The organism is Bradyrhizobium sp. Arg816, assembly GCF_029989365.1.
Taxonomy (GTDB): domain Bacteria; phylum Pseudomonadota; class Alphaproteobacteria; order Rhizobiales; family Xanthobacteraceae; genus Bradyrhizobium.
This window is the reverse complement of sequence record NZ_JAPRAQ010000001.1, coordinates 798,850-909,902: the sequence shown is the minus strand read 5'-3', so window position 1 is coordinate 909,902 and position 111,053 is coordinate 798,850. Positions and strand designations below refer to the sequence as shown.

Below are 111,053 nucleotides of genomic sequence, written 5' to 3'. Positions count from 1 at the left end.
GATATCGGTCTTCGGCACAAACTCGTCGATCTCGATCGTATGCGTGGAGTCCAGCGCGATGTCGTCGAGCTCGTCCTTGGTCACCTCGATATAGGTGTCGGTGTCGACCTTGTAGCCCTTGACGATGTCCTCGGAGGTCACCTCGTCGCCGGTCTCGGCGTCGACCTTGAGGTACTTGATCCGGTGGCCGGTCTTGCGGTTGATCTGGTTGAACGAGACCTTCTCGGTATCCGAAGTGGCCGGATACAGCGCGACCGGGCAGGTCACGAGCGACAGACGCAAAAAACCCTTCCAATTGGCGCGGGGGGCCATGGGCTACTCCAAACGCAACGGGGACAGAGGACGAGGATACCATCGGGGAACAACGAATCATAGCAAGGCGGATTGCGGAATCTTGCAACTGCGTTAACCGGCCGCCCGGCGCGCGGTTGCAGCCCGATACAGCGGCAAAAACCGGAACATCATATCCAATCACGCGTTGGCTCGGGACATCAGGCTGCGAGGAGGTTGCGACCACCGCAGCCGACATCCAGAGATTGAGGGCACTATGGCAGCCACGCGAGAGCACGATCAGATCGTCGAAACCGCCACCGAGGCGCGTCAGGGCGAGCCAGGGCCGTCAGTGGCGGCCCTGCTTGCAATCTCGACCGGGCTCGCGATCCTGATCCTTGCCGTCATCTGGTTCGTGTTCTTCCGGACCTGACGGCCGGTCGACGGGACGGTTCGGACCTTCCGACTCGCCGCGTAACGCGGCACATTGCGCCCGCCACGCCCGCCGGCTCGTCCGGTGGCCCTGGCGGGCGCAGTCGCGTCGGCCCATGAGAAGCTCTATATGACCAAAAAGTAACCCGGTTGGTTCCCCGCGTTCATATTCAGTTCACGCCGGAATTGCTCATCTGTAGCGGTGTTCATGCGGCCTATTTCTGGAGAGAAGCGTGCGCCTGCTTGTTGTTGAGGACGACCCTGATCTCAATCGCCAGCTCACCAAGGCGCTGACGGACGCCGGCTATGTCGTCGACCGCGCCTTCGACGGAGAGGAGGGGCACTATCTCGGCGACAACGAGCCCTACGATGCCGTTGTGCTCGACATCGGCCTGCCGAAGAAGGACGGCATCTCGGTGCTGGAAGCCTGGCGCCGCAACGGCCGCACCATGCCGGTCCTGATCCTCACCGCGCGCGACCGCTGGAGCGACAAGGTCCAGGGGTTCGATGCCGGCGCCGACGATTACGTGCCGAAGCCGTTCCATCTGGAGGAGGTGCTGGCGCGCATCCGCGCGCTGCTGCGCCGCTCCACCGGCCACGCCCAGAGCGAATTGAGTTGCGGCCCCGTCACGCTCGACACCCGGACCGGGCGGGTCAGCGTCTCCGGCAATCCCGTCAAGATGACCTCGCACGAATATCGGCTTCTGGCCTACCTGATGCACCATTCGGGGCGCGTCGTGTCGCGCACCGAGCTGGTCGAACACCTCTACGACCAGGACTTCGACCGCGACTCCAACACCATCGAGGTCTTCGTCGGCCGCATCCGCAAGAAGCTCGACGTCGACATCATCCAGACCGTCCGCGGTCTTGGCTATCTCCTGACCCCGCCGCCTGCTCCCGGCGGTTGAGGCGTCAGGACTTGACGGCCGGCCGAACAGGGGCCTTGGTCCGGCCATGACGTCCGACGCCCCGCCCCCCCGCGCCTGCCGGGATCCTTCCGATGCCCGCTAGCTCGCTTGCCAACCGCCTGTTCCTGTCGGCGACGGCGTGGCTCGTGGTGATCCTGGCCATCACCGGCGTGGTCCTGTCGTCGGTCTACAAGAGCGCCACCGAGCGCGCCTTCGACCGCCGGCTCAATCTCTATCTGCGCACCCTCATCGCCGAGGTCGCGACCCCCGACGAGCCGCCGGATCGTCAGTTCCAGTCACTCGGCGAGCCCCTGTTCGAGCTGCCGCTATCGGGCTGGTACTGGCAGATCACGCGGACCGATACCGAGAAGCCGGAGGTGCGCTCGTCGCGCTCGCTCTGGGACAAGAAGCTGCCGAAGCTGGAAGAGCAGGGCACCGAGCTCACCGCTGCCGGCATTCGTCTCGCCTATGTCGATGGGCCCGAGGGGCAGAATCTCCGCATGGTGGAGCGGCCGGTCGATCTCGGCGCGGACGGCAAATATCTGGTCAGCGTCGCCGGCGACGACACCGAGATTTTCGACGAGACGCGCAGCTTCGACTACTACCTCGGCGGCACCTTCACCGCGCTCGGCATCGTGCTGCTGCTGACCACGGTGTTCCAGGTCCGCTTCGGTCTCGCGCCGCTCAAGCGCATCTCCGAGTCCATCGCCGACATCCGCTCCGGCCGGGCGGAGCGGCTCGAAGGTGAATTCCCGGTCGAGATCGCGCCATTGGCGCGCGAGACCAACGCGCTGATCGATGCCAATCGCGAGATCGTCGAGCGCGCGCGCACCCATGTCGGCAACCTCGCCCATGCGATCAAGACGCCGCTCTCGGTGATCGTGAACGAGGCCGGCACGCACGCCACCGAGCCGTTCGCAGCCAAGGTGATGGAGCAGGCGGACGTGATGCGCGACCAGCTCGCCCATCATCTGGAGCGCGCGCGCATCGCGGCACGCGTCTCGGTGGTGGCGACCGTGACGGAGGTCGCGCCCGTGATCGAGGCGCTGCGGCGGACCATGGAGAAGATCCATCGCGATCGCGGCATCCTGGTCGAGGCCAAGGCCGATCCGTCCGCAAAATTTCGCGGCGAGCGGCAAGATCTGGAGGAGATGGTCGGCAACCTCGTCGACAATGCCTGCAAATGGGCGGCCTCGCAGGTCTTCATCGAGGTTCTGGTGGAAGCGCCGCACCAGGCGGGCGCCGGCCCGCGCCTGCGGATCATCGTCGATGACGACGGCCGCGGCCTGTCCGAGGCCGAGCGCGCCCAGGTCTCCCGGCGCGGCCAGCGGCTCGACGAGTCCAAGCCCGGCTCGGGGCTCGGCCTGTCCATCGTGACCGACCTCGCCGCGCTCTATGGCGGCAGCCTCTCGCTCGGCGGCGCACCGACCGGTGGCCTGCGGGCGGAGCTGATCCTCCCCGGAATTTAATCCTTTGTTCCGCCACGACTATTTGACTGGTTTGGCACCGATCCGGCCGAAACCGGAGCTATTTCGCAGCGACTTCCTAAACGGCTTCTTAAGTGGGCCCCATCTATGATCGCGCAGGACGCATCCCACGTCTGCCATTTTATCGTGCATCACCCGGGCGCATGAGCCAGACATCGATCGAGCGGCTGAGGGAATACCTCGCGCAGCTCCCGCCGCAGTCGCAGGCGCTGCTGATGCGGGAGTTCGAGCGCGCGCTCGAGCGCGGCCAGGACACGGCTGTGGCGACCCTCGTGCTCGAGCAGCTGCGCAAGATCGTCCGCAAGACCGAAGTTGACGAGGCTGCGCCGCCGCGCACGGACGATCTGTCGCGGCTGTTGTTCCAGGTGCTGGAACCGTTCCTGGTCGAGACCGGCGCCCCTGTCAGGGTCGGCCAGATCCGTCGCTCGTCGCTGCATCCAATCTGGCAATGGCTCGGCCGCGATGGCGCCCCCGACAAGGTCAACGAATTCGAGGCGGCGCTGGCGCGCATGCCGGCTTCAGACAGTGCAGGGCAGGTCGAAGCCCTCGCCTCGAGGCTCCAGGCGGTGGCCGCGGATGCCATCTTCGGGCTGACGGGTCCCGGCGGCGGCGACAAGTCGCGCGCGCTCGCCCGTGTCGGCCCGCCCAACGTGATCGAGGACCTCTATTCGATCGGAGCGGTGCTTCAGGTCCGGGAGGCCATCGCGACGCTGAACGAGAAGCTGCCGCGCTTCCTGCGTGCCTTCGGCGAAGCCCAGATCGCGTCAGTGACGTCCACGCTCAACATCCCCGCGCTCCAGACGCCGCAGATGCTGCCCTTCGCGCTGTCGATGGTCGTGCAGCGGATGACCGCGCCGTGGCAGATCATCCGCCTCGCCATCAAGATTGCCGCGTCCGACGACGAGATCCGCGTCGCGGCGACTCCCTACGGCGTGGCCGTCACGATCGCTTTGCATGATTTGTCGTGCGTTGCCGCGATCCTGCGCATGGACATCAAGCGCGGCCATTTCGAGAACGTCGCCGACAATCTCAAGGCGCTGCATGACGGCGTGCGCGGTCTTCGCACGGAGCTCGATCTGCGCAACGATTCCGTCTGGGGCAAGCAGCTCACCTCGATCCGGGCCGACATCTCCAATGCGCTGCAATCGGAGATCGACAGCGTTCCCGGCCGGGTCCGCCGCATCCTGCGCCAGCGCGCCGAGAAGGACATTCCGCCGGGGGCGCGGATCGACAGCACCGAGGTCGAGGAAACCGCGGCGCTGATCGATTTCGTCGCGACCTGCCGCAACTATGCGAGCGAGCTTGCGATCAATGAAGTGACGCTGCGCACCTATTCCGATCTCCAGCAATATGTCGAACGCTCGACCGAGCAGTTGGTGCAGTCGCTGCGAGCGGCCGATCACAAGGTCCGCACCTATCGACAGCAGCAGGTGCAGGCCGCGATCCGCTTCTGCCAGGTGCTGTTCGGCGATGATTACGCGTCGCTGATGAGCCGCGCCGCGGAGAACGCGGCCACGGGCGAGCGCAAATCGTCGCGCGCAAGCTGATCAAGCGCATATTTTTGTGACCACAATTTGTGGTTGACGGTGCCGGTGGCCGGCCCTACGGTCGCCGTGCAAATTTTTGGAATTTCTATCTGTGGGCGCATGAAACCCCTTATCAACTCCATCGAAATTGAAAACCGCGTCATCGTTGCCAAATATCAGAGGCTGATGGTTGGCGCGAAGGTGGTGCTGATCGAGAAGGCAAGCGGCCGGCAGCTGCCTGAGACCGTCACCAGGGTCGCATCGCCCGTTCCCGTCGGGGCGTTGCGCATCCGATTGCCTGAAGTAATCGAGCCGGGAACATACTTCCTGAGGGCCTTCAACGGGCACGGCGAGGACGCCGCTCAAAGCGCGGACTTCGAGATCGGCTAAGCCGTTGGATTTTCATGGTTTCGGGACTGTGTGCGGTCGCGCCGAATTGACAATTGTCAATTGCCGCATCGTCCGGCCGTGGTGTAAAGCCACCTATGGGCGCGGTTCGCGCGCTGCCGGAAGCTTGCCAGATGACGCTATGGTTCGTGTTCGCGCTGATGACGGTCGCGGCGATTTTCGCCGTGCTTCTGCCGCTCGGCCGCAGCGGACGCGCGCAAAATCAGGGGAGCGAGGTCGCGGTCTACAAGGACCAGCTGGCCGAGATCGAGCGTGATCTCGCCGCAGGACTGATCGCCGCACCTGAAGCCGAGGCCGCACGTGTCGAGATCAGCCGCAGGCTGCTTGCCGCGGCCGGGAGCGAGCCTGCATCGGAACCGACATCGAGCCTCAAATGGCGCCGCGCGGCCGCCGTGCTGGCGCTTGCCGGCCTGCCGCTCATTGCGATCAGCGTCTACATGCCGCTCGGCTCGCCCAGGCTTCAGGACTTTCCCCTGGCGCAGCGGGAGCGCGGGGCTGGGTCCGGCATGGCGCTGGAGAATCTCGTCGTGCAGGTCGAACAGCATCTGGAAAAGAATCCGACCGACGGGCGCGGCTGGAACGTGCTCGCGCCGGTGCTGGTGCGGCTCGGCCGCTTCGACGATGCCGTGCGCGCCTATCGCAACTCGCTCACCTACAATGGCGAGAGTTCGGAGCGCCGGGCCGATCTCGGCGAGGCGATCGCGGCCGCTGCTGGCGGCGTGGTGACCGCCGAGGCCAAGACCGAATTCGAGCGCGCGCATGGCCTGAACGCGGACGATCCCAAGGCGAACTATTTCCTCGGGCTTGCCGCTGAGCAGGATGGCCGCAAGGACGACGCCGCCAACATCTGGCGCGCACTGCTGGCGAAAGCGCCGGCGGATGCGCCGTGGCGTCCTCTGGTGCAGACCTCGCTGGCGCGGGTCGGCGGCGGTGGCGCTACGATGCCGGCGCTGTCGGACGAGACGGTCGCGGCCTCCAAGGACATGAACGAGGGCGATCGCAACGCGATGGTGCGCGGCATGGTCGAACGCCTGGCCACCCGGCTGAAGCAGAACGGCGATGATGTCGAGGGTTGGCTGCGCCTGGTGCGCGCCTATCTCGTGATGGGCGATCGTGACAAGGCAATGGGCGCATCGACCGACGCGCGACAGGCGGTCGCCAACGATGCCGCGCGGCTGCGCCAGCTCAACGAAGGCCTCAAGACTCTCGGGCTCGACGGATGACGATGTCGGGACGAGGCGATCGGAGAACGGATACGCCATGACGCGCAAGCAGCGACGTATGACCATCATCGGCGGCTCCCTCGCAGTGCTCGCGCTTGCGGCCGCGCTCGTGCTCAACGCTCTGCGCGACTCCATCGTGTTCTTCTCGACGCCAACGATGGTCGCCGAAAAGCACGTCGAGCCCGGCAAGCGGTTTCGTCTCGGCGGCCTGGTGCAGCCCGGCTCGCTCCAGCGCGGCGACAATCTCGCCGTGACCTTCGAGGTTGCCGACGGCGGCGCCAAGCTGCCGGTCGCCTACAAGGGCATCCTGCCCGACCTGTTCCGTGAAGGGCAGGGCGTGGTCGCCGAAGGCGCGCTCGACGCCAATGGCGTGTTCAAGGCCGACACCGTGCTCGCCAAGCACGACGAGACCTACATGCCCAAGGAAGTCGCCGATGCCCTGAAGAAGCAGGGGCATTGGAAGGACGATTACGGCGCCAAAGCTTCTGACAGCGTCAAGCCCGCGGCGACGACCGCGCAGGGCAACCCGCAGGGAGCAGTGCGTTGATCGCGGAATCCGGACACTACGCGCTGGTGCTGGCCCTCGGCCTGGCGCTGATCCAGTCCATCGTGCCGCTGATCGGCGCGCGCTTGCGCGATGCCGCGCTGATGAACGTGGCGCGCTCCGCCGCGCTGGCGCAGCTGCTGTTCGTCGGTGCCTCGTTCATCGCGCTCGTGATGCTTCACGTGAACTCGGATTTCTCCGTCGCCAACGTGTACGAGAACTCCCATTCGATGAAGCCGCTGATCTACAAGATCACCGGCGTGTGGGGGAACCATGAAGGCTCGATGCTGCTGTGGGTCTCGATCCTGGCGTCGTTCGGCGGAATGGTCGCCGCCTTCGGTAACAATCTGCCGCTGTCGCTGCGCGCGCATGTGCTGGCCGTGCAGGCCTGGATCGCCAGCGCGTTCTATCTCTTCATCCTGGTGACATCGAATCCGTTCCTGCGCATCGCCAATCCGCCGATCGAGGGACGCGATCTCAATCCGGTGCTCCAGGACATCGGCCTCGCCGTGCACCCGCCGATGCTCTATCTCGGTTATGTCGGCTTCTCGATCTCGTTCTCCTTCGCCATCGCGGCGCTGATGGAGGGCCGGATCGACGCGGCCTGGGCGCGCTGGGTGCGGCCGTGGACGCTGGTGGCCTGGATCTTCCTGACCCTCGGCATCGCGATGGGCTCGTACTGGGCCTATTACGAGCTCGGCTGGGGCGGCTGGTGGTTCTGGGATCCGGTCGAGAACGCCTCGCTGATGCCGTGGCTCGCCGGCACGGCGCTGCTGCACTCGGCGCTGGTGATGGAGAAGCGCAACGCGCTGAAGGTCTGGACCATCCTGCTGTCGATCCTGACCTTCTCGCTGTCGCTGCTCGGCACCTTCCTGGTGCGTTCGGGCGTCATCACCTCCGTGCACGCCTTCGCCACCGATCCGACGCGCGGCGTGTTCATTCTGCTGATCCTCTGCCTGTTCATCGGCGGCAGCCTCTCGCTGTTCGCGGGGCGCGCGACCTCGTTGAAGCAAGGCGGCCTGTTCGCGCCGATCTCGCGCGAGGGCGCGCTGGTGTTGAACAATCTGCTGCTCAGCGTGGCCTGCGCGGTCGTGCTGTTCGGCACGCTCTATCCGCTGGCGATGGAAGCGCTCGACTTCAAGATGTCGGTCGGCGCGCCCTTCTACAATCTCACCTTCGTCCCGCTGTTCGCGCTGCTGCTGCTCGCCGTGCCGCTGGGGCCGATGCTGGCGTGGAAGCGCGGCGATCTGCTCGGCGTCACCCAGCGGCTGCTCGCGGCGGGCGTTGCCGCGCTCGTTGTGATCGCCATTGTCTGGGCCTGGACCCGTGGTGGCAGCGCGCTGGCGCCATTGGCAATCGGGCTTGGAGTCTTCGTCATCGGCGGTGCCATGACCGATCTGTCCGAACGGACCGGTTTGTTTCGCCTGCCGTTCGCAACGACGCTGCACCGGGCCCGCGGCCTGCCGCGTTCGGCCTGGGGGGCTGCGTTCGCCCATGCGGGCCTCGGCATCGCGCTCATCGGGATCGTCTGCGAGACCACCTGGAACAGCGAATATATCGCGACCATGAAGCAGAACGACGTGGCACACGTCGCCGGCTATGATCTCAAGCTCGACGGCCTGTCCCAGCGTCAGGGGCCGAACTTCCGCGAGATGATCGCCGAGTTCAACGTCAGCCGCGACGGCGAGAAGATCAGCGTCATGACGCCGTCCAAGCGCAACTTCACGACGCGCGGGTCCTCGACCACCGAGGCCGCATTGCTGACGCGCGGCGCGAGCCAGCTCTACGTTTCTCTCGGCGACGCGACTGCCGATGGCGCCATTGCGGTGCGCATCTATCACAAGCCGCTGGTGCTGCTGATCTGGTGGGGACCGGTGCTCATGGCCTTCGGCGGCATGCTGTCGCTGTCCGACCGGCGCCTGCGGGTCGGCGCACCGAAGCCGGCGCGGGCCAAGCAGCGCCTTCAGCCGGCGGAGTGATCCGATGCGGCGGATGATGGTCACGATCGTTGCGCTCATGCTGCTGGCTTTGCCTGCCGCCCACGCCGTGCAGCCCGACGAGATCATGTCGGATCCCGCGAAGGAGGCACGCGCGCGAGACCTATCACGCGAGCTGCGCTGCATGGTCTGCCAGAACCAGTCGATCGACGATTCCGACGCGCCGCTGGCGCGCGATTTGCGGTTGCTGGTGCGCGAGCGGATCGCAGCCGGCGACAGCAATTCGCAGGTGCTCGACTTCCTGGTCGCGCGCTATGGCGAGTTCGTGCTGCTCAAGCCGCGCTTCGAGCGGCAGACCGTGCTGTTGTGGCTGCTCGCGCCGCTGCTGCTGGTCGGCGGCGGCCTGGCGCTCTGGCTGCAAATCCGCCGGCGCGCGCGAAGCGGTGCAGACCTACCAGCTCCGCCGCTCACTGCGGATGAAGAGGCGCGGCTCGCCGCCTTGATGTCGGACGAGACGAAGTCGCCTTAGCCGAAGCGCGCGATTCCGCCGTCGACCTGTCGCGGCAGGCCGAAACCCTGAAGCGTGAAGTCGACGAATTCATCGTCAGCGTCAGGGCGAGCTGATCTCGCCGAAGGCGTGTCCTGCGCTCGTCAGGGGAACTCGATTAAGTTCCTGTAAGGCCACGACTTTCGGCGTGCGATAAACTGCCGCAACGGTGCGACCCTTCATTACAAAAGTTTAACCCCGCCGCCAGCGCACGGTAAGGCGGGAGCCCCCATCTTCAGGTTCGTAAGGTGCTGCCACCTGGCACCAAAAGAATTCAAGGCCTTGGAGATCCCTGCATGACCGACCGTCCCGACCTCACGAACCTTCCGTCCTACCGGCAGCCCCGCCGGTCGGTTTTCTCCGCGCGCAGGATCGCGCTGATGGCCTCGGTCGTCGCCGGCCTCGGGATTGCCGTCCACGGCTTCAGCCCGTCGACCTCGCCGAGCGAGCTGTTCTCCAGCCCCGCGCATGCGCAGGTCAACAACGAGGTCCGGAAGGTCGAACGCCCGATCGGTTTCGCCGACATTGTCGAGCGCGTGAAGCCGTCGGTGATCTCGGTGAAGGTCAACATCAAGGAGAAGACCGCGAGCAACGATGACGGCGATGATTCCTCCTCGCCGTTCCAGCCGGGCTCGCCGATGGAGCGCTTCTTCCGCCGCTTCGGTGGTCCGGATGGTTTTCCGGGCCAGAAGGGTGGTGGTGGTCGTGGCCGCGTCGTGCAAGGCCAGGGCTCCGGCTTCTTCATCTCGGCTGACGGCTTTGCCGTGACCAACAACCACGTGGTCGACGGCGCCGACAAGGTCGAGGTCACGACCGACGACGGCAAGACCTATACCGCCAAGGTCATCGGCACCGACCAGCGCACTGACCTCGCCCTCATCAAGGTCGAGGGCAGCTCGAACTTCCCGTTCGCCAAGCTCGCCGACAGCAAGCCGCGAATCGGTGACTGGGTGCTCGCGGTCGGCAATCCCTTTGGCCTCGGCGGCACCGTCACGGCGGGCATCGTCTCGGCCAGCGGCCGCGACATCGGCAACGGTCCCTATGACGATTTCATCCAGATCGATGCGCCGGTGAACAAGGGCAATTCCGGTGGTCCCGCTTTCGACACCAACGGCGAGGTGATGGGCGTCAATACTGCGATCTACTCGCCCTCCGGCGGCAGCGTCGGTATCGCGTTCTCGATTCCCGCGAGCACCGTGAAGAGCGTGGTGGCCCAGCTCAAGGACAAGGGCTCGGTCAGCCGCGGTTGGATCGGCGTCCAGATCCAGCCTGTCACCTCCGATATCGCCGACAGCCTCGGCATGAAGAAGGCTGAAGGTGCGCTGGTGGCGGAGCCGCAGGCGAACGGTCCGGCGGCGAAGGCCGGCATCGAGTCCGGCGACGTGATCACCTCGGTCAACGGCGAATCCGTCAAGGACGCCCGCGAGCTTGCCCGCACCATCGGCGGGATGGCGCCCGGCGCGACCGTGAAGCTCAACGTGCTGCACAAGGGCCAGGACAAGGTCGTGAACCTCACCCTCGGCCAGCTGCCGAACACGGTCGAGGCCAAGGCCGACACCGACAAGGATAGCGGCAAGGGTGCAAGCAAGGGCACCGACGTGCCGAAGCTCGGCATGACCGTCGCGCCCGCCGACTCCGTGGCCGGCGCCGGCAAGGAAGGTGTCGTAGTCACCGAAGTCGATCCGAAGAGCGCCGCGGCCGAACGCGGCTTCAAGGAAGGCGACGTCATTCTCGAAGTCGGCGGCAAGAGCGTGAGCACCGCCGGCGAAGTCCGCGACGCCATCAACACGGCGCGGACCGACAACAAGAACAGCGTCCTGATGCGCGTGAAGAGCGGCGGCCAGTCGCGCTTCGTCGCGGTGCCCATCGCCAAGGGCTAAGCCTTCAGGAGGTCCACGAGATGAGGGGTGTCGCCGGCATCAGTCGCCCCCGCCGCCGACGCCCTTCGGGGGAGCAGCGCAAGGCCCGCTCCCCCAGCCTACCTTCCGGTGGAATTACGCCCCCCTCCGTCGGAAGGCCTAGGGCGGTGAGGTCCCCCCAGCTTCACCGCCCGCCTTTTTGCCTACCCAGGTTTTCGCCCAAGTCCCGTTTGCTTGGCTTGCATGCGATTGCCGCTCGCGCCATGTTCAGAGAAGGTTGACCCCCTTGACCGCCGCCGAACGCACGATGCGCCTCCTCATCATCGAAGACGACCGCGAATCCGCCGACTATCTGGTGAAGGCGTTTCGCGAAGTCGGACACATTGCCGACCACGCCGCCGACGGCGAGGAAGGCCTCGCCATGGCCGAGAACGGCGATTACGACGTGCTGGTGGTCGATCGCATGCTGCCCAAGCGCGACGGCCTGTCCCTGATCGGCGCGCTGCGCGACAAAGGCGACTCGACGCCGGTGCTGATTCTCTCCGCGCTCGGGCAGGTCGACGACCGCATCAAGGGCCTGCGCGCCGGTGGCGACGACTATCTGCCGAAGCCCTATTCCTTTGCCGAGCTGCTGGCCCGGGTCGAGGTGCTGTCGCGGCGCCGCGGCGGTCCGGCCGAGGACACGCTCTACCGCGTCGGCGATCTCGAGCTCGACCGGTTGTCTCATCGCGTTGCCCGCGGCAAGGACGAGCTGACGCTCCAGCCGCGCGAATTCCGCCTGCTCGAATACCTCATGAAGCATGCCGGCCAGGTGGTGACGCGCACCATGCTGCTGGAGAACGTCTGGGATTACCATTTCGATCCGCAGACCAACGTGATCGACGTGCACATTTCGCGGCTGCGCTCCAAGATCGACAAGGGTTTTGAGCGGCCGCTGCTGCACACGATCCGCGGCGCCGGGTACATGATCCGGGATGGGATCAGATAAAGCGACGTAATATCAATCTCTTCGCTTCCATGCCTACCGGCGGATTACCGTTTTCTTACCGGCCCGCAAGGGTGCGCCAGATATTAAACGTTCACGGCTCGCGCTTACTTCGGACTGGCGAGATTCTGGCCGGAGAGGACCATCATGGTTGGCAAGAGGCATGCCTCGGAGGAGATATCGGCCAAGCTGGCGAAAGCCAAAGAACTTGTAGCCGAGGGAAAGACCCAGCGCGAGATATCGAAGGCGCTTGGTGTCAGCATCATGACCTACCATCGCTGGAAGAAGATGCCCGGTTCGTCGGTGCTGGTCGATGTCCGGCGCGGAGAGGTCGACGGCCGGCCATCCAGTCTCAGCAAGGCCAGCGCCATGGAGACAATCAAGCGGTTAGAACTTGAGAACGCCCAGTTGCGACGTCTCGTGACCGACATGCTGCTGGAAAAGCTGAAATGCGAAGAGGAGCTTCGGGCGCGCCAGACCTCCTAGATTTGCATCGCTAGGCCCGCTCGCCGAGACCTGTCTTATGCCGCGTCCTCATGCTTTGCATCGGGCAAGCTATTAAGCCAGGCCGTGATCTCAGCGGGCAGCACTAGGACGCGCCGGCCGTGCTTCTTGGCCTTCAACACGCCATCGCTGATCGCTTCGCGCACCGACGTAAGACCGATGCCCGTTAGAGCGCTGGTTTCCTCGGGAGAGAGGGATAACCGCTCTGCAAGCGGCACTTTGTCCCTTTGTCCAAAAGCGTTCATCTATCTTTGATCTCCTTATTGATAGGCTTCGGCTGAATTATGAGACCGCTGCTGGCGGCGGGACGGAAAGTTTGCGCTCGCAGACGCATGGCGTGTGACGAGATGCGCCCTCATGTCGCCTCCGTCGCGTGTAGTTGCTCACCCCGGACCTCCGCACGGCCGCTGGCGATCAGCCTGGCGACGACGCTGTCAGCAATGCGTCGCGTGCCGAACCGCCAGCCGCCGCGCGGCGCTCGCTCAAAGGGGCTGAATTCGAGCAGGCGAAGGAAATAGGTTTCGGTGTGGGTGTTGGCGCGTGTGCCCATCGTCACGCGCTCCGGATGATGGGCGCTGCGGCGAGTGGCGCCTCGATCGCGACGGCAACGAAATGCCGGCAAGCGAGCAGATCGCGCCAGCGTGCTGCACGCGGCGAGGTCGCGGCGGGCAGCGGCAAAGGCGGTTGGCGGTCGATGCATGCCCGACAATCAGGGCACCCGCAGCCTGATAAGAGATGGGGGAAATAGATGCACATCAGGCCGGCACGCCGTCCTGGCGCGTATAGGCCAACGTTCGTGCGGCGTCGATGTGCTCGAAGACCTGAGACCGGCGCCAGCCCTTGCGGACCAGGTCGACGAGCGCGACGCCTTCGCTGGTCGTGGTGATGTCGATGAGGTCGGTCGCAAGCTGCGCGATGGCCGGGGCGCCCTCCAGGGTAGTGCGGGCCGCAGGCATGACCGGCGGCGCAATCAGCGCGGCGGTGCGCTCGCGCTCCATCTGGACGGCTTCGGCGGCGGCGGCTGCATCGGCTCGCGCTTTTCGAGCCGCTAGCAGCGCCTCGAGCGTCGCCTGGCGATTGAGGCGCCTGCCGCGCATCACAGGTTCGGTGCGTGGGCAGCCCTTGACGCGGACGTCGGCGAAGCGGCCCTCGGCCCGGATGTGGAAAAAGCCGTGCAGCTTTAACTGCTGGTCAAAGGCGGCGGCGGTGAGGTCGGTTGGGTGTTGCACGGCGGCGATCTCCCGTGATCAGTTTCACGGGAAACATATCGTCGGAAATTTCCTACCGTCAACAAAGAAAGTCGGAAATGTCCGACTTTTGTTCTAGAGGTCCAAAATTGTTCGCTTAACTCGGCCGATCACCTCGAGGTCGCGCGGCTTGAAAAACAGCGGCTTATTGAGGGGATTGGTCGAAAACGGAGAGAGGTGCGGATTGGCGCCGCCCTGCCACATCTTGTAGGTCGTCTCGCCCTTGATCGAAAAGACGTAACAGCGGCCGTTGACCAGGCTGCGCTCGGCGCGGTTGACGACGATGATCGAGCCTTCCGGCGAATAGCGGTCCATTGAATCGCCGTCGACAGTCAGGGCAAAGAACTCGCCCCGGCCTAGATCGGCAAAAGCCAGGAGGGGGACGTCATCGATCGGAATTTGGCTTGCCGGGCTTCGCAATCTTCCGGCTGTCACACGGTCGAGGAGGGGGACCATGGCAAGTTTGGGCGCGCCGGGGCTGGTGCGCCGAGGGGGCGGCCCCACTAGGTCGGCTACCGTCCATTGCAATGCCGCGGCCACCAGAGGCTGCTTGCCAGCACTGAATGATTGCTTCTTACCTTCCAAAAAATCCCGGATGAAATTCCGCTCAAGGCCCGGAATGGCTTTCGCAGCCTCGATCGGGCTGAGGTCAAGCTCGGCAAGCCGCGTCTTAATCCTTTGGCGCAGTTCGTTTTTCTCCATGGCGGATTTATCCGACGCGCCTTGTCCAAAGGCGAATGGGATGTTTCCGACGCATGAATATCGACGAATCGGAAATTTCCGACTATCCGTCGAATCATGGAGCGGGAGCTGATTCGCAATTTGATGGCCGTGGCTGATGCCTTCCGCGTCGCGCGGCCACTTGCGTTTGGCACTCTGGGGCGGCTCGCGGCGGGCGACTGGCGCTTCTTCGATCATCTCGGCTCCAAGACGTTCACGGCTCGTAAGTACGACCAGGTGATCGCCTGGTTCTCCGCCAATTGGCCGTCGGCGGCGGTGTGGCCTGAGGATGTGGCCCGACCGGAAGAGGTTGAGCCATGAACGGATGCCGGTTTCCAGACTGGAGGTCGAGCGCGGGCCGCTCTGAAACGGCCAATTTTCTTCTCTGTGGAAGGTCACACATCGGGCTCGGCGCGCCCTGTGGACACGTGTGGAAAACACGCGCTGACACTGCATTTCAAGGGGTTTTCAAAAGGGGTGGGGGACATGGCGGACACGCTTGCACGCATCGCAGATCCTGACGATCTGCGCTTTCTCGTCATGCTGGCGGCTGTGCTGGTCGTCGGCGTGCTGGCGGTCGCGGCCGGCGTGCAGATGCTGCCGCGGGACGACGATGGCGGTTTCGGCTTTCGCTGGGTGAGGCGCTCATGAGCCGTCGTCGCCAAAAGGTTTCCGCCTTCGTCAACGCTTCCGCGGACAAGCCGGGCAAACGGGGCCGCATCCGCGCCGCGCGGGTCGAGGTGCGCTGGCTCGACGACGCGATCAGCTTCGCGACGCTGACCATCGACGAGATGTCGCCTGAGATCCTGATGATCGACGGCGAGCCGTTCGTGCGTGCGGAGTTTTGCGGCGTTGCCGTCGAGCAGGGCAGATCTCCGCTCTATCTCCAGGTCCAGCCGTACCGCGTCGATGCGGGCCTTTTGGAGGGAGCGTGATGGCGGCGCTCATTCGTCACCGCTCGCCGAACGCCGCGGACGTCTCGCGGCAGCAGCTCAAGCGCTATCGCGAGGTTATCACGCTCTGGCTGCACAAGCGCGACACGTGGGAGATCTCGCAGCAGCTGAATCTTCCGGAAAGCCTCGTCGCGGGTTGGGTCGCCAATTTTCGCGAGCTGGTGAGGGCTGGGCAATGACCGGCCGCGCCTTCGGCACCGTCAAGATGATCGAGTCTGCCGCGGCGCGCGCGCTCGCCAATGGCCACGATCTCAAGACCTGGACGGCGCATCGCATCGCGCATGACCTGATGCGGTACGACGCCGATTTCGAAGGCTGCGATTACACGCAGCTGGTCTCGGTCGCGCAGCTCTGGCGGAAGGGGTTCGCGGCATGAGCAAGGTCGCCGATACCGCATCGAAGCGCGCCGAGCAGATCGCCAAAGATCAGCTGAAATCGATCATCGAACGGATCGAGCGGCTGGAGGAGGAGAAAAAGGCAATCTCCGACGACGTCCGTGACGTCTACGCCGAGAGCAAGGGCAACGGTTACGACGTCACGGCGCTGCGCACCATCGTGCGCATGCGCAAGATCGAGCCGATCGAGCGTGAGGCATTCGAGACCGTCCTCGAAACCTACATGCAGGCGCTGGGGATGCTGTGATGATGCAGGCCCCGGTCAACACCACGGAAGCCCGCGCGGTCGCCTTCGACCTTTCGGACCTGCCCGACCTGTCGGCGACCCCGTGTCGCCGGATCTGGCTGTCGCAGCGCGAGCCCATCTGGACGCTGGTTGATGCCGTCGACTTCGCCTGGCTGTCGGACAACATGTGGAACGTCTGGCATGCTGGCAACGGGCGCGGCGACAGCTGGATGCACTACGCCAAGCGCAATGTCGGGCCGTCGCGGTCGACCGTGCGGATGCATCGCGAGATCATGATCGCGGCTGATCCCGGTCGTGACGACGCGTTCCTCTCCGCCCATGTCGTCGACCACATCAACGGCCAGACGCTCGATAACCGCCGCTGCAATCTGCGCTGGGCCACCAAGCGCGACAACGCCATCAGCCGCCGCACGCGCGGCACCGCGCCGACACTCGACGCCATCGTGCGCCAGATCAAGGCCGATGCGCTCGCTGGTGCGCGCCAGCTGGAGGAGATTCCCTTTGACTGAGCTGGTCCGATATGAGGCCGCGCGCCGCGCGCTCGCCGAGGCGGTCGCGGTCGACGAGGTCGTCGACATCCGGAGCAAAGCCGAGGCGATGCGGGTCTACGCGCGCCAGGCCAGCGACAAGGGGCTTGAGATCCAGGCGGCGCAGATCCGTTTCCGGGCCGAGCGGCGGCTCGGCGAGCTAATCGTGGCGCAAAAAGAGACGGTCGGTCTCAACACCGGGTCGCGCGGCCAGTTGCAGGGCAAGAGCGATTCTGGCGGTGCCGTTGTGGAACAGCCAGAAGATGAGCGGCCGCGCCTCGCCGACATTGGCGTCGACCGCAAACTGTCCTCGAAAGCGCAAAAACTGGCCGCGATGGACGTGGCCGAGTTCGAGCGAGCGCTCGCCCGGCACAAAGAGGAAATGGAATCCGGCGCCGGTCGCGTCGCCATGGATCTGCTCAAGATTGATGCTGAGGAGAAGGGGCGTATCCATCGCCGCGACCTGTCCTCGGCGCTGGCCTCGGCCTCGGCGCTGACGCCGTCCGGCAAGAAATATCCGGCGAGTTACAGCGATCCGCCCTGGGTGCGAAAGGCCGGTATCGGCAACCGCGCTTATGAGAACCACTATGCGACCATGCCGTGGCCGGAGATCCTCAAATATCTGGAGCGGGTCGGCGAGGCGATGCAGCCCGACGCCTGGCACTGGATGTGGATTCCGCGCGCGCATCTGCTCGCCAAGGTGCCCTACAAGATCGAGGTGACGCTCGCGGATGGCGAGGTCGTGCTGGCGACGGCTGACCTGCCACTCGCTTATGCCTGTCAGCTTGCGCTCGGCATGGACAGTTACTCGACCTGTTACGTCTGGACCAAGACCGACGAGGAGCATCCGGACGAAAGCGGCACCGGCTTGCTGGTGTGGGACCAGGACGAGCTGCTGTTGCAGTTCAAGCGCGGCCGCGGCTTGCCCAAACCCGCCAGCGACGAAAAGTTCAGCTCCAACCATCGCGAGCGGAAGCGCGAGCACTCGCGCAAGCCCGACCATTACCGCCACATGATCGCGACCATGGTCGGCAAGGACACTGCCGGCCAGCCGTTGCCGGTGCTCGAGCTATTCGCCCGCGTCGACGGCGAGCATCCGCTGCCGGCGAATTGGGACGCGTGGGGGAATCAAGCGGGCGTCGTACTCGTTGCGCCGCAAGGCGCGATCGAGACCCCGACCAATGTGGCGCCTTCGCCGTCCTCGGCGCGCGCCGAGGAAGACATCCTCCGCGACGCCTTCAACGCCGCGCGTGCGGCGCGCGACGCTGAGCGGCTTTGGGAACATCCCGCCCGCGACGGTCACACCGTGTCGATGACGCGCGATTATCCGGGCGGTGTCTCCTTCAACGTCGCCACCTGCCTCTGCGGCTGGTCGTTCCGCTGCGAGAGTAAGCCGTTCGGGCTGGAGCGCGACGATGCCGTCGACGCACATTGGCGCGAAGTCATCGCTCGGCACGACCTCCCGGAGCCCTCCGGTGAGACCGAGGCGGCCGCAGCGGAAGCAACTGACGGGGCCAGCGCCGCTGCGGCCGTTTCGGATTGTGCGCCATACAATGCCGGCGACGTCATCGCCATCGACCAGCTGGCGGATTCCGAATGGCTCGCTCCGGCGCCGTTCGATCCCGCTTCAATCGGCGAGCGCGAGGCGTTGACGATCCTCTCCGACTTCTGCCACCCGCGCCGCGACATCGCGCCGGATCTCGGCGAGTTTTACCGCGCGCGCGGCTTCTCCTATTTCGGCGGCAAGGAATGGTCGCTGACCGGCAAGGGCTGGGACCGCTTGCGCGAGCTGCAGGCCGAGGCGACGCCGCAAGATCCGCGCGTCGAGCTGACCGAGCCCTTCCGCGCGCCGCAGATGAGCCTGTTCGACGCCGCGCGTCAGTTGGAGGACGCACCGCCGGCCGAGATCGTCGACGGCGCCCTGCAGATGCGGCTGCCGGTCGATGCCGACGAGCTGGCCGAGCAGCTCGCGCTGATGGCGGTCGATGCTGGCGAGGAGATCGACGGCCAGATGGCGCGCCATCTCGTCGGCCGCGGCCTGCTCGGCGCCACGACCAAGGCACTGAAGATCACCGACACCGGCCGTGCCTTCCTGGCGCAGCTGGCCGCGCCGGCATCCGTTCAGCAGCAGGGGGTACCGCAATGAAGCTCGCCGGTTGGATTCAAACCTACACGGGCAAGAAATTCTGGCCGCTCGATCCGCGGCCTGAGGACGTCGACATCGAGGACATCGCGCACGCCTTGGCGATGCAGTGCCGTTTCGGCGGTCATTGCCTGCGGTTCTACTCGAACGCCGAGCATTCGATCCTTGTGTCGCGCTTCTGTGGTGACGATGCGCTCGCGGGCCTGTTGCACGACGGCAGCGAAGCGTACCTGCTCGACATGCTGTCGCCTATCAAGCAGTTCATGCCGGATTACAAGGCCGCGGAGAAGCGCTGCCAGTCCGCTGTTTATCGCGCGTTCGGGCTGCCTGAAACGACGCCGGAGTCCGTCAAGCTTGCCGATCGGCGCGTGCTGCGTACTGAGCGGATGCAGGTCATGCGGGACACCGGCGATCCCTGGGTCGTCGACAGCGAGCAGCCGATCGACGCCGAGATCGTCGGCTGGGCGCCGCTGCGCGCGCGCGGCCTTTTCCTCCAGCGGTTCGCCGAGCTGACGCAGGTGGCGGCATGATCGCCATCAGCGTCAATATCGCGGTCGGCGCGGGCTCCATCATCGCGTTCGCGGGCTTCATGCTCGGGTACGCCATCGCCTGGCGCCACCGCGGCCGCTACGTCGCGCAGGCCTTCGAGGAGGCGACCAAGCCGGAGCCGACCACGCTCGTTATCGGCGACCTGGAGACCCGTTTCCGGAGGTCGCAACGGTGAAGCACAAGTGGAGCGAGAAGGTTCGTAGCCCGGACGGCCACAGCTCGCGCAAGGTCTGCGAGCGCGATGGTTGCGAAATCATCTGCGTCTCGCGCCACGAAACCGACGAGCGCGGATGGCCGCAGCACTGGAAGGAATGGTTTTGCGGCACAGAGAAAATCCAGGTCGGCGGCAATACGCCAGCGTGCAAGGCGGTTGAGGTCGCAGTATGATCGGTGTCGCACTAGCCCTGCTAGACGATACGGCCGCTGCTGCGCTCATCCAAGCGCCCGCGTATGGCCGCAATTTCGGCTTCGAGCGCCTTGTCCAGCTGGCTCCCGTGATAGACGATTTCTTTCGCTACGCTAATCAAGGCGTTCACCTGAAACTTGGGCCAGCTTTCCTTTTCCTCGCGGGGATTGGCACACACGTATTCAAACCGGTCGAGGTTGTCCCTAAATGCGTCCAGCTCATCTATGGCCGCGACTGGTATTGCGTCGACGTGTTGCCATGCCTCGTCAAGCTCGGGAGGTGTCTTAGGCCATCTCGTCATTTGCTCGTCGATCTCTTTAAGCGCAACCGAGATTTCCTCATTTTTGAGCCAGTCAACAAGGAACTGCGCTTGTCTCACGAGCGGCCGGGTTCGCAACATAAGTCGCGTGCAGAGAGAAATTCGCGCACGCAATCGCGCGACGTCTGCGACTTCCTTGTCATAGGCAATACGCTGCGCGACGCCCCGATAGGCAAAGAACGCCGCAGCGAGTGCCACCATCGCGGCCACAGTCGGCTGGAAGTCCTTCGCCAAATCATAAGCAAGGTTATGGGCCGATGTCGGATCTGTCATGGCGCAATCCTAACGTGTGTCTCGAACCTTGTCGAGGTGCAGGTCTGCATCATGCCGGCGGGCCGCGATAGCAAAACCAATCCAGTGCAGTTGCTTACCGCGTCCAGTTGACTCAATTCCTCAAGGCATCACGTGTCCAATCCTCGTCTGTCGATCATTCCCGCGGGGGCGGTGACTGATCGTTCGCTCGACGCCCGCGACCTGCAAACGCTGTGTCTGCTCGGCCGTCATATCGATCGCGCCGGCTGGTGCACGCGCAGCCAGGTCCGCATGGCGGCCGAGATTGGCTGCGGCCGCGCCACATTGCAGCGCTCGCTCGAGCGGCTGTATGAGGCCGGCTGGGTGGAGAAGCGGCGGCGCGATCACTGGCGCCCGGAAGATTCGACGCCATCGTCGAGCTATGCGTATCGCGTGAAGCTCGACCGCGATGATTTCGACCTGAAAAGCCTCGCGCGCGATGCCGACGACGATCTCGACGAGAGCCATGCAGAAAACGCGGAAGTACCGGAAAACGGAGGGGGGGTGCCCGCCGGTGGGCAGGGGTGCCCGCCCGTGGGCACGGGTGCCCATGCATGCGCGGGCACGGGTGCCCACACATACGCGGGCACCAATAACGACCCCTTAGAACGACCCCTTAAAACGAATGAGAGAGACGCGGGCGCGCGGGCGCGAGATCGCAAGGATCGCTTCAAGGCCGAGTTCCGCAAGCTTTGGCCGACCGCAGCCGTCGACGATCGCAACCGCACCGACTATGCCGCCGATGCGCTGTCGGCCGACGAGGAGAAAGCGGCGCTCGCCGGCGTCGAGCTGTTCCTCGATGAGCTGAAGCGCCAGGGCCGCAAGACCGTCCCGGCGGGTTGGCGCTACCTCGAGGAAAAGCGATGGACCTTGCTGCGCGGCGTGGGTGAGGGCTCTGCGGAAGGGCGCCCCGCGTCGTTTGCGATCGACGAGAATTCCGAAGCGGGCAAGGCGATCGCTGTGCTTTACGCGGTCGGCAAGGGGAAGCCGTTCGTTAATCGCGGGCAGGTGATCTATCGCGCTGAAACCACGCCGCAGGTGCTCGCCTTTGGGGGTGTGGCCGACAGGGCGTCCTGGCGATGGATCGTCGATCGACAGCAGGTCGCGGCGTGGTCGGCGTTCCTGTCGTCGCACGTGTTCGGCGTCAGATCGCCGCTGCTCGAGCGGCGCGGCGACGAAATGGGCTTCTTCGCGCCGGCGCCATGGCCGCCGCGCAAGGACGGAACGTGGTCCGACGACGCCGCATCGCAGGCAGGGGGAGACGAATGAATATGCATTACGAAATCGGGCAGTTCGTCGGCTATGTGCCGACCGAGGAGCCGCTCGCTGTGCCTGTCACGCCGGAGCGATGGTTCATGCTGAGCGTCACGCCTGGCCGCGATGCGCGTGTCGTGAGGCGCTTGCTGGAGCGTGGCATCTGCGCCTATTCGCCGATCGTTGTGCGCTACATCAACCGGCGGACGAAACAGGAAACGCGCAAGCCTCATCTCGGCAAGCGCGTCGAGCGCCCGTTCCTCGCCGGCATGGTGTTCGTGCCAGACTTCGACGCTGGCAAACCTGCGATCAAGCGGGTCGACGACGTTGGTGACTGGTTGACTGTCGACGAGGGGCGCCGAGCATCGCTGAAGCCTGCCGACATGGTGGTGGTGCGCGGCATCGTCGATGCGATGAACAGGCCTTTCGGTGAGCGTGATTATGTGGTCAACCAGATGGTGGAGATCGTCGACGGTCCGCTCGCGGGCTTCGTGGGGCAGGTGAAGCGCCTTGACTCAAGGGACCGACTCACCGTTTTTGTCGACGCGTTGCGCGGCGCCTCCGTCCAGTTAACCGAGGCGCAGATCGAGCCGGCCGCTGCAGGCACGCCTGCACCCACGGATCGACGTCAGAAGCGGAAACGCTCTGAGCGGCACCTGCCTCGAGGCAGGCGTGCGAAGCATTCGGAAAATCGCTTCACGTAGAATGAGCCCGGCCGCAGCGCCGGGCTTTTGCATGTCTAGGGTGTGCGGTAGCGCGCCTGTGCGTCACCGCTTCCCTCCTTGGGCGTTTCCTCCCTAGACTCAGGGCCGCTTGTGGCAACGCAAGCGGCCCTTCCTTTTGTGAGATGCCTTCTCGCCCTCAACAATTCCACGCACGCCCCGTTCCAACACGGGCAGAGCAGAACGTTGCAGCTGATGCCGAGCGTGGCTCTGCGCGCGAACGTGGCTACACGGTGCAGTGGGACCGTGCGTCCCGACTGTTCCGCCTGCACCATCCGCTCTGCAAGGGGTGCGAGGCTGTAGGGTTGGTGGTGCCTTGCGCGGTGACCGACCACGTCGAGCCGCACAAGGGTGATCGCGATCGCTTCTGGAACAGGGCCATGTGGCAGCCTGCCTGCGCGTGGCACCATGACGTGATCAAGCAAACGCTTGAGGTCATGTTCGCCAAGGGTGAGATCGTGGTCGCTGACCTGTGGCTCGACAGCGCTGTCGCTGTCCGCCTCACGCTCGCTGAGCTGCCGGTCGACGTAGGGGTGGGGGGTGGCCAAAAGTCTATGCCCCCCTCTTCGGGACCGGCATTCTAGAACCGTATTTTTTGCCGCGAAATTCCTGAGATTTTATTTTTTATGGGCCGACATCCCGACAATCCGCTCGACCAGGCTGCCAAAGGGTATCCGGGCAAGCGAAAGACCAAGACCGAGAAGGCGATCCTCGAGGCCGAGCGCCTCGCGGGCCTGCTGGTCGCGGTGCGGACGCAGACGCCGTCGGACAACAAGCCCGGTTATCTGCAGGATCTACGGCTAAAGGGTGCGAGCGTCATGTGGGACGATTACGCGCCGCGGCTCGACCGTCTGCACCTGCTCTCGCAGCTCGACCTGCACCTATTCGCGATGTTCTGCATTTACGCAGCCGAATTCGTCGCCGCGAACGAGGAAATCCTGACCAAGGGTTATTCGGTCATGGTCAAGACGATCTCCGGCGACAAGATGCCCCGCGAAAATCCCGCGGTAGGACGCCGTGATCACGCCGCAAAGATGACGATCGACCTGTCGAGCAAATTCGGCCTTTCGCCGCAGGATCGTCACCGGCTGCTCGCCGCCGGCGCGATGCATTTCGACGACGACACGCTGTTCGGCCGCGCCGTGCAGCGTCCGGCGGTGCCGGCCGCCGCGCCGGAAGACGATGCCAGCGAGGGCGCGCCGGCCGCGGAGCCGATCCCGGCGCCGGTCGCGGAAGGGTCCGCGATCGGCTCGCTCTCCGCCTTTGACTCTGTCCCGCCAGGCACGAAGCCAAATTGACGATGCATGCAGGACTGGAAACCGCAGACGGACACGTCCGCGCTTGCGATCGCGGCGGTCGCGGGGCCGGAACTCTATCCGGAACCGGAATGGCTGACGCACGCGGTCGAGGAGCTGGGTTATTCATGGGCGCGGATCGCTTGGCGGCGCGCGGCCGCGGTGCCGGGCGCCTGGTACGATGCGACCAAGGCGCAGGCCGTGGTCGATCGCTGGCCGACCTGGTTCAAGTTGACGGTTGGTCGTTTCGCAGGCCTGCCGTTCCGGCTGTCGCCGTGGCAAGAGATCATCATCCGACTGCTGATCGGATGGAAGGCGCCGACCGAGATCCTCGATCCGGAGACGATGCGGCCGACGCAGGTCCACGTCCGGCTGTTCTGCGAGTTGCGGCTGTGGGTGCCGCGCAAAAACGGCAAGAGCGAGTTTCTCGCCGCGCTGGCGCTGCTGTTCTGGGCGATCGAGGGCCAGCGCCGCGGTGCGGGCTTCTGCTTTGCGCACGACGAGAGTCAGGCGCGCGAAGTGTTCGACAAGATGGGCGACATGATCGCCTACGCGCCCGGCGTGTTTCGCTCGCCGACCACGGGCGAGCCAATCAAGGTGTTTGCCAAGCAGCTCTGGAATGCGGAGCTGCGCTCGGCGTTCCGGCTGATGCCTGGCAAAGCCAAGGGCAAGCACGGGCGCGCACCGTTCGTCACGGTCGGCGACGAGATGCACGAATGGGTGTCGACCGAGCTGGCCGACACGCTGCGCCAGGGCGAAGGTGCATCGCTGCAACCGATGCGGCTCTACGCCTCGACTGCCGGTCTGAAGTCGCAAAAGACCGGCTTCAAGCTGTGGGAGGAGTCGCAGAAGATCCTCGACGGCCGGATCGACGATCCGACCACCCTGGTTGTAATCTTTGCAGCGGACGAGGACGCCGACTGGCGGGACAAGGAGGCCTGGCGAGCGGCCAATCCGTCGCTCGGCCTGTCGCCGACGATGGCCTTCCTGGAGCGCGAGATCTCCAAGGCCGTGACGCCGGCGGCCGAGGCCGCGTTCCGGCGCTACCACCTCAACCAGTGGGTCGAGGATTTCGCGCGCTGGATCTCGGTGCGGAAATGGGACGCCGCGACGCCCGACCCGAATGCGTGGAAAACGTATCTCGACGCACTGAAAGGTCGCGAGTGCATCCTCAGTTTCGACTCCACGAAATCATTCGACTTGGCGTCGATGTGCCTGCGTTTTCCGCCGGTCGAGAAGTGCGAGCGGACCAAGTTCGTCTGGCGGTTCTGGCTGCCGACCGAGACGATCGAGGCGCGCACCAAGGCCGAGCGCACGCCGTTCGATCAATGGGTCGAGGCCGGCGCGATCACGCCAATTCCCGGCGGGGTGTTCGAGTTGGATTATGCGATCGAGGCCGCGCTGCGGGCCTGCGCCGACTTTCGCGTGACCAAGATCGGCTGGGACTCCTGGAACGCGCTGGAATTCTACAACCGCATGGTGAAGGCAGGCCAGCCGGAGGATCTGTTCGTCGAGATGCGGTTCGGCACCAAGTCGCTGGGGCAGGGCACCAAGGAATTCGAGCGCAAGGTTTTCGGCGGCGAGATGGATCACGGCGGCCATCCGGTCGCGCGCTGGATGATCGGTCACTGCAACGTGCGCTTTGACGAAAACATGAATTACGTGCCGGCCAAAAAGCGGTCCGAGGACTCGATCGACGGCATCGTCGCCGCGGTCATGACCGAGGCGATCGCGATGGCGCCGGCGGCACCTGTTGCGGGGTTGGTCTTGCTATGAGCTGGATTACCGACGTTCTTGGCACCTCGGCGCCTGCTGTTCGCGTGCCCGACGATTTCGAGCCGCCGAAAAACGCGACGCAGATGGTGCCGCTGACCGAAATCGTCCGCGGCTCGCAGTCCTGGGCCGATCTGTTCGGGCCGAATTTCGGCGGCGGCCTGCCGGCGCTGACCGAGTATTCCGCGGCCACGGTGACCGCGATCTATGCCTGCTGGGCGCTGATCTCGGGAGCGATCCAGACGATGCCGGTTCACATGATGAACGTCGACATCCCGACCGGCGAGCGCTCGCGGATCTTCGACGACCCATTGCTGTGGGTACTCAATGAGGAGATGTCGGTGCGCTGGCCGGCGCCGATCGGTTGGGAATATTTGGTCAAGTCGATCCTGTCCGAGGGCGATGCCTTCGCGATCATCCGGCGCGACCGCATGTCTAAGCCGGTTGGACTCGAGCCCGTGCATCCGCTGCGTGTCGTCAACGGCATCGTGCCGGAAACCGGCCGGATGGTGTACAGGATCGCGCCGGAATATCTCGCCAACGGCCAGGTGGTCGGCCAGACCCGCGATTTCGACCAGGACGACATCATCCACATTCCCGGTTTCGGGTTCGATGGTCTGCGCGGCATGACGCCGCTGCGGTACTCGCTGCGCAACGCCGGCGGCGTCGCGATCGCCGCGCAGGAATACGCGGCGCGCTTTTTCACCAACGGAGCGCGGCCGGATTATGCGCTGTCGACCGAGCAGCAGCTCGGCGAGCCAAAAATCAAGGAGCTGCAAGGCCTGATCGACGAGCGGCATCGCTCGACCGAGAATGCGCATCGGCCGATGCTGCTGCACTCCGGACTGAAGCTGACCAGCCTGCAGTTGTCGGCCAGCGACATGCAGCTGCTCGGCCAGCGGCAATTCCAAATCGAGGAGATCGCGCGCGCCTATGGCGTGCCGCCCTTCATGATCGGGCACAACGAAAAGACGACGTCCTGGGGCTCCGGCGTCGAGGCGATGTCGATCGGCTTCGTGCGTTACACGCTGCGGCCGTACCTCAACAAGATCGAGCGCGAGCTGGATCGTAAGCTGTTCCGCACGCGCTCGCGGGTGACGGTGTTCGACACTTCCGACCTCGAGCAGGCCGACACCAAGACGCTGTACGAATCCTTGCGCGTCGGCGTCGGCCGCGCCGGCGAACCGCGCATCCTCACACCGAATGAGGCAAGGGCAAAGCTGCGCATGCCGCGCAAGACTGATGCCGACTCCGACGAGCTTGGCGTCAACGCCGGCTCGGCGCAGCCGGCGACCAAGGACCAGGGCTCAACCGAACCAAAGGACGCTGCAGCATGAAAGACCGTCGTCTCCTCAACCTGTTCGCGGCCAACGCCAAGCGCGGCAGCTTCCGCGCCGACGCGGCCAGCAACACGATCGAGCTCTATGACATGATCGTGTCGAGCGAGATCGAGGCCGAGTGGTTCGGCGGCGTCTCGCTGCAGGGCTTCGCCAAGACGATGCGCGGGATGTCCGGAACGGTCCACCTGCGCATCAACTCGCCTGGCGGCGACGTCTTCGCCGGCGTCGGCATCGCACAGATCATGCGGGAATACGACGGCGAGATCATCGCGCATGTCGACGGCTACGCGGCGTCGGCGGCGTCGGTTGTGGCGATCGCAGCCGACAGGGTGGTGATGGCGCCGGCCTCGATGATGATGATTCACAAGGCCTGGACGTGGGGCATCGGCAATGCCGACGACCTGATGGCGACCGCCGAGCTGCTGGAAAAGATCGACGGCCAGCTCGCCGACACCTACGCCGCGCGCGGCAGCAAGGATGCTGCGGCCTTCATGGCGCTGATGGCAGCCGAGACCTGGCTGACACCGCAGGAGGCGATCGACTGCGGCCTGGCCGAAGAGATGGCCGGCGACAAGGACAAGGCCGAGGCCAACGCGCGGGCGCGCTGGGACGTCTCGGCGTTCGCACGTGCGCCGGCGCCGCCGGAACCGGATGCGCCGTCGGTCGCCGACAAGATCCGCGCCGCCGTCGATGCGGCGCTTGCCGCCCGCGATCAGCAGGATCTCGCAAAGGCCGCGGCGATCGCGGCCGCCGAACATGAGCAGGGCCAGCGCCGGCGCAAAGCGCACCTGCTCGCACGAACTGCCTAAGCGCGCCGCGCCGAGCAGGACAAGCGCCGCGGCCATCCGGCCAAGGCGGTCTCTAGCCATGTCATGAAAGGACAGTAAATGGCTTCACTTCAGGAGTTGAGAGCGCAGGGCGCGGCCATCGTGGCCGTCATGCAGACGATGGCGGACAAGCCCGCCGACAAGTGGAATGCCGCGGTCGATGGTCCCGAGTGGGACAAACTCGACGCGCAGCTCGTCGACATCCAGGCCAACATCAAGCGCAACGAGCGCGTGATCCAGGCTGCCGCAGACAATCTGCAGCGTGATCTCGTCGTTGACGCCGCCTTGCGCGTTGGCCAGGACCAGAAGTCGGAAGCCTCGACGCTGTTCGCCAAGTGGGTGCGTGGCGGCGACGCCGTGATGTCGGCTGAGGACTGGACCAAGATCCGGGCGACCATGTCGACCACGACCAACAGCCAGGGCGGCTTCACGGTCCAGACCGAGGTCCAGAAGACGGTTCTCGACGCGCTCAAGGCCTTCGGCGGGATGCGCTCCGTTGCGACCGTGATTCAGACCGGACAGGGCAACCCGATCAACTACCCGACCTCGGACGGCACCTCTGAGACCGGCGAAATCATTCCGCAGAACACGACGGCCACGGCGGCTGACCCGTCCTTCGGCATGGTTGCTCTGAATGTCTACAAGTTCTCGTCCAAGATCATCGCCGTCCCGTTCGAGCTGCTGCAGGACAGCGAGGTCGATGTCGAGGCGTTCGTGATCAAGCGTGCGTCGACGCGTCTTGGCCGCATCACCAATACCAAGTTCACGGTGGGCTTGGGTGACGGGTCGAGCGAGCCCAATGGCATCATCACTGCGGCCACGACCGGCGTGACCGCCGGCAACGGCACCAGCCAGGTCACGGCGATCATCTATGACAGCCTGATCGACATGCAGCATTCGGTCGATCCGGCCTATCGCGAGACCGGCGAGTGCAAGTGGATGATGCACGACTCCAGCGTCAAGGTGATCCGCAAGATCAAGGACAGCCAGTTGCGGCCGATCTTCGTGCCCGGCTGGGATTTCGCGGTCCCGACCGGTGGCAAGGCCGGCAAGATCCCGGATTCGCTGCTCGGCGATCCCATCCAGGTCAACCAGGACATGGCGGTGATGGCCGCGAGCGCCAAGTCGATCGCTTACGGGAAGCTCAACGAGTACACGATCCGCGACGTGATGGACGTGACCATGTTCCGCTTCACGGACTCTGCTTACACCAAGCTCGGCCAGGTCGGTTTCCTCGCCTGGCTGCGCTCCGGCGGCAATCTGATCGACGTCGGCGGCGCGGTGAAGCTGTTCGTTAACGCGGCGTCCTGATCGCCTTCGGGACGCAACGGGGGAGAGGGGCCGGGACAGTTTCCGGCCCTTTTTATGTAAGCCCCATTTTTCAACGAAGGGTGAGACCCGATGAAAGCTGTTGTGATGCTAGCCCACCATACCACCGCTGAAGGCGTCGAGCTGCGGCCCGGCGATCTCCATGGTGGTTTCGACGACGCCGAGGCTCATCGCCAAATCAAGATCGGCGGCGCGCGTCTGCCGACCGTGGAGGATCAGGCCCGGTTCGAGGGGGCCGCACGCGCGCAGGCCAAGTCCGAGTGGCGCGCCGAGCTGGATGCGAGCACGGTCGACGAGCTGAAGGCCGGCGCCGAGCGGAACGGCATCGACCTGAAGGGTGCGACCAAGAAAGCCGAGATCATCGCTGCGATCGTTGCCGCGGTCGATGCGCGCGAGGCGGAAGCCGTCGCGGCGCAGACGGCTCAGAAGTAACCACGTCGGCCGCCATCGGGGATATCGTCATGTTTCGCAATAACGACATCAGCGATGGCGGCCGGGCGGTTCTGATCGAGCCGCCGACCGACGATGTGGTGACGCTCGCCGATTGCAAGGCGATGCTCGGCATCTCAGGCGCCGATCAGGATCTGAGCATCCAGGCCGCGATCTATGCCGCGGTCGATAATCTCGACGCGGCTTCAGGCTGGCTCGGCCGCGCCTTGCGCGAGCAGACCTGGGAGCTGCAGCTGCGCTCCTTCAATGACCGGCGCCGCAGAGTGGCGCCGTACAACAATCCGCTGGCGATCCCGCTGCCCTATGCGCCGCTGCTCTCGATCGTCTCGGTGAAATATTTCGACGTCGCCGGCGTCGACCGCACGCTGGTGCTCGGGTCGGATTACCGCATTCTCGGCCTTGGGGCGCCGCTGGAGCGCCAAGCGATCGCGCCGGTCTACCAGGGCAACTGGCCGATTGCGCGCGTCGACGATGCCTCCGTGCGCGTCCGTTTCTCCTGCGGTTACGACGAGATCCAAAACATCATGCCGCGCCAGCTGACGCAGGCGGTCTGCCTGGCCGTGCGCGACCTGCTGCCGCTGATGACGCGGGACCAGATGCTGCTCGAGGACCGCGTCGAGGGCATCGGCTCGCAGCGCTACCAGAACAACCCCGAATTCGCCGCGGTGACGCGCAACGCGATCGCCGGGCTTCTCTCCAACCTGTCGCTCTACTGATGCCGGTCCGCACCTTCGTCCTGCCGCAGGGCCTGGTTCGCGCCGTCTGGCCGGCCAAGTTGACCGACGAGACCGCTGATTATGAGCTCGATTGGTCCGCTCGCCTGGCCGAAGGCGACGCGATCGAGGCCTCGACCTTCGAGCTGCCGCGCGGGTTGGTTTCGCCGAAAGCTGGCAATACCGACAAGGTCGCGACTGTCTGGATCTCCGGCGGCGAGGCCGGCGAGGGTTATGACATTCGCAACCGGATTAAGACCAGGGCCGGCGCTGCGCTGGAGCAAACCATCCGCCTCAAGGTCAAGAGCAAGTGATGTGGTCGTCGACGTCGCCGTGCTCGTCCTGGTCGCGCATCGGCGCCTGCGGTTGCGCCGGCTGCTGGTCGCGATCGAGCGCGATCCGTCAATTCTGGAGGTCATCGACATGACGAAACGTTCCATCGGCCGGCCGATCGAGCTGGCCGGCTTTGCTTCGCGCCTGACGCGGGCGGAGAAGGTCGAGGGCGAGCTGGCCGTTACAGGTCAGCGCTACGACACAGTGCTCAACGATATCGACGACCAGCACGCGGCGCTGCGTGACCATGTCGGCTCGCTGGAGCAGACCCGCGCGGCGCTCGACAAGGTCATCGACCGCATGACCGCCGGGAGCAATGGCGGCCCAAACGATGGTTCGGGCTCGTCGAGCGGCTCGGCCGGCGGCGAGGGTGGGGCGGTCGGGCAGGTCATCACGTCGACGACGTCGGATAAGGCCGAGGGCTGACCGGTGACGCCTGACCAGGCCTTGGCAAGTCATCGCCGCCAGCTCGCGCAGGTTGGCGAGGCCGTCACCGTGCGGCGCTATGCCGGCACGGGCGCCTCACGGGCGGCTGTGGCCGAAGCGGTCGCGCTGGCACGTGTTGTCGGGTACCAGCCGTCCGAGATCGTGGGGGCTGTGCGGCAGGGCGACCGCAGGGTCATCCTGCTCAACGACCCCGCCGCGACGGTGCCGGCCGGCAAGGTGGCGCTCGCGACGATGCTGCCGCTAACCAGTGACGACAAGCTGGTAATCCGCGGCGCCGAGGTCGCGATCCAGGGCGCTGACGACTCCACGCGCCGCATCGCCGGCATCCTGATCGCGCTCGAGCTGCAGGTGCGTGGCTGATGGGACAGGTGTTCGACGAGGCTGACTATCGCCGTCGGCTCGAGGCGGCGCAGAACGAGATCTCTACCGCGACCGAGCTGCGTTTCATTGCCAATGGGGATCTGCGCGGCCTCAACGCCGCCAAGGCGCACCAGGAAGCCCAGCAGGCGGCGCTGCGTCAGGCGCGCAAGCAGATGCTGCAGGCGATCGAGGCGGCGCGGCGCGATCAGGCCCTTAACGGCTTGGTGCCCACCGAGGTCGAGGAGATCGTCACCGGGACGTCCGACGAGCTCGTCAAGGTCGACAGCAGTATCGGCAAATGAGCCCATGCGGATCATTGTCCGTTATCTGGCGATGCAGGACATCGTCGATTTCGCGCTTTCGACGCTGCGCGATCGCTCCCCGGTCGGCTCCGGTGATGACGAGCATCCCGGTCTCTATCGCGACAGCCATACCGTGTTTCTCAACGGTCAGGTGGTCCAGGGCGGCGACGTCGCGGCGTTCCGGCCTGGCGACCAGATCAACATCTCCAATCCGGTGCCCTATGCGCGCAAGATCGAGATCGGACGCCTGACCATGTCCGTGCCGCCGCATATTTACGAGGACACCGCGGTGATGGTTGCCGGCCGCTATGGCAACCGCGCGGCCGTCAAGTTCACCTTCATGCCGGTGCGGTTCGGTGGAATCGCGGACTTTGCGGCGTTCTCCAAGCAGCTGCGGCCTGGTCGGCGGATGTCGGAGAAGGCGCGGCAGGATTGGCTGTCGCGCCAGCCGGCGCTGGAAATCCGGGCAAGGTAGGGCAAGTCTATGGGTGACTATTCCGGCGCCGTTGCGGCCGCGCGCGCCTTCCTCGAGGCGGGATTCACGGCGGCGCCGGTCCAGTTCCAGAACGAGGATCCGCCGCAGACGACCTGGCCGCCGTCGCCGCCGTCGCCGTGGTGCTATTGCGAGATGGTGCAGCTCGACGATCGCCTGCGCGGCGTCGGCTTGCCGGGCAACCAGGTGTGGCTTGCGACCGGCAACATCGCCGTGAGCGTGTTCGTGCCGAAGGGCTACGGCTTCGCCGATCACCTGGCGCTCGCGGGGCAGGTCGACACGCTGTTTCGCTCAAAGACGATCTACAACGCCGAGCCCGGCGTGGCCTTGCGGTTCTGGAGCGAGCAGGGGCACGGCCCGAGCATCCAGGGCGGCGACAGCAAGAGCGACGACGGCAACTGGTTCGGCGCGGTCGTCGTCATCCCTTTTCAGCTTTTTTACGTCAAATAGGAGCGGACGCAGATGGTCTATCAGTCTCAATCGGCCGGCCTCGTTGCCTACAAGGTGCAGTCCGGCCTCGGCACGCAGGCCTCGGCGCTCAGCGCCAATCTGCTGCGCATTGCCGGCGGCAATGGCATTCGCGTCAGCAAGGCCGCGACGGAATCGGCCGAGGTGCGCAATGATGGCCTGTCGACCCGCGGCCGGCACGGCTCGCAGAAGTCGTCGAGCGCCTATAACGGCGAAATGTCGCTCGGCTCGCATGATCCGATTATCGAGGCTCTCATGCGCTCGACCTGGGACTCGGTTGCGCTGACCAAGACACAGGCGGATTTCACGTCGCTGACGACCGGCGCCAACACGATCGTCCTCGCGTCGGGCAGTCCGATCGCAATGGGTTTCCGCGTCGGTGACATCATTCGCCCGACCGGGCTGACGGACGCAGCGAACAACGGCAAGAACCTGCGCATCACTGCCCTGAGTGCAACTACCATCACGGTCGCCGAGACGCTGGTGGTGAATGCGGTAGCGGACACGACCTGCTCGATTGCCCGGCCGGGCAAGCGCCTCATCAACACGGTGCCGCTGGTCAAGCGCTACTTTACGATCGAGGAATACGAATCCGACATCGACCAGTCGACCGTGCTGACCGATTTCGTGTGGGGCACGGGTAAGCTCTCGATGGCAACCGATGGCCTGATCCGCTTCGATCCGGGCGGTGTCGGCACGGGGCAGGCGCAGGCGCTCACCACGGCCAGCTCGCCTTATTTCACCTCGCCGACGGGGCCGGTCGATGTGCCGTTCTCGGTTGTCGATGCCACGATCCGCCTTAACGGCGCCGACCTGGTCGAGCTGACCAGCTTCGATCTGTCGCTGGATATCCAGCCGAATGCGCCGGTGACGTTCGGTTCGGGCAGCCAGAAATATTCGCCCGACGTGTTCACCGGGCCGCTCAAGGTCAACATGAACCTCACCATGCTGCGCAAGTCGCTGGCGATCTTCTCCGACTTTCTGGCCGAGACGCCCTATTCGCTCAACATCCTCGCGGTCGACAACATGAGCGAGCCCAAGGATTTCATGTCGATCACGGTGCCGAACTTCACCCTCGGTGGCGTCGATCCGTCCGCGCTGTCCAAACAGGGCGGCGGTCGCACGCAGACGATCGCCGTTCCGGCGGCACTGATCGGGCTCGACACGTCGGCGACCGGCAACGGCTCGATGATCTCGTTTCAGACGACGGCACCTTAAAGCGGCGCCGGGGGACAAGCAGGAGGCAAAAGGTGCAAGACGACGTTCTGGACATCGCGTCACTCGACGCGCTCGACGAAGCGGTGCTAGCGATCCGGCATCCGACCAAAGATGTGCCGACCGGCTGGACCTGGACCTTCTACGGTCCGGCCCATCAAGTCACGCTCGAGCTGGCCGATCGGTTCTCGCGGGAGGCTCTGCGCAAGGCGGCATCCGTCCGCCAGGCGCAGGTCAACGGGAAGAAATGGCATGAGGACGAGCAGTCGCCGGACCGGCTGCGCGCCGAGAATGTCGACGCGATCGTCGCGCGCACCAAGACGTTTTCACCCGTGAAGCTCAACGGCGAGGAGCTGTCGTTCTCGCGGGAAAAGGCGCGCGAGCTGCTGCTCGATCCGCGCAAGGGCTGGTTGCTCGTGCAGGTGATGGCGTTCCTGCGAGATGAGCAAAATTTTATGCCGCCCTCCGCGACGAGCTGAGGGCATACGCGCAGAAGGTTTTCGAGCTGGGCCGGCCCGAGCAGGATGGGTCGACCTGGCGCCAGGTGCTCGAGGGGCTCGCGGCCCGCGCGCGAGATCCCAAGCGCAAGGCGGAATATGAGGCCGAGCTGGCCTGTCCGCCTTGTCCGCCGGCGCTGGGCCACGTCTGGAATGCTTTTGCACGGCTGGCCGCGCGCCGCTCGGCGGGCTTCTCCGGCAACCCGATCAGTTTCCTCGAGATCGACGCGTTCCAGCGGGTGACCGGCTTTCGGTTGCTGCCGCTCGAGGTGCGCCTGATCGAGGAGCTGGACGATCTCCAGCGCCAGATCAATTCGGAAAAGGTTGATTGATGTCTCAGCAGGTCGTCACCGAGCTTGTGATCGACAGCGATACGTCCGGCGCCGACCAGTTCTCGTCGGCGATGGATCGCGCCGGCACGTCGTCAGGGTCGGCGCAGGCCTCGGTCGCGCAGATGACGCTGGCGCTCGCCGGCGTCGGCGTCGCGGTCATCGCGGCCGTGCAGGGCCTGCGGTCGTTCTATGACTATGTCGGCCGGCAAACGCAGGAGCTGGTCGACCTCGCGGACAAGGCCGCGCTCGCCGGCGTCAGTGTCAAGGAATTCCAGGAGAGTCTGTTCGCGGCGCGTGCGAGTGGCGTCTCGGACAAGGATTTCTTTTCCGGTTTCGACAAGCTGTCCTCGGACATCACGCAGGCCAGCCAGAAAACGACCGAGTTCGGCGAGCTGTTTCGTCAGAACGGCCTGTCGATCAAGCAGACCAATGGCGAGCTGATCACGGCCGGTACCGCACTGAAGGACATCATGGGCCTGATGGAGGGCGCTGCGCCGGCGGTCCAGCAGCGCATCGCGCAGATCGTCGGCGTCTCGGCCTCCTGGATACCGTTTCTCAAGGCCGGCGAGGACGAATTCGAGCGGCTCAAGCAGCGGGCGCAGGATCTCGGCGTTGTCATCGATGACGGCACGATCGCCAAGGCGCGCGAGTTTAATGCGCAGTGGAAGGAGGCGGTCGCGACCTGGGATCTGCAGTTCAAGGCTTCAATGGCCTCGATCTTGCCGCTGCTCACGCAGCTCGCGACGCTCGCGAACCAGGTCCTGAGTGGTATCGGTTCGGTCTCCGGTAGCATTGGCCGCTGGCTGACGCCGACCGACCAGATGAGCAAGGGGCAGCTCGCCGACCAGATCAATGACGTTTATCGCCTGACCGAAATGGTCGAGAAGCTCGGCGGCGATATCAGTCAGCAGAGCACGCTCGGCTTCAAGGCGCGCACACTGGCGGGGCTCGTCGGCCTGCCTGAAGACGCAAGTCTCGACCAGGTCTCGCAGTTGCTCGACAAGCTGCAAAAGCAGTACGACCAGCAGCCGGACCGTCTCAGGGTCACGCCGAACCCGACGTCGACCGTGCTGCCGGATATGTCGGGCGGCAATGCCCTCGACAAGCAGACCGAGTCGATCGAGCGCCACATCGCCAAGATGAAGGCTGACGCCGAGGCGGTCGGCGAGGGCGCCGGCGCCCTCGAGCACGCGCGCGCCGAGGCGCTGTTGTATGACGCCGCGCAAAAGGCCGGCATCAAGAACCTCGAGGACTATGCCGATCAATTTTATAACCTGGCCGAGCGCGCCGGCGCCGCTGCGCAGGCGCTGGCGCGGGCCAAGGTCGACGCCGATATCAAGTTCAATCGCGATACCGCGTTTCTCTCGCCCGACGACGTCGCGATCGCGCAGCAGCTGCGCGGTTCCTATGGCAGCGTAGCCGAGGCGCTCAATAGCGCACAGGCCTCGCAGATCCGGTTCAATTCGACGCTGCGCGAGGTGTCATCCGGCATCGAAAACGGTCTCGTGAGTGGGCTGACCGACATCACGACGGGCACCAAGTCGGTCAGCCAGGGCTTTCAGGACATGGCGGCATCGATCATTCGTTCGATTGAGCAGATGATCATCAAACTGTTGGTCGTCGAGCCGCTCATGCGCAGCTTGCAGGGTATGGCCGGCGGCGGCTCGGCTTTGCCAGGCACTGCGGGAAGTGCCTATTACGGCCCGGTTGCGCCGAGCGCCAACGGTAACGTGTTCTCGGCGGGGCATATCACGCCGTTCGCGCTTGGCGGTGTGCCCGACATCGTGTCGTCGCCGACGATCGCGCCGATGGCGATGTTCGGCGAGGCCGGCGACGAAGGCATCATGCCGCTGCGGCGCGGTTCGGATGGTCGTCTTGGTGTGACGGCAACGGGCGCCAGTGGCGGGCCGAGCGTCACCATCAACAATTACACGGACGCGCGGCCGAACGTCGAGCGGTCGTCGAGCGGCGACGTCACCATCACGCTGCGTAAGGCCGTCGACGACATGGTTGGCGATTCCCTCTCGACCGGGACCGGCCGCCGCGTGCTGGGGTCGCAATACGGCGTCAAGCAGTTCACGGGGTCTTAGAGATGTCGCTGCCGTCCTGGCCGATCGCCAACACCGTCGTGCTGCAGAATGGCTTTGGCCTGCAACGCATGCGCGATCCCCTCGCGACCGATATGGAGGGCGGCAACACGCGCCAGCGGCCGCGGCCCGGCGACAACGTCGCAACCGTCAAGCAAACCGTGCGGTTCGACGCGGCGGATTACGACACCTTTGTCGAGTGGGTGAAGACGCCGCTCAATCTCGGCACGGCGCGGTTCACGATGGATGTGTGGCTCGGAACCGGGCTCGCCAACAAGGTCTGCCAGTTCGTCAAGCCCGGTACCAGTCTCACGGCGAGTTGGCCAGGGCCGGGCCTGGTCGACGTCACCATGACACTGCAGGTCTACGACGTCTGATGCCGACACATTCTGAAGCCATGCTGGAGGCCTATGCTTCCTGCCCGCCGAGCGCGCGGATCTACTTCACGCTGGAGGTGTGGCAATCGTCTTTCGATCAGCCGGCGCGCATCGTCGCCAACGTCGGCGACGACATGGCGTTCGGGATCGAGATCGGAGCGCCGCGCAATAGCGGCGAGACCGTCACCTTCATTGCCTGCCCGTTCGAGGCGAAATATCCGGAGCAGCGCGAGGGGCAGCCGCCGTCGACCACGATCAAGATCGACAATGTCGGCCGCGAGCTGGTGCCGAAGATTCGCGCTGCGCAGGGTGTGCGCGAATACATCTCGGTGCTGTACCGCGAATATCTCGGCAGCGACCTGACCGAGCCGGCCTATGGTCCCGTCGAGTTCGAGCTGCGCGGGGTCCAGATGGTGGGGACATCGCTGTCGGGCACGGTGATGGTCAAGAACCTGCAGAACAAGCGGTTTCCGCGCATCACCAAAAACTACGATTACGTCCAGTTTCCGAGCTTGTTGCCGACGTGACCCGCTCCGAGTTTCTGGCGCCGCTGATCGGCGAGCCCTGGGCTTGGCAATCCCGCAACTGCTGGGACTTCGCCTGTCACGTGCAGCGCGGGCTGTTCGGCCGCGAGTTGCCTGGCATCGCGGTGCCCTCGGATTTCTCGCGGCGCTGGGTGCTGGCCGAGTTCGGCCAGCATCCGGAGCGCGCAAATTGGCAGGCCGTTCCTGACGGTCCTGGCGGCCTGGTGACGGCCGCCGACGGCGCCCTGGTGCTGATGGCCCATGCGCGCTTTCCCGCGCATATCGGCGTTTGGCTGCGGCCTGAGGCCCGCGTGATCCATTGTGACGACAAGTCCGGCGTCGCCTGCGAGGCGCCGCTGGCGCTGCGCCAAATGGGCTGGAAGCAATTGACGTTCCTCGAGTCGAGAACCTGATGCACGGGACCGAAAGAAAACTGCCGGCGCCGCAAGCGGCCGGGGCCGCCATCTCGCGCCGGCAGCGCCGGGCGAAGCGCACGCGAAGCCCGGTGCTGCATCTCGTCATGCCCGGCCTCGAGGTCGCGCAGGCCGAGCCGCGGCCGCGCGAGACCGTGACGGCCTTCCTGCGCCGCACGGGCTGGGCGAGGCGCGATCGGGTCTATGGCTGGCAATTCCGCAAGGGCCTGCCGACCGTCCTCGAGATCAACGGCGAGGCGGTGCTGCGCAAGAGCTGGTCGCGCCGGCGCATCGCGGCCAACGACAATGTGCGGTTCGTCTCCTATCCGCTCGGTGGAGGCGGGGGCGGTGCCAAGCAGGTCATCGGCCTGGTTGCGCTGATCGCGGTCGCCGCGTTTGCGACGGTTGTGACCGGAGGCGCTGCGGCCGGGCTGCTGGGGGCTGCGTTTGCCGCTGGCACCTTCGGCGCGGCGGCCCTCGGCGCCGCGATCGCGGTCGGCGGCTCGCTTCTCGTCAATGCCCTGGTCATGCCGAAGGCCGGCGCGACCAACACGCCTGATGCAACGCAGGACCAGATCTATTCGGTCCAGGCGCAGGGCAACACGGCCAGGCTCGGCCAGCCGTTGCCGGTCTGGTACGGGCGCCTGAAAGCCTATCCGGAGTTCGCGGCGACGCCCTGGGGCGAGTTTGTCGGCAACGATCAATACCTCAACGTGCTGCTGTCGCCGACCATGGGCAGCATGGCCTATGAGGCACTCTATCTCGACGACACCGTGTTCTGGACGCCCGGCGGCGGCATCTCGGCGTCGTTTCCCGGCGCGCAGGTCGCGTTCTATGAGCCGGGCGAGACCGTCACGCTGTTCCCTACCAATGTCGACCAGTCGGCCGAGGTGTCGGGCCAGCAGTTGCCTGACGGTGGGGGCGATGAGGGCGGCCAGTACGACGCTGGCTTTGGGCCGCTCACCTACGGCGCGGCGCTGGGGCCGTTCGTTTCCAACCCCGCTGGGACGCAGACGCAGGCGATCGCGATCGACATCGTTTTCCCGGCCGGGTGTTTCACCGTCAACCAGGACAACAACAACTACGGCTATTCGAGATGCACGCTCAAGGCCGAGTATGCGCCTTGCGACGATGCCGGCATCCAGACCGGGCCGTTCTCAACGCTGTTCGAGGTCACCAAGCAGTTCAACTCGAACTCTCCCGTCCGCGACACCATGAAGGTCGATGTCGCTCCTGGACGATACCTGGTGCGGTTCAGCCGCATGGGCATCAACTCGCAGTCGAAATTCGGCGTCGATACCGTGATCTGGGCCGGGCTTCGGTCCTTCCTCAAGGGTAGCAATTCGTTCCCTGACGTCTCGACGGTCGCGATCCGGCTCAAGGCGTCGCAGTCGACGCAGGGCTCCTACAAGTTCGGCGTGCTCGGCACCCGCAAGCTGCTGGTCTGGACCGGCTCCATGTTCGAGCTGCAGGCCACGCGCAGCAACGCATGGGCGTTCCTGGATGCCGCGACCAATTCGCAATATGGCTCCGGCCTGTCGATCGCCAAGGCCGATTTCAACGCCGTGGTCAATCACGCCGCCGGCTGTGCGTCCCGCGGCGATACCTTCGATTATCGATTCGCGACCGCGATCGCGGTTCCGGAGGCGCTCGACAAGATCCTGACGGCGTCGCGCGCGCGGCATTTCTGGCTCGGCGACACCGTCTCGATCGTACGCGACGAGTGGCGCGACGTCCCGACCATGCTGCTGACCGATCGCGAGATCGTGCGGGATTCGACGCAGGTCGGGTTCACGATGCTGGGGGACGAAGACCCCGACGCTGTTATCGTCGAATATATCGACGAGGAGATCTGGCTGCCGGCGCAGGTGCAGTATCCGCCGAACGGCGACGGCTTTGTCGCGGCGAATGCGGAAACCAAGCGCGTCGACGGTATCGTCAATCGGGAGCAGGCGTTCCGCGAGTGCGCGTTCTATTACCTTCAGTCGATATATCGGCGCGAGAATGTCCAGATCGGCGTCGAGTATGAGGGGCGCGCGATCACGTTCGGCCAGGTGCTGCGCGTCCAGTCCGAGCTGCCGCAAAATTACGGCTATGGCGGCGCGGTGGTCGATGTCGTCGGCCGCACCCTGACCCTCGACCCTGCGCCGGCGTGGGATACGGGGCCGTTCTACATCCGCCTGCGCCAGCCGAACGGGCAATCGTTCGGCCCGGTGCTGTGCACCGAGGGCGTCGATCCCTCGCTCACCGTGTTGAATGCGACGAGCCTGTCGGCTGCGGAAACGGCGCAGGCGACCACATTGTCGGCTGTGCTCGCGCGCGAGGACGGCGGAGAATATCCATCGTTCGAGCTTGGGACCGGCGTCAGCGAATCAAAGCTTTGCGTCGTGCTCGGCGGGGTGCCGAATGGTGAATTGTGCACCCTGTCGCTGGTCGTCGACGACGAGCGCGTGCACACGACCGATCTCGGTTCGCCGCCGCTGCTGCCGTCGCCGCAGTTTCCGTCCGATAGCAAGGTGCCGCTGATTGTCGGCATCAATGCCAATTTCGGGCAGGGCATCGCCGAGCCGAAGCTTTCGGCGAGCTGGTTTCCGTCCGCCGGCGCCGAGTTCTATGTCGCCGACATCTCCTATGATGCCGGCGAGACCTGGGCGCAGGTGTATGAAGGCGCGGACAACAGGTTTGACCAGGTGGTGACGCTGGCCGCGCTGCGGGTTCGCGTCCAGGCCGTCACGCCGGGCAAGCTGCGCGGACCTTACGCGACTGCCGATGTTGCCGCGCCGACGATCACGATCGCAAACAACACCGTCGCGCTCGAGTCTTTGATCGAGGGCATCAAGTACCAGATTACGACGCTTCAGGACTCGCTACGCGATGAGGTCAAAGAAGCATTGAGCACGATCGCGTCTGTTGCGTCTGACATCGCCGCGCGCGCGCCGTTGGACAAGCAGGAGCTGCGCTCGCAGCTCTCGGCGCGATCAGACGCGGCCTTTGCTGAGATCGCGCGGGTCGACCTGGTCGCCGTCACGATTGAGGCGGCCTATGCGTCGTTTGCGACCACTGCAACCGCGACATGGGGCTCGACGACGGCGTTTGTCGAAAATAGCGCGACCGCGATCGCGACGCTCGACGACTATGCCGCGGCACAATATGCCGTGACGTTGAACGTCAATGGCTATGCGAGCGGGTTCAACCTGCTCAACGGCGGACCCGGCTTTTCGACCTTCACGATCGTCGCCGACAAGTTCCAGATACAGTTGCCGGGCTACAATGGCGACGCGCCGAAAGCCGTGTTCACGGTCGGCACCGTCAACGGCGTTGCTGCCGTCGGCATCAACGGCGCGAACATGTACCTCGATGGTACGATCTTCGCCCGTATGATCGCGGCCGGCCAGATCACGGCCGTGCTGCTGGCGGCGGATTCGGTCACGGCAGCCAATGGTGCGATCCAAAATCTGTCGGTTCAATCGCTTAAGCTCGCTGACTTTGCGGTGACGGTGCCAGTCGCGCAAACCCTGGCGTCGAATCTCTTTGGGGGCGGATTAAAAAACTACTTCAGCTTCAATGTGACTGTCGACACGACCGGTCTGTCAGGAAAGACGATCCCGCTATCCGTGTTTCTCAATGCCAAGTGGGCTAACGGTGGGCCTGCGACTGAAACAGGTACTTTTGAGCTGATCGTCAACGGAACAATCCTCGACTCCTATAGTGTGTCCGTTGGATCAGGTGGGTTCGCGTTCATCCTGTCGAGCGTGTCTCCCAATTTTACAGGCACCGGAGGCGTTGTAACAATTCCAGTTGTTGCGCGGTTCACTGCAGGCGTGAACACGGCCATCACGGCAGGCAGCACCATTTCAGCGCAGGCGGCGAAGCGATGAACATTCACTACGACGAGACCACCGGCCAAATCATGTCCTACGGCTACGGGGCAGATCACGGGGATGGTTTCGAGACCAGCCATTTTGAAGGCTGCAAGGTGCTGATCGTCGACAATCAGTCGATCGATGCGCGGACGCAGATGATCGATCCTGTCACGCTGGCGATCGTGGCAAAGACAGAGCCGGATCCTGAGCCTGACGGGATGATCGATGTCGTGGTCGCCGTGCGCCGCGAGCTCGCCGACACCGACAGGTTTGTCTTGCTCGACTTTCCGATCTCAGATGCGTCGCGCGCCGCGTGGATCGACTATCGCAGGGCGTTGCGGGACTCGTCCAAGGGGCGCGCCACGCCGGCGGACGTGCTCGCGGCCATTCCCCCGCGTCCCGATGGTGCCGACGTTTTCGGATGGCTGCGATCGCGGCTGTCCGCGCCAGGCGTCTGACGACTAAACTTCCAACTCTCGAAATGGTGAAGCGATGACTGCGCTTGGCAGCTATTCGACCGGCACGGTTTCCGTGGCGGCCGGCGGTACGATCGTCACGGGCATCGGCCCGATCTGGTCGGACGAAAATGCGCGGCCCGGCGATATCTTGCAAATCGGCAATTTCCAGTCGGTCATTTCCGATAAAACGGATACGACACACCTTGTCATTCCGCCCTGGGGCGGTGGGGCGCTGGTCGGCGTCGCATACAAGATTTGGCAGGTCTCGCCGCAGCGCTTCGCGGGCTCCGAGTCATTGGCAACGGTCAATAAGCTCGTCGCCGCGTTCAATACGTCCGGCTATTTCGTGTTCGTCGACATCGACGAGACCGTGCCGGATCCGTCGCTCGGCGACGACGGCCAGTATGCATTCCAGCCGACCACCGGCAAGACGTGGGTGAAGTCGGCCGGGGTTTGGGCCTATCTCGGCATCTATAAGGCGTTCCAACTCAAGGGGGCGTGGAGCGGCGCGACTGCGTACACGGTCGGCGACGTCGTGACGTTGAGCGGGTCTAGCTATGCGTGCGTGCTCGACCACACCAATCACACGCCGCCGAATGCGACTTACTGGCAGGTGTTAGCCGCGAAGGGTGATCCGGGCGCGACGGGCGGCGCGGGGCCGACCGGCGCAGGCTATGGCGGCACGTCCACAACGTCGCTCGCTATTGGCGCGGGCTCCAAGCCATTCACGACTCAGGCGGGGCTAGCCTATCTGACTGGCGCACGCGTTCGCGCAACGGCAACGGCGGGTGCGACGGGTTGGCTTGAAGGCGTGGCGACCTATGGCGGCACGTCCTTGACCATCAACGCTGACAAGGTCAGCGGCACCGGTACAGGCACGGCTTGGAATTTCAATGTCGCGGGTGAGCCTGGCGCGAGCGGCGCCGGCACCGGCGATATGCTTGCTGCCAACAACCTGTCTGACCTGGCCAACAAGTCCGCGGCCCGTCTCAACTTGTCCACCGATCCAATCGTTATTTTGACGACGGGGCAATCTAACTTCGTCCGCGATCCAACTTTCGCGTGGACGCCGGCCGGCAATCTGTTTGAATGGAATTATGATGGTGTCGACGGCCACACCGGAACAGCCTTTGTTGCGCCAAGCGGTTCGTCGGTCAGTGCACCGCGCAAGCACGCCTCGGAAGTCGCCAAGGCCAATCCGCTGCGAAAAGTTTATCTAATAAACGTTGCGATCAGTGGCATCCCCATCGCGCAATGGATCAGCGGCGCAACATCGCCGGGCATGTGGACGAACATCACCAACAACGTGACCGCAGCGCTGACTGCGATCGGCGTGAGCACGATCGATGCTCTGTTGTGGTGGCAGGGCAACGCTGACCAGGGCGGTGCGACCGAGTACAATTACCAGACGACATTTGAAGCCGTGATGAATCAGTTCAAGGCGCAATCATGGTTCCCTCGCGCTACGCCGGTCATGATCGTTGGGCTTGGCTCCAACGCCGATAACGGCGGCGGTTTTCCGGCCTATGATCGGTTCAACGATCTCTTGCGCTATTGCGCCGATCAGACTGACAGCGAGCTGCGCAAATTTGTTGATCCATCAACGTTCCCAGGCGCGACCTATTGGGATCCTGCGCTGCCCGGACACATGACCGCGGCGGGCTACTACGCCCTTGGCCAAATGATGGGGCAGGAGTTCTACAGCGGCGCCAAAAAAACGAGCGTGCCGGCCTCTGCTCTTGACGCTCTCGCACGCAATGGCAGCCTTGTGCGCAATGGTTTCCAAAGTATTGACCAGCTCAATGCGGGGGCGGCCGTTGCTTTTTCTGCCGGTGGCGCGCGTCTCACAGACGGTTGGAAAGGCTTCATTACTGGCCCGGCGGCGAATGGGCAGCGCGTAGCCTCGCCGTTCTCGACGCGGCCGGACATCCCGTTTGGTCTCAAGGCAGTTATCACGACCGCAAAGGGCTCGCTGGCTTCGACCGATTTTATGTCGATCGTGCAGACCGTCGAAGGCAGCCGGATCAAGTGTCTCGGCATGGGCACAAACGTGGCGCGTCAGTTCTCGCTCGGCTTCTTTGTGAATTCAAACGTCGCGTTCGTTGGTTATGTGTGCGTGCGGAACACTGGCGCGGATCGCACTTTCGTCAGGCGGTATTCTATCGCGGCAAATACTGACACGTTTATTCCGCTGCGCTTCCCCGGCTGTCCTGACGGCACATGGGCCAACGACACCACGACCGGGATGAGCGTGACGTTCGTGCTGGCGAATGGGTCGAGCTTCAATGGGCTGACCGCTGACACCTGGCTAACGAGCGCGGCCGGCACTTCTGCGTCTGATCAGACGAACCTCGGCGCCACGCTCAGCAATGCCATCACGTTCTCGGGTATCGTTGCTGTGCCGGGTCTGTATCTCCCGCCGCAGGATCACTGGGGAATGATTCAGAGGCCGGATGTGGACGAACTTCGGGACGCGCGGCGCTACATTGAGACCAGTTACGATTATGGCGTGGCGCCCGGTTCTGTGAGCCAGGTTGGCGAGGAAATTCTGCTGCTCACTATGTCGTCGGCGACGATCGCACAAATGGGCGGCACGGCTCGCTTTAAGGAGTCCAAGCGCGCAACGCCGATCGTCACGGCCTATTCTCCGGGGACTGGTGCATCGGGGAAAGTCCGAGATCTTGGCGCGGCCGCGGATGTTACGGCACTCGCAGATCACATCGGTTTGAACGGATTTAGGTGGTCTGCAAGTCTGAGTGTCGCCGGGGCGAGCGACGCCTTGTCCATGCACTGGACGGCTATCTGCGACTAAGGCTGATAGCCTTGGCGCTCCAAATCCTCTTCGTCGGTTAGCTCGCGATATTGCCAGGTGCCGTCCGGCAAGCGGCGGCGCATCACGAGGCCGCGCTTGAGAGATGCGTGCTCGTGCCATCGGCCGTTTCGCTTAACAAATCCCACAGATAAACGGCCACGAGAATTCCGATCAAGACTGCGGCGCCGAGGATGTTTTCCATGAGCGCGAACCTAGCCCGCCACAACCCATCCGAGCAAGTGCGTTATACGCACTCTCCACCCTCGGTAGAGCTGCCCCGCCGATTGGTTAACGCGCCGCTGCGCCCCTAAGCGTCACCCGCGTCCTTCTCATCGAAATCCTCTTGGAGTCCATCAACATGCTCGACCTGCATGGCATTTCGCGTGCCGCGTTCGATCTCGTCGTCGCCGAGGAGGTGACGAGCCGGGAATGGTACGAAAAGAAGTACCGCCACGTGCTGGAATATCCGGGCCAGCAATCCGGCCCGACCGGCGGCATCGGCTACGATTTCGGTACGCAGACCAAGGCGCAGATCCGGGCCGATTGGGCCGACAAGGTCGATGCCGGCATGCTCCGGATCATGCTGGCTGCGTCCGGCGTGCGCGGCGAGGCGGCGAGGGCCTATTCGCGCCAGACGCAGGGGCAGGTCGACATCCCCTGGGACGTCGCGCTCGATGTCTTCAGCAATCATGACCTGCCGCGTTATCTCGGCATCCTGGATCACTACTGCCCCGGCGCGGACCGGCTCAGTCCGGACTGCCGGGGCGTGCTGTTCTCGATCGCGCAGAACCGCGATGCAGCGGGTTTCGTCAAGGCCGGGGCGCGCTATGCCGAGATGCGCGAGATCCGCGCCTGCGTGGCGAGCGGCGATCTCGCGCGCATTCCTGGCCTGATCCGCTCGATGAAACGGCTGTGGTCGCCGACCAACGGTGTCTACAAGCGGCGCGAGCATGAGGCTGTGCTGTTCGAGCGCGGGCTCGCCGAACGTCATCCGGAGCAGCACGCAAGACTCGAGGTGACGCCGCCGGCGCCGGACCCTGACCTGGTCGTCCAGGTCCAGACGCGGTTGCGCGAGCTTGGTTATTACGACACCGGCGCCGTCGACGGTCAGCTGGTGCCGAAGGGGCGGACCGAGGCGGCCATTCTCGCGTTCCGGCATGAGCACGATCTGCCGCTCATCCCCGGCATTGACGACGATCTGCTCGCCGCGATGGCGCGGGCCGAGCCGCGGCAGGTCTCGGAGATCCGCGGCAGTGCGACGGCGAAGGATCTGCGCGAGCAGGGCTCGGAGACGATCGCCATCACCGACCAGGTCAAGGGCTGGGCCGGCAAGCTGTTCGGCAGTTCCTCGACGCTCGGCGTCACCGGCCTGCTCGCCTGGATCACCGACAAGGCGACGGCTTTCTCCGGCGCCAAGGACGCGGTCGGCGGCCTCGGCATCCCGCCGGCGGCGATCGCCTGGCTGCTCGCGGCTGTCGTCGTGCTCGCGCTCGTCGGCGGCCTCGGCGTGCTGATCTGGTTCGTCGCGCACAAGGTCGAGACCAAGCGCGTCGCCGACTACCGCGCGGGCAAGAACACATGAGCGGCGCCATCATCGCCGCGATCGTGCGGCTCGCCGGGCTTGCCGGCGTCAAGCTGTCGCCGTTCTGGGCCGGCGCAGCGCTCGCCGGCGCTCTCGCGCTGATCATCGGCGCCAGCGCCACGGCCGCCGGCGTGCATCTCTACAACGCGGGCTATGCGGCCGCGGACGGCGCCTGGCGCGAGAAGGCGCTCGACGCGCAGCTCGCGGCGGCGCGCAAGGATTTGCTCGAGGCCAATCGCGCAGCCGGCGACGCCGCGTTGCGGGCGGGGGCGATCGAGCAAAAGGCAGAGCAGGAAAAGGCGGGGACCGATGCCTATGTCGACGAGCTACAGAGACGGAATGCGGCGCTGGCCGCGGCCGGCAAGCCGAATGCTTGCGGTCTCACTTGCGATGATCTGCGCGGGATGCGCATCAAATCCGCTGCCTGCGCCGCTCCGGCGGGATCTGCCGGCGGCGTCGGCGCAGATCTTCGCACCCGTGCGCGATCCCTCCGCAAGCCTCAATAGCGATGCGCGCGAGCGCCTGGCGCGCACGCGCGATGCGCTGAAGGAAGCAAACGACCGGCTCGCGCAGGGGCGGGCCTGGTACGACGGCGTGCGGCAAAGCTACGGCGAGGGGGCGAAGTGACGGAAGCCGAATCAACACAAGCCGCGCTTTTGAAGATGGCGCAAACGATCGGCGGCCTCGTTGCCTCGGTCGATACGCTGACGCGGCAATGGCGCGACCAGGACGAGAAGGCCTCGCTCGGCCGGCGCGACCTGCATCAGAAGATCGACGCCTTCGTCGGCGATCTGCGCCGGCTCGAGGGGCTGATCGAGAAGGCGATTTCCGACATCGCGATCATGAAGCCGATCGTCAACGGCGTCTCCGAAGCCCGGCAGCAGATCGCCGGCGCCGCCAAGGCCGGCCGCTGGATCTATTGGGTCGCGACCGGCGGCGGCGGCGCGGCCGTGCTGTGGGTCGCCTCGCACTACCTTTCGGTGACGCTGAAATGAAGCTGTCGCAGATCATGGTCGACGCCGCTGCCATTCGCGGCGAGCTGCGCGACGTGCTGACCGCCGGCCTCGGCGTGACGCTGTGCCTGGCGATCGCGTGGGCGGTCGCGGAGCTGCGCAAGTCATGAGATCTGCGCCGGGAGAATCCCGCCAGCTAGAATTCGTCCGCGTTCGCCTCCCGGACGAATAGCCGCCCGCGCCTGATGTCCCCATTGGCCGGCGGTCGAGCCCGGCGCATCCATCCGGCACGGCGACGCCTGTCGTCGCCGTGGTGATGCGCCGGGCTTTATCTGTGTGCGTCCATCACGCGCGTAAACGCCGGATGCGCGCGGTTCTTCACCTTGATCCAGTCTCTCGACCGGCCGGCGCCGTAGCGCCGGTCTTTGCGTTTGGAGACCAGACCCTCGAGGCCCATGCGGCAGGCGGCGCCGAACAGCTCCGGCCCGATCGCGGCGGCCTCGAACGGCGCGACGAACATGCCATCCGGCCGGCCGCGCAGCAGCCGCGCCAAATTGGTCTTGCGCATCGACAGTGGCAGCGGCCGCAGATCCTCGCCGCCGAGCGCGATGATGTCGAAGGCATAGAGCTGCACCTCGTCATCGTGCCCGCGCGAGTGCAGCGCGTTGAAATCGGAAACGCCGTCGACGCCGAGCACCACGGCTTCGCCGTCAATGACGAATTGCTGCTCGCGGTTCTTCAGCGCTGCCTCGACGATCCAGGGGAATCGGCTGGTCCAGTTGTGGCCGTTCCTGGTGAGCAGGCGTACGTCGCGGCCCTCGCGCTCGATGCGCAGGCGATAGCCGTCATACTTGATTTCGTGGATCCAGTCGGGGCCGGCCGGCACGGCCTTGGCGGCGGTCGGCAGGCAAAATTCGAACGCGGTATGCATGATGCGGAGATAGGGTGGAAAGGCCGCAGACGAAAGGGCCGCTCTGCGCTGGAACCGCTCCTTACGCTGCGCTTTTTATAACGAGTGGCAACCAGTGGAGGATACATGGCAGTCAATAAACCGACCGGCGACAATGCCCGCAAGGGCGCGGTGAAGAAGCGCTCGCAGACCAAGACGACAATTGGCGGCGCGACCGGCTATACAAAGCGCGACAGAACGTCCGGCGAGTTCATGGCCGTGAAGAAGCCGAGAACGGCCAAGAAAGCCGCCAAAAAATTCAAAGGCGTGCGGGTGGAAAAGAAGACCACGACGAGAAAAACGCAGAGAGCCTAGCCGCGCAGACGGCTTCAGTGTCGCCAGCCGTCCTTGTCGACCTCTATCCGGAAGCCTTCCGGCATGCGCGGCACTTCCCCTTCGCCAGTCGCGTTGCAGGCCGGGCACGGCATGCCGGCGCCGCCGCAAGTGCAGGCGCGTGGACCGTCCCAAGGGCGGTCCGGGTGGTTCTCGCAAACCCAGCCGAGATTGTCACAGTTCGTTCAGGTCGTGGCCATTGCACCCGCTGCCAGCGGTGTTTCCTCGTTGGACATCAGGCCACCCCGCGCAAGGGCAGCGACAACTGCATGTCGAAGCGCCTTGTGGCGTTGGCGGCGATGAAGTCTTGCAGCGCAGACGAGACCTCGGCATCGGTGTCGGCTGCGCGCTGGGCCAGTGCGTCGGCGACGTCGGAAGTCGAATCCCGCGCCCATCCCTCGACGGGATTGAAGGATACAATTCGGACCGGATAGGCGTACTGGCCGGACAGGAGATTTTGCAGGACGCCCTCGAGGTCAGTGTCTGCCTCATCCGTCTCGCGCCAGGCGCAACCGGCGCGCGCGCCGAAGTCTTCAAGAACCAGATAGATGTCGCGATCGAGGCGGTCGGCCGGCACGATCGAGGGCGAGGAACGCATACGCTACTCCGATAGGACAGGCGGAGAGACGGCCCCGGTGACAGGGGAGTCAGGGGTAAGCCGGGGCCGCTCCGCCGGCTTGGCAACGAACCAGCGACGACTCAAACATGCGCCGCCCCCTGTGGTTCCTTTGCGATCAGGTGTGCTGTCCGTGTGTCCGAAGCCTATTTTGAGCCCGCGGCCGAACTCGCTGCCGCTGCCCTTCAGCTCGAAGTTGCTATGAACGAAAGGCCGGCTCAGTTGGAGAGCGGGCTGAACGAAGAGGCCCCAGCTCGCAGGGGTGAGGGGAAGGAGCTGGGGCCGTTCAGTCGGGCTGCCCTTGGGGCGAAGGGCACCGGGAAAACTAAGCAAAGGGGAAATTGTTCCTAAGCCAAAATGGGTCGAAACAAGAAAACAAAGGTTAGTGACAGAGCCCGCGGTGTTGGGAAAACTCGGCAGCAGGTAGCCGCACATAGTTGCCGCTCTCGTGCGGGTTCGGCAGGCTTCCCGTTTGACAAAAGTCATTGCCAACGAGCGAGCGGTGAGTAAGAAATTCGCCTATCGAAACGGGGCCGACGAGTCGACAATGGCGGAATATCGCCTCTACCGGGTGGACAAAGAGGGCCATATCTCAGAAGCGGCCGTGATCGTCAGTTGCGAAGATGACGACGCCGCCATCGCCGAAGCCAAGCAGTATGTGGATGGCGTCGCGATTGAAGTCTGGGACCGCGATCGCCGTGTAGCCGTCTTACCATCTACGGAGTAAGGCCGGCGCTCGGGCAACGACAGCCCCACCTGGCTGTTACACGCGGCCCGCCCTACTGGCGCGGCAGCAGGCCCTTGCTAGGTGCCATCAGCCGCACGAAGGTGCCGCTTTCGTGTAACTCAAGCCAGCCTTGCTCGATCGCATAGCGCAGCCCGGCGCCGAACTCCGGGCCGCTGGCTTTCAGGTTGAACAGAAACGGGGCGTTGATCCGTTCGATATAGATGCGGCCGTCCTGAACCGGCGTGATGCTGGCGGCCAGTTCGACCAGCTTTCGCGCGGCGGCTTCCGGGTCTGCGTAAGGGCGTTGTTCGGTGTGCTTCATCGGCGTTCCCATTGGCCGCCTGCGCGGCGGTGATGTGTGCGCGGTGCGGGTAGCTCTCCGCCGGATTCCAGCTGTCGAATGTGGTGCCACAGACGCATCGCATTAGCGTGCGCCGGGTCTCGCTGTCGATCTCCAAGAGGACGGAATGAAACTTTTGGTCGGGGAGGATATTGTGCTGAGGACCCAACTATTTTGGGAGGCCTCCATATGGCAGATTCTGTTCGCCGCCCGTGGACCTCAGAAGAGGTTGAGAAGCTCAAGGCGATGGCCGGAAATTACCGGCGCGAAGGGATAGCCGCTGAATTAAACCGAGGCGCCCCGGCGGTGGCCCTCAAAGCGCATCAACTCGGTATCTCTTTGCGATGCCACGCGATGCCAAAGCGTCGATCTTCAACAGCCGAGTCAGCACCCGGCCATTGACTCGATTGTTTTCGACCAAAGGGCGCGCTCATTAAGAAGCTCCGCACGGAAACTAAGGACTGAGTCCGTTGGCGGCCTACTTCTTATCGGGGGTAATTTGCGGAGTCGCTTCGTTATCCGCGCCATGAGACGCACTGCTTGAGGGAGTTTAGTCCCATTAAGGCGCAATCGAAATACGAAAGGGCCCCAGCCGGGCTGACCGGCTGAGGCCTCTTGTGCTCACATTCTTCATCCTTGCGACTTGAACAGACAATCCGCATCCCGCCGGTTCGTTCCCACCGGCCGGGAAAATTAGGAACGTTTATCCGCCGACCTCATTAACGCCTCGGAGCATTTGAGGAGGATGGGACTGTGGACGGACTGATTTATCTGATCGGCCTGATCGTCGTGATCATGGCGATTTTGTCGTTCTTTGGCCTGCGCTGAGAACGGCAATGGAAACACTGGTACACGACAACATGATGGAAGGTGGCGTAGCGGCTGCCGAGGACCGCCGCACCATTCAATGGAGCTCGGTGTTCGCGGGCGCTTTCGCCGCCGGCGCGATGTCGTTCATCCTGGTCGGCTTTGGCGTCGCCATCGGCCTCGGTGTCAGTTCGGCCTCGCCGACATGGCGTGATGCGTCTGTGGCGCTGGCGCTGCTGTCCGGGCTGTACCTGATCATCCAGGCGATTATCAGTTTCGGCGTTGGCGGCTATATCGCCGGCCGGACGGCGCGACCTGCGCCTGCGCTGGCCACGATCGAGGACGACGCCGAGCGGCGGGACGGGCTTCATGGGCTGACGTCCTGGGCTCTCGCCGTGCTGATCGGCGCGGCGTTGCTGGCGATCATCGGTGCTGCCGCGATCGACCGTTCGCCGATGCGCGGCTCGTCCGGGAATGCGAGCTCCGCCGAGCCGCTGTTGAGCTACGAGCTCGACAAGCTGTTCCGCGCGCCGCGGCGGCCTCCCGCCGACATGCGGGAAGCACGTGCCGAAGCCGGACGCATCCTGATGACGTCATCGAGCCATAGTGGCGTGGCGCTCGATGATCGCAATTATCTCGTGCAGCAAGTCACCGCGCTGACCGGACTGGCGGCCGCCGATTCCGAGCGTCGGGTCGATGCCCTGATCGCGGACGCGCGGACGGCGATCAATCGCGCACGGCGTAATTCGGTCATCGTCGCCTTCTCGGTGGCGGCGGCGGCCCTGATCGGAGCCAGTGTGGCTTGGGCCGCGGCGGTCGCCGGCGGGCGGCACCGTGATGGAGAGCCGCTGCCGAACTGGATGGCGAGCTCGAACCGCTTGCATCGCAGCCCTCGCGCGACACCGGTGCCGTAGCTCTCGAGAGGGTCGCCGGGCGCAAGCCCGGCCACATTCAAGACAAGCCCCGGCCACATCAAGAAACTAAACCGGGTGGGCCCACCAGCGCGGCGCATGTTTCGCTGTGCGAAATTAGTTCGGTAATTTGGCCCGACATTGGGCGACATCGGCCGGCTTTGTCCGGCATCCGTTCTCGTCGTGGCGTGTACTAATAAAATTTCGCCGCCGGCTTAAGCCTTGGATTTGCTTGGATTTTTGCCTTGGAAAATTGGCGATCCCAGCAGGACTCGAACCTGCAACCCGCGGAGTAGAAATCCGCCGGTCTATCGGTGCCACGCGCGCCGTCGGTCCTGGATCTCGCGCGCGGCCTTCATCTCGTCGTAGCTGACTTGGGCCTGCAGATCGCTCCAAGCGTGCCGGAAGCTGACCTTGGCGGCGTCGAGGCTGCTGGCACGCCCGCGGTGCGCGCAGGGCTGTGGCACGTTTGGCAGGGCGACCGACCAGGACCATGTATCTCTGCCTCCGGCGCCGGTCGAGCGGAAGATCCGGCCGATCGTCAGGTCGTCCCAAATCACGACGTAGTCGTCCGGCGGGTCTCTCCGCCGATCACGGTCCGTCGCATAGTGAGCTCCTCAGTCATAGGGTAGTTATGGCACGAACGGACGAAGAACATCGTGGCGCTGCCTAGCGGTGCATAACTTTGGAGGTGGATTGTAGGGGCGTCAGGATTCTCGTCATAGTCGCTGTCGGATGGGGGCTCGGTATGGATTGCGGTTCGCTGCGTTTGCAAAGGGTCTTCAACTCACTGGCGATCAGCTGGACGGTGGGCTGACGTCGTAGTTTGAAGCAAGGAGAACGATGTGGGGGAGGAAAATCTACCGACGGCCCGTGATGATAGCGGCCTCCCGACCATCGGCGATTGGCTTTCGAACTGGCTCGGGTTTCAACTGCCCACAGTGCCACTGCCCCAGACGGCAAGGAACTTGGATAAAGCGGTTGGAAAGATCTTGCTTGCCGCCGGCGAAAACGCTGAGGCCCGCATCAAGGCGAACACAGGCAAGCAGAGGGCGAAGGGCAAAATCGATGTCGAGGGCCTGTATCGCACCGAAGAGGAAAGGCGAAAGCTCGAAAATCGCGCTGCGACAGTGCGGGTGGCAGTCGATGAGCTAAGCGAAAAACCGTCCCGGGAAGACGCTAAGGAGGAGATCGACGACGACTGGTTGAATCTCTACGCGAGACTTGCGGAGGACAAGACTTCTGAGGAGTTGCAAAGCCTCTTCGGGAAGATATTGGCTGGTGAACTTAGGGGGCCTGGCACTTTCTCGCTCCGCACTCTGCAGCTCGTTTCTACAATGTCGCGTGATGACGCTCATCGCATAGCAGAGTTCTTTTCATTTGTGATGGCAGGCAGCATGGTCCCTGTCCTCGGGGATCTAAATGAAGAGATAAAGCCAGGCCTGAACAGCAGGATTTTGATGGAAGAATTGGGTATCGCAACTTCGGCGAACCCGATTGGTGGGCTTTCGCTTACCTTTGAATTTGGTCCGCATTCTCGGTCCCCTATCGCCGGCTCCGGGGTCGGGATTGTTATCGCGAACGACACAGATATTGCGGTCAAAGTGCAGATCGAATGCCAAGTTCTCACCAGTCCGGGCCGGGAATTAATTGCCATAGCGAATCCGGAAAAGCCGCCGCTTGAATACTTGAAGGCTCTAGCTAAGAAGGTGTTTGAAATCATCCGGTCGGAACGCGCGGCGGACCTGCGCGGTGGAAAGATTCGTGTCGCCGCCGTTCAATTCCTCGCCGGCTCTCACGGACAGCAGACACAAGAGATCTACGTGCCGACAGATCCGCAAACGTGAAGCACGCGAGGAACCTAGCCGACGAGACGAAGCCTGGGCCGCTTAGCACGGGGCGTTTCGCCGAATGTCTTTTTCCGCGGAAGTAAATAACTTACCCAAGCTTCGAGTACTTCGCGACGGCGATCCAGCATCTCGCTCGTCCAATATGACAGCTCGGCTTCGTCGCCAACGCGATGGGAGAGACAGAACTCCAGCACCTCGCGGCGGAAGTTGTGCTCGCGATTATCGGCGCCCCAATTGCGGAACGTGGTTCGCATCCCATGCATGGTTGCATCGAAGCCTGCGCGCTTGATTGCGCCGACCAGCGCGTTCGCGCGGAAGGCCTGGTGACCAGCGGCATGGTCAGACGGGAATACATAGCGCCCGACGCGCGGCATCGACTGAATGATGGCGATGGTCTGGTCGATGAGGGGGACAAGGTGTGGCTTACCCAATTCACCCTTGACCTTCATTTTCTCCGCCGGGATCAGCCACGTCCGCTTCACGAGGTCGAGCTCTTCCCATTCCATCCAGCGGATCTCTTGGCTGCGAGAGCAGCAGAGTATGCCGACCTCGACGCACCGCGCGACGGGATAAGGATCGTAAGCCAGCGCTGCCATCAGCGCCGGCGCGCTCTCGTATTTGAGCGATGGGTGGCCCTTCTTGCGGTTCAACTTCCTGGGAGACGGCAGAAGGTGTTTGAGATTGTCACGCCACGCTGCCGGGTTTTCGCCGGTACGATATTTCTCGACCTTGGCGGCGCTGAGAACCCTCTCCAGGCGCTCGCGCGTGCGACCGGCGCTTACTGGCTTCTCCCACCAGATCGTCTTGAGTGCCTCGACAACGTGCGTGGTGTCGATCTCGTGGAGCTTCTTCCGATGGAGCTTGGAAAGGTCGCGTAGGGATCGCGCCCAAGCCTGAATCTCCTCGTCCTGCTCGCTGCGGCCACGCAACCATTCTGCCGTCTTTGCTTTCCAATATTCATCCAAGGCCATGTCGCCTTTTGCGGCGAGCTGTTTCTTGTGACGTGGATCGATGCTGTCTTTTTTCAATGCCAGCCGATACTCGCGTGCCTGGTCGCGCGCCTCGGTGAGGGACAGTTCCCCGGGCTTGTCGCCAACGGCGGCGAATTCCATCATGGCGCGCTTGCCGTCCGGTGCGGTAAAGCGGAACGCCCAGGCGCGCTCTCCGCTCTCTCGGACAATGAGATAGAGGCCGCCGCCGTCGGCATGCGCTCCGGGTTGCTTGGATTTAACTTGGCTGGAGTTCAGCGCCATCCTAGGTTCCTCGCGCTACCATTTCCGTCACGGATCACTTGGCGGGAGAAAGACAATCGCTTACCTCTTTTTAACCGACGCTCTGCCGCGCTCGGCGATCGCGGGTGATGTCAGGCGGTGTCTGATACTTGCAACGGTTTGAAGTTAAATGCAAATCTGGCGGTAGACGATGCTCAGCGATACTCCGCGATACACTCAGATTGGTTACATGATCCGTGACGGCATTCGGTAAACTCGTCCGCACCACGGCATTCCGGCTGACGCTGGTCTATCTGCTGCTGTTCGCGATGTTCGCGGCCTCGCTGCTCGGCTATTTCGCCTGGAACACGCGGCGGCTGATCACCGAGGAGATCACGCAGACGGTCAATGCCGAGACCTCGGAGATCAACGAGATCTACGGCCGCCGCGGCTTGCGCGGCCTCGTGCTCGCGATCGAGTACCGGGCGCTGCGGCCGGGCGCCAACCTCTATCTCGTGACGACCCCGACCGGGCAGGCGATTGCCGGCAATGTCGGCTCGCTGGCGCCGGGCGTGATGGCGACGCGCGGCTGGTCGGAGACCGCCTACCGGCGCATCGAGGACGCGGACGACCGCGACCATCGCGCGCTGGTGCGCGTCACCGAACTGGAAAACGGCTTCCGGCTGTTGATCGGCCGCGACCTCGCCGAGCGGCGGCGCCTGTTCGGCATCGTCGCCAAGGCGGCGCAATGGTCGGTCCTCATTGTCGTCGTGCTCGGCCTCGGCGGCGGCATCTTCGTCGCGCGCAGGGTGTTGAGGCGCATCGACGCGATGACCGGCACCGCCCAGCGCATCATGACCGGCGATCTCAGCGGGCGCCTGCCCGTGGGGCGCAGCGGCGACGAGCTCGATCGCCTCGCGGAAAATCTCAACGCCATGCTGGAGCGGATCGAGGCGCTGATGGCGGGGCTGAAGGAAGTCTCCGACAACATCGCCCATGACCTCAAGACGCCGCTGACGCGTCTGCGCAACCGCGCCGAGGAGGCGCTGGCGAAATCGGGCTGCGAGGCCGATTACCGTGCCGCGCTGGAGCGGACCATCGAGGAATCCGACGGGCTGATCCGCACCTTCAACGCATTGCTGATGATCGCGCGGGCCGAGTCCGGACAGGCGCGCGGCAACATGGATGATTTCGACGCCGCCGAGGTCGCGGGCGGCATCCACGAGCTCTACGAGCCGCTCGCCGAGGACGACGGCATGACCTTGAAGGTCAAGGCCGATCCGACGCCGGTTCACGGCAACCGCGAGCTGATCAGCCAGGCGCTCGCCAATCTGGTCGAGAATGCGATCAAGTACGGCAAGCCGGTCGCGCAGACCGGTGGAACCGTGGTCAGCATGGACTCGAGGCAGATCATCATCGAGGCGAAGCGTGAGGGCGACCAGGTGCTGCTCAGCGTCACCGATCGCGGCCCTGGTATCCCCGAAGCCGACCGCAAGCATGTCGTCGAGCGATTCGTGCGGCTTGAAGCCAGCCGCACGCTGCCGGGCTCCGGCCTCGGTCTCAGCCTTGCCGCCGCGGTTGCGACATTGCATGGCGGAGAATTGCGGCTGGGTGATGCCCAGCCCGGCCTCGTCGCCACGCTGGTGCTCCCGGCGCGTGCCGGCGACAGGGTTGCTCCGCCAATGCAGGATGTGCCACAGAAGGTGGCATGAACCACTCCGCGCCGGGAAACGCGGACAAGCATGGAGAGGGCCTCGCCGCGCGCTTCGCGGAGGCTCCCCATATTGCCGCTTCCACAACTGATGAACGACGTCTTGAAAACTGGCTGGCCGAGCTTGAGCCGGCTCAATCAGCCCGTCTCGACGCCCTGCTGGTCCATCCCTTCGCGTGGGATATTTTGGCCGGCATCTCCGAATTCTCGCCCTATCTGTTTGATCTCGTGCGCGCCGACGCGCCGCGCCTGATCCGGCTGCTCGAATGCGATCCGGACGCGCATCTGGCCACGCTCATCGCGGAGGCGAGGGACGCGGTGCTCGCGGCGACCGACGAAGCCGAGGTGATGCGGCGGCTTCGCAGGATGAAGGCGGAAGCAGCACTTCTCACCGCGCTGTGCGATATCGGTGGCGTCTGGCCGGTGATGCGGGTGACGGCTGCGCTGACCGATGTCGCGGTATCCTCGGTGCAGGCGGCGCTCCAGTATCAGCTGCGGCAGGAAGCCGCACGTGGAAAGATACTGCCGCCCAATCTCGAAGCTCCGGAAGAAGGCTGCGGCCTGATCGTGCTCGCGATGGGCAAGATGGGGGCGGGCGAGCTGAACTATTCCAGCGACATCGACCTCATCGTGTTCTTCGATCCTGATGCCACGACGCTGGCGCCCGACATCGAGCCGCAGCCGTTCTTCGTCCGGGTGACGCAGGGCATGGCGCGCATTCTCCAGCAGCGTACCTATGACGGCTACGTCTTCCGCGTCGACCTGCGCCTGCGTCCCGATCCGTCCTCGACGCAAGTGGCGATCTCGCGAGACGCCGCGCTGAACTATTACGAGCGGGAAGGGCGCACCTGGGAGCGTGCCGCGATGATCAAGGCGCGTGCCTGCGCTGGCGATCCCAAAGCGGGCGAGGCGCTGCTCGCCGAAATCGCGCCCTTCGTCTGGCGCAAGCATCTCGACTTCGCCGCGCTTGCCGACGTCCACGACATGAAGCGGCAGATGCAGACCTATCGCGGCCAGAGCGAGATCGCGGTCGAGGGTCACAACGTCAAGGTCGGCCGCGGCGGCATTCGCGAGATCGAGTTTTTCGCGCAGACGCAGCAGCTGATCGCCGGCGGTCGCCATCCGGAGTTGCGGGTGCGGCCGACGCTCGCTGCACTCGATATCCTTGCCTCCAGCAACTGGATCACCTCTGCCGCGCGTGACGAGTTGACCATTGCGTATGAATTCCTGCGCCGCGTCGAGCACCGCCTCCAGATGATCGCCGACGAGCAGACCCATGCGCTGCCGGAAGACAAGGAGGCGGTCGAGCGCTTTGCGCGCTTCTTCGGCTATCCGGATCGCGAAGCCTTTGCGCGCGACCTGTTGCGGCAGCTCCAGATCGTGCAGGGACACTACGAAAAACTGTTCGAGGGCGATGACCCGACCGGCACGGCAAAACTGCCGGCGCTCGACTATCGCGCAGGTCCTGACGATCCGCGCCTGCTGCAATATTTGACGACGCTCGGCTTCAAGAAGCCGGCCGCACTCGCGCAGACCATACGCGACTGGATCACCGGCGATTACCGCGTGTTCCGCAACGACCAGACGCGAAGCGCTTTCGTCGAGTTCGTGCCGGCCCTGATCGACGGCCTCGCGCGTGCCGAGGAGCCGGATCGCGCCGTCGTGGCGTTCGATCAGTTTCTCCAGGCACTCCAGCTTGGCGGCCGGCTGATCACGCTGCTCGGCCAGAACCGCGATCTCGTAGCCCTTGTGGCGCTGGTGCTGGGCGCGGCGCCGCGGCTTGGCGAGATGCTGGCGCGGAAGCCGCAGCTCATGGACGGCCTGATCGATCCCAGATTCTTCGGCGCGATGCCGGACAAGCAGGAATTGTCGGCGCGATTGGCCGCAACGGTGCGCGACGCCGACTCCTATGAGGAATTTCTCGACCGTCTCCGCCTGTTCGGGCAGGAGAGCCTGTTCCTGATCGGCACGCGCATTCTCTCCGGCACCGTCTCGGCGCAGCAGGCGAGCACGGCTTTCGCCGATGTCGCCGAAGGCACCGTCCACACCGTGCACGATCTTGTCGCCGAACGCTTCGCCGCCCAACACGGCCGTATCAAGGATCAGGAGACCGCGATCATCGCGATGGGCCGGCTCGGCAGCCGCGAGATGACGGCATCGTCCGATCTCGACCTGATCCTGCTGTACGATTTCGACAGCGACAATCCGGACTCCGACGGGCCAAAATCGCTTCAGGGTGCCCACTACTTCGCGCGCTTCACCCAGCGCCTGATCAGCGCCTTCACCACGCGCACCAATTACGGTGTGCTCTACGAGATCGACATGCGGCTGCGCCCGTCGGGGCGCGCCGGTCCGGTGGCCTCGAGCCTCGTCTCATTCGCGGACTACCAGGCCAACGAGGCCTGGACCTGGGAGCACATGGCCCTGACCCGCGCCCGCGTGGTGTCGGCCTCGGATCAATTCCGTGAGCGGATCGAGCGCATCATCCGCGATGTCCTGACCCGCCGCCGCGATCGGGCGACCATTGCCAACGACGTCGCCGACATGCGTCGCGCCATCGCGCAGGAGAAGGGCGAGAGCGACCATTGGGATCTCAAATACGCCGCCGGCGGAATGGTCGATATCGACTTCATCGCACAATATCTCCAGCTCGTGCACGCCCATGAGAAGCCTGAAATTCTCGACGTCAGTACCCTTCAGGTTCTGGACAATGCCGCCAAGCTCGGCGTGCTCCCGCAATCGGAGGCGGAGATCCTGCGCGCGGCGGCGCGGCTCTATCACGACCTCACGCAGATCCTGCGGCTCTGCGTCAGCGACCGCTTCAAGCCCGAGACCGCCGGCACCGACCTTCAGCGCGTGATGGCGCGCGCCGGCGATGCGCCCGATTTCTCGTCGCTGGAGGCGCGCGTGAAGGAAACGCAGAGCGAGGTGAGGCGGGTATTTACGGCGCTGCTGGAAGGGACGTCGTCTGCTTCAGCGAGGTGAGCGCCTCGCGCACGTTCGGCTCCAGGCCTGCGCCGCCCGCGTCGAGATGAGCGAAGATCGTGCGCTTCATCCGGGGATCCCAGAACTTCTTGATGTGATCGGCGATGCCCGGCACGGCCTTGTCGTGGCCCTGGCTGCGGAAGAACGTGCCGATCTGGTTGGCCATGTAGATCAAGCGGTCAGGCGACATCGGCAACCTCCGTGGCATGGCGGGCGACAACCCGGCCGCCATGCGAAAACACCTCGAACCCGTCCTGGCGGGCAATGGCAATCAATGTGATGCCGGCGGCTTCCGCCGTGCGCACCGCGAGCGCGGTCGGTGCGGAGACGGCGACCATCACCGGCGCGCCGATCGCGGCGGTCTTCTGCACCATCTCGACCGAGACGCGGCTGGTCAGCAGCACCATGCCACCGCTCGCATCCGTGCGGCTGCGCGCCAGCGAACCGGCCAGCTTGTCGAGCGCATTGTGCCGGCCGACGTCCTCGCGCAGCGCGATGATGCCGCCGGCAGGCGACCAGAACGCGGCGGCGTGGACGGCGCGGGTTTGCAGATTGATCGATTGCAGCGGCGCGATGGCCTGCATCGCCGCCATGATTTGCTCGGGCGTGAACGTCTGTCCCTGCGGGACGACGGCCGCGGGCCGCACGGCCTCGGCAATCGAATCGATGCCGCAAATGCCGCAGCCGGTCGGGCCGGCAATGTGCCGCCGCCGCTCGCTGATGTGCGCGGCATCTTCCGACGCCAGCCACATGCGCAGCTCGATGCCGTCGTCGAGGCGGACCACCTCGAGCGACTTGATGTCGTCGACCGACTTGATGACGCCTTCGTCCAGGCTGAAGCCGACCGCAAAATCTTCGAGGTTCTGCGGCGTCCCCATCATGACGGCATAGGCGCCGCCGTTATAGGTCAGCGCCAGCGGCGTCTCCTCCGGGATCAGCCGCGCGCCTTCGGACGCGACACCGTCGCGCCAGATCTCGCGGTCGATGGCCTGGACCGGCACGTGCATGCCGTTACTCCGCGGCCTCGGCCGGCGCGATGCGGCGGGAGTGCTGCGCCTGCGCGTCATAGGCCTTCTGCCAGTCGGACGGGCCGTTCGACGGCGAGATCTGCACCGCCGTGACCTTGTATTCGGGGCAGTTGGTGGCCCAGTCCGAATAGTCGGTGGTGATGACGTTGGCCTGCGTGTCCGGGTGATGGAAGGTGGTGTAGACGACGCCCGGTGAGACGCGGTCGGTGATCTCCGCGCGCAGCGTGGTTTCGCCCGCACGGCTCGTGAGCCGCACCCAGTCGCCGTCGCGCACACCGCGCTGTTCCGCGTCGTGCGGATGAATCTCGAGCCGGTCCTCGGCATGCCAGACCACGTTCTCGGTGCGCCTTGTCTGCGCGCCGACATTGTACTGGCTGAGGATGCGGCCCGTGGTGAGCAGCAGCGGGAAGCGAGGGCCGGTGCGCTCGTCGGTCGCGACATATTCGGTGACGATGAACTTGCCCTTGCCGCGGACAAAGCCGCCGATATGCATCACCGGGGTGCCCTCCGGCGCCTTCTCGTTGCAGGGCCATTGCACCGAGCCGAGCTCGTCGAGCTTGGCGTAGGAGACGCCGGTAAACGTCGGCGTCAGTGCCGCGATCTCGTCCATGATCTCGGACGGATGGCTGTAGTTCATCTCGAAGCCCATGGCCTTGGCGAGGGCGATGGTGACCTCCCAGTCGGCCATGCCGTTCTTCGGCGTCATCACCTTGCGGACGCGCTGGATGCGGCGCTCGGCGTTGGTGAAGGTGCCGTCCTTCTCGAGGAAGCTCGAGCCGGGCAGGAAGACATGGGCGTAGTTTGCGGTCTCGTTGAGGAAGAGGTCGTGAACGATGACGCATTCCATCGACGACAGCGCCGCCACCACGTGCTTGGTGTTGGGATCGGACTGGAGGATGTCCTCGCCCTGCACGTAGATGCCCATGAACGTGCCTTCGATCGCGGCGTCGAACATGTTGGGAATGCGTAGGCCCGGCTCCGGGTTGAGCTTGACGTTCCACAGCGCCTCGAACTGGTCGCGCACGGCGTCTCCCGAGATGTGGCGATAGCCCGGCAGCTCGTGCGGGAACGAGCCCATGTCGCAGGAACCCTGCACGTTGTTCTGGCCGCGCAGCGGGTTCACGCCGACGCCGGGACGGCCGATATTGCCAGTCGCCATCGCGAGGTTGGCGATTGCGATCACGGTGGTCGAGCCCTGGCTGTGCTCGGTGACGCCGAGGCCGTAATAGATCGCGCCATTGCCGCCGGTGGCGTAGATGCGCGCGGCTTCACGCAACACCTGCGGATCGACGCCGGTGAGGATCGCGGTGGCTTCCGGGCTGTGTTTCGGCTGGGCGACGAAGGCGGCCCATTCCTCGAACTCGGCCCAGTCGCAGCGCTCGCGCACGAAGGCTTCGTTGGCGAGGCCCTCGGTGACGATGACATGCGCCAGCGCGGTCACGACGGCAACGTTGGTGCCGGGCATCAGCGGCAGGTGCAACGCCTTCACGTGCGGCGATTCCACCATCTCGGTCCGGCGCGGATCGATCACGATCAGCTTGGCGCCCTGGCGCAGCCGCTTCTTCAGGCGCGAAGCGAACACCGGGTGAGCCGAGGCGGGATTTGCACCAATGATGACCGCAACGTCGGTGTCCTCGACCGAGTCGAAGTCCTGCGTGCCGGCCGACGTGCCGAAGGTCTGCGACAGGCCGTAGCCGGTCGGCGAATGGCAGACGCGGGCGCAGGTGTCGACATTGTTGTTGCCGAAGCCGCCACGGATCAGCTTCTGCACCAGATAGGTTTCTTCGTTGGTGCAGCGGGACGAGGTGATGCCGCCGATGGCGTCGCGGCCGTATTTCTTCTGGATGCCGCGCATCTTGGCGGCTGCAAAGGAGAACGCCTCATCCCAGGAGACTTCCTTCCAGGGATCCTCGATCCGCTCGCGGATCATCGGGTTGAGGATACGCTCCTTGTGGTTGGTGTAGCCCCAGGCGAAGCGGCCCTTGACGCAGGAATGGCCGCGATTGGCCTTGCCGTCCTTGTACGGCACCATGCGCACGACTTCCTCGCCGCGCATCTCGGCCTTGAAGGCGCAGCCGACGCCGCAATAGGCGCAGGTGGTGACGACGGAGTGCTCGGGCTGGCCGATCTCGATCACCGACTTTTCCGTCAGCGTCGCGGTCGGGCAAGCCTGCACGCAGGCGCCGCAGGAGACGCATTCGGAGCCGAGGAAGCTCTCGCTCATGCCGGGCGAAACGCGGCTGTCGAAGCCGCGGCCCGAGATGGTCAGTGCGAAGGTGCCTTGCACCTCCTCGCAGGCGCGGACGCAGCGCGAGCAGACGATGCACTTCGACGGATCGTAGGTGAAATAGGGGTTGGACTCGTCCTTCGGCATCCAGGCGGCGTTGATCTCGCCATGGGATTTCGCGAAGACGTGGTTCTCGCCCTCATAGCCGTAGCGCACGTCGCGCAGGCCCACGGCGCCGGCCATGTCCTGCAATTCGCAATCGCCGTTTGCGCCGCAGGTGAGACAGTCGAGCGGATGGTCGGAGATGTAGAGCTCCATCACGCCCTTGCGCAGCTTCTTCAGCCGTTCGCTCTGGGTGTGCACGACGAGGCCGTTCATGACCGGCGTGGTGCAGGATGCCGGCGTTCCGGCGCGGCCCTCGATCTCGACGACGCAGAGGCGGCAGGAGCCGAACGCGTCGACCATGTCGGTCGCGCAGAGTTTTGGGATCTGGTGGCCCGCGTCCATCGCGGCCCGCATGATCGAGGTGCCCTCGGGCACCGTGACCTGGTTGCCGTCGATGGTCAGCGTCACCATCGTCGTCGATTTGGAGCGTGGCGTGCCGTAGTCGATTTCTTCGATCAAAGACATCGTCGTTCTCCTATTCCGCGGCCTGAAGCGTGGTCGGGGCCGGGATGAAATCTTCCCGGAAATGCTTCAATGCGCTGAGCACGGGGTAGGGCGTGAAGCCGCCGAGTGCGCAGAGCGAGCCGAATTTCATGGTGTTGCAGAGGTCTTCGACGAGCGCGAGATTTTCGCTGACGCGCTCGCCGCGGATGATCTTCTCGATGGTCTCGACTCCACGGGTCGAGCCGATCCGGCAGGGCGTACACTTGCCGCAGGATTCGATGGCGCAGAATTCCATGGCGAAGCGCGCCTGGTTGCGCATGTCGACGCTGTCGTCGAACACGACGATGCCGCCATGGCCGATCAGGCCGTCGCGTGCGGCGAAGGCTTCGTAGTCGAACGGGGTGTCGAACAGCGCACGGGGGAAGTAGGCGCCGAGCGGGCCGCCGACCTGCACCGCGCGGACCGGACGGCCCGTGAACGTGCCACCGCCGACGTCGTCGACGAGCTCGCCGAGCGTCACGCCGAACGCGGTCTCGAACAGGCCGCCATGGCGGATGTTGCCGGCGAGCTGGATCGGCATCGTGCCGCGCGAACGGCCCATGCCGAAATCGGCATAAGCCTTGGCGCCCTCGGCGAGGATGAAGGGGATCGCCGCGAATGACAGCACGTTGTTGATGACGGTCGGCTTGCCGAACAGGCCGTGATGCGCGGGCAGCGGTGGCTTGGCGCGGACCAGGCCACGGCGGCCTTCGAGGCTTTCGAGCAGCGAGGTCTCTTCGCCGCAAACGTAAGCGCCGGCGCCGACCCGCACTTCGAGATCGAAGCTGTAGGTCGAGCCGCCGATCTTGTCGCCGAGATAGCCGCCACGCTTGGCTGCCTTGATGGCCGCGTTCATCGCTTCGACTGCGTGCGGGTATTCGCTGCGGATGTAGATGTAGCCCTTGGTCGCGCCGACGGTGATGCCGGCGGTCGTCATGCCCTCGATCACCAGGAAGGGGTCACCTTCCATGATCATGCGGTCGGCGAAGGTGCCGCTGTCGCCCTCGTCGGCGTTGCAGACGATGAATTTGCGGTCGGCCTTCGCTTGCGCGACGGTCTTCCACTTGATGCCGGTCGGGAAGCCCGCACCGCCGCGGCCACGCAGGCCGGATGCGGTGACCTCGGCGAGGATCGCATCCGAGCCGAGCGACAGCGCGCGCTCGAGGCCCTTGTAGCCGCCATGGGCGCGGTAGTCGTCGAGCGAGCGCGGATCGATCACGCCGCAGCGGGCGAAGGTGAGGCGGGTCTGGCGCTTCAGCCAGGGGATCTCCTCGGTTGCGCCCAGCCGCAACAGATGCGACGTGTTGCTGGCGAGGGCGTCGAGCAGGGAGGGCACATCGGCCTCGGTGACCGGGCCGAAGGCGATCCGGCCCTGCGGCGTTGCAACCTCGACCAGCGGCTCCAGCCAGTACATGCCGCGCGAGCCGGTCCTGACGATCTCGACAGTAACGCCGCGCTTGGCCGCAGCCTGTTCCAGCGCCAGCGCAACCTCGTCGGCGCCAACGGCCACCGCACCCGCATCGCGTGAGACGAATAGACGCATGCTCATCGCTGGGCCTCCGCAACCAGTGCATCGAGGCGCTTCTCATCGAGCCGGCCAATGAGGCGGCCGTCGAGCATGGCGGACGGTGCGGTCGCGCACAGCCCGAGGCAGTAGATCGGCTCCAGCGTGACGCGATCATCGGCGGTCGTGTTACCGAGGGGCACGCCAAGCTTCGCCTCGGCGCGCGCAGCGAGAGCATCGCCCCCCGCAGCCTGACAGGCCTCCGCGCGACAAAGCTTCAGGACATGACGCCCGGCCGGCTTGTGGCGGAAATCATGGTAGAATGTGAACACGCCGTGTACCTCGGCGCGCGACAGATTCAGCGCCTGCGCCACCATGGGAATCGCCGCCTCCGGCACATAGCCGAACGCCTCCTGAAGGGCGTGCAGGATGACCAGCGTCGCGCCCTCTTGCTTCGCATTTTCGGCGATGATCTCGGCGCCGCGCTTCTCGTCCCAAGGCTCGTAAGAAGGCTCGTAAACCGCTGTCATTCTTTGTTCTCAGATTGAGCGTCCCTTATCGCAAACTATTTGGAATCGTTCGAAGATCAATAAAGCTGTCTCATGCTGCGATTGCGAATTCCGATCGATCCGGAAGCGCAATCGGGCGATACGGAAACGCAATTAATCGCGTTCCGCTTGCCGGTTTTTCCGTGTTGGTAATGACCTGCCGTGCTAGCTTGCATGCCACGATGGCATCCGAGGGGACGACCGGTTGATCGACAAGCTTGAACTGCTGCTGGCGCTGGCGAAAGAGCGGCATTTCGGACGCGCGGCAGAAGTCTGCGGCGTGACGCAACCGACGATGTCGACCGGGCTCAAGCAGCTCGAGGAGATCCTCGGCGTGATGCTGGTCCAGCGCGGCTCCCGCTTCCAGGGTTTTACCCCCGAGGGCGAGCGGGCGCTGGATTGGGCGCGGCGGATCGTGGGCGATGCCCGCGCCATGCGTGACGAGATCAACGGGCTGAAGCATCAGCTCTCCGGCGAAATCCGCATCGCGGCGATCCCGACCGTGCTCGGCATGGTCGCCCAGCTGACGACGCCGTTCCGCGCCAAGCATCCCGAGGTGCGCTTCCGCATCCAGTCCACGACCTCATCCGAGGTGCTGGGGCTGCTCGAAAATCTCGAGGTCGATGCGGGGCTGACCTATATCGAGAACGAGCCGATCGGCAAGGTGCGCACCATTCCGCTCTACAACGAGAGCTATCGCCTGCTGACCGCGCCGGACGGAATGTTCGGCGATCGCGAGACGGTGACGTGGAAGGAGGTCGGGCAGGTGCCGCTGTGCCTGCTGACGCCCGACATGCAGAACCGTCGCATCATCGACCGCGCGCTCCGCTCGGTCGGCGCGGAGGCGACGCCGACCCTGACCTCGAACTCGCTGCTCGTGCTGTTCACGCATGTGAAGACGGGGCGCTGGGCAAGCGTGATGCCGGCCAAGCTCGCCGAGACACTCGGCCTGTCCGATACGGTGCGCTCGATCCCGATCACCGATCCCGACGTCAATTACAGCATCGGCATGGTGATCCCGCAGCGCGATCCGATGACGCCGCTGATCGCCGCACTGGTCAACGTTGCGCGCGAGGTCGCGCCGTCGCTGCAATTGTAGGGTCAACAGCGTTTTCGAGCGAAGTGGATACCGGTTCGCGTGAAGAAAACGCGTTAAAGCGGGAATTGAGAGTTTCGATTCTGATTCAATCAGAACCGATGATGCTCTAGGCCGCAGCCGACATCCCGGACGCCGCCTTGATCGCATCGCGCGGCAGGGTCACGCGGACGACGGTGCCCACGTCGATCTTCGAGCGCAGCCGCATCGAGCCGCCGTGGAGCTGCGCCAGCGAGCGCGCGATCGCAAGTCCAAGTCCGGAGCCGTGATAGGTCTTGGTGAGCTGGCTCTCGACCTGCTCGAACGGGCGGCCGAGCCGTGCCAGCGAATGCGGCGCGATCCCGATGCCGGTGTCGGCGATCATCAGCACGATCTTGTCGTCGAGCTGCCGGCTGCGCACCACGATGCGTCCGCCGTCGGGCGTGAACTTCACCGCATTGGAAAGCAGGTTGACGATGATCTGCTTGGTCGCGCGGCGGTCGGCAACGACCGAGATCGATTTCTCGATCCCGGCGTCGAGCGTCAGATGCTTGTCTTGCGCGCGGCCGGAGACGACACGGAGGGACTCCGCGAGCGTCTGTCCGAGGTCGAGCTCTTCCATGTCGAGCTTCATGCGGCCTGCTTCGATCTTGGACATGTCGAGGATGTCGTTGATGACTTCGAGCAGGTAATGGCCGCTGGTCAGGATGTCCTGGCAGTATTCCTGGTACTTCTCCGAGCCGAGCTCGCCGAACATGCCCGAGCCCATGATCTCGGAGAAGCCGATGATGGCGTTGAGCGGCGTGCGCAGCTCGTGGCTCATATTGGCGAGGAATTTCGACTTGGTCTGGTTGGCTTCCTCGGCGCGGGTCTTCTCGCGCTGATACTTCTCGGCGAGGTCGGCGAGCTCGTTGGTCTGGCGCTCGAGGGCGGCCTGGGAGCGCTTCAGGTCGATGACGGTGGCGCGCAGGCGCAGATCGTTGTCGACCAGCTTCTGCTCGTGCTCCTTGATGCGGGTGATGTCGGTGCCGACCGAGACGTAGCCGCCGTCCTTGGTGCGGCGCTCGCTGATGTGCAGCCAGCTGCCGTCGTCGAGCTGCGCCTCGAAGGTGCGCGCGCCCGGTCCCTGGCTGGCGGTCTCGTTGTGGCGGGTGCGCACCTCCGGCATGCGGCCGACTTCGAGCACGGTCTCGTAGGAGGTGCCGGGGATGACGGCGCTGTCGGGCAGCTTGTGCAGGCGCTGGAAGTGCGAGTTGCAGAGCACGAGGCGGTCACCCGCGTCCCACAGCACGAAGGCCTCCGGAATGGTCTCGATGGCGTCGCGCAGGCGGAGGTCGGCTTCGACGGTGCGTTCGGCGAGGCTCTTCTGCTCGGTGATGTCGACGGCGATCCCGATCAGGTGCACGCTGGAATCGGTCGCCCCGTGCGTCTTCTCGCAGCGGACGCGGAGCCAGATCCAGTGACCGTCGACGTGCTGCATGCGGAAGGTCTGGTCGATGTGGTCGATCTTCCCGGAGATGAGCTGGTCGGCGATCTCGAACAGGTCGATGTCGTCGGACTTCACCAGCGCGTTGACCTCGCCGAAGGTGAGGAGCTCGTTACGACCGTCGAGGCCGAGCATCGAGAACATCGACTGCGACCAGAAGATCCGGCCGCGCGACAGATCCCAGTCCCACAGGCCGCAGCGGCCGCGGTTGAGCGCGGTGTCGATGCGGCCGCGCACGGCGTCGTTGATGAGGTCGCCCTCGCGGGCGCGGGTCGACTGCCAGTGGAAGGCGAAGCCGAGGATCAGGACGACGAAGCCGGTGGTCGCTGACAGCGTCACCGAGAGCGCGGCGTCCGAGCCCCAGATCGGCTCGTTGCGCTCCTGGATCACGGTGACGAGGCCCGGCAGCGACTTGATCTGCCGCGAGGTCGCCATCGCGGCGTTGCCGTTCGGCAGCGTCATGTCGGCGACGTTGTTGTCGCGCGGCGGCGCCGCGACCAGTTGCGCCGTGGTGATCGCATCGAGCAGGCGGTCGTTGCCTGAGGGGTCGCGGTCGATCGGAATACGGGCGAGGATGCGGCGGTCGACGCCGGCCGAGGTGACGACGACGTGGCGGCCGGAGGCCGTGCCCCAGGACGGGATCAGATCGGGCAGCAGCGTCGGCAGGTTCTCGATATTCTTGAGCCGCTCCTGCCGCGCGGAGGTCAGGCGATCGATCCGCTCGGCGAGCAGGTCGGCCAGCGCCGAGATGTCGTGGCGGAGCACCTGCCGCTTCTGACGCGTCTGATCGACGACCTGCACGAACGCGCCGAGACAGATCGTGACCAGGAACGCGATGATCAGCGTCGGCACGGCGCGGCGCAGCGCCGGCTCCGCGATCAGGAGCCGATGATAGGCAGGTTTCGCGATCGATTGCGCCAATCCCTTGATCGAATCGGATTGGACGCGCACGTTCGCGGCGTCTGCACGCGACATGCCTTCTGCCCCCTGGAAAACCTGCTTGCAACTTGAGTTCGGAAGCAGCCCCACGTCGCTTCCGAATCATGACCGATTTGAATCCAGTTTTCGCAGGCTGTCGAGAGTCAACGAATCGTTAACGCGAATTTATTCTTATCCAACGCGCAGTTTGCGCATCGCGCGGCCGCAAACTTACGTGCGCGGCGAGTCCGAAACGGGAACGTGTGACTCCCCGCACATTTCGCGTCACGCCCGCGGCGGCTCGGCGTGGCTGATCACGCGCTTCACGCTCGGGAACGCGCGGCGGAGGGCGCGCTCGATCGCGTCGACATGCTCATGCACCTTGATCACGCTCATCGAGGGCGTGGCACGGCAGTGGAAGTTGACGATCTCGCCGGCGTCGGTGTTGCGGACGCGGACATTGTGGATGTCGTAGATCTCGCCGCCGGCGGCATATTCCGTCAGGGCGGAGGCGATGGCCCGCACCCGTTCCGGCACGGCATCGACCCCGAACGGCAGTTCCGGTTCCAATGGCTCGATGTGGACGTCGACCTCGACGTCGGCGCCGAACTCCTCCTGGATGCTGCGCTCCAGCGTGTTGGCGATGTCGTGGGCAGCGTCGAGCTGCATCCCGGCGTCGACCTCGAGGTCGATGCCGACGATCAGCTTGGCGCCGAGGTCGTGCACCGTGACGTGGTGGATGGCGAGGCCCGAATTGTGGGCGATGACCATGATGCGGTCGCGCACGGTCTCGTTGTCGCGCGCGACGGGGACGGCGGTGAAGGTGAGGTCAGCGTCGCCGAATGCCTTGTCGACCGCCGCCTGCGCCTTGCGCTTGATTTCCTCGACGCGGTCGATCGGATAGGTCCGCGGCACCTTCGCGATGGTGTCGATGAACATGGTTGCGCCCACCATGCGCAGCCGCAGCCGCTCGACGTCGATCACGCCGGGCACGCCGAGGATCGCGGCCGTGGCCTTCTCCTGCGCGCCCTCGGGGGCGCGATCGACCAGCGTTTGCACGGTCGAGCCGGCCATGCGCAGGCCGAGCAGGGCGATCATCACGGCGACGGCGGCGGCGGCCGCGGCGTCGCCCCACCAGAAGCCGAGGGCGGCCAGGATCAGGCCGATGATCACGGCGAACGAGCCCAGCACGTCGGAGGCGAAATGCAGCGCGTCCGCCGCGAGCGCCTGGCTGCGCGTTTCCCGTGCGGCGCGGTGCAGGGCGCGGGCACGCCACAGGTTCACGACGATGTCGATCACCAGCACCACGAACGGTACGGCCGAGATGGTCGGCGGCGGAGTTCCCTCGCGCAGGCGGCTGTAGGATTCGACCAGGATGCCCCCGGCGAGCACGTAGAGCAGGGCGGTGACACCGAGCGCGGAGATGCTCTCCAGCTTGCCGTGGCCGTAATGGTGCTCTTCGTCGGCCGGCTTGTCGGACACCCGCACCACCGCCCAGGTGATGATGGTCGCGACCAGGTCGATCGAAGAATGCAGGGCCTCGGAAATCAGCGCCAGCGAGCCGATCGCGATGCCGACCGCGAACTTGGCCGCCGCCATGCCGCCGCTGGCGAAGATCGAGATCGCGGCGACCGAGGTCTTGTTGTGCTGTGCGCTCATGGCCGGGGATTTAGCAGCCTAGGGCTGAACATCAAGCGACGATCCACAGCTGTAGTCGCGAGTGAGTTGCAGGAGCGAAGCTATTGCGAATGCTTCTGAATTGAATGCGGGCTTAAGCCACTTGCCCAGCTCTCGCAGGGTGGGCAAAGGCGCGTAGCGCCGTGCCCACCATCTTTTCGCGATCGCTAGCTGGAATGGTGGGCACGCTTCGCTTTGCCCACCCTACGAGACCGCGCGCTCGTCGCCCGGCCAGGGTCACAGCGTCACGACGATCTTCCCCAGGTGCTTGTTCGCCTCCATGTGCTCGAACGCCTTGTCGATGTCGTCGAACGCATAGACCTTGTCGATCGGCAGCTGCAGCTTGCGTGACTCGACCGCGCCCCAGATGTCCTTGCGGACCTCGTCGAAGATCTCGCGGACCTCCTCGATGGTGCGGGTGCGGAAGGTGACGCCGACATAGTCGATCCGGCGCGCGGCATGCAGGTCGAAGTTGAAATCGGCATGGGTGCCGCCGAGCCGGCCGACATTGACGATGCGGCCCTTGACCTTGGTGGCGGCGAGGTTCTGGCTCGCGACCTTGCCCGAGACCTGGTCGACGATGAGGTCGACGCCTTCGCCGTTCGTCGCCTTCAGCACCTCGTCCACCCATTTTGGGTCGGAGGAGTCGACGGCGAGGTCGGCGCCATATTCCTTGAGCCGGCCGCGGCGATAGGCATCGGTCGACGAGCCGATCACGAGCTTGGCGCCCTTGAGCTTGGCGATCTGCATCGCCATCAGGCCGACGCCGGAGCTCGCCCCCTGGATCAGCACGGCTTGCCCCGGCTGCACGCCGCCGACGGTGACGACGGCATTGTGCATGGTCGCGAGCGCGACGGGCAGGGTGGCGGCTTCCTCGAAGTTCATGTTCGAGGGCGCGCGGAACAGCCGGCCGTGATCGGCCAGGGTGTATTCGGCAAACGCCGCGCCGCCCGAGCCCATGATGCGGTCGCCGATCTTCACGCCCTTGGCATCCGGTCCGAGCTCGGCGACCTCGCCGGCCCATTCCATGCCGAGCACGGTGCCGGCACCCCCGACGGCGCCATGGGCGTGGCCCTTGCGCATGCCGGTGTCGGCGCGGTTCAACCCGCAGGCGCGGACACGAACCAGCACCTGCGCGCCTTTGGGTGTGGGTTGAGCGACGTCGGAAATCGTAGCTCCACCAGGGCCGTAGACGTAAGCCTTCATGAATTACTTTCTTGCGCTTGATGTATCTGTTTAAGCGACGGCGAGTATCACCTCGCCTCTCGGGCGATAGTTGTCCTTCTTACTCCGCTGCTTCGCGTTGTGGATGAACGATCATGCCTTCCAGCCTGTTCCTGATGATGGCTTCGGCCTCGCGCACGATGCGGGAGACCAGCTCGGCGCAGCTCGGGATGTCCTGGATCAGCCCCTGCACCTGCCCCGCCGACCAGATGCCTTCGTCCGAATTGCCGGTCGCATAGACCATCTTGCCGCGGGCACCGGCGACGAGCTCGCGGATGTCCTCGAACTTGGCGCCTTCCTTCTCCATCGCGACGACCTTGGTCGAGATATCGTTTTTGGCGACGCGCGAGGTGTTGCGCATAGTGCGGAAGATCAGCTCGGTCTCGCGCTCGTCATTGGCGACGATCTTCTCCTTGATGAGCTGATGGATCGGGCTTTCCTTGGTCGCCATGAAGCGGGTGCCCATGTTGATGCCCTCGGCGCCGAGCGCCAGGGCGGCGACGAGGCCGCGGGCGTCGGCAAAGCCGCCCGAGGCGATCATCGGGATCTTGACCTTGTTGGCGGCGGCCGGGATCAGGATCAGGCCGGGGGTGTCGTCCTCGCCCGGGTGGCCGGCGCATTCGAAGCCGTCGATCGAGATGGCATCGACCCCCATGCGCTCGGCCGAGAGCGCGTGGCGGACGCTGGTGCATTTGTGCACGACCTTGACGCCGTGCTTCCTGAATTCGTCGACATGCTCCTGCGGCTTGTTGCCGGCGGTCTCGACCACGGTGATGCCGGCCTCGATGATGGCGGCGCGGTATTCGGCATAGGGCGGCGGCTTGATCGCGGGCAGGATGGTGAGGTTGACGCCGAACGGCTTGTCGGTGAGGTCGCGGCAGCGCGCGATCTCCTTCCTGAGATCCTCCGGCGTCGGCTGGGTCAGCGCCGTGATGAAGCCGAGCGCGCCGGCATTCGCGACCGCGGCGACCAGCTCGGCGCGTCCGACCCATTGCATGCCGCCCTGGACGATCGGGTGCTCGACGCCGACGAGCTTTGTGAACCGTGTCTGCAACATGATCTGTTTCCCCCCGGGCGGCCCGCAGGCTCTGTTGTCGGTTGATGGCCGAAGGATGCCGCCGGGGGTGGCAAAAGTCTATCAGCGCGGGCGTGCGGTCAGGGCGGGGCGATCATGCGGGAGGTGAGGGAGATTCCGTAGGGCGGATAATTGGGGGCGCCGTTGCCCGATGAGGCAAGCTCTTTCCTGAAACTCCACCGTCATACCCCGCGAAGGCGGGGTATCCAGTACGCCGCGGCTTCTCGGCTCTAGCCTCGCTGTCTCTGGAATACTGGATTGCCCGCTTTCGCGGGCAATGACACCGAGTATGGAGTGAACGGCTACTCCGCCGACAGCCGCACCATCTGGCGGCCGCCGTTCATTTCCTTGAGGCTGTTGACGAAGTTTTCCGGGCGCTGCCAGCGGTAGGGGACCTCAAGGCCCATGAACTCGGCGATATCGCCGATGAAGCCGGTGCAGTTGGTGGTCTCGGCATTCCAGACCGGCGAGCTCGCCTGCAATTTCTTGATGTAGGCGAAGACGCGCTTGGCGTCGGCTTCGTTCAGATAGACGCGATAGTTCGCGGTCAGATAGTCCGGATCGAGATCGCCGTAGCTCGCGCCGGTTTCGGCTGGCACCCAGGTGAGGTGACCGAGCACATAGGCCCAGGTGTCGCCGGCGGGCGTGAGACCCGCGACTTCGACGGCGCGCTCATTGGTCTTGCCGTACCAGACGAACGCATGGCCCCAGCTCGCCGCCGTCCGCGCGCGGAAGTCGACGTAGTAGGGACCTTTCTCCGCGCGCGCGACCGGGCGCCGCGTCGATTGCGGCTGAGGTCGCGATGTGGAGTCGGTCGTAGCAAGCGCATTGGCATCGGCAACGCGCTTGTTCGCTTCGTGGGCCGAGGCCGAGGGGGTCGTGCAGGCGAGCATCGCCGCGAGGGCAAATCCCGCAAGGATGCAGGATCCCGATCGATCAGATTTGTTCGTCACGCTGTGCCCCTCGACTACCGGCCGCTTACGCTGGTTTTGCGCGTCGTTCGCTAAAGCCTCAGTAGCGCGCCGCGACCGGGCCCGGCGCCTTGCCGATCGGGGTCTTTCCAATCGGGCTCTTGCCAATCGGCATCTTGCCGATCTGAGCCTGCTCAGCCGGATAGACCGGCACGGGCTGGCGGCGCGGCAGATCCGCGGCGTTGGCAGCCGTCACCAGAGCAAGCGTGGCACCCAGAGCAATTACAATCTTCTTCACAGTGATACCCCTAGAAGGTTTGGTCCAAACACGGCACGGCCGTGCCCCCAGACACGCCTCACAGAAGGGCGGCGGAATGCGACCAAGTTGCGGCGCGCGCGGGACATGTTGGCGGCATTGATCGGGCGTACACAGATGTGATGTTTCCAGATGTTTCGGGGGCTGCGTGATGCCCGCGCGCACTCACCCGATTCGGTTCAGGCTGTTCCGAATCGTCGAGAAGATGCCGCCGATATCCTTGCGCAAGGCATCCAGCGCGTTGAAATTGTCGAAGATGCGGGCGAGGCGGTCTTCGACTTCGCGCTTGCTCTTCGTCAAGGCATCCACGCGTGAGGCGAGGGTGACGTCGCCGTTCGCCTCGATCTCGCCGACCGTTTTCGCGAGCAGGTCGCGCGTGGTGCCGACGTCCGCGATCATTGCCTCGATCCCGAACACCGGCGCCTTCAGCGGGACGAGGTCGGCCTGCGACTTCGACAGCTCGGTCTTGAAGGTGTTGAGCGTTGCCAGCGTTTCCTGCAGCGCGCCGAGGCGCTGGCGCGACTGGAGGACGAAATCGTTCAGCGCGTTCTGGCGGTCGACGAGGGTCTTGCCGTCGGGGTCGGTCTCCACGTCGGCGAGCGAGCGTTCGAGCTGGGCCTGGCGCTGGCCGAGCTCCTCGAAATCGAGCCGGATCGCTTTCAGGATGTTGAAGTTGTCGTCGATGCGGGCAAGGCGCTGCTCGATCTCGATCTTGTTCTTCGACAGCGTCTCGACGCGAGTGTCGAGCGGCGCCTCGCCGCCGGTCTCGAGCTCGTCGATGCTCTTGGCCAGCCGGTCATGGCTGAGGCCGAGCTCGCCGATCAGGGCATTGATGCCGGCGTCCGACGCGCGCAGCGGGACCAGCTCGGCATGGGATTTCGCCAGATCTTCCTTGTACTGGTTGAGGGTCATGAACGTGTCCTGGACCGCGTTCACCCGTGACAGCAGCGCCGATACGTCGGGCGCCACGTCTTTCAGGCGGTCGGCGAGGTTGTTCTTGCGGTCGTCGGTCTCGAGGTCGAGCAGGGAGCGCTCGAGCTGGTTCTGGCGATCGCGGATCTCGGTGAAAACAGGCTCGACCGCGCGCCGCTGATCGGCGACCTTGCCGACCATCTCTCGTACCCCCTGCTGGCGCCGGCGGATCTCGGCGAGCTGGTCGTGCATGTCGGTGGATTCGTTGCGGCCCTGCTGGAGAAGCGCGCGCTGCTCAATCTCGCCCAGCTTGTCGTGGAGCGCGGAGACGGCCTCCCGGGGATCGCTTTCGATCAGATGCTGGACGGTGGCGTCGAGGTGGTTTTGCAGCGCGTGGGCGACGACGACGTCCTCGCGGGTCTTCTTGAGGCGGTCGCGCAGGGTATTGAGGCGCCGGTCCTGACGCGAGAGCCGCCAGGCGGGGGCGCCGATCAGCGCCAGCCCGAGCGTCACGATCGCGCCGGTTGCGATACGCTGCGGCATAGGCAGGTCCGCAAACAGCGTAGGCAAGTGCGCGACGTCATAACCAAACGCCTGCTGGGCGAGGATCGCGATCGCGGCTAGCAGGACAAACCAGGCAACCACGAAAAACAGCCACATCGTGACTTCCCCACCCGGGACACATTCTCGCCATAGTTGCTATTGGAGAGCGGAACCGAGATCAAGGGGCGCGCGGATTGCCTGACGTGTCAGCCAACGCGATCCACAGCCGCCGGTGTCAGCCGATCGGTGGAGGGCGGTGCGGAGAGTGCCAGGTTTTCCCGAAGTTGGGGTGGTGGCGGCCCACACCCTCCGTCATCATTCCGGGGCGTGACGAAGTCGCGAGCCCGGAATGACAGAGAGCTAGAGCCGAAACTCGTTGGTCAGTTCGCCGATGCCGTCGATCGTGACGGTCACAATATTCACCGGCTCCTTCATCACGCCGACGCCGACCGAGGTGCCGACGGCGATGAGATCACCGGCAAGCAGGGTCATGTCGTGGGAGATCTTGCTGACCAGCTCCTGCGCGGTGAAGATCATGTCCGAGATCGGATAGTTCTGCCGCTCCGCCCCGTTGAGGATGGTGCGCACGGTGAGCTTGGCCGGATCGAGGCCGGTTGCGATGACGGGGCCGAACGGGCCGTAATCATCGATGCCCTTGGCGCGGGCCCATTGCGGGAAGGTGGGATCGCTGGTCAGGATGTCGTTGGCGGTGATGTCGTTGACGCAGGTGTAGCCGAAGATGAAGCTGTCCGCTTCCGCCGGCGAGACGCGGGCGCAGGTCCTGCCGATGACGATGCCGAGCTCGCCCTCATAGGTGGTCTTGCCGTCGTAATAAGAGGGGCGGCGGATCACGGCGCCCGGCGTCGTGATGCTGGTGGTGGCCTTCAGCAGATAGAGCGGCTCCGGCGGCTCGGGCTGGTTCAGCTTGGCGGCGAGCGCGTGGAAATTATTCCAGAGCGCGACGATCTTGCTGGGCGCGCAGGGTGCGAGCAGCTCGACCTCAGACAGCGCCAGCATCTTGCCGGTGGCTGCGTGGCGGCCGAACATCTCGCCCTCATGCACGCTGATGCCTGAGGCCGTCAGGCTGCCGAACCCGGTCGCACCGCTATGGCGGTAGCGCAGCCATTGTTTCATCTCGCCCGTCATCACGCCACCGCCAGTGCACGGGGATCGGCAGGTGCGGAGACGCCGTCATAGAGGCCGGCGATGCGGGCGCGCTGGGTCACCATCGCCAGCACCGAGTCGAGCGCGGGCGTGGCGATGCCGGTGAGGCGGCCCATCTCCTGCACCACGGTGACGAGCGGATCGATCTCCATCGGACGGCCACGCTCGAGATCCTGGAGCATCGAGGTCTTGTGCGCGCCGACCTTGCGGGCGCCCTCGATGCGGCGCTCGACGTCGACGCGGAATTTGACGCCGAACGTCTCGGCAATGCCTTGCGTCTCCACCATGATCGCGCGCGAGAGCGCACGCGTGGAGGGATCGGTGCAGATCACGTCGAGCGTTGCATGGGTCAGCGCGCTGATCGGGTTGAAGCAGACATTGCCCCAGAGTTTCAGCCAGATCTCGTCGCGGATGCGGTCGAGCACCGGCGCTTTCAGCCCGGCGGCGACGAAGAGATCGGCGAGGCGCTGCACGTCCGGCGTGATTTCGCCGGAGGGCTCGCCGAGCGGAAAATTGTTGCCGTAGACGTGGCGGATCACGCCGGGCGCTTCGATCTCGGTGGCGGGATACACGATGCAGCCGATGGCGCGCTCGGCGCCGATCTCGCGCCACTGCCGTCCGCCGGGGTCGATGCTCTCCAGCGTCGAATTCTCGTATTGGCCGCCGTGCTTGTAGAAATACCAATAGGGGATGCCGTTGACGGCGGTGACGATGCGGGTGTGCGGCCCGAGCAGCGGCTGCATCTTCTCGATCACGCCGGTGATCGAATGCGCCTTCAGCGTGATGATGATGTAGTCCTGCACGCCGAGCTCGGCGGGATCGTCGGTGCAGCGCGGATGCACGGTGTGCTTCTCCTCGCCCGCGAGCAGGGTCAGACCGCGCTCGCGCATCGCGGCAAGGTGGGCGCCGCGCGCGACCAGGCTGACGTCGGCGCCAGCGCGTGCGAGCTGAACCCCGAGATATCCGCCGATCGCGCCGGCGCCGTAGATGCAGATCTTCATGAAATCCTCGCGGGTGTCCGGAATTTTGGGACGAAAGATCCGGTCCGGCTCGGAGAGGTCCGAGCCGGGGCCGGTCGTCGCAGGGGAAGTGTGACGCTCTAAGCTGCTGCTTGCGGCGAGCCGTTGATCGCTTCGTCAACGGCAGCAGCAATGTCGCGCATGCTGATGACGGAGACGAGGCTGTAATCGTCGATGACGGGCAGGTGCCGGATGTGATTGCGGTTCATCAGATGCCGGACGTGCTCGATCGTGTCTGAGGAGGTGCAGGACACGAGCTGCTGCACCGACACGAGCTGCGAGACCTTGACGTTGATGGCGTTGGCACCATGCTCGGCGACGGCGCGCACCACGTCACGCTCGGTGAACATGCCGACCGCGGTGTTGCCTTCGGAACGGACCACGTCCTTGACCACCAGCGCGCTGATGTTGTTGGCGCGCATCAGCTTGGCGGCGATACCCACCGTTTCGTTCATTCGCACCGTGACAACGCGCGGTGTCTTTTTGCGCAGAATGTCTCCGACCAGCATTGCAACCTCCCTGGGTGAATGACAGGTGAAGTGTGGTATACATAATGCCAATCGTCAAGCGTTCGATTTGGCTGATCCGAAAATTCTTGCGGCAGCAATACTGACGTTTGTCATCACGCCAAAATGCAAAAAGGGGCGCATCGCTGCGCCCCTTTCGACCGATTGAAAGGCGTGTGGTCGCTACGCTGTCTCGGTCTTGGCGTTGCCAGTCTTGGTGTTGCCGGTCTTGGCGTTACCCGTCGCGGCATTCGCGCTCTCGGCTTCCTTGCCGAGGATGAAGGAGCGGCGCAGCGGCTTGATCACGAACAGCGCCGTCAGCGCCGCCGTCGCGTTCAGCGCCACCGCGACCACGAACACGGCCTTCCAGCCGTACGTTGCCGAGATCACGCTGGCGAGCGGGACGAGCAGGGATGCCGTGCCCTTCGCGGTGTAGAGCATGCCGTTGTTGGTGGTTGCGTATTTCGAGCCGAACGTGTCGCCGCAGGTGGCGGGAAACAGCGAGTAGATCTCGCCGAACACGCCGAAGTACACCGCGGTCGCGAGCACGAAGACGACAGGGATGTTTCCATAGGCCGACAGCGTCAGCAGCATCAGCGCCGCGGTGCCGAAGGCGATGAACATGGTGTGCTCGCGGCCGATCGTGTCGGAGACCCAGCCGAAGAAGGGACGTCCGAAACCGTCGAAGATGCGGTCGAGAGAGATCGCGAACGTCAATGCCGCCATCTGGAAGCCCGCGAGCGTCACCGGCGTGTCGGCGATCTTGTAGTCGTGCGCGATGGGGCCGATCTGCGCCGCGGTCATCAGGCCGCCGGAGGCGACCATGACGAAAACGAGATACATCACCCAGAAAATAGGGGCGCGCAGCACCTGCGGCGGGGTGAAGTCGATCTTGGTCTGCGGCAGATTGAGCTGCTTCTTCTTCGGCGGGATCGAGATCCGCGGCGGCTGGATGAAGAAGGCGAGCACGAACACGATCAGGCCCTGGCCGATGCCGAAGGTGAGGAACGCGTGCTGGTAGCCGCTCGTTACGATCATGGTCGCGATCGGCACAATGGTGAGCGCGGCGCCTGCGCCGAAGCCGGCGGCGGTCGCACCGGCGGCGAGGCCGCGGCGATCAGGGAACCATTTCAGCGCGTTGCCGACGCAGGTGCCGTACACCGCGCCGGCGCCCATGCCGCCGACGACTGCGGCGGCGTAAAGCAGGGCGAGCGAGTCAGCGTAGGAGTTCAACACCCAGGACAGAGCGATCATGACGCCGCCGAACATGATGACGATGCGCGGACCGTATTTGTCGACGAACCAGGCCTCGATCGGCACCAGCCAGGTCTCGGTGACGACGAAGATGGTGAAAGCGAGCTGGATCGCCGCGCGGCCCCAATGATACTTGGCGTCAATCGGATCGACGAACAGCGTCCAGCCGTATTGCAGGTTGGCGATCATCGCCATGCAGACGATGCCCATGGCGAGTTGGAACCAACGGAAACCGGTGCGAAGAGGCGCGGCTGTGACGGCGCCGTCCGTGCTGGAAATCATCAATAACCTCCCAACGCGCCTGATTGAATGCGACCTGGGATTGCAAGATGACCCAGTGTCGCAAATATTGTGGCTTATCGTCGCAAGCGCGGCGGGGACATTGGTATACCATATTCCAGAAGGCAAGCCCAATCTTGTGACGCAGCGCAAGAAAAGTGCACGGTTCCCTTCAGATCAGCGGTAGCCAAGGCGGGTTCTGTAAAAACGAAAACGCCCGGCCGTGAGGCCGGGCGTCGTGCTTGGTTTAGATGTGGTGGTGCGCGTCAGGCGGCGGCGGTCGATTTCGCGACCACGACCTTGCGCCAGGGCTTGAGCACCATGATCGCCAGCAGCGAAGCCAGGATGTTGGCGCCGGCCGCGATGATGAACACGCTGTCCCACGTGCCCGACGATTGCTGCATGTAGTTGGCGATCGGGACAAGCAGCGCGGCGGTACCCTTTGCGGTGTAGAGCAGGCCCGCATTGGTGGTCGCGAACTTGGCGCCGAACGTGTCGGTGCAGGTCGAGGGGAACAGCGAGTAGATCTCACCCCAGGCGAAGAACACGAAGCCCGACAGCAGCACGAACCAGAGCGGGTCGTGTCCCCAGAGATAGAGCATCCAGATGCCGAACCCTTCCATGCCGAAGGCGATGAACATCGTGTTCTCGCGGCCGATCATGTCGGAGATCCAGCCGAAGAACGGACGCGTCAGGCCGTTGAGCACGCGGTCGATCGTCGCCGCGAAGGTCACGGCCGTCATCGTCACCGCCATCAGCGTCACCGGAACGCTGTCGACCTTCCAGTCGACCGCGATCGGCTTCAGGTTCGCTGTCACCATCAGGCCGCCGGCGCCGACGATCACGAACATGAAGTACATCAGCCAGAAGATCGGCTGACGCAGCACCTCGGTCGGCTGGTAGTTGCGACGTGTCTGCACCAGCGCGGCGTTCGCCGCCACGGCCGGCACCTGGCCTGGCTTCGGCGCCAGCAGGAAGAAGGCGAGGATGCAGATGACGATGCCTTGTCCGAGGCCGAAATAGAGGAAGGTGGTCTGGAAGCCACTGTCCTTGATCATGGCCTGGATCGGCGCGACGGTCAGTGCAGAGCCTGCACCGAAGCCGGCCGCCGTGATGCCCGCAGCAAGACCGCGCTTGTCGGGAAACCATTTCAGCGCATTGCCGACGCAGGTGCCATAGACGCCGCCCGCGCCGATGCCCGCGATGATCATGCCGAGATAGAAGCCGTTGAGCGTGGTGGCCTGCGCGTTGATCGCCCAGCCGATGGCGCAGAGAATGCCGCCGATCAGCACGACGATGCGCGGGCCGTATTTGTCGACAAACCATCCTTCGACCGGCACCAGCCAGGTCTCGAACAGCACGAAGAGCGTAAAGGCCCATTGGATCGAGGCGCGATCCCAGCCGAACTTTTTCTGGATGTCGGGGACGAAGAACGTCCAGCCGTATTGATAGTTGGCGATCATCACCATCGCCGCTACACCGACCGCCAATTGCGCCCAGCGATACGTGTCGCTAACCCGCGCGGCGGTTGGAGCCGTTGCCTGCACCATGTCCGTCATAAAGCCTCCCGTGGCGCCTCTAATTTTTCTGCGAGCGCTGGAGAGGCATTCTTGTATTCATTATGCCAAGGTTCAAGCGCTGGTCCGCTCACCGTGCGCAAATGCCGCAGACCTTTGCGGCCTGGGCGTGTGAATCGGACAACGCAAATAGAAATGGCCCCGTCCTGCGGGGCCATTCATCAAAAGTAGCATGTGGACGGTTCTGAAACCGGCGCGTCGCGCTTGCCGCGCGGGAGGCGCTGCTTACAGGCCGAAGCGGGGCAGGTCGCCGTTGTGATTCGAAATCTCGGCGCTCGCCATCAGGAAGCGGTCGACCGCGGCCAGGAAGCGGGTGAACAGCGAGGCGGAGGGGGCGAGCGCGACGGAAGCGGCTTTGGACATCGGAATTCCCTTTCTCGAGACAGTCAGTATTGCTGTCTCATTTCGAAGGGCAATTTATGTATACCAGATGCCACTGTCTATGCATGCCATTGCATAGCAGCATGCGTCATCCCGCATTGCGGCATAATGATGCGTTAAAGCGGCCGTTCCGGGCTGAAAATTGCAAAACGGCTGCTGAAGCCGCGCATTTGAGCGGATTTGGACGGAATCCCTGCGGATCCGGGCCTTGGCAGGGCAGGTCAAAGCCGTTAGTGGTCTGCCCCCTTCCAACCAACTGTCAGAGTGTTTCATGTCGAGCGCCTCGGCCGCCGTCTCGATCGGCATCGATTTTGGGACCAGCAACACGGTCGTCGCGATCGCGGCGGACGACCGCCGGGTCGAGGCCATCCGCTTCGACCACGGCGGACAACGGCACAGCGTCTACGTGTCGGCCCTGTGCTTCTGGGAGGACCGGCCGGGAGCCGGAGCCCAGGCCGAGGGCGGCCCGTGGGCGATCGAGCAGTTCCTCGAAGGCCGCCACGTCTACCGCTTCCTCCAGTCGTTCAAGACCTTCGCTGCGAGCAGCAGCTTCAACACCACGCAGGTGTTCCGGCAGCGCTACAAGTTCGAGGATATTCTGGCGGCGTTCCTGCGAACGCTGGCGCGCCATGGCGGAGACAGGTTCGGCTTCGAGACGTCAACCATCACGGTCGGCCGCCCGGTGCGCTTCGCCGGTGGCAATCCCGACGAGGCGCTGGCGATGCAGCGCTATCGGGCCGCATTCGAACGCCTGGGCGCCGGCCACGCGCGCTATGTCTACGAGCCCGTGGGCGCCGCGTTCTCGTTCGCCCGCCGGCTGGAGCGCGATGCCACCGTGCTGGTTGCGGATTTCGGCGGCGGCACCAGCGATTTCTCCGTGATGCGTTTCTCGCGCGTGGGCGGTGCCTTGCGTGCCGAGCCGCTTGGACACGCCGGCATCGGGATTGCAGGCGACACGTTCGATTACCGCATCGTCGACCACGTCGTCTCGCCGCGGCTGGGCAAGGGGTCGAGCTTCCGCTCGTTCGACAAGGTGCTGCCGGTCCCCACCGGCCACTACACCAACCTCGCGCGCTGGCATCAACTCGCGATGATGAAGAGCAACGGCGATCTGCGCGAGCTCCGCGAGCTTGCGCGCACCGCGCTGAAGCCTGCTCTGCTCGAGGACTTCATCACCATCGTCGATCTCGACCTCGGCTTCTCGCTGTACCGCGCGGTGTCCGACGCCAAGGTGGCGCTGTCGGCGCACGATCAGGTGGAATTCCGCTTCAAGGGCGGCGGGGTCGATATCGGCTCGACCATCACGCGGAAGAATTTCGACACCTGGATCGCCGACGATATCGCCCGGCTGGGTGCCACGGTCGACAAGGTGCTGGGCGAAGCCGGCATCACCGCGCGTGAGGTGGAAAAGGTGTTTTTGACCGGCGGGACCTCGTTCGTGCCCGCCGTCCGAAAGCTGTTCGCCGAACGGTTCGGCAACGAACGGCTGATGTCGGGCGACCAGTTCGAGTCGATCGCCTACGGCCTCGCGCTGATCGGACATAGCCCCGACCCCGATCGCTGGACCGCAGGCGGCGGGATAGAGCCGAGAGCGGGCGCGTAGGCCCTTTGCGCGATTTGAGTGCGCGCCTCGTCCTTCGAGACAGCCGCTTCGCGGTTTCCTCAGGATGAGGCTAAGCAGCATTGGCGCCCGCTGAAATTGCTGCCGTGCCCTCCTTCCTCATCCTGAGGAGCCCGCAAAGCGGGCGTCTCGAAGGATGGCCACAATGAAGGTGCGCGTCAGTGCCGTAGGGTGGGCGTGCCACCATCTTTCCGAGGTTGAGAGAGATTGGCGGGCACGCTGCGCTTTGCCCACCCTACGATACTGATGTTGCCGCTACTGGTTGATCTCGGGCTCGACGAGCTTTGCCAGATTGCGCAGCGATTCCTGCCAGCCGAGATAGCAGGCCTCGGGCGGGATGACGTCGGGGATGCCGGCCTGGGTGATGTCAACCTCGGTGCCGACCGAGACCTTCTTCAGCGTCACGGTCACCTCGATCACGCCGGGCAGATTGGGGTCGTCGAATTTGTCGGTGTAGCGGAGCCGTTCGCCGGGGACGAGCTCGAGATACTCGCCGCCGAAGGCGTGGCTGTTGCCCGTCGTGAAATTCCGGAACGACATCTTGAACGTTCCCCCGACCTTGGGCTCGAGGTGATGGACGGTGCAGGTAAAGCCATTCGGCGGTAGCCATTTCGCCAGCGCATCCGCCTCGAGGAAGGCGCGATAGACTTTCTCCGGGCTGGTCGAGAGAACGCGGTGCAGACGTACAGTGCTGGGCATGTTCTTTCATCCTCTTGCATTGATGGGCCCGACCTTGGCGTCTACGGCCCATTCATGTCTCAAGGACGACCGGGATGCCGCCGATCCGACATGGCATTGCAGATAAACGGGGGCCGCCGAAACCGGCGGCCCTGGATGTTGTCTTTGATGCTGTCTTTGAAGTTGTTCGGATCGGTTTGCCGCTCACCGCGTCCAGTCTTCACCCGCGCACAACGTTCCCATGCAGCCCCGGACATTGAGATTGCCCGAAGGCAGCAAGGTGACGGTGCTCGCATAGGTCTTTCCGTCGTCGGCATTGTAGATCCTGCCCGACCATTGATTGGCGCCGGCCGCCTGCATGTCGATGAACAGGGAGATGCCGACGATCTTCCGGCCGCGCAACGCAGGATCGCCGTTATGGTCGTCGAGCTGCGCCTTGCCCGTCTTCTTGTCGATCGGCTCCTTCAGCCAGACGACCCTGCCGCATAGCGCATTGCCGCAACGGCTCACCTTGATCCTCGCGTCGCCCGACTGTGTCAGCCAGACGCCGGCGGGACCGCTGGCCGTTGCGGCTTCGGCGTTTCCAAGCGGGGAGATGGACAACAGCGCTGCGAGCAGGTGCCGGACGAGGGTGGAACGCATGGGGGCTCCATGTTGGATAAATTGTCATGAAATATTTCATGATAAACGATCAATATATCGCGCTTAAGGTTGGGTCAATCACACGGAACATGCATATTAGGGGAGGTTGGTTGCCTGGAAATTGCGGAGTGCTTGGAGATGGGTGTGGCGGAGATATCGGTACGGGAGGCCCGGCAGAGCTGGTTCCGGCGTCTCGATCTTGCGTTCTGGGCGATCTGGGCGGCACTGCCGGTGGTGGTGTGGCTCGCCTACCTCCGGAGCACGACCGCCTCCGCCTCGATCGCGGCGAGCCTTGGTCCCGACCAGGTGAAATGCGCAGGCCTCGTCGCCAATCCGCTCGAGATGTCGCGCCCGGGACAGCTGTTGTTCTGGACGCTATTTGCGCTTCAGCTCTCGTTCTTCGCCGTGTTGATCGGCATCCTGCACCGTATGGTGCACCGATTCGCACGCGGCCGGATCTTCGTATCCGAGACGCTTCAGGGCGTGTGGTGGATGGGGATCATTCTGGTGATCTGGCCGTTCATCGACCTGATCACCGGCAACGCGGTGGCTTATGCCTTGCACGAGATCGGCGACGTCAAGTTCTTCCTGCCGTCCTACAACCTCGACATCGGCACGATCGCGGGCGGGATGTTCCTGATGGCGCTGAAATTCGTCATCGAGCACGCCATCCTGCTGCAGTCCGAAAACGAGCTGACGATCTGAGGTGAATGCTGGTGCCGATCGTCGTGAACCTCGATGTCATGCTTGCGAAGCGGAAGCGCCGCCTCGGGGACCTTGCCGACGCAATCGGCATTTCCATCCAGAACCTGTCGGTCCTGAAGACGGGCAAGGCGAGGGCGATGCGCTTCTCGACCCTGGCCGCGATCTGCCGCGAGCTCGATTGTCAGCCCGGAGACATCCTCGAATATGTCGCGGGCGAGGAGGGAAGCGACGGGGACGCAGGCGAGGGGAGCTGAGCTCACGCCTGGCGTGACTTGTGCGCCTTCGGGCTGCACGCGAGAACCTGAAACACATCATCCATGTGCAACGGTTGGCCGTTTGCGCGCTCACTCGAATCGAGTTCGCCTGGTGAGAGCTCTACCTCGCGGGCCGGCCGGACGATCGATCCGTCAGATCGCTGCCACATCCTGCGGCGTCATCGTGAAGGCGAGCCGGTAGCGGCCGATCGTCGGATTGTCCTGCGCGCCCAGAGCGCCAAGCGCCGCCGGCGAAAGTCGGTCGGCGGTCACCTGCTCGATCGCGTCGGCATCGTAACCAGACAGCAGCATGATCCAGTCGGCGGCCCCGTCCTTGCCGCGGATCTGCTGCTCGGTGGTGGGCGAGCTGGTCCGGGGCGTGTCGGTCAGGAGGAGGTGGGCGCCGGTCAGTCCCGGCATCTGCGCCAATTTGCCGAGCATCTCCGAGAGATGTGTCTGCAACTCCGCCTCGCGCCCGGCCTCCGGCGAAAGCCGGATGGTGGCGAGCGAGGTCGCGACGCCACCGCCAAAGCTGGCGGCGACGCGGCACTGGCTGCGGACCATGCCGAGATGATGCGGCATCATCTTGGTCGACCATGGCGTCGGCGCGTTGAGCCGATCGAGATATCCCTTCGACGTGAGCACCTCGTACCGCTCCAGCTCGTACAGCACGAAGAAGCCTTCGGTGTCCGTCGTGCTGGTCCAGCGAGATCCGCGCCGGAAGCCGGGAATGCTCATCCGCTCGGGAAAATGTTCGTGGGAATGCCAGTCGCCGAACTCCGCACGCTGCTCGGGGCGGACGCTCCACCACATCGCGACGGCGGCCTTACCGAGCAGTGACATGCTGACCTCCCTGTTTTCCAGCACCTTGCCTTGACGCCAACGCCGGGAGCAAGTCGTTCACGCTTCCAGTCCGACCCCGTACTGTCAGGTGCGATCTGCGATCCCTTCGCGGTGGTGCCCGCACGTGTGGCGCTTGGCAGCCTTTCGGTGCCCGTAGTCGATTTTGGCTGGAGGGAGAGTGGTGCGGTTCTTCCGAGAGCAGCTTGCTGGTGGTGTACGGTGAGCGCTCGATAACGCGACATCGTGTCGACGCTCTCAGGCGAGCACGGTCAGCTGGCACCAATCGCGGCTGCGAACGCGCAACTCACCTTGTCTCAGGCGCCTTTCGGGCCTGAATCCTCAAAGTTGAAAAAGTTCCACTGCGGCCCATGAGGCATTAAATCCCGCCAAGCCTTGCAACTGGCGATGATGGGGTATACCGTGATGCTTGTTCGTTCAGCCGCTGTGCCTTGTTGAATGCGCCCGCGGGCTCCTTTTCCAGAGACATCGACGAATTGAATCTGGTTCCGCGTGAGTGTCACGCGGAATATGCGCGTATGCGCTTTGGAGAAGAATAATGACGACAGGTACCGTGAAGTGGTTCAACGGCCAAAAGGGCTTTGGATTCATTCAGCCCGACGACGGCGGCAACGATGTGTTCGTTCACATCAGCGCGGTCGAGCGGGCTGGTCTCTCAGGTCTCGCCGAGGGCCAGAAGGTCAACTTCGAGGCCAAGACCGACAAGATGCGAGGCAAGGTCAGCGCAGAGAATCTCTCGCTGGCTTAAGATACTGCGCCGTTTCACGGATGTACTGAAACGGCCACGCTGCCCGCTCGATCCCAGGGATTGAGCGGGTTTTGTCCGTTGTCGGAGTGGGTGAAGCATGAGCGGCAAGAAGTCGGCTGAACCGTCACCCCAAAGCATTGCGCGTTCCAACCGTCAGCGTTTGGCGGCCGAGGAGGGAACGCGGGCCATGGCGGACGTCGAAAGACAGGCCGTCGATGTTCGCAAGAACATGGCGCGGCTTCGCGAGCTGCGCGAAGCCAAGGAAGCGGCCGATGCAACTCTTCAAGCATCGTTGCCGGCGCCGACCCTGACGAAGCGCAAGAGAAAGCTGTCGCAGTAGTCGATTTCAACAGCGCCGACGAAAATCTGGAGAGGGCCGGTCACATGCCAAAGAGTGCGGATCGTGCCTAGGGTCAAGTCGGACAGCGGCGGCACAATCACCTTCTTTCTCGCGCTTGGCGCAGGCCGGCAGATGTGCCGCCTTGCGACTACGTTCCAGACGCAGAAACAGGCCTTCAGCTATCTTCAGAAATACCGGACGGAGTTCGAGCGCATTGCGCGGAGCCGGCTGGCTTCCGGCGAGCTCGAAGACGGGATCGTCGTGCTCTCGATGCTCTAAAGCATGAGCCGGAAAAGTGCGAAGCGGTTTTCCGAAAAGATCATGCTCAAGCAATAACCTAAAGTGCGAGACGATTTATTCCGATCTCATCGCGCTTTAGGTCCGGCATCGATTTCGACGCAGCGCCTTCAGCGCGACCTTCAATCGCCCGGACATAAGATCGTAACCAGCCAGAGAGCGTTTCCTATTCGGAGCGGTTTCCCGACTTGGCCTCGCGGGCCAATCGCTCCGCCTTCAGGCGCTCGCGGTTCTCGTTGAAGGAGTGCTGGTCCTTCGCATAGTCATTCATCGGCTTCTGCGTTTTGACAGGCTTGAACGCCTTGTTGGCTTCACGCTTGGCCCGATCCGAGGATTGATCTCTCAACATTTCGACCTCGTTTTGATCAACAAGCTGTGACAGGACAAGTGCTGGCCGACGCCTCCCACCCGCAAACGCTGTGCGTGGGCTTGCTACCTTTCGGGGCGAGAAGAAGACCAATTCTGCAGCGTTGCGCAGATGCTTTTGCGATGTGTTTCAGTTACTCGCCTTGGCGGCTGCGTTGCTCGTACGTCGGGATAGCACGCCGGCTTAGCTAACAACGGCACGCCGCCGCTTATGTTCCAGGGACCCTGCGGACTGGCGCCAGGTTTGCGATAGTGCGATGGTCCCGCCGCAATGTCAGGAGATGTGTAATGTTCGGTGTGAACGACGGGGAGACAATCCCCGCGAAGGAAAGGCCGCAAAGGTCTCAAAGATGGACCGGTGAAGATGCATGGGCGGCTTACCAGCTTCCCTTCAACGATCTGCTCTTCCGTTCACAATCCGTACATCGGGAGCATTTTGACCCAAATCGCGTGCAGTTGAGCCGGCTGCTGAACATCAAGACAGGTGGTTGTCCGGAAGACTGCGGTTACTGCAGCCAGTCGTCGCATCATGCGACCGCTCTTGCAGCCTCCAAGTTGATGGAGGTCGGGAAGATCGTTGCCGAGGCACGTAAGGCAAAAGACAGCGGCGCGACGCGTTATTGCATGGGGGCGGCCTGGCGCAATCCGAAGCCGCGCGACATGGATGCCATTGTCGAGGTCGTCGGAGCCGTGAAGGAGCTCGGGCTCGAGACCTGCATGACGCTCGGCATGCTCGACCGGGATCAGGCCGACCGGCTGAGTGCAGCCGGGCTTGATTACTACAATCACAATATCGATACCTCGGAGCGCTACTATCCGAGCGTCATCTCCACCCGCACATTCGCCGATCGTCTCGACACACTGGAGCATGTCCGCGAGGCCGGCATGAAAGTGTGCTGCGGCGGAATTCTCGGTATGGGTGAGAGCGAACAGGACCGCGTCGACATGCTGGTCACGCTCGCCAACCTCCCGGAAGCGCCGGAGAGCGTGCCGATCAACATGCTGATCCCGATTCCGGGAACGCCGATGGCGAAGGCGACGCCGATAGGTCCTATCGAGTTCGTGCGCATTGTCGCGCTGGCGCGTATCATGATGCCGGCCTCTTTCGTGCGACTCTCGGCGGGGCGGTCGGCGATGACCGACGAGATGCAGGCGCTGTGCTTCTTTGCCGGTGCAAACTCGATCTTTGTCGGCGACACGCTGTTGACTGCGGGCAATCCGCAGGACGAAGCCGATCGGAAGTTGTTTGGCCGGCTGGGGCTGGAGGCCCTCTGACCTTTTTTGCAAGCCGCTGAGCCGCTTTCCCGATCATGCCCTGGCCGTTGGGTGGTTTGTCCGACGAACAACCCCTCGGCCGCTCTTCGCCGGGCAGGATATTGGCTTTGTCGGATCATGGCATAATGCACCTGTTTTGCCCGACGTGTCAAAGGGCGTTTCGTAAAATACGAAATCGTCTTGTGGCCAAGGGGTTAGCTACTGTGCATGGGGTTGTTTTTCAGTTTTTAAGTTTGAGCCGCGACCGCACGGCCTTCTGAAGCAAAAAGGGCCGCCCCTTCGGGCGGCCCTTTCCTCTTGGCTTGAACTAGATCCGCTTACTCAGCGGCCTGCTTCTGCGGCGGGTCGAGCGCGCCGGATTTGTGGATGTCGGCGACCTGGTGATCGCTGAAGCCGAGCACGCTGCGCAGGATCTCGTCGGTGTGCTCGCCGAGCAGCGGGGAGCGCTCCACCTCGCTCGGAGAATCCGACAGCTTGATCGGGTTGCCGACCGAGATGTACTTGCCGCGGGTCGGGTGATCGACCTCGACCACGGTCCCGGTGGCGCGCAGCGACTGGTCCTCGGCGATCTCCTTCATCGACAGGATCGGCCCGCAGGGGATGTCGTCCTTGTTGAGGATTTCCATCGCCTCGAATTTCGTCTTCGTCATCGTCCACTGTTCGATGCGGCCGAAGATCTCGTTGAGGCGCGGCAGGCGGACCGCGGGCTTGGCGTAGTTCGGATCGGTCTTCCAGGTGGGCTCGCCGATCACGTCGCAGATCTTCTCCCAGACCGGAGCCTGGGTGATGAAGTAGATGTAGGCGTTGGGATCGGTCTCCCAGCCCTTGCACTTCAGGATGCGGCCGGGCTGGCCGCCGCCGGAATCGTTGCCGGCGCGCGGCACGGCGTCGCCGAACGGAATGCCTTCGCCGAACTGGCTGTATTCTTTGAGCGGACCATGCGCGAGGCGCTGCTGGTCGCGCAGCTTGACGCGGGCGAGGTTGAGCACGCCGTCCTGCATCGCCGCGGTGACCTTCTGGCCCTTGCCCGAATGCGTGCGCTGATAGAGCGCGGTGACGATGCCGAGCGCCAGGTGCAGGCCGGTGCCGCTGTCGCCGATCTGCGCGCCGGTGACGAGCGGCAGGCCGTCGCGGAAGCCGGTGGTCGAGGCGGCGCCGCCGGTGCACTGCGCGACGTTCTCATAGACCTTGCAGTCTTCGTAGGGGCCAGGGCCAAAGCCCTTGATCGAGGCGACGATCATCTTCGGGTTGATCGCCTGGATCTTCTCCCAGGGGAAGCCCATGCGGTCGAGCACGCCGGGGCCGAAGTTTTCGACCAGCACGTCGCACTTCTTGATCAGCTCGGTGAGGACTTCCTTGCCCTTGGGGTTCTTGGTGTCGAGCGTGATCGAGCGCTTGTTGTGGTTGAGCATGGTGAAATACAGGCTGTCCACGTTCGGGATGTCCTGCAGCTGGCCGCGGGTGATGTCACCCACGCCCGGACGTTCCACCTTGATCACGTCGGCGCCGAACCATGCCAGCAGCTGCGTGCAGGTCGGCCCGGACTGGACGTGGGTGAAGTCGAGAATGCGAACGCCCTTGAGCGCTTTGGTCATCGTATTGCTCCGTACTCTGTGTCTGCCCCTGCACCCGGCAGGGAATAGGGTTGAAGGAGAGGAGGCTAAAGCGCGCTTGGCGCTTCAGCTCTTTTGTTTGGGCATGATCTCTTCGGAAAACCGCTGTGCGCTTTTCCGGATCATGCCTTACTTCTTCTTCTGCAGAACGCTCTGCGGATTGAGGTTGCCGATGCGGCCGCTCTCCGAGCCCGCGGCCGGATCGATCACCGCGTTGATGAGCGTCGGCTTGCCCGAGGCCATCGCCTCGTTGACGGCGCGCTTGAGCTCGTCGGGCGAGGTGGCATTCACGCCGACGCCGCCGAAGGCTTCCATCATCTTGTCGTAGCGCGCGCCCTTGACGAACACCGTCGTCGCCGGATCGGCGTTGACGCTGTTGACGTCGGTGCCGCGATAGATGCCGTCATTGTTGAAGATGACGACGCAGATCGGCAGGTTGTAGCGGCAGATGGTCTCGACCTCCATGCCGGAGAAGCCGAAGGCCGAGTCGCCTTCCACCGCGAGCACGGGATGGCCGGTCTCGAGCGCCGCCGCGATCGCCTGGCCCATGCCGATGCCCATCACGCCCCAGGTGCCGACGTCGAGGCGCTTGCGCGGCCTGTACATGTCGATGACGCCGCGGGCGAGGTCGAGCGTGTTGGCGCCCTCGTTGACGAGGATCGCCTCCGGGTGATCCTTGATCACGTTCTTCAGCACGCCGAGCGCGCCGTGATAGTCCATCGGCGACTTGTTGTTCATGAGCTTCGGCGCCATCTTGGCGACGTTCTCGTCACGCTTGGACACGATGGCCTTGGTCCATTCGGCCGGCGGCGCGGTCCAACCCGTGCTGATCGCCTGATTGAAGGCCGATACGACCGAGCCGATGTCGCCGACGACGGGCGCGACGATCTCGACGTTGGAGTCCATCTCGCGCGGCTCGATGTCGACCTGGATGAACTTCTTCGGGGTCTCGCCCCAGCTCTTGCCCTTGCCGTGCGAGAGCAGCCAGTTCAGCCGGGCGCCGATCAGCAGCACGACGTCGGATTCTTTCAGCACCGTGGAGCGCGCGGCGCCAGCGCATTGCGGATGCGTGTCGGGGAGGAGGCCCTTGGCCATGCTCATCGGCAGGAACGGCACGCCGCTCTTCTCGACGAACGACTTGATCTCTTCGTCAGCCTGCGCGTAGGCCGCGCCCTTGCCGAGAATGATGAGCGGACGCTTCGCCGCCTTGAGCACGTCGAGCGCGCGCTTGATCGAAGCGGGCGAGGGGATCTGCGCGGGCGCGGCGTCGATCACCTTGACCAGCGACTTCTGGCCGGCATCGGCGTTCATCACCTGGCCGAACAGCTTTGCCGGCAGGTCGAGATAGACGCCGCCCGGACGGCCCGACACCGCCGCGCGGATGGCGCGGGCGAGACCGATACCGATGTCCTGGGCATGCAGCACGCGATAGGCCGCCTTGCACAGCGGCTTGGCGATCGCGAGCTGGTCCATCTCTTCGTAGTCGCCCTGCTGGAGGTCGACGATCTCGCGCTCGGAGGAGCCCGAGATCAGGATCATCGGGTAGCAGTTGGTGGTGGCGTGCGCGAGCGCGGTGAGACCATTGAGGAAGCCGGGCGCCGACACCGTGAGGCAGACGCCGGGCTTCTTGGTGAGGTAGCCGGCAATGCCCGCGGCGTAGCCGGCGTTCTGCTCGTGGCGGAAGGAGATCACGCGAATGCCTTCGGCCTGCGCCATGCGGCCCAAATCCGTGATCGGGATGCCCGGCACATTATAGATGGTGTTGATGCCGTTCAGCTTGAGCGCGTCGATGACGAGATGAAAGCCATCCGTCAGTTCCTGCTCGGTGCCCGGTGCTTCGGACTTGGTCGCGGTATTCAGCATGGGCCTTGTCTCCCTGGTCTCATATGCCGTTTTAGGCTTTGTGGGCGAATGGCTCGCCCTTCTGGTGAACGTTGCTAGGTGAACAGTTCCTGACCGTGCGCTTCGACGTAAGCGGCAAGGCCAAGGGTGTGGTCGCGGGCGCGCTTCTCGGCGAGCTCGGTGTCGCGCGCTTCCAGTGCTTCGATCATGCTGAGATGCTCGGGCAGCGAAGTGGCGGTGCGATCCTTGCGTCCGATGGTCAGCTGGCGATAGCCGCGCACGTGCAGCAGCAGATCGTTGGTGAGATCGACCAGCACCGGCGATTCCGACAGCGAGATCAGCGCCTGGTGGAAGGCGATGTTGGCGCGCGAATATTCCTCGACGTGATCCTCGGGCAGGCGGTCCTTGCCGAAATCCTTGAAGTAGTCGCGCAGCGCCGTGATGTCTTTCTTGCGTGCGGTGGTGGTGATCAGGCGGGCCGCCATGCTCTCCAGCGCCGCCCAGGCGCGGATCATGTCGACGATCTCGCTCTTGGTCCTGCGCACCACCATGATGCCGCGGCGCGGAACCGTCTTCACGAAGCCGTCCTGCTCGAGCATCGCGATGGCTTCGCGGATCGGGGTGCGGCTGACACCCAGGCGTTCGGACAACGCGCGCTCGTCGAGCATCACCGGCTCGGGCGTCGAGTAGATGTCCATCTTGAGGATGGCTTCCTTCAAGGCGTCATACGCCTTGTTCTTGAAGCTGCTCTCCGGGGCAATACGAACGATTGCGATATCTGCCTCGGTCATGTTCGGCAACGCCTTGGTTGGTTTCCGCAGTGACACGACGAATCTCCTCCAGTGGGAGTCGTCTTTTACAGGATTATTAACGGGAAAGTTTTTGGCATACCACATGCCAGAATGTCAAGCTGGCTATTTTTTGCGGCGTTCTAAGTCATGCAGCAGCTTGACAAGTTGGCTTCTGGCATACCAAATGCCATCGCCAGCCATTTTTGATCCAAAGCGGCGGAGTAATGTGGGCTTTATGCCACTCCGTTCCGCGACATGGAACAGAGCGCGGCGAATGGCAAGCATCACTGGCAGCCGCTACATGCGCGCGCTTTGAAAAGAACGAACTGAGGTCAAGGGAGAAGCCATATGTCCAATTCCAAAGATGCCGTCCGCAAAGTGCTCGACCAGGTCAAGGCGGACAACCGCACCAGCCTGACCGCGCCGGAAGGCAAGCTGGTCTGCGACGCCTACGGCATTCCGGTGCCGAAGGAGGGCGTGGCCAGGTCGGCGGGTGAGGCCGGCAAAATGGCCTCCTCGATGGGCTTCCCGGTGGTGATGAAGATCGTCTCGCCGGACATTCTCCACAAGACCGAAGCCGGCGGCGTCATCGTCGGCCTCAAGACGGCCGAGGATGCCGAGAAGGCCTACGAGACCATTCTCTCCAACGCCAAGAAGTACAAGTCCGATGCCAAGATCGAGGGCGTCCAGGTGCAGCAGATGCTGGCCGGCGGCACCGAAGTCATCGTCGGCTCGATCACCGACGGCTCGTTCGGCAAGCTGGTCGCCTTCGGCCTCGGCGGCGTGCTGGTCGAAGTCCTGAAGGACATTACCTTCCGCCTCGCGCCCGCAACCAAGGAAGACGCGCTCTCGATGCTCGACGGCATCCAGGCGCATGAGATTTTGAAGGGCGTTCGCGGCGGCGAGGCGGTGAACCGTACGGCGCTCGCCGACGTCATCGTCAAGGTCTCGCAACTCGTCACCGATTTCCCCGAAATCGTCGAGCTCGATCTCAACCCGGTGTTCGCGACGGCCAAGGACGCGATCGCCGCCGACGTGCGCATCGTCGTCGACTTCGCCTATGTGCCGAAGCCCAAGCCGCGCCCGACCGAAGAGATCGTCGCGGCCATGAGCCGTATCATGCAGCCGAAGGCGGTCGCCGTGGTCGGCGCTTCCGCCGAGGACGGCAAGATCGGCAACTCCGTGATGAAGAACCTCATCAACGGCGGCTACAAGGGCGACATCTATCCGATCCATCCCAAGGCATCCGAGATCCTCGGCTACAAGGCCTACAAGAGCGTCAAGGACGTTCCGGGCGTGATCGACACGGCCGTGTTCGCGATCCCCGCGAAGTTCGTGGCGGCGGCGCTCACCGAATGCGGCGAGAAGAAAATCCCGGGTGCGGTGCTGATTCCGTCGGGCTTCGCCGAAGCCGGCGCGCCGGAGCTTCAAGCCGAGATCGTCGAGGTCGGCAAGAAGTACGACATCCGCCTGATGGGGCCGAACATTTACGGCTTCTACTATACGCCGGCCAATCTCTGCGCGACCTTCTGCACGGCTTACGACGTCAAGGGCCACGCGGCGCTGTCGTCGCAGTCGGGCGGCATCGGCATGGCCATCATCGGCTTCTCGCGCTCGGCCAAGATGGGCGTCTCGGCGATCGTCGGCCTCGGCAACAAGTCCGATATCGACGAAGACGATCTGCTCGCCTTCTTCGAGCAGGATCCGAACACGAACCTGATCGCGCAGCACTGCGAAGACCTCAAGGACGGCCGTGCGTTCGCGGAAGCCGCCAAGCGCGTCTCCAAGAAGAAGCCGGTCGTCGTGCTCAAGGCCGGCCGCACCTCGGCCGGCGCCAAGGCGGCCTCGTCGCATACCGGCGCGCTCGCCGGTAACGACAAGATCTACGAGGACGTCCTGGCGCAGTCGGGCGTGATCCGCGCCCGTTCGCTGCGGCAGCTGCTCGAATTCGCCCGCGGCGTGCCGGTGCTGCCGACGCCGAAGGGCGAGAACGTCCTGATCATCACCGGTGCGGGCGGCTCGGGCGTGCTGCTGTCGGACTCCTGCGTCGACAACGGCCTGTCGCTGATGTCGATGCCGCCGGATCTGGATGCGGCCTTCCGCAAGTTCATCCCGCCGTTCGGTGCGGCCGGAAATCCTGTGGATATCACCGGCGGCGAGCCGCCGATCACCTACGTCAACACGGTGAAGCTCGGCCTGTCGGACGAGCGGATCCATTCGCTGATCCTCGGCTACTGGCACACCATCGTCACGCCGCCGATGGTGTTCGCCCGCAACATGGTCGAGGTGAAGAAGGAGATGGAGGCCAAGGGCTTCGTGAAGCCGATCGTCGCCTCGCTCGCCGGCGACGTCGAGGTCGAGGAAGCCGCCGAATATCTCTACCAGAACGGCATCCCGGCCTACGCCTACTCCACCGAGCTTCCGGTCGAGGTGCTCGGCGCCAAGTACAAGTGGGCGCGCGGAGCAGGGCTGCTCTGAGTATGACGAAGCCGCTTCGATATGATCCGGAGCGGGTGGTTATTCACCTCTCCCCGCGTGCGGGGAGAGGTCGAATTGCGAAGCAATTCGGGTGAGGGGGACTCTCCACGAGTCTGACTGTCACCGTCCTCGCGGAGACTCCCCCTCACCCTGACCCCTCCCCGCAAGCGGGGAGAGGGAAATAAGAATAGGGCGAGGGAGAACGGTCAGGTCGCGATGAGCAAGAACGTGATCCGGCGCAAATCGCTCGAGCCTCGATCGCCATCGGAGGCCGACCACGACGCGCGCGATGGCGGCGTGCAGTCCGTCGACCGCGCGCTGTCGATCCTCGAAACACTGGCCGAAGACGACGAAGGCTATCGCCTCAGCGACCTCGCCGTGCGCACCGGCCTGTCCGCCTCGACCGTGCACCGGCTGCTGGCGACGCTGGAAAGCCGCCGCTTCGTGCAGTTCGACCGCGCCGAGTCCAAATGGCATGTCGGCGTGCGCAGTTTTACCGTGGGCGCGAGCTTTGCCCGGCGGCGTAATTTCTCCACGCAGGCGATTCCTTACTTGCGCAAGCTGCGCGATCTCACCCGCGAGACCGCCAACCTCGCTGTCGTCGACGACGAGTTCATCATCGTGCTGACCCGCATGGAGAGCCGCGAGATCATGCGCTCGCTGACCCAGGTCGGCGGCCGCGTCGCCATGGTGACGTCAGGCGTCGGCAAGGCAGTGCTCGCGACTTATTCGGACGAGGACGTCGGCGCGGTCATCCGCCATCACGGCATGCCCCGCCTGACCGAGAAGTCGATCGTGCGGCCGGGCGACCTGTTCAAGGAGCTCGAGAAGATCCGCAAGCAGGGTTTTGCGCTCGACGATGAAGAAGCCTGTATGGGCCTGCGCTGTATTGCCGCAGTGGTCTACAACGACTGCGCAGAGCCGCTTGCGGCGATTTCCGTCTCGGGCATGACCAGCCGCCTGACCGACGACAGATTGCTGGAAATCGGCCAAATCGTGCGCGAAGTCGCCGGCGAATTGACCGTCGCGCTCGGCGGGGTGATTCCGAAGTCTGGCTAACAAGGAACCGGGCCTGTCGCTGGACAGCATCGGCCGTTTTGGCTGATATGCGACCAAACGACACAATGCGGCAACCGATCAACGACGTCCGCACGAGCCTTGGAGAATGCCCCCATGTTCAAATTTCCCGCGCGCCTTGTCGGCGCAGCCGTCGCGCTGACCCTTGCGGCAGCTACGCTCGCGTTGGCCCAGCAGCTCGAGCTCAAGCTGATGGCGCCGGCGGCCCCGGGCGGTGGCTGGGACCAGACCGCGCGCTCGATGCAGCAGGCGCTGGTCGCTTCGGGCGTCGCGCGCAGCGTGCAGGTCACCAACGTTCCCGGCGCCGGCGGCAGCGTCGGCATCGCGCAGTTCGTCAATAGCGCCAAGGGCGACGGCAACCAGCTGATGGTCAACGGCTTCGTCATGGTGGGCGCGCTCGCCATGAACAAATCGCCGGTGACGCTCGAGCAGGTGACGCCGATCGCGCGCCTCACCGAGGAAATCCAGGTGATCGTGGTACCGGCGAATTCGCCGATCAAGACCGCGCAGGATCTGGCCACGGCAGTGAAGGCCGACATCGCCAAGGTGACCTTCGCCGGCGGCTCGGCCGGCGGCGTCGACCATGTCATGGCGGCGTTGTTTGCCGGCGCCGTCGGCGCCGATGCGAAGAAGATCAACTACATCCCGTTCTCCGGCGGCGGCGAATCGCTGGCAGCGATCCTGGGCGGAAAGGTCACCGCGGGCATTTCGGGGTTGAGCGAATATGAGGGGCAGATCAAGTCCGGCAAGCTGCGCGCGATCGGCGTGACATCGGAGAAGCGCATCGCGGGCAGCGAGACCCCGACCTTCAAAGAGCAGGGCATCGACCTCGTGATCGCCAACTGGCGTTCGGTGGTCGCGCCTCCCGGCATCACGCCGGAGCAGCGCAAGACGCTGAGCGATGCGGTCGAGAAGATGGTGAAGTCGGACGCCTGGAAGGAGATCCTCAAGCAGAAGGGCTGGGAGGACGCCTATCTCGGCGGCGACGCCTTCGCCGACTTCCTGAAGAAGGAAACCGTGCGCGTCACCGACGTGCTGAAATCGGTCGGCCTGGTCAAGTCATGACCTCAGGCGATCCCGTCCAGCCGCCGCGGCGCGTCGATCGCGCCGGCATCGTCATTGCTGCGCTGCTCGCCGTGCTCGCCGCGGTGCTGGTCTGGGACGCGCGCGGGCTGCAATCCACTGCGATGTACGGGATGGGACCGGAGGCGATGCCGGTCGTGGTCGCCACCGGCCTCGCGCTGCTCGCGATCGGTAATTTCATCGACGCACTGCGCGGCAATCTGCCGGCGCGCGAGAGCGCCGATCCCGTGCCGGTGGTTCTGATCCTGGTTGGCCTTGCGCTCCTCATTGCCATCATCGGCCTCGGCGGCGGCTTCATCCTGGCGACGTCGGCGCTGTTCGTCACGACGTCGGCGGCCTTCGGGCGCCGTGCCGTCCTCGTCGACAGCATCATCGCTCTCGTGATGTCCACTCTCATCTATCTCGCGTTCGACCGGCTGTTGACGCTGAGCCTTCCGACCGGCCCGCTGGAGCGACTGCTGTGATGGACACCTTTGCCGCGCTGGCCCACGGCATGGCGGTCGCCGTCCAGCCGATGAACCTGCTCTATGCGCTGATCGGCGTGTTCCTCGGCACGGCCGTCGGCGTGCTGCCCGGCATCGGCCCGGCCCTGACGGTCGCGCTGCTGCTGCCTGTCACCTACAAGCTCGATCCCGGCGGCTCGCTGATCATGTTCGCCGGCATCTATTACGGCGGCATGTATGGCGGATCGACCACCGCGATCCTGATCAACACGCCCGGCGAGAGCGCCTCGATGGCGACCGCGCTCGAAGGCAACAAGATGGCCAAGGCCGGCCGCGGCGGGCCGGCGCTTGCGACATCCGCGATCGGCTCCTTCGTTGCCGGCACCATCGCCACGATTGGCTTGGCGTTTCTCGCGCCGTGGCTGGTCGATTTCGCCGTGCGCTTCGGTCCCGAGGATTACTTCGCGCTGATGTGCGTCGCCTTCGTCACGGTGTCGGCGACCTTCGGCGATTCTCCGATCCGCGGCCTGACCAGCCTGTTCATCGGCCTGACGCTGGGCCTGGTCGGCATCGACAAGCTGACCGGTCAGGCGCGGCTTGCGTTCGGCGTTCCTGAATTGCTCGACGGCGTCGAGGTGACGACGCTTGCGGTTGGTCTGTTCGCGGTGGGCGAGGCGCTCTACGTCGCATCGCGCCGCCACCACACCGAGGAAAAGCTCGAGCCGGTGCGCGGCTCGCTGTGGATGACCAAGGAAGACTGGAAGCGCTCGTGGAAGCCGTGGCTGCGCGGCACCATGTTCGGCTTCCCGATCGGTGCGCTGCCCGCGGGCGGTGCGGAGATTCCGACCTTCCTGTCCTATTCCACCGAGAAGCGGCTTACAAAACACCCGGAAGAATTCGGCAAGGGCGCGATCGAAGGCGTCGCGGGACCGGAGGCCGCCAACAACGCCTCCGCCGCCGGCACGCTGGTGCCGTTGCTCACGCTCGGGCTGCCGACCTCGGCGACCGCTGCGATGATGCTGGCGGGGTTCCAGCAATACGGCCTCAACCCGGGGCCGCTGCTGTTTGCCGAGCGGCCTGACCTGGTCTGGGGCCTGATCGCGAGCCTGTTCATCGCCAATTGCATGCTGCTGGTGCTCAACCTGCCGCTGGTCGGCCTGTGGGTGCGGTTGCTCGCGATCCCGCAACCGTGGCTCTATGCCGGCATTCTCGTGTTCGCGACCATGGGCACCATCGCCGCAAAGCCGTCGGTGGTCGAATTGTCGATGCTGGCCGGCTTCGGCGTGCTCGGTTTCCTGATGCGCCGGTTCGATTTTCCGATCGCGCCCGTCGTCGTCGGCCTGATCCTCGGACCGATCGCCGAGAGCCAGCTGCGCCGCGCGCTCGCGATCAGCCTCGGCGATCCCATGGCGCTGCTCCAGAGCCCGATCTCGGCGACGCTGCTCGGCATCGCGCTGGTTGCGCTGCTGGCCCCGTTCGTGCTGAAGGGGATGGGGCGCTTCAAGGCGAATGAGGACTAGCCGTCCCGGCGCGCGCGTCCTCTAATGCTGCGTCCAGCTCGTTGAGGAACGCCATGCCGTCGGAACTTCGCTCGCCCCGTCTCGCCGTCCTGATCGATGCCGACAACGCCTCTGCGAAGATCGCGGATGGCCTGTTCGAGGAGATTGCCAAGATCGGCGAGGCCAGCGTTCGCCGCATCTATGGCGACTTCTCCAATGCGCGGTCCAGGGGCTGGGCCGACATCCTGTCCAAACACGCCATCATCCCGCAGCAGCAGTTCGCCTATACGACGGGAAAGAATGCCTCCGACATTACCCTGGTCATCGACGCCATGGACCTGCTTCACAGCGGCCGGTTCGACGGCTTCTGCCTGGTCTCGTCCGACAGCGACTTTACCCGTCTGGCTGCCCGCATCCGTGAGCAGGGCGTCGATGTGTTCGGGTTCGGCGAGCAGAAGACGCCGGAAAGCTTCAGGCAGGCCTGCCGAAGGTTCGTCTACACCGAGAACCTGCTTGCCGTCCCGGCGACCACCCAGGACGCCGCCTCGAGATCGAATTCGCTTCAGCCGCCCGATGCCGCCACGCCCATCATCAAGAAGGTCATCACCCAGATGGAGAGCGAGGATGGCTGGGTCGCGCTCGGCGAAGTCGGCCGGCAGCTCGCCAATCTGGCGTCCGATTTCGATCCGAGAACGTTCGGGTTCCGCAAGCTGAGCGACCTCGTGCGCAAGACGAACTCGTTCGAGATCGATGAATCAAAGGGCCGGTCGATGCGAATTCGGGTCAAGCCCGCTGCCGCCGCACCGCCGCGAAGGCGGAACCCGCGCAGGCCTGCAAGGGCGGGGGCGACCGGCAGTTCGGCGCCTAAAGCGTAAGCAGGGCCTGCCGTTATATTTGCGCTTGCCCGGTTTGGCGCAGGGCGTAACCATCGCTGGGCCGTAACGCCACGCGAGGGCCCGATGACCAGACTTACCCGCTTCGCCGTCGCACCGCTGCATTCGATGACCCGGCGTCTGGCCGATGTTGCCTCCGCGCGCGTCGCACCGGATCTGGTGGTCACGGGGGCCCGGGTGCTTTCGACCTATTCGGAGCGCCTCCATCCCGGTCGGGAGGTCTGGATCACTGGTGGCCGCGTCGCAGCGGTGAAGCCGGCCGGGGCGGCGAAGAAGGTCTGGGGCGGGGTGCCGCTTTACGACGCCGCCGGCGGCATCATCGCGCCGGGGCTGGTCGATCCGCACATCCACATCGAATCCTCCATGGTGACGGCCTGCGCCTATGCCGAAGCCGCGCTCCTCAACGGCACCACCACGATCTTCTGCGACAGCCACGAGATCGGCAACGTCATGGATGTCGCCGGTGTCGAGGCGATGCTGGAGGACGCGCGCGAGGCGCCGCTCTCGATCTTTTTGACGGTGCCGAGCACGGTGCCGGCCACGTCGGCGGAACTGGAGACCGCGGGCGGCGACCTCACGCCGGACAAGATCGCCGGCCTGTTCGACCGCTGGCCCGAAGCGGTCGCGCTCGGCGAGAAGATGGATTTTGTGCCTGTCACGATGGGCGACGAGCGCAGCCATGCCATCCTTGCCGCTGCCTTGAAGCGGGGACGGCCGGTGTCCGGACACGTTTACGGCCGTGAATTCGTCGCGGCCTATGCGGCGTCCGGCGTCACCGACACCCATGAGGCGATCGATCGCGACATCGCCGACGATCTGCTCGATGCCGGCGTCTGGGTCTTTTTGCGTGGCGGTCCGCCGACCACGCCATGGCATTCGCTGCCGCAGGCGATCCGGACGATCACCGAGCTCGGGGCCTCGCACAAGCGGACCGCCGTGTGCACCGACGACCGCGACGCCGATGATTTGCTGCTATTCGGGCTCGACTGGGTGGTGCGTGAAGCCGTGAAGGCGGGGATGTCGCCGGAGCAGGCCTGGTCGATGGGCTCGCTGCATGGCGCCACACGGTTCGGCATGGAGGGCGACATCGGCGGGCTCGGCGGCGGCCGCCGCGCCGATCTCGTGCTGATGGACGATCAGCTCAGACCGCAATGCACCTGGTATGGCGGCGAGCTGGTGGTTGAGCATGGCAAGATTACGCCGCGGCTCGATCAGGCGCTGTCGCAACGCTATCAATATCCGAAGGCGGCCTATGCGACGGTGAAGCTTCCGGAGAAGGTCAAGCTGACGCCGGAGCTGCCGGCGACGGCGTGTACCGTCAATGCCATCAAGACCGCGCTGCCGGGTATTACGCTGATCCATGAGAAGGTCGCGATCGAGCCGGCCAAGGATTGGCCGTCGCTGTTTGAGCGCTATGGCCTGTGCTTCGTCACGGTGGTAGAGCGCCACGGCAAGTCGGCCGGCAATGTCGCTTACGGCCTGCTGAAGGATTTCGGCCTGAAGCGCGGCGCGGTCGCCTCCAGCGTCGGGCACGACAGCCATAACATCATCGTCGCCGGCACCAACGAGGACGACATGCAGGCGGCGATATCAGCCATCAAGGCGGAGCAGGGCGGCGTTTGCGTCGTTGCCGACGGCAAGGTGAGGGCGCTGGTCCCGCTGCCGATTGCCGGCCTGCTCTCCGACAAACGGGTCACCGAGGTCGCCGAAGCGGTCAAGGTGCTGAAGAAGGAATGGGCCGAAGCCGGCTGCACCATCCCCTACATGGGCTTCAATTTGATTCCGCTATCGGTCATTCCGGAAATTCGCATCACCGACAAGGGCCTCGTGCTGGTGCCGCAGATGGAGCTCGCGCCGCTGTTCGAGTGAGCGGCTTTCACGTCGATGTCGATCTAACCGCTTGAGAGCGCCGCGGTTTTTCCGCGGCTGCCGCATCGTGGAAAATAAAATCGATCTCGTTGAGATCGCATCTTGCACGCCTGATGATCACGCTCGCTGACGCAACTCAAGCGAGGTCCGATATGGCGAAGATGCGAGCCGTTGATGCTGCCGTGCGAATTCTGGAGAAGGAAGGCATCTCGACTGCCTTCGGCGTTCCCGGGGCCGCGATCAATCCGCTGTACTCGGCGCTGAAGAAGCGCGGGTCGATCCGCCACATCCTCGCGCGCCATGTCGAGGGCGCCTCGCATATGGCCGAGGGCTATACGCGGGCGAAGGCCGGCAATATCGGCGTCTGCATCGGCACGTCGGGGCCGGCCGGCACCGACATGATCACCGGGCTCTATTCGGCGATCGCCGATTCCATTCCGATCCTCTGCATCACCGGCCAGGCGCCGCGCGCACGGCTCTACAAGGAAGACTTCCAGGCCGTCGACATCGAGTCGATCGCAAAGCCCGTAACCAAATGGGCTGTGACCGTGCGCGAGCCGGCGCTGGTGCCGCGTGTGTTCAGCCAGGCCTTTCACGTCATGCGCTCGGGCCGGCCGGGCCCGGTGCTGATCGACATGCCGCTCGACGTGCAGCTCGCCGAGATCGAGTTCGACGACGAGACCTATGAGCCGCTGTCGGTCTACAAGCCCACCGCGACGCGCAAGCAGGTCGAGAAGGCGCTGGAGATGCTCAACGCCGCCGAGCGGCCGCTGATCGTCGCGGGCGGCGGTATCATCAACGCCGACGCCTCGGACCTGCTGGTGGAATTCGCCGAGATCGCCAACGTGCCGGTCGTGCCGACGCTGATGGCCTGGGGTGCGATCCCCGACGACCACGTGCTGATGGCCGGCATGGTCGGCCTTCAGACCAGCCACCGCTATGGCAATGCGACGATGCTGGAATCCGACTTCGTGCTCGGCATCGGCAACCGTTGGGCCAATCGTCACACCGGCTCGGTCGAGACCTACACCAAGGGCCGCACCTTCGTGCATGTCGACATCGAGCCGACCCAGATCGGGCGCGTGTTCAATCCCGATCTCGGCATCGTCTCGGACGCCAAGGCCGCGCTCGAACTCTTCGTCACCGTCGCCAGGGAGTGGCGCCGGTCTGGCAGGCTCCGCGAGCGCCAGGCGTGGCCCGCGGCTTGCCGCGATCGCAAGAAGACGATGCTGCGCAAGAGCCATTTCGACAACGTGCCGATCAAGCCGCAGCGCGTCTACGAGGAGATGAACAAGGCCTTCGGCCGCGACACCACCTATGTCACCGTGATCGGCTTGTCGCAGATCGCCGGCGCGCAGTTCTTGGGCGTCTACAAGCCGCGCAACTGGATCAATGCCGGGCAAGCCGGCCCGCTCGGCTGGACGCTGCCCGCCGCGCTCGGTGTTCGTGCGGCATGTCCGGATCGCGAGATCGTCGCGCTGTCCGGCGATTACGACTTCCAGTTCCTGATCGAGGAGCTCGCGGTCGGGGCGCAGTTCAATCTGCCCTACATCCACGTCGTCGTGAACAATTCCTATCTCGGCCTGATCCGCCAGGCCCAGCGCGGCTTCGACATGGATTACCACGTCCAGCTCTCCTTCGAGAACGTCAACGCACCGGAGCTCGGTGGCTACGGCGTCGACCATGTCGCGGTCGCCGAAGGCCTGGGCTGCAAGGCGATCCGCGTCACTGATCCCAAGGATACGCAGGCGGCGTTTACGACCGCACGTGAATTGATGGCGAAGCACCGCGTGCCCGTCGTGGTCGAGTTCATTCTCGAACGCGTCACCAACATCGCGATGGGCACGGAGATCGACAACATCGTCGAGTTCGAGGAGGTGCTGGACCTGCCGCTGGACGAGGTCGGGATCAAGCGTCCCGGCGTGCTGCAGCCGGCGGAATAGGGGAGAGCATCATGCCGAAATTTGCCGCCAACCTCACCATGCTCTTCAACGAGATGCCGTTCATCGACCGCTTCGCCGCGGCGAAAGCGGCGGGCTTCTCCGGGGTCGAGTATCTCTTCCCCTACGATTTCGACAAGGCGTTGCTGCGCGAGCAGCTCGAGGCTCACGGGCTGACGCAGGTGCTGCACAATCTGCCGGCCGGCAACTGGGCAGCGGGCGAGCGCGGCATCGCGATCCTGCCCGATCGCGTCAGTGAATTTCGCGACGGTGTGTTCCGTGCCATCGACTACGCCAAGGCGCTCGATTGCGAGCAGCTCAATTGCCTCGTCGGCATCGCGCCTGCCGATGCCGACCCGCGCGAGCTCAACGAAACGCTGGTCGGCAACCTTCGCTTTGCCGCCTCGACGCTGGCGCGCGAGAATATCAAGCTGCTGGTCGAGCCGATCAACACGCTCGACATTCCCGGTTTCTTTCTCAACGGCACCGAGCAGGCGGTGCAGCTGATCTCCGAGGTGCGATCGAACAATTTGTTCGTCCAATACGACATCTATCATATGCAGATCATGGAGGGCGATCTCGCCCGCACCATGCAGGAATATCTGCCGCAGATCGCGCACATCCAGCTCGCCGACAATCCCGGTCGCCACGAGCCCGGCACCGGCGAGATCAACTACCCCTTCCTGTTCCGCCACCTCGACGCGATCGGCTATCGCGGCTGGATCGGCTGCGAATACAAGCCGCGCACCACGACGCTGGAAGGCCTGTCCTGGCACGCCGCGCAGACATTCGAGACCTGAGGAAACCTAGACATGATCGACATCGGCTTCATCGGACTTGGCACCATGGGACGGCCGATGGCCGGCCATCTTCTGGCCGCGGGCCATCGCGTGCTGCTGCACGACGTTACGCCCGTGCCGCCCGAGCTGATCGCGGCGGGCGGCATCGCCTGCAAGTCAGCCAAGGAGGTCGCGGAGGAGGCGGATGCGGTCATCATCATGGTGCCTGACACCCCGCACGTGGAGGCGGTGCTGTTCGGTAAGGACGGTGTCGCGAGCGGCATCTCCAAGGGCAAGATCGTCGTCGACATGAGCTCGATCTCGCCGCTGGCGACCAAGGAGTTTGCGAAGAAGATCGAGGCGCTGGGGGCGGACTATCTCGACGCGCCGGTGTCGGGCGGCGAGGTCGGGGCAAAGGCCGCGAGCCTCACCATCATGGTCGGCGGGCCGGAGCGGGCCTTTGGCACCATGAAGCCGATCTTCGACAAGATGGGCAAGAACGTCACGCATGTCGGCGCCAATGGCGATGGCCAGACGACGAAGGTGGCCAACCAGATCATCGTCGCGCTGACGATCGAGGCGGTGAGCGAAGCGCTGCTGTTCGCATCCAAGGCGGGAGCCAATCCCGCTCTCGTGCGCAAGGCGCTGATGGGCGGCTTTGCCTCGTCACGGATTCTCGAAGTGCATGGCGAGCGCATGGTGAAGCGCAATTTCGAGCCGGGTTTCCGCATCGAGCTGCACCAGAAAGACCTCAACCTCGCGCTGGAAGGTGCGCGCGCGCTCGGCCTGTCGCTGCCGAGCACGGCATTGGCGCAGCAATTGTTCTCGTCCTGCGCCGCGCATGGCGGCAAGGCCTGGGATCATTCCGCGATGGTGCGGGCACTGGAACTGATGGCGGGACACGAGATCGCCGCGACCTGAACTGTTACCCGGTAACAGTCTCCAGATTTGACGTGCCTTTCATCATGGGGGAACCGGAACAATGCTCCGGCCCCGCGGTTGAAGGCGCATCAACAAACACTGGAGAGTGTGGACATGAAGACCCGTCTTGCGATTTCGCTGGCTGCCGTGTCGCTGCTGGCGTCGAGTGCAGCCTTTGCCCAGTCGACGACCGAACAGGGCGCCAGGGACGGCGCACGTGCGGGTGGCGACATCGGCGGACCGATCGGCGCGATGGTCGGCGGCACCGTCGGCGCGGCCGTCGGCGCCGGCCTCGAAATCCCGAATGCCGTGCTCGGCGGAATCCCGCGCGACGACTCCGTCGTGATCCACGAGCGCGTCGTCGTCGGCGAGCCGCTGCCCCCGACCGTGGTGCTGCGCCCCGTGCCGAACTACACCGAGTATCGCTACGCGGTCGTGAACGATCGCCGCGTCATCGTCGAACCGCGCACGCGCCGCGTCGTCAAGATCATCGACTGATCGGTCAGAGCGTGAAGGCTTTGAAGAGCCGGGCCTCGCGGAGCGTCACTCCGCGAGGCCTTAGTTAGTCAGGGCCGTACTAGCGCGGAAGCGCGCCATGATCCAATCGGTGACGGCGGCGAGCGCAAAGCCGATGCAAGCGGTGCCGGCATCGACCAAAAAATCTTCCAGCCGCGCATGCCGTCCCGGTGCCCAGAACTGCATCAGCTCGAGCGCGCCGATCAGGACCACCGCGACGGCGGCGACAGCCCAGCGGCGATTCCGGTAGCCGAGGCCGAAGGCCAATCCCACCAGGATGAAGGCGAGGGCGTGCTCGCCGTCCTGGCCGAGATCGGAATGGGGCCGCAGGCCGGGCGGGCCGAGGGTTGCGAAAGTGACGGCGGCCGCGAGCAGCCAGGCAAAAAAGCGAACAAAAATAGGCATCCGGTGCCGATAGCACGGATTTGCAACGGCCTGTTACGGGGCGGGGATCAGATCGCCGTGTAGTTAATGACGAAACGTTAAAGTGGCTCGCGCACGCCGAGGCCGTGCATGAAGCGTTCCCGGATCTGGACGGGATCCCTGCGGGTGGCGCCGACGCCCGGCTTGTCGTCGATGCGGACCGCGATCAGGCTGGGCTCGTCAGCGGACATGGCCTCGTCGACCAGCCGCTCGAAATCCTCCTCGTCCGCGGCCCAGGCGCTGTTGGCAAGTCCCGAGCCTGTGGCTATGGCGACGATGTCGGCGACGCCAGCGGCCGGCGTCGGCTGCGCACCGGTGATCTGGTAGATGCCGTTGTCCATCACGATCATGATGAGGTTCTTCGGCTTCAACGCCGCAATCGTCGCGAGCGCGCCGAGTTGCATCAGCAGCGAGCCGTCGCCTTCGAGCGCGAAGACGCGGCGATCGGGCTGGGCCAGCGCGACGCCCAATGCAATCGGGAAAGCCAGCCCCATGCTGCCGAGCATGTAGAAGTTCTGCGGGCGATGGCCGGCGGCCCAGAGATCGAAATTGGTGTTGCCGATGCCGCCGATCACCGCTTCCTCGTGCTTGAGCTTGGCGATCAGGCGCGAGGTGACATCGAAGCGGTTCATGACCTTGGTGTTGCGGTTGTCCAAATCTGTGCTCATTTTGGCCGGCCTCACTTGTCGAAAACCTTGCCGCCGGTGAGCAGCGGGTTGAGGATCAGCGCCACCGGCGCCTGCGTGGTGACGGCCTGCTTGATCGAGCGGTCGGCGATGAATTCGAGCTCGTCGAGCCGGGTGATGGTGTGGTGCTCCAGCGCGAGTGAATCCAGCACCGGGCGCATGGTCCGGCAGACCAGCGATTGCCCGTAATTGAACTCGCCAAGCGTGCCGCGCTCGGAGACGAACATGATCAGCGGGATCTGATAGGGCACCGCGAGCGAGGCCAGCACGTTGGCGAGCGTGGCGAAGCCGGAGGTCTGCATCAGCACCGCGCCGCGACGTCCGCCCATCCAGGCGCCGGAGACGATGCCGACGGCCTCCTCCTCGCGGGCGGTGGCAAAGGTGGTGAAGAAGGGATCGGCGTGCAGGTTCTTGATCAGCGGCGTCAGCACGCGGTCGGGCACGTAAGGGATCAGGCTGATCTCGTTCCGCTTCAAGGTCTGCAGGACGATGCCGTGCCAGCTCTCGTCACTGGAGGCTCGTGCCGCCTCGGACGAGGTCTGCTGCTCCGCAATCGCCATCGCGTTCTCCCCTAGGCCGCGCATGCTTCTTGGTTCTGGCCGTCGCGGCGGTCTGCCGAACTTGACGCAGGCAGCGGGATTGTCAACATGTCCGGGCCAGCACCGTGATCTGCGCTAGACGGCCTGCCGTGGCCGGCACCGCCATGTCATAAGCGGCGATAATGCAAAAACGGGAGGGACGCATGGACGGAGCGCGGGGTGCGCTGGCCTTGCGGATCTCCTTGAGAGAGCCGGAAGGGTCCTGATGTCCGTCAATAGCAAGCGCGTCTTCTACGTCAAATACCTGGCCAATCCGATCTATATCGACATCCTGAAGGCGCGGTCCGACGTCCGGCTCGATCGCATAGAGAATGAGAGCCCGGAAGATTTCTACGCCCCGATCCTGAAGGCGGCCCACGTCTACCAGATCGGCGCCGCCCGCGACGAACTTGCCCAGCATTTCCATGTCGATGCCGCCTTCCTGAAGCGCACGCCGAACCTGTTGCTGGTCTCCAGCAATGGCGCGGGCTTCGACCCTGTCGACGTCGAGGCGTGCACGGATGCGGGCGTGCTGGTCGTCAACCAGTCCGGTGGCAATGCCCATTCGGTCGCCGAGCATGCGCTGGCGATGATGCTGACGCTGTCCAAGCGCATCATCCAGTCCGACCGCCGCCTGCGCCGCGAGCGCGACGTCAACCGCAACGAGCTCGTCGGCAACGAGGTCGAGCACAAGACCGTCGGCATCATCGGCCTCGGCAATGTCGGCCGCCGCATTGCCGCGCTGTGCAAGGGCCTGCTCGGCATGACGGTGCTGGCCTATGACCCGTATTTGTCGGCCGAGGTGATGGCCGAGCGGGGCGGGCAGAAGGTCGAGCTCGACGAGCTGCTGCGCCGCGCCGATTTCGTCTCGATCTCCTGTCCGCTCGACAAGAAAAGCCGCAACATGATCAGCACGCGCGAATTCGCGCTGATGCAGCCGCACGCCTATTTCATCACCACGGCGCGCGGCTTCATCCACGACGAGGATGCGCTGCTCCAGGCGCTCCGCGACAAGCGCATTGCCGGTGCCGGCCTCGACGTCTGGTCGAAGGAGCCGCCGCCGCCCGAGCATCCGCTGCTCCAGTTCGACAACGTGCTGGCGAGCCCGCACACCGCGGGCGTCACGATCGAGGCGCGCCAGAACATGGGCCGCATCGCCGCCGAGCAGGTGCTGGACACGCTCGACGGCCGACGCCCGCCGCGCATCATCAACCCCGAAGTCTGGCCGCGCTATGCCGAGCGCTTCAAGCAGGCGTTCGGCGTGATGCCGGGGTAGGGCGCGCGAAGTCCGATCGCGCTCCGATCGTTGGTTACGAGGGTGCGAATAGAAAGCGGCGGATTTTACCGATGGCGTGAATGAAGGCGTATCACTTGTCCTGTAGTTGAAAGTCCATGAGCATATTTTCGATTGCGACATCAGGACTTTCCGCCGCGAGCCTGCGCGTGAACGTGGCCGCGAGCAATATCGCCAACATCA

Annotated in this window: 120 protein-coding genes (2 of these 120 only partly in view); 81 read left to right on the top strand and 39 right to left on the bottom strand. The window is 64.5% G+C overall.

The annotated features are described in order from the left end of the window. Nucleotides 1-312, bottom strand: partial view of a Ku protein gene (locus OWC48_RS04175; RefSeq protein WP_282518808.1) — the 5' end (the start) only. It extends 675 nt beyond the left edge of the window; the window shows 312 of its 987 coding nt (coding positions 1-312); it begins with the start codon at nt 310-312; its stop codon lies off the left edge, out of view. 235 nt (nt 313-547) lie between these two features. On the opposite strand from OWC48_RS04175, the gene OWC48_RS04170 reads away from it, so the two are divergent. The 12 genes from OWC48_RS04170 to OWC48_RS04115 all read left to right on the top strand — a co-directional run bounded on the left by OWC48_RS04170 (nt 548) and on the right by OWC48_RS04115 (nt 12,612). Continuing rightward, nucleotides 548-703: a hypothetical protein gene (locus OWC48_RS04170; protein ID WP_254117740.1), complete on the top strand. Its 156-nt coding sequence runs from the start codon at nt 548-550 to the stop codon at nt 701-703. Between the two features lie 232 nt (nt 704-935). Then, entirely contained in the window at nt 936-1,610 is a 675-nt protein-coding gene (locus OWC48_RS04165) for a response regulator transcription factor (RefSeq protein ID WP_282518807.1), read from the top strand. A gap of 92 nt (nt 1,611-1,702) precedes the next feature. Further along, complete coding sequence (locus OWC48_RS04160; protein WP_282518806.1) at nt 1,703-3,079, top strand: sensor histidine kinase; 1,377 nt, start codon at nt 1,703-1,705, stop codon at nt 3,077-3,079. Between the two features lie 161 nt (nt 3,080-3,240). After that, entirely contained in the window at nt 3,241-4,644 is a 1,404-nt protein-coding gene (locus OWC48_RS04155; protein WP_282518805.1) for a hypothetical protein, read from the top strand. 99 nt (nt 4,645-4,743) lie between these two features. Next, complete coding sequence (locus OWC48_RS04150) at nt 4,744-5,013, top strand: hypothetical protein (RefSeq protein WP_282518966.1); 270 nt, start codon at nt 4,744-4,746, stop codon at nt 5,011-5,013. 131 nt (nt 5,014-5,144) lie between these two features. Further along, nucleotides 5,145-6,254: a c-type cytochrome biogenesis protein CcmI gene (gene ccmI, locus OWC48_RS04145; RefSeq protein ID WP_282518804.1), complete on the top strand. Its 1,110-nt coding sequence runs from the start codon at nt 5,145-5,147 to the stop codon at nt 6,252-6,254. Between the two features lie 37 nt (nt 6,255-6,291). Beyond that, nucleotides 6,292-6,801, top strand: a complete 510-nt coding sequence (ccmE, locus tag OWC48_RS04140) for a cytochrome c maturation protein CcmE (protein ID WP_063984547.1) — start codon at nt 6,292-6,294, stop codon at nt 6,799-6,801. Next, nucleotides 6,798-8,777 carry a heme lyase CcmF/NrfE family subunit gene (locus tag OWC48_RS04135; RefSeq protein ID WP_282518803.1) on the top strand — a complete coding sequence of 660 codons (1,980 nt, stop codon included), beginning with the start codon at nt 6,798-6,800 and terminating at the stop codon, nt 8,775-8,777. Before ccmE ends, OWC48_RS04135 begins: the two co-directional genes overlap by 4 nt. 4 nt (nt 8,778-8,781) lie before the next feature. Then, complete coding sequence (locus OWC48_RS04130) at nt 8,782-9,264, top strand: cytochrome c-type biogenesis protein (RefSeq protein ID WP_282518802.1); 483 nt, start codon at nt 8,782-8,784, stop codon at nt 9,262-9,264. A 314-nt stretch (nt 9,265-9,578) separates the two neighbouring features. Further along, nucleotides 9,579-11,162, top strand: a complete 1,584-nt coding sequence (locus OWC48_RS04125; RefSeq protein WP_282518801.1) for a Do family serine endopeptidase — start codon at nt 9,579-9,581, stop codon at nt 11,160-11,162. A gap of 286 nt (nt 11,163-11,448) precedes the next feature. Then, a complete protein-coding gene (locus OWC48_RS04120; RefSeq protein WP_282518800.1) occupies nt 11,449-12,129 on the top strand; it encodes a response regulator transcription factor in 681 nt (226 codons plus the stop codon). 144 nt (nt 12,130-12,273) lie between these two features. Further along, a complete protein-coding gene (locus OWC48_RS04115) occupies nt 12,274-12,612 on the top strand; it encodes a helix-turn-helix domain-containing protein (RefSeq protein WP_282518799.1) in 339 nt (112 codons plus the stop codon). Between the two features lie 35 nt (nt 12,613-12,647). On the opposite strand, the gene OWC48_RS04110 is transcribed toward OWC48_RS04115, so the two are convergent. The 4 genes from OWC48_RS04110 to OWC48_RS04095 form a co-directional block, all read right to left on the bottom strand. Continuing rightward, complete coding sequence (locus tag OWC48_RS04110) at nt 12,648-12,875, bottom strand: helix-turn-helix domain-containing protein (protein ID WP_282518798.1); 228 nt, start codon at nt 12,873-12,875, stop codon at nt 12,648-12,650. 110 nt (nt 12,876-12,985) lie between these two features. Further along, a complete protein-coding gene (locus tag OWC48_RS04105) occupies nt 12,986-13,180 on the bottom strand; it encodes a hypothetical protein (protein ID WP_282518797.1) in 195 nt (64 codons plus the stop codon). Nucleotides 13,181-13,385: 205 nt separating this feature from the next. After that, nucleotides 13,386-13,859, bottom strand: a complete 474-nt coding sequence (locus OWC48_RS04100; RefSeq protein ID WP_282518796.1) for a phospholipase — start codon at nt 13,857-13,859, stop codon at nt 13,386-13,388. A 93-nt stretch (nt 13,860-13,952) separates the two neighbouring features. After that, nucleotides 13,953-14,795, bottom strand: coding sequence for a S24 family peptidase (locus tag OWC48_RS04095; RefSeq protein WP_282518795.1), 843 nt, complete (start codon nt 14,793-14,795; stop codon nt 13,953-13,955). Between the two features lie 288 nt (nt 14,796-15,083). Here OWC48_RS04095 and OWC48_RS04090 point away from each other — a divergent pair, with 288 nt between their 5' ends. The 10 genes from OWC48_RS04090 to OWC48_RS04045 are packed head-to-tail and all read left to right on the top strand — an operon-like array spanning nt 15,084 to nt 19,798. Beyond that, on the top strand, nt 15,084-15,248 hold the full coding sequence (locus OWC48_RS04090) for a hypothetical protein (RefSeq protein WP_282518794.1): 165 nt from the start codon (nt 15,084-15,086) through the stop codon (nt 15,246-15,248). Further along, a complete protein-coding gene (locus OWC48_RS04085; RefSeq protein WP_282518793.1) occupies nt 15,245-15,532 on the top strand; it encodes a hypothetical protein in 288 nt (95 codons plus the stop codon). Before OWC48_RS04090 ends, OWC48_RS04085 begins: the two co-directional genes overlap by 4 nt. Further along, nucleotides 15,532-15,729 carry a hypothetical protein gene (locus tag OWC48_RS04080; RefSeq protein ID WP_282518792.1) on the top strand — a complete coding sequence of 66 codons (198 nt, stop codon included), beginning with the start codon at nt 15,532-15,534 and terminating at the stop codon, nt 15,727-15,729. The genes OWC48_RS04085 and OWC48_RS04080 overlap by 1 nt, the downstream gene beginning before the upstream one ends. Beyond that, a complete protein-coding gene (locus OWC48_RS04075; RefSeq protein ID WP_282518791.1) occupies nt 15,726-15,926 on the top strand; it encodes a hypothetical protein in 201 nt (66 codons plus the stop codon). The genes OWC48_RS04080 and OWC48_RS04075 overlap by 4 nt, the downstream gene beginning before the upstream one ends. Continuing rightward, the gene (locus OWC48_RS04070; RefSeq protein WP_282518790.1) at nt 15,923-16,192 is read left to right on the top strand and encodes a DUF2312 domain-containing protein; all 270 of its coding nucleotides are present in this window, start codon (nt 15,923-15,925) and stop codon (nt 16,190-16,192) included. The genes OWC48_RS04075 and OWC48_RS04070 overlap by 4 nt, the downstream gene beginning before the upstream one ends. Further along, the gene (locus OWC48_RS04065; RefSeq protein WP_282518789.1) at nt 16,192-16,701 is read left to right on the top strand and encodes an HNH endonuclease; all 510 of its coding nucleotides are present in this window, start codon (nt 16,192-16,194) and stop codon (nt 16,699-16,701) included. The genes OWC48_RS04070 and OWC48_RS04065 overlap by 1 nt, the downstream gene beginning before the upstream one ends. Then, nucleotides 16,694-18,865 carry a hypothetical protein gene (locus OWC48_RS04060; RefSeq protein ID WP_282518788.1) on the top strand — a complete coding sequence of 724 codons (2,172 nt, stop codon included), beginning with the start codon at nt 16,694-16,696 and terminating at the stop codon, nt 18,863-18,865. The genes OWC48_RS04065 and OWC48_RS04060 overlap by 8 nt, the downstream gene beginning before the upstream one ends. Then, nucleotides 18,862-19,392, top strand: coding sequence for a phosphohydrolase (locus OWC48_RS04055; protein ID WP_282518787.1), 531 nt, complete (start codon nt 18,862-18,864; stop codon nt 19,390-19,392). Before OWC48_RS04060 ends, OWC48_RS04055 begins: the two co-directional genes overlap by 4 nt. Continuing rightward, entirely contained in the window at nt 19,389-19,586 is a 198-nt protein-coding gene (locus OWC48_RS04050; protein ID WP_282518786.1) for a hypothetical protein, read from the top strand. Before OWC48_RS04055 ends, OWC48_RS04050 begins: the two co-directional genes overlap by 4 nt. Then, entirely contained in the window at nt 19,583-19,798 is a 216-nt protein-coding gene (locus OWC48_RS04045) for a cytochrome C (protein ID WP_282518785.1), read from the top strand. The genes OWC48_RS04050 and OWC48_RS04045 overlap by 4 nt, the downstream gene beginning before the upstream one ends. A gap of 20 nt (nt 19,799-19,818) precedes the next feature. Here the strand turns inward: OWC48_RS04045 and OWC48_RS04040 are convergent, their stop codons facing one another. Beyond that, complete coding sequence (locus tag OWC48_RS04040) at nt 19,819-20,409, bottom strand: hypothetical protein (protein WP_282518784.1); 591 nt, start codon at nt 20,407-20,409, stop codon at nt 19,819-19,821. A 132-nt stretch (nt 20,410-20,541) separates the two neighbouring features. Here OWC48_RS04040 and OWC48_RS04035 point away from each other — a divergent pair, with 132 nt between their 5' ends. The 31 genes from OWC48_RS04035 to OWC48_RS03885 all read left to right on the top strand — a co-directional run bounded on the left by OWC48_RS04035 (nt 20,542) and on the right by OWC48_RS03885 (nt 47,816). Further along, on the top strand, nt 20,542-21,696 hold the full coding sequence (locus tag OWC48_RS04035) for a hypothetical protein (protein ID WP_282518783.1): 1,155 nt from the start codon (nt 20,542-20,544) through the stop codon (nt 21,694-21,696). Nucleotides 21,697-21,698: 2 nt separating this feature from the next. Beyond that, a complete protein-coding gene (locus tag OWC48_RS04030) occupies nt 21,699-22,385 on the top strand; it encodes a transcription termination/antitermination protein NusG (RefSeq protein ID WP_282518782.1) in 687 nt (228 codons plus the stop codon). Nucleotides 22,386-22,726: 341 nt separating this feature from the next. Then, nucleotides 22,727-22,987, top strand: a complete 261-nt coding sequence (locus OWC48_RS04025) for a hypothetical protein (RefSeq protein WP_282518781.1) — start codon at nt 22,727-22,729, stop codon at nt 22,985-22,987. Between the two features lie 42 nt (nt 22,988-23,029). After that, nucleotides 23,030-23,701: a P27 family phage terminase small subunit gene (locus tag OWC48_RS04020; RefSeq protein WP_282518780.1), complete on the top strand. Its 672-nt coding sequence runs from the start codon at nt 23,030-23,032 to the stop codon at nt 23,699-23,701. A 6-nt stretch (nt 23,702-23,707) separates the two neighbouring features. After that, nucleotides 23,708-25,474: a terminase TerL endonuclease subunit gene (locus tag OWC48_RS04015; protein WP_282518779.1), complete on the top strand. Its 1,767-nt coding sequence runs from the start codon at nt 23,708-23,710 to the stop codon at nt 25,472-25,474. Continuing rightward, nucleotides 25,471-26,808 (top strand): phage portal protein, encoded by a 1,338-nt coding sequence (locus OWC48_RS04010; protein ID WP_282518778.1) that lies wholly within the window; start codon nt 25,471-25,473, stop codon nt 26,806-26,808. Before OWC48_RS04015 ends, OWC48_RS04010 begins: the two co-directional genes overlap by 4 nt. Then, nucleotides 26,805-27,620, top strand: coding sequence for a head maturation protease, ClpP-related (locus OWC48_RS04005; RefSeq protein ID WP_282518777.1), 816 nt, complete (start codon nt 26,805-26,807; stop codon nt 27,618-27,620). The genes OWC48_RS04010 and OWC48_RS04005 overlap by 4 nt, the downstream gene beginning before the upstream one ends. Before the next feature lie 78 nt (nt 27,621-27,698). Next, nucleotides 27,699-28,949 (top strand): phage major capsid protein, encoded by a 1,251-nt coding sequence (locus tag OWC48_RS04000; protein WP_282518776.1) that lies wholly within the window; start codon nt 27,699-27,701, stop codon nt 28,947-28,949. A 90-nt stretch (nt 28,950-29,039) separates the two neighbouring features. Then, nucleotides 29,040-29,399 carry a hypothetical protein gene (locus tag OWC48_RS03995; RefSeq protein WP_282518775.1) on the top strand — a complete coding sequence of 120 codons (360 nt, stop codon included), beginning with the start codon at nt 29,040-29,042 and terminating at the stop codon, nt 29,397-29,399. A gap of 29 nt (nt 29,400-29,428) precedes the next feature. After that, nucleotides 29,429-30,133, top strand: a complete 705-nt coding sequence (locus OWC48_RS03990) for a hypothetical protein (protein WP_282518774.1) — start codon at nt 29,429-29,431, stop codon at nt 30,131-30,133. Next, nucleotides 30,133-30,444, top strand: coding sequence for a hypothetical protein (locus OWC48_RS03985; RefSeq protein WP_282518773.1), 312 nt, complete (start codon nt 30,133-30,135; stop codon nt 30,442-30,444). Before OWC48_RS03990 ends, OWC48_RS03985 begins: the two co-directional genes overlap by 1 nt. Before the next feature lies 1 nt (nt 30,445). Beyond that, the gene (locus tag OWC48_RS03980) at nt 30,446-30,889 is read left to right on the top strand and encodes a hypothetical protein (RefSeq protein ID WP_282518772.1); all 444 of its coding nucleotides are present in this window, start codon (nt 30,446-30,448) and stop codon (nt 30,887-30,889) included. Nucleotides 30,890-30,892: 3 nt separating this feature from the next. Further along, entirely contained in the window at nt 30,893-31,270 is a 378-nt protein-coding gene (locus OWC48_RS03975) for a hypothetical protein (protein ID WP_282518771.1), read from the top strand. Further along, complete coding sequence (locus tag OWC48_RS03970) at nt 31,270-31,572, top strand: hypothetical protein (RefSeq protein ID WP_282518770.1); 303 nt, start codon at nt 31,270-31,272, stop codon at nt 31,570-31,572. Before OWC48_RS03975 ends, OWC48_RS03970 begins: the two co-directional genes overlap by 1 nt. Before the next feature lie 4 nt (nt 31,573-31,576). After that, entirely contained in the window at nt 31,577-32,047 is a 471-nt protein-coding gene (locus OWC48_RS03965; RefSeq protein WP_282518769.1) for a hypothetical protein, read from the top strand. Nucleotides 32,048-32,056: 9 nt separating this feature from the next. Then, the gene (locus OWC48_RS03960; protein ID WP_282518768.1) at nt 32,057-32,515 is read left to right on the top strand and encodes a hypothetical protein; all 459 of its coding nucleotides are present in this window, start codon (nt 32,057-32,059) and stop codon (nt 32,513-32,515) included. A gap of 12 nt (nt 32,516-32,527) precedes the next feature. Then, a complete protein-coding gene (locus OWC48_RS03955) occupies nt 32,528-33,751 on the top strand; it encodes a phage tail tube protein (protein WP_282518767.1) in 1,224 nt (407 codons plus the stop codon). Between the two features lie 32 nt (nt 33,752-33,783). Beyond that, entirely contained in the window at nt 33,784-34,227 is a 444-nt protein-coding gene (locus tag OWC48_RS03950) for a branched-chain amino acid ABC transporter (protein ID WP_282518766.1), read from the top strand. Nucleotides 34,228-34,292: 65 nt separating this feature from the next. Then, nucleotides 34,293-34,577 (top strand): hypothetical protein, encoded by a 285-nt coding sequence (locus OWC48_RS03945; RefSeq protein WP_282518765.1) that lies wholly within the window; start codon nt 34,293-34,295, stop codon nt 34,575-34,577. After that, nucleotides 34,577-36,667 (top strand): phage tail tape measure protein, encoded by a 2,091-nt coding sequence (locus OWC48_RS03940; RefSeq protein ID WP_282518764.1) that lies wholly within the window; start codon nt 34,577-34,579, stop codon nt 36,665-36,667. The genes OWC48_RS03945 and OWC48_RS03940 overlap by 1 nt, the downstream gene beginning before the upstream one ends. A gap of 2 nt (nt 36,668-36,669) precedes the next feature. Then, entirely contained in the window at nt 36,670-37,041 is a 372-nt protein-coding gene (locus tag OWC48_RS03935) for a hypothetical protein (RefSeq protein WP_282518763.1), read from the top strand. Continuing rightward, nucleotides 37,041-37,568 (top strand): DUF1833 family protein, encoded by a 528-nt coding sequence (locus OWC48_RS03930; protein ID WP_282518762.1) that lies wholly within the window; start codon nt 37,041-37,043, stop codon nt 37,566-37,568. Before OWC48_RS03935 ends, OWC48_RS03930 begins: the two co-directional genes overlap by 1 nt. Beyond that, nucleotides 37,565-37,978, top strand: coding sequence for a hypothetical protein (locus OWC48_RS03925; RefSeq protein WP_282518761.1), 414 nt, complete (start codon nt 37,565-37,567; stop codon nt 37,976-37,978). The genes OWC48_RS03930 and OWC48_RS03925 overlap by 4 nt, the downstream gene beginning before the upstream one ends. After that, nucleotides 37,978-41,856 (top strand): host specificity factor TipJ family phage tail protein, encoded by a 3,879-nt coding sequence (locus tag OWC48_RS03920; protein ID WP_282518760.1) that lies wholly within the window; start codon nt 37,978-37,980, stop codon nt 41,854-41,856. The genes OWC48_RS03925 and OWC48_RS03920 overlap by 1 nt, the downstream gene beginning before the upstream one ends. Beyond that, nucleotides 41,853-42,299, top strand: coding sequence for a phage tail assembly chaperone (locus OWC48_RS03915; RefSeq protein WP_282518759.1), 447 nt, complete (start codon nt 41,853-41,855; stop codon nt 42,297-42,299). Before OWC48_RS03920 ends, OWC48_RS03915 begins: the two co-directional genes overlap by 4 nt. Before the next feature lie 34 nt (nt 42,300-42,333). Further along, complete coding sequence (locus OWC48_RS03910; protein ID WP_282518758.1) at nt 42,334-45,111, top strand: sialate O-acetylesterase; 2,778 nt, start codon at nt 42,334-42,336, stop codon at nt 45,109-45,111. A 358-nt stretch (nt 45,112-45,469) separates the two neighbouring features. Then, the gene (locus tag OWC48_RS03905; protein ID WP_282518757.1) at nt 45,470-46,693 is read left to right on the top strand and encodes a peptidoglycan-binding protein; all 1,224 of its coding nucleotides are present in this window, start codon (nt 45,470-45,472) and stop codon (nt 46,691-46,693) included. After that, nucleotides 46,690-47,199, top strand: a complete 510-nt coding sequence (locus OWC48_RS03900; RefSeq protein ID WP_282518756.1) for a protease IV — start codon at nt 46,690-46,692, stop codon at nt 47,197-47,199. The genes OWC48_RS03905 and OWC48_RS03900 overlap by 4 nt, the downstream gene beginning before the upstream one ends. After that, the gene (locus OWC48_RS03895; protein WP_282518755.1) at nt 47,171-47,320 is read left to right on the top strand and encodes a hypothetical protein; all 150 of its coding nucleotides are present in this window, start codon (nt 47,171-47,173) and stop codon (nt 47,318-47,320) included. The genes OWC48_RS03900 and OWC48_RS03895 overlap by 29 nt, the downstream gene beginning before the upstream one ends. Continuing rightward, nucleotides 47,317-47,688, top strand: coding sequence for a DUF1515 family protein (locus OWC48_RS03890; RefSeq protein ID WP_282518754.1), 372 nt, complete (start codon nt 47,317-47,319; stop codon nt 47,686-47,688). Before OWC48_RS03895 ends, OWC48_RS03890 begins: the two co-directional genes overlap by 4 nt. Beyond that, a complete protein-coding gene (locus tag OWC48_RS03885; protein WP_282518753.1) occupies nt 47,685-47,816 on the top strand; it encodes a hypothetical protein in 132 nt (43 codons plus the stop codon). Before OWC48_RS03890 ends, OWC48_RS03885 begins: the two co-directional genes overlap by 4 nt. 158 nt (nt 47,817-47,974) lie before the next feature. Here the strand turns inward: OWC48_RS03885 and OWC48_RS03880 are convergent, their stop codons facing one another. Next, entirely contained in the window at nt 47,975-48,577 is a 603-nt protein-coding gene (locus tag OWC48_RS03880) for an RNA ligase family protein (protein WP_282518752.1), read from the bottom strand. Between the two features lie 105 nt (nt 48,578-48,682). Between OWC48_RS03880 and OWC48_RS03875 the strand changes: the two genes are divergently transcribed. Continuing rightward, on the top strand, nt 48,683-48,910 hold the full coding sequence (locus tag OWC48_RS03875; protein WP_282518751.1) for a hypothetical protein: 228 nt from the start codon (nt 48,683-48,685) through the stop codon (nt 48,908-48,910). Between the two features lie 253 nt (nt 48,911-49,163). Here OWC48_RS03875 and OWC48_RS03870 read toward each other — a convergent pair whose 3' ends face one another. Next, the gene (locus OWC48_RS03870) at nt 49,164-49,526 is read right to left on the bottom strand and encodes a hypothetical protein (RefSeq protein WP_282518750.1); all 363 of its coding nucleotides are present in this window, start codon (nt 49,524-49,526) and stop codon (nt 49,164-49,166) included. Between the two features lie 520 nt (nt 49,527-50,046). Between OWC48_RS03870 and OWC48_RS03865 the strand changes: the two genes are divergently transcribed. After that, nucleotides 50,047-50,271: a hypothetical protein gene (locus tag OWC48_RS03865; RefSeq protein WP_282518749.1), complete on the top strand. Its 225-nt coding sequence runs from the start codon at nt 50,047-50,049 to the stop codon at nt 50,269-50,271. A 52-nt stretch (nt 50,272-50,323) separates the two neighbouring features. On the opposite strand, the gene OWC48_RS03860 is transcribed toward OWC48_RS03865, so the two are convergent. Next, nucleotides 50,324-50,593 carry a hypothetical protein gene (locus tag OWC48_RS03860; protein ID WP_282518748.1) on the bottom strand — a complete coding sequence of 90 codons (270 nt, stop codon included), beginning with the start codon at nt 50,591-50,593 and terminating at the stop codon, nt 50,324-50,326. An 854-nt stretch (nt 50,594-51,447) separates the two neighbouring features. On the opposite strand from OWC48_RS03860, the gene OWC48_RS03855 reads away from it, so the two are divergent. Next, nucleotides 51,448-52,332 (top strand): hypothetical protein, encoded by an 885-nt coding sequence (locus tag OWC48_RS03855; protein WP_282518747.1) that lies wholly within the window; start codon nt 51,448-51,450, stop codon nt 52,330-52,332. 305 nt (nt 52,333-52,637) lie between these two features. On the opposite strand, the gene OWC48_RS03850 is transcribed toward OWC48_RS03855, so the two are convergent. After that, entirely contained in the window at nt 52,638-52,889 is a 252-nt protein-coding gene (locus tag OWC48_RS03850; RefSeq protein WP_282518746.1) for a hypothetical protein, read from the bottom strand. A gap of 408 nt (nt 52,890-53,297) precedes the next feature. Here OWC48_RS03850 and OWC48_RS03845 point away from each other — a divergent pair, with 408 nt between their 5' ends. Next, nucleotides 53,298-54,176, top strand: coding sequence for a DUF2806 domain-containing protein (locus tag OWC48_RS03845; protein ID WP_282518745.1), 879 nt, complete (start codon nt 53,298-53,300; stop codon nt 54,174-54,176). 14 nt (nt 54,177-54,190) lie between these two features. On the opposite strand, the gene OWC48_RS03840 is transcribed toward OWC48_RS03845, so the two are convergent. Next, complete coding sequence (locus OWC48_RS03840; RefSeq protein ID WP_282518744.1) at nt 54,191-55,432, bottom strand: site-specific integrase; 1,242 nt, start codon at nt 55,430-55,432, stop codon at nt 54,191-54,193. A gap of 215 nt (nt 55,433-55,647) precedes the next feature. Here OWC48_RS03840 and OWC48_RS03835 point away from each other — a divergent pair, with 215 nt between their 5' ends. Then, nucleotides 55,648-57,102 (top strand): ATP-binding protein, encoded by a 1,455-nt coding sequence (locus OWC48_RS03835; protein WP_282518743.1) that lies wholly within the window; start codon nt 55,648-55,650, stop codon nt 57,100-57,102. Beyond that, nucleotides 57,099-60,086, top strand: coding sequence for a bifunctional [glutamine synthetase] adenylyltransferase/[glutamine synthetase]-adenylyl-L-tyrosine phosphorylase (locus tag OWC48_RS03830; protein ID WP_282518742.1), 2,988 nt, complete (start codon nt 57,099-57,101; stop codon nt 60,084-60,086). Before OWC48_RS03835 ends, OWC48_RS03830 begins: the two co-directional genes overlap by 4 nt. Here OWC48_RS03830 and OWC48_RS03825 read toward each other — a convergent pair. From OWC48_RS03825 to OWC48_RS03805, 5 genes are read right to left on the bottom strand one after another with little or no spacing between them, the layout of a single operon-like run. Continuing rightward, entirely contained in the window at nt 60,043-60,276 is a 234-nt protein-coding gene (locus tag OWC48_RS03825; protein WP_282518741.1) for a formate dehydrogenase subunit delta, read from the bottom strand. The genes OWC48_RS03830 and OWC48_RS03825 overlap by 44 nt on opposite strands. Further along, a complete protein-coding gene (gene fdhD, locus OWC48_RS03820) occupies nt 60,266-61,093 on the bottom strand; it encodes a formate dehydrogenase accessory sulfurtransferase FdhD (RefSeq protein WP_282518740.1) in 828 nt (275 codons plus the stop codon). Before fdhD ends, OWC48_RS03825 begins: the two co-directional genes overlap by 11 nt. A 4-nt stretch (nt 61,094-61,097) precedes the next feature. Continuing rightward, nucleotides 61,098-63,971 carry a formate dehydrogenase subunit alpha gene (gene fdhF, locus OWC48_RS03815; RefSeq protein ID WP_282518739.1) on the bottom strand — a complete coding sequence of 958 codons (2,874 nt, stop codon included), beginning with the start codon at nt 63,969-63,971 and terminating at the stop codon, nt 61,098-61,100. A 10-nt stretch (nt 63,972-63,981) separates the two neighbouring features. Further along, on the bottom strand, nt 63,982-65,538 hold the full coding sequence (locus OWC48_RS03810) for an NADH-quinone oxidoreductase subunit NuoF (RefSeq protein ID WP_282518738.1): 1,557 nt from the start codon (nt 65,536-65,538) through the stop codon (nt 63,982-63,984). Continuing rightward, the gene (locus tag OWC48_RS03805; RefSeq protein WP_282518737.1) at nt 65,535-66,023 is read right to left on the bottom strand and encodes a formate dehydrogenase subunit gamma; all 489 of its coding nucleotides are present in this window, start codon (nt 66,021-66,023) and stop codon (nt 65,535-65,537) included. Before OWC48_RS03805 ends, OWC48_RS03810 begins: the two co-directional genes overlap by 4 nt. 223 nt (nt 66,024-66,246) lie before the next feature. Between OWC48_RS03805 and OWC48_RS03800 the strand changes: the two genes are divergently transcribed. After that, the gene (locus OWC48_RS03800; protein WP_014496684.1) at nt 66,247-67,140 is read left to right on the top strand and encodes a LysR family transcriptional regulator; all 894 of its coding nucleotides are present in this window, start codon (nt 66,247-66,249) and stop codon (nt 67,138-67,140) included. 106 nt (nt 67,141-67,246) lie between these two features. On the opposite strand, the gene OWC48_RS03795 is transcribed toward OWC48_RS03800, so the two are convergent. From OWC48_RS03795 to oxlT (OWC48_RS03745), 11 genes are all read right to left on the bottom strand, one after another. Continuing rightward, on the bottom strand, nt 67,247-69,577 hold the full coding sequence (locus tag OWC48_RS03795; protein ID WP_282518736.1) for a PAS domain-containing sensor histidine kinase: 2,331 nt from the start codon (nt 69,575-69,577) through the stop codon (nt 67,247-67,249). A 228-nt stretch (nt 69,578-69,805) separates the two neighbouring features. Continuing rightward, nucleotides 69,806-71,179 (bottom strand): cation-efflux pump, encoded by a 1,374-nt coding sequence (locus OWC48_RS03790; protein WP_085400612.1) that lies wholly within the window; start codon nt 71,177-71,179, stop codon nt 69,806-69,808. Nucleotides 71,180-71,434: 255 nt separating this feature from the next. Further along, nucleotides 71,435-72,403 carry a zinc-binding dehydrogenase gene (locus OWC48_RS03785; RefSeq protein WP_282518735.1) on the bottom strand — a complete coding sequence of 323 codons (969 nt, stop codon included), beginning with the start codon at nt 72,401-72,403 and terminating at the stop codon, nt 71,435-71,437. Between the two features lie 79 nt (nt 72,404-72,482). After that, nucleotides 72,483-73,478 carry a nitronate monooxygenase family protein gene (locus OWC48_RS03780; RefSeq protein WP_282518734.1) on the bottom strand — a complete coding sequence of 332 codons (996 nt, stop codon included), beginning with the start codon at nt 73,476-73,478 and terminating at the stop codon, nt 72,483-72,485. A gap of 320 nt (nt 73,479-73,798) precedes the next feature. After that, complete coding sequence (locus OWC48_RS03775) at nt 73,799-74,449, bottom strand: hypothetical protein (protein ID WP_282518733.1); 651 nt, start codon at nt 74,447-74,449, stop codon at nt 73,799-73,801. Nucleotides 74,450-74,507: 58 nt separating this feature from the next. Next, nucleotides 74,508-74,711 carry a hypothetical protein gene (locus OWC48_RS03770; protein ID WP_282518965.1) on the bottom strand — a complete coding sequence of 68 codons (204 nt, stop codon included), beginning with the start codon at nt 74,709-74,711 and terminating at the stop codon, nt 74,508-74,510. A 177-nt stretch (nt 74,712-74,888) separates the two neighbouring features. After that, entirely contained in the window at nt 74,889-76,295 is a 1,407-nt protein-coding gene (locus OWC48_RS03765) for a hypothetical protein (RefSeq protein WP_282518732.1), read from the bottom strand. 243 nt (nt 76,296-76,538) lie between these two features. Beyond that, nucleotides 76,539-77,324: a fumarylacetoacetate hydrolase family protein gene (locus tag OWC48_RS03760; RefSeq protein ID WP_282518731.1), complete on the bottom strand. Its 786-nt coding sequence runs from the start codon at nt 77,322-77,324 to the stop codon at nt 76,539-76,541. Beyond that, nucleotides 77,324-78,343 (bottom strand): 2-dehydropantoate 2-reductase, encoded by a 1,020-nt coding sequence (locus OWC48_RS03755; RefSeq protein WP_282518730.1) that lies wholly within the window; start codon nt 78,341-78,343, stop codon nt 77,324-77,326. The genes OWC48_RS03760 and OWC48_RS03755 overlap by 1 nt, the downstream gene beginning before the upstream one ends. A gap of 98 nt (nt 78,344-78,441) precedes the next feature. Then, on the bottom strand, nt 78,442-78,870 hold the full coding sequence (locus OWC48_RS03750; protein ID WP_282518729.1) for a CBS domain-containing protein: 429 nt from the start codon (nt 78,868-78,870) through the stop codon (nt 78,442-78,444). Nucleotides 78,871-79,050: 180 nt separating this feature from the next. Next, nucleotides 79,051-80,403, bottom strand: a complete 1,353-nt coding sequence (gene oxlT, locus OWC48_RS03745) for an oxalate/formate MFS antiporter (protein WP_282518728.1) — start codon at nt 80,401-80,403, stop codon at nt 79,051-79,053. On the opposite strand from oxlT (OWC48_RS03745), the gene OWC48_RS03740 reads away from it, so the two are divergent. Then, the gene (locus OWC48_RS03740) at nt 80,390-80,587 is read left to right on the top strand and encodes a hypothetical protein (RefSeq protein ID WP_282518727.1); all 198 of its coding nucleotides are present in this window, start codon (nt 80,390-80,392) and stop codon (nt 80,585-80,587) included. The two genes, oxlT (OWC48_RS03745) and OWC48_RS03740, sit on opposite strands and share 14 nt — an antisense overlap. A 79-nt stretch (nt 80,588-80,666) precedes the next feature. On the opposite strand, the gene oxlT (OWC48_RS03735) is transcribed toward OWC48_RS03740, so the two are convergent. Continuing rightward, nucleotides 80,667-81,959 carry an oxalate/formate MFS antiporter gene (oxlT, locus tag OWC48_RS03735; RefSeq protein ID WP_282518726.1) on the bottom strand — a complete coding sequence of 431 codons (1,293 nt, stop codon included), beginning with the start codon at nt 81,957-81,959 and terminating at the stop codon, nt 80,667-80,669. Between the two features lie 243 nt (nt 81,960-82,202). Further along, on the bottom strand, nt 82,203-82,340 hold the full coding sequence (locus OWC48_RS03730; RefSeq protein ID WP_282518725.1) for a hypothetical protein: 138 nt from the start codon (nt 82,338-82,340) through the stop codon (nt 82,203-82,205). A 289-nt stretch (nt 82,341-82,629) separates the two neighbouring features. On the opposite strand from OWC48_RS03730, the gene OWC48_RS03725 reads away from it, so the two are divergent. Beyond that, nucleotides 82,630-83,961, top strand: coding sequence for an Hsp70 family protein (locus OWC48_RS03725; protein ID WP_282518724.1), 1,332 nt, complete (start codon nt 82,630-82,632; stop codon nt 83,959-83,961). A gap of 273 nt (nt 83,962-84,234) precedes the next feature. Here the strand turns inward: OWC48_RS03725 and OWC48_RS03720 are convergent, their stop codons facing one another. Continuing rightward, entirely contained in the window at nt 84,235-84,678 is a 444-nt protein-coding gene (locus OWC48_RS03720) for an SRPBCC family protein (RefSeq protein ID WP_282518723.1), read from the bottom strand. A gap of 183 nt (nt 84,679-84,861) precedes the next feature. Continuing rightward, a complete protein-coding gene (locus OWC48_RS03715) occupies nt 84,862-85,299 on the bottom strand; it encodes a DUF2147 domain-containing protein (protein ID WP_282518722.1) in 438 nt (145 codons plus the stop codon). Nucleotides 85,300-85,443: 144 nt separating this feature from the next. Here OWC48_RS03715 and OWC48_RS03710 point away from each other — a divergent pair, with 144 nt between their 5' ends. Both OWC48_RS03710 and OWC48_RS03705 read left to right on the top strand, forming a co-directional pair. Next, nucleotides 85,444-86,004 carry a DUF2975 domain-containing protein gene (locus OWC48_RS03710; protein WP_282518721.1) on the top strand — a complete coding sequence of 187 codons (561 nt, stop codon included), beginning with the start codon at nt 85,444-85,446 and terminating at the stop codon, nt 86,002-86,004. Between the two features lie 11 nt (nt 86,005-86,015). Continuing rightward, nucleotides 86,016-86,258 carry a helix-turn-helix transcriptional regulator gene (locus OWC48_RS03705; protein ID WP_282518964.1) on the top strand — a complete coding sequence of 81 codons (243 nt, stop codon included), beginning with the start codon at nt 86,016-86,018 and terminating at the stop codon, nt 86,256-86,258. A 153-nt stretch (nt 86,259-86,411) separates the two neighbouring features. On the opposite strand, the gene OWC48_RS03700 is transcribed toward OWC48_RS03705, so the two are convergent. Beyond that, the gene (locus OWC48_RS03700) at nt 86,412-87,101 is read right to left on the bottom strand and encodes a hypothetical protein (protein WP_282518720.1); all 690 of its coding nucleotides are present in this window, start codon (nt 87,099-87,101) and stop codon (nt 86,412-86,414) included. Between the two features lie 556 nt (nt 87,102-87,657). Between OWC48_RS03700 and OWC48_RS03695 the strand changes: the two genes are divergently transcribed. From OWC48_RS03695 to OWC48_RS03685, 3 genes are all read left to right on the top strand, one after another. After that, on the top strand, nt 87,658-87,867 hold the full coding sequence (locus tag OWC48_RS03695; protein ID WP_028151479.1) for a cold-shock protein: 210 nt from the start codon (nt 87,658-87,660) through the stop codon (nt 87,865-87,867). Between the two features lie 97 nt (nt 87,868-87,964). Continuing rightward, on the top strand, nt 87,965-88,207 hold the full coding sequence (locus tag OWC48_RS03690; protein ID WP_282518719.1) for a transcriptional regulator: 243 nt from the start codon (nt 87,965-87,967) through the stop codon (nt 88,205-88,207). A gap of 54 nt (nt 88,208-88,261) precedes the next feature. Further along, the gene (locus tag OWC48_RS03685) at nt 88,262-88,486 is read left to right on the top strand and encodes a hypothetical protein (protein ID WP_282518718.1); all 225 of its coding nucleotides are present in this window, start codon (nt 88,262-88,264) and stop codon (nt 88,484-88,486) included. A 184-nt stretch (nt 88,487-88,670) separates the two neighbouring features. Here the strand turns inward: OWC48_RS03685 and OWC48_RS03680 are convergent, their stop codons facing one another. Next, entirely contained in the window at nt 88,671-88,853 is a 183-nt protein-coding gene (locus OWC48_RS03680) for a hypothetical protein (RefSeq protein WP_282518717.1), read from the bottom strand. Between the two features lie 305 nt (nt 88,854-89,158). Here OWC48_RS03680 and bioB point away from each other — a divergent pair, with 305 nt between their 5' ends. Then, nucleotides 89,159-90,145 (top strand): biotin synthase BioB, encoded by a 987-nt coding sequence (gene bioB, locus OWC48_RS03675; protein WP_282518716.1) that lies wholly within the window; start codon nt 89,159-89,161, stop codon nt 90,143-90,145. A 317-nt stretch (nt 90,146-90,462) separates the two neighbouring features. Here the strand turns inward: bioB and frc are convergent, their stop codons facing one another. The 3 genes from frc to OWC48_RS03660 all read right to left on the bottom strand — a co-directional run bounded on the left by frc (nt 90,463) and on the right by OWC48_RS03660 (nt 94,391). Further along, nucleotides 90,463-91,740 (bottom strand): formyl-CoA transferase, encoded by a 1,278-nt coding sequence (frc, locus tag OWC48_RS03670; RefSeq protein ID WP_282518715.1) that lies wholly within the window; start codon nt 91,738-91,740, stop codon nt 90,463-90,465. Nucleotides 91,741-91,887: 147 nt separating this feature from the next. Then, nucleotides 91,888-93,621, bottom strand: coding sequence for an oxalyl-CoA decarboxylase (gene oxc, locus OWC48_RS03665; RefSeq protein ID WP_282518714.1), 1,734 nt, complete (start codon nt 93,619-93,621; stop codon nt 91,888-91,890). A gap of 74 nt (nt 93,622-93,695) precedes the next feature. Then, on the bottom strand, nt 93,696-94,391 hold the full coding sequence (locus OWC48_RS03660; protein ID WP_166105920.1) for a GntR family transcriptional regulator: 696 nt from the start codon (nt 94,389-94,391) through the stop codon (nt 93,696-93,698). Between the two features lie 348 nt (nt 94,392-94,739). Between OWC48_RS03660 and OWC48_RS03655 the strand changes: the two genes are divergently transcribed. The 11 genes from OWC48_RS03655 to OWC48_RS03605 all read left to right on the top strand — a co-directional run bounded on the left by OWC48_RS03655 (nt 94,740) and on the right by OWC48_RS03605 (nt 107,871). Then, nucleotides 94,740-96,869 (top strand): acetate--CoA ligase family protein, encoded by a 2,130-nt coding sequence (locus tag OWC48_RS03655; RefSeq protein WP_282518713.1) that lies wholly within the window; start codon nt 94,740-94,742, stop codon nt 96,867-96,869. Between the two features lie 216 nt (nt 96,870-97,085). Beyond that, a complete protein-coding gene (locus tag OWC48_RS03650; protein ID WP_282518712.1) occupies nt 97,086-97,928 on the top strand; it encodes an IclR family transcriptional regulator in 843 nt (280 codons plus the stop codon). A gap of 114 nt (nt 97,929-98,042) precedes the next feature. Beyond that, nucleotides 98,043-99,011, top strand: coding sequence for a tripartite tricarboxylate transporter substrate binding protein (locus OWC48_RS03645; RefSeq protein WP_282518711.1), 969 nt, complete (start codon nt 98,043-98,045; stop codon nt 99,009-99,011). Further along, on the top strand, nt 99,008-99,493 hold the full coding sequence (locus OWC48_RS03640; RefSeq protein WP_282518710.1) for a tripartite tricarboxylate transporter TctB family protein: 486 nt from the start codon (nt 99,008-99,010) through the stop codon (nt 99,491-99,493). The genes OWC48_RS03645 and OWC48_RS03640 overlap by 4 nt, the downstream gene beginning before the upstream one ends. Continuing rightward, complete coding sequence (locus OWC48_RS03635; RefSeq protein WP_282518709.1) at nt 99,493-100,992, top strand: tripartite tricarboxylate transporter permease; 1,500 nt, start codon at nt 99,493-99,495, stop codon at nt 100,990-100,992. The genes OWC48_RS03640 and OWC48_RS03635 overlap by 1 nt, the downstream gene beginning before the upstream one ends. A 53-nt stretch (nt 100,993-101,045) precedes the next feature. Beyond that, nucleotides 101,046-101,846: an NYN domain-containing protein gene (locus OWC48_RS03630; RefSeq protein WP_282518708.1), complete on the top strand. Its 801-nt coding sequence runs from the start codon at nt 101,046-101,048 to the stop codon at nt 101,844-101,846. A gap of 84 nt (nt 101,847-101,930) precedes the next feature. Next, the gene (locus OWC48_RS03625) at nt 101,931-103,733 is read left to right on the top strand and encodes an adenine deaminase C-terminal domain-containing protein (protein ID WP_282518707.1); all 1,803 of its coding nucleotides are present in this window, start codon (nt 101,931-101,933) and stop codon (nt 103,731-103,733) included. 152 nt (nt 103,734-103,885) lie between these two features. Further along, on the top strand, nt 103,886-105,676 hold the full coding sequence (gene gcl, locus OWC48_RS03620; RefSeq protein WP_282518706.1) for a glyoxylate carboligase: 1,791 nt from the start codon (nt 103,886-103,888) through the stop codon (nt 105,674-105,676). Nucleotides 105,677-105,687: 11 nt separating this feature from the next. Next, nucleotides 105,688-106,473 (top strand): hydroxypyruvate isomerase, encoded by a 786-nt coding sequence (gene hyi / locus OWC48_RS03615; RefSeq protein ID WP_282518705.1) that lies wholly within the window; start codon nt 105,688-105,690, stop codon nt 106,471-106,473. 12 nt (nt 106,474-106,485) lie between these two features. Further along, nucleotides 106,486-107,373, top strand: a complete 888-nt coding sequence (locus OWC48_RS03610) for a 2-hydroxy-3-oxopropionate reductase (RefSeq protein WP_282518704.1) — start codon at nt 106,486-106,488, stop codon at nt 107,371-107,373. Between the two features lie 114 nt (nt 107,374-107,487). Further along, nucleotides 107,488-107,871 carry a DUF1236 domain-containing protein gene (locus OWC48_RS03605; RefSeq protein ID WP_014496647.1) on the top strand — a complete coding sequence of 128 codons (384 nt, stop codon included), beginning with the start codon at nt 107,488-107,490 and terminating at the stop codon, nt 107,869-107,871. A gap of 60 nt (nt 107,872-107,931) precedes the next feature. Here OWC48_RS03605 and OWC48_RS03600 read toward each other — a convergent pair whose 3' ends face one another. The 3 genes from OWC48_RS03600 to OWC48_RS03590 all read right to left on the bottom strand — a co-directional run bounded on the left by OWC48_RS03600 (nt 107,932) and on the right by OWC48_RS03590 (nt 109,558). Next, nucleotides 107,932-108,294 (bottom strand): VanZ family protein, encoded by a 363-nt coding sequence (locus OWC48_RS03600; protein WP_282518703.1) that lies wholly within the window; start codon nt 108,292-108,294, stop codon nt 107,932-107,934. A 77-nt stretch (nt 108,295-108,371) separates the two neighbouring features. Beyond that, on the bottom strand, nt 108,372-108,980 hold the full coding sequence (locus OWC48_RS03595; protein WP_282518702.1) for a thiamine pyrophosphate-dependent enzyme: 609 nt from the start codon (nt 108,978-108,980) through the stop codon (nt 108,372-108,374). Between the two features lie 11 nt (nt 108,981-108,991). Further along, nucleotides 108,992-109,558 carry a thiamine pyrophosphate-binding protein gene (locus OWC48_RS03590; protein WP_282518701.1) on the bottom strand — a complete coding sequence of 189 codons (567 nt, stop codon included), beginning with the start codon at nt 109,556-109,558 and terminating at the stop codon, nt 108,992-108,994. Between the two features lie 244 nt (nt 109,559-109,802). On the opposite strand from OWC48_RS03590, the gene OWC48_RS03585 reads away from it, so the two are divergent. Together OWC48_RS03585 and OWC48_RS03580 are read left to right on the top strand one after the other, a co-directional pair. Then, a complete protein-coding gene (locus tag OWC48_RS03585) occupies nt 109,803-110,852 on the top strand; it encodes a hydroxyacid dehydrogenase (RefSeq protein WP_282518700.1) in 1,050 nt (349 codons plus the stop codon). 116 nt (nt 110,853-110,968) lie between these two features. After that, nucleotides 110,969-111,053, top strand: the 5' portion of a protein-coding gene (locus OWC48_RS03580) for a flagellar basal body rod protein FlgC (RefSeq protein WP_282518699.1). It continues 365 nt past the right edge of the window; 85 of the gene's 450 nt are visible here — the first part of the coding sequence; it begins with the start codon at nt 110,969-110,971; the stop codon falls past the right edge of the window.

Coding starts and splice junctions, on each gene's coding strand:
- OWC48_RS04170 (WP_254117740.1), top strand. CDS start 548: ATGGCAGCCACGCGAGAGCACGATCAGATCGTCGAAACCGCCACCGAG.
- OWC48_RS04160 (WP_282518806.1), top strand. CDS start 1,703: ATGCCCGCTAGCTCGCTTGCCAACCGCCTGTTCCTGTCGGCGACGGCG.
- OWC48_RS04155 (WP_282518805.1), top strand. CDS start 3,241: ATGAGCCAGACATCGATCGAGCGGCTGAGGGAATACCTCGCGCAGCTC.
- OWC48_RS04150 (WP_282518966.1), top strand. CDS start 4,744: ATGAAACCCCTTATCAACTCCATCGAAATTGAAAACCGCGTCATCGTT.
- ccmI (WP_282518804.1), top strand. CDS start 5,145: ATGACGCTATGGTTCGTGTTCGCGCTGATGACGGTCGCGGCGATTTTC.
- ccmE (WP_063984547.1), top strand. CDS start 6,292: ATGACGCGCAAGCAGCGACGTATGACCATCATCGGCGGCTCCCTCGCA.
- OWC48_RS04130 (WP_282518802.1), top strand. CDS start 8,782: ATGCGGCGGATGATGGTCACGATCGTTGCGCTCATGCTGCTGGCTTTG.
- OWC48_RS04125 (WP_282518801.1), top strand. CDS start 9,579: ATGACCGACCGTCCCGACCTCACGAACCTTCCGTCCTACCGGCAGCCC.
- OWC48_RS04120 (WP_282518800.1), top strand. CDS start 11,449: ATGCGCCTCCTCATCATCGAAGACGACCGCGAATCCGCCGACTATCTG.
- OWC48_RS04115 (WP_282518799.1), top strand. CDS start 12,274: ATGGTTGGCAAGAGGCATGCCTCGGAGGAGATATCGGCCAAGCTGGCG.
- OWC48_RS04110 (WP_282518798.1), bottom strand. CDS start 12,875: ATGAACGCTTTTGGACAAAGGGACAAAGTGCCGCTTGCAGAGCGGTTA.
- OWC48_RS04105 (WP_282518797.1), bottom strand. CDS start 13,180: ATGGGCACACGCGCCAACACCCACACCGAAACCTATTTCCTTCGCCTG.
- OWC48_RS04095 (WP_282518795.1), bottom strand. CDS start 14,795: ATGATCGAAGAAGCGCCAGTCGCCCGCCGCGAGCCGCCCCAGAGTGCC.
- OWC48_RS04090 (WP_282518794.1), top strand. CDS start 15,084: ATGGCGGACACGCTTGCACGCATCGCAGATCCTGACGATCTGCGCTTT.
- OWC48_RS04085 (WP_282518793.1), top strand. CDS start 15,245: ATGAGCCGTCGTCGCCAAAAGGTTTCCGCCTTCGTCAACGCTTCCGCG.
- OWC48_RS04080 (WP_282518792.1), top strand. CDS start 15,532: ATGGCGGCGCTCATTCGTCACCGCTCGCCGAACGCCGCGGACGTCTCG.
- OWC48_RS04075 (WP_282518791.1), top strand. CDS start 15,726: ATGACCGGCCGCGCCTTCGGCACCGTCAAGATGATCGAGTCTGCCGCG.
- OWC48_RS04070 (WP_282518790.1), top strand. CDS start 15,923: ATGAGCAAGGTCGCCGATACCGCATCGAAGCGCGCCGAGCAGATCGCC.
- OWC48_RS04065 (WP_282518789.1), top strand. CDS start 16,192: ATGATGCAGGCCCCGGTCAACACCACGGAAGCCCGCGCGGTCGCCTTC.
- OWC48_RS04055 (WP_282518787.1), top strand. CDS start 18,862: ATGAAGCTCGCCGGTTGGATTCAAACCTACACGGGCAAGAAATTCTGG.
- OWC48_RS04050 (WP_282518786.1), top strand. CDS start 19,389: ATGATCGCCATCAGCGTCAATATCGCGGTCGGCGCGGGCTCCATCATC.
- OWC48_RS04040 (WP_282518784.1), bottom strand. CDS start 20,409: ATGACAGATCCGACATCGGCCCATAACCTTGCTTATGATTTGGCGAAG.
- OWC48_RS04030 (WP_282518782.1), top strand. CDS start 21,699: ATGCATTACGAAATCGGGCAGTTCGTCGGCTATGTGCCGACCGAGGAG.
- OWC48_RS04020 (WP_282518780.1), top strand. CDS start 23,030: ATGGGCCGACATCCCGACAATCCGCTCGACCAGGCTGCCAAAGGGTAT.
- OWC48_RS04015 (WP_282518779.1), top strand. CDS start 23,708: ATGCAGGACTGGAAACCGCAGACGGACACGTCCGCGCTTGCGATCGCG.
- OWC48_RS04010 (WP_282518778.1), top strand. CDS start 25,471: ATGAGCTGGATTACCGACGTTCTTGGCACCTCGGCGCCTGCTGTTCGC.
- OWC48_RS04005 (WP_282518777.1), top strand. CDS start 26,805: ATGAAAGACCGTCGTCTCCTCAACCTGTTCGCGGCCAACGCCAAGCGC.
- OWC48_RS04000 (WP_282518776.1), top strand. CDS start 27,699: ATGGCTTCACTTCAGGAGTTGAGAGCGCAGGGCGCGGCCATCGTGGCC.
- OWC48_RS03995 (WP_282518775.1), top strand. CDS start 29,040: ATGAAAGCTGTTGTGATGCTAGCCCACCATACCACCGCTGAAGGCGTC.
- OWC48_RS03990 (WP_282518774.1), top strand. CDS start 29,429: ATGTTTCGCAATAACGACATCAGCGATGGCGGCCGGGCGGTTCTGATC.
- OWC48_RS03985 (WP_282518773.1), top strand. CDS start 30,133: ATGCCGGTCCGCACCTTCGTCCTGCCGCAGGGCCTGGTTCGCGCCGTC.
- OWC48_RS03970 (WP_282518770.1), top strand. CDS start 31,270: ATGGGACAGGTGTTCGACGAGGCTGACTATCGCCGTCGGCTCGAGGCG.
- OWC48_RS03965 (WP_282518769.1), top strand. CDS start 31,577: ATGCGGATCATTGTCCGTTATCTGGCGATGCAGGACATCGTCGATTTC.
- OWC48_RS03960 (WP_282518768.1), top strand. CDS start 32,057: ATGGGTGACTATTCCGGCGCCGTTGCGGCCGCGCGCGCCTTCCTCGAG.
- OWC48_RS03955 (WP_282518767.1), top strand. CDS start 32,528: ATGGTCTATCAGTCTCAATCGGCCGGCCTCGTTGCCTACAAGGTGCAG.
- OWC48_RS03940 (WP_282518764.1), top strand. CDS start 34,577: ATGTCTCAGCAGGTCGTCACCGAGCTTGTGATCGACAGCGATACGTCC.
- OWC48_RS03935 (WP_282518763.1), top strand. CDS start 36,670: ATGTCGCTGCCGTCCTGGCCGATCGCCAACACCGTCGTGCTGCAGAAT.
- OWC48_RS03930 (WP_282518762.1), top strand. CDS start 37,041: ATGCCGACACATTCTGAAGCCATGCTGGAGGCCTATGCTTCCTGCCCG.
- OWC48_RS03920 (WP_282518760.1), top strand. CDS start 37,978: ATGCACGGGACCGAAAGAAAACTGCCGGCGCCGCAAGCGGCCGGGGCC.
- OWC48_RS03915 (WP_282518759.1), top strand. CDS start 41,853: ATGAACATTCACTACGACGAGACCACCGGCCAAATCATGTCCTACGGC.
- OWC48_RS03910 (WP_282518758.1), top strand. CDS start 42,334: ATGACTGCGCTTGGCAGCTATTCGACCGGCACGGTTTCCGTGGCGGCC.
- OWC48_RS03905 (WP_282518757.1), top strand. CDS start 45,470: ATGCTCGACCTGCATGGCATTTCGCGTGCCGCGTTCGATCTCGTCGTC.
- OWC48_RS03900 (WP_282518756.1), top strand. CDS start 46,690: ATGAGCGGCGCCATCATCGCCGCGATCGTGCGGCTCGCCGGGCTTGCC.
- OWC48_RS03885 (WP_282518753.1), top strand. CDS start 47,685: ATGAAGCTGTCGCAGATCATGGTCGACGCCGCTGCCATTCGCGGCGAG.
- OWC48_RS03880 (WP_282518752.1), bottom strand. CDS start 48,577: ATGCATACCGCGTTCGAATTTTGCCTGCCGACCGCCGCCAAGGCCGTG.
- OWC48_RS03875 (WP_282518751.1), top strand. CDS start 48,683: ATGGCAGTCAATAAACCGACCGGCGACAATGCCCGCAAGGGCGCGGTG.
- OWC48_RS03870 (WP_282518750.1), bottom strand. CDS start 49,526: ATGCGTTCCTCGCCCTCGATCGTGCCGGCCGACCGCCTCGATCGCGAC.
- OWC48_RS03860 (WP_282518748.1), bottom strand. CDS start 50,593: ATGAAGCACACCGAACAACGCCCTTACGCAGACCCGGAAGCCGCCGCG.
- OWC48_RS03855 (WP_282518747.1), top strand. CDS start 51,448: ATGGAAACACTGGTACACGACAACATGATGGAAGGTGGCGTAGCGGCT.
- OWC48_RS03840 (WP_282518744.1), bottom strand. CDS start 55,432: ATGGCGCTGAACTCCAGCCAAGTTAAATCCAAGCAACCCGGAGCGCAT.
- OWC48_RS03830 (WP_282518742.1), top strand. CDS start 57,099: ATGAACCACTCCGCGCCGGGAAACGCGGACAAGCATGGAGAGGGCCTC.
- OWC48_RS03825 (WP_282518741.1), bottom strand. CDS start 60,276: ATGTCGCCTGACCGCTTGATCTACATGGCCAACCAGATCGGCACGTTC.
- fdhD (WP_282518740.1), bottom strand. CDS start 61,093: ATGCACGTGCCGGTCCAGGCCATCGACCGCGAGATCTGGCGCGACGGT.
- fdhF (WP_282518739.1), bottom strand. CDS start 63,971: ATGTCTTTGATCGAAGAAATCGACTACGGCACGCCACGCTCCAAATCG.
- OWC48_RS03810 (WP_282518738.1), bottom strand. CDS start 65,538: ATGAGCATGCGTCTATTCGTCTCACGCGATGCGGGTGCGGTGGCCGTT.
- OWC48_RS03805 (WP_282518737.1), bottom strand. CDS start 66,023: ATGACAGCGGTTTACGAGCCTTCTTACGAGCCTTGGGACGAGAAGCGC.
- OWC48_RS03795 (WP_282518736.1), bottom strand. CDS start 69,577: ATGTCGCGTGCAGACGCCGCGAACGTGCGCGTCCAATCCGATTCGATC.
- OWC48_RS03790 (WP_085400612.1), bottom strand. CDS start 71,179: ATGAGCGCACAGCACAACAAGACCTCGGTCGCCGCGATCTCGATCTTC.
- OWC48_RS03785 (WP_282518735.1), bottom strand. CDS start 72,403: ATGAAGGCTTACGTCTACGGCCCTGGTGGAGCTACGATTTCCGACGTC.
- OWC48_RS03780 (WP_282518734.1), bottom strand. CDS start 73,478: ATGTTGCAGACACGGTTCACAAAGCTCGTCGGCGTCGAGCACCCGATC.
- OWC48_RS03765 (WP_282518732.1), bottom strand. CDS start 76,295: ATGTGGCTGTTTTTCGTGGTTGCCTGGTTTGTCCTGCTAGCCGCGATC.
- OWC48_RS03760 (WP_282518731.1), bottom strand. CDS start 77,324: ATGACGGGCGAGATGAAACAATGGCTGCGCTACCGCCATAGCGGTGCG.
- OWC48_RS03755 (WP_282518730.1), bottom strand. CDS start 78,343: ATGAAGATCTGCATCTACGGCGCCGGCGCGATCGGCGGATATCTCGGG.
- OWC48_RS03750 (WP_282518729.1), bottom strand. CDS start 78,870: ATGCTGGTCGGAGACATTCTGCGCAAAAAGACACCGCGCGTTGTCACG.
- oxlT (WP_282518728.1), bottom strand. CDS start 80,403: ATGATTTCCAGCACGGACGGCGCCGTCACAGCCGCGCCTCTTCGCACC.
- oxlT (WP_282518726.1), bottom strand. CDS start 81,959: ATGACGGACATGGTGCAGGCAACGGCTCCAACCGCCGCGCGGGTTAGC.
- OWC48_RS03730 (WP_282518725.1), bottom strand. CDS start 82,340: ATGTCCAAAGCCGCTTCCGTCGCGCTCGCCCCCTCCGCCTCGCTGTTC.
- OWC48_RS03725 (WP_282518724.1), top strand. CDS start 82,630: ATGTCGAGCGCCTCGGCCGCCGTCTCGATCGGCATCGATTTTGGGACC.
- OWC48_RS03720 (WP_282518723.1), bottom strand. CDS start 84,678: ATGCCCAGCACTGTACGTCTGCACCGCGTTCTCTCGACCAGCCCGGAG.
- OWC48_RS03715 (WP_282518722.1), bottom strand. CDS start 85,299: ATGCGTTCCACCCTCGTCCGGCACCTGCTCGCAGCGCTGTTGTCCATC.
- OWC48_RS03700 (WP_282518720.1), bottom strand. CDS start 87,101: ATGTCACTGCTCGGTAAGGCCGCCGTCGCGATGTGGTGGAGCGTCCGC.
- OWC48_RS03695 (WP_028151479.1), top strand. CDS start 87,658: ATGACGACAGGTACCGTGAAGTGGTTCAACGGCCAAAAGGGCTTTGGA.
- OWC48_RS03690 (WP_282518719.1), top strand. CDS start 87,965: ATGAGCGGCAAGAAGTCGGCTGAACCGTCACCCCAAAGCATTGCGCGT.
- OWC48_RS03680 (WP_282518717.1), bottom strand. CDS start 88,853: ATGTTGAGAGATCAATCCTCGGATCGGGCCAAGCGTGAAGCCAACAAG.
- bioB (WP_282518716.1), top strand. CDS start 89,159: ATGTTCGGTGTGAACGACGGGGAGACAATCCCCGCGAAGGAAAGGCCG.
- frc (WP_282518715.1), bottom strand. CDS start 91,740: ATGACCAAAGCGCTCAAGGGCGTTCGCATTCTCGACTTCACCCACGTC.
- oxc (WP_282518714.1), bottom strand. CDS start 93,621: ATGCTGAATACCGCGACCAAGTCCGAAGCACCGGGCACCGAGCAGGAA.
- OWC48_RS03660 (WP_166105920.1), bottom strand. CDS start 94,391: ATGACCGAGGCAGATATCGCAATCGTTCGTATTGCCCCGGAGAGCAGC.
- OWC48_RS03655 (WP_282518713.1), top strand. CDS start 94,740: ATGTCCAATTCCAAAGATGCCGTCCGCAAAGTGCTCGACCAGGTCAAG.
- OWC48_RS03650 (WP_282518712.1), top strand. CDS start 97,086: ATGAGCAAGAACGTGATCCGGCGCAAATCGCTCGAGCCTCGATCGCCA.
- OWC48_RS03645 (WP_282518711.1), top strand. CDS start 98,043: ATGTTCAAATTTCCCGCGCGCCTTGTCGGCGCAGCCGTCGCGCTGACC.
- OWC48_RS03640 (WP_282518710.1), top strand. CDS start 99,008: ATGACCTCAGGCGATCCCGTCCAGCCGCCGCGGCGCGTCGATCGCGCC.
- OWC48_RS03635 (WP_282518709.1), top strand. CDS start 99,493: ATGGACACCTTTGCCGCGCTGGCCCACGGCATGGCGGTCGCCGTCCAG.
- OWC48_RS03630 (WP_282518708.1), top strand. CDS start 101,046: ATGCCGTCGGAACTTCGCTCGCCCCGTCTCGCCGTCCTGATCGATGCC.
- OWC48_RS03625 (WP_282518707.1), top strand. CDS start 101,931: ATGACCAGACTTACCCGCTTCGCCGTCGCACCGCTGCATTCGATGACC.
- gcl (WP_282518706.1), top strand. CDS start 103,886: ATGGCGAAGATGCGAGCCGTTGATGCTGCCGTGCGAATTCTGGAGAAG.
- hyi (WP_282518705.1), top strand. CDS start 105,688: ATGCCGAAATTTGCCGCCAACCTCACCATGCTCTTCAACGAGATGCCG.
- OWC48_RS03610 (WP_282518704.1), top strand. CDS start 106,486: ATGATCGACATCGGCTTCATCGGACTTGGCACCATGGGACGGCCGATG.
- OWC48_RS03605 (WP_014496647.1), top strand. CDS start 107,488: ATGAAGACCCGTCTTGCGATTTCGCTGGCTGCCGTGTCGCTGCTGGCG.
- OWC48_RS03600 (WP_282518703.1), bottom strand. CDS start 108,294: ATGCCTATTTTTGTTCGCTTTTTTGCCTGGCTGCTCGCGGCCGCCGTC.
- OWC48_RS03595 (WP_282518702.1), bottom strand. CDS start 108,980: ATGAGCACAGATTTGGACAACCGCAACACCAAGGTCATGAACCGCTTC.
- OWC48_RS03590 (WP_282518701.1), bottom strand. CDS start 109,558: ATGGCGATTGCGGAGCAGCAGACCTCGTCCGAGGCGGCACGAGCCTCC.
- OWC48_RS03585 (WP_282518700.1), top strand. CDS start 109,803: ATGTCCGTCAATAGCAAGCGCGTCTTCTACGTCAAATACCTGGCCAAT.